This is a genomic window from Pandoraea faecigallinarum (genome assembly GCF_001029105.3).
In the GTDB taxonomy this organism is placed as follows: domain Bacteria; phylum Pseudomonadota; class Gammaproteobacteria; order Burkholderiales; family Burkholderiaceae; genus Pandoraea; species Pandoraea faecigallinarum.
In genome coordinates, this window is sequence record NZ_CP011807.3 from 2,360,826 (window position 1) to 2,476,168 (window position 115,343).

A 115,343-nucleotide genomic window follows, 5' to 3' on the forward strand; every position below is an offset into this window, starting at 1 on the left:
TTCCACGGGGTTCTTCACCGTATTTCTCCCGCTCTCCGGCGCCGGGGCCGCCGCCGCGGGGCTGCTCGTGTTCATCACCAGCCTGGGGTTCTTTATCGTCCCGGCGCTGCTCGGTTCGCCGCGTGAGTCGATGGTGGCGCAACTGGTCATCACGTCGGTGTTGGAGTTGTTCGACCTGCGTTTCGCGGGGGCGCTTTCGACGGTGCTGTTGCTGTGCTCCATCGTCGTGTTCTTCGTCTACGACCGTGTGGTCGGGTTGTCGTCGCTCGCGGGCGAGGCTCCCGAGCGGCGTGCCGGATCGGGGGGGCGCATGCTGCCAGTGCTGATCGCCGTGGGACGCCTTGCCGGCAAGTTCTCCTTCTCGCACGGGCGTGAGCGCGCACAGGGCGGAGCCGGCCTGAAGGCGTACACGTGGGCGGTCGTGCTCGCGCTGGTGCTGCCGATCGCGTTCGTTGTCCCGCTTGCCTTCACCAGACAGTCGTTCGTGTCGTTCCCGCCGGAGCTGTTCACCGTCAAGTGGTTCGTGGCGTTCCTCGAATCGAGCGTGTGGCAATCGGCCCTGTTGCGCTCGCTCGGCGTGGGTTTCGCAACGGCGTCGCTGGCGTTGGTGCTCGGCTTCGGCGCGAGTCTCGCGTTGGTGCGGCTGCCCTCGCGCTGGCGTAAGCCGCTGTTCGCCGTGTTCATTGCGCCGCTGATCGTGCCGCGCATCGTGGTGGCTGTCGGTTTGCTCTATCTGTTCGCACGCTGGGAACTGGCGGGCACCAACGCGGGGCTGGTCATCGGGCACACCGTGCTGGCGATTCCGTATGTCGTCGTCACGTTGTCGGCGAGCTTCAAGCGCTTCGACTGGCGCCTCGACGACGCCGCCAAGATGCTCGGCGCGTCGGCCTTCACCCGTGTGCGCACCGTGCTGCTGCCCCTGCTGGCCGCCAGCCTCGGCTCGGCCTTCCTGTTTGCGTTCATCGTGTCGTTCGACGACCTGACCATCGCCATCTTCGTCTCCGGCGGCATCAACACCACGCTGCCCAAACAGATGTGGGACGACATCCAACTGGCGGTCACGCCGACGCTGGCCGCCGTGGCGACCTCGCTAGTGTTCCTGATGGCGTTCGTTGTCTGGCTGTCTTCCATCTTCAAACGCAAGAGCTACTGATACCTGCGGATTTCTGTATGTCCATGTCTAACGTTGCCCGAGTTGCGCCGGTGAATGCGCAGACGACTGCTTCTTCGGAACAGGCTTCACATCCTTACACGCAATACTTCCCGCAGCGGGCCGAGGGCGACCGGCTCGATGTCGTGCCCCTGCTGATGGCGGGGCTTCACGCCGCGTCGACGAAACCCGTCGTGGTCTTCGAAGGCGAGGCAATCGACCGCGCCGGGATGGCCGCACGCGTGGGCGCCATGCAGGCGTGGCTGGCCGCCCAGGGGCTGGTGCCCGGTGACCGTGTTGCCGTCATGCTCGGCAATAGCGCGGCGCAGGTGGCGCTGATCTATGCGCTGATGCTGTCCGGACTCGTGTGGGTGCCGGTCAATACGCGGCTCAAGGGCGACGGCATTGAATATCTGCTCGGTCATGCCAGACCGAAGCTGCTCATCGCGGAGCCGTCGTTCGACGAGGTGCTCGATGCCGGTGTTGCGCTGGCGGCGCAGCAGCCGGGGCATCACGGCCCGAGCGTCGTGCGGCGCCAGCTGTCCGAGGTCCTGACGCAGGCCGCTGCATACGCGGGGGCCCGGCCCGTGGCTGCCGACGTCACGCCGGCGTCGGTCCTGTGCATCATCTATACGTCGGGCACGACCGGTGCGCCGAAGGGCGTGTTGTTCACGCATCGCATGATGCGCATTGCGAGCGAGGCGGCATTGCGCGTGGCGAACGCCGGCGATGGCGACCGGCTGTTTCTGTGGGAGCCGCTGTGCCATATCGGCGGTGCGCAGATGTTGCTGCTGCCGTTTCTGGCGGACCTCGAAATGCATGTCGTCGAACGCTTCTCCGCCAGCCGCTTCTGGCAGCAGTGCGAGCAGGCGCAGGCAACGCACCTGCATTACCTCGGGGGCATTCTCGACATCCTCATGCAATTGCCGCGAGATGCGCAGCCCAAAACGAATTCGCTGCGTGTCGCATGGGGCGCGGGCGTGTCGGCCAGCGCCTGGGAGGCAACGCGCGAGCGCCTGGGATGCGCGTTGCGCGAGTGCTACGGCATGACGGAATGTTCGAGCTTCGCGACCTTGAACGACGCTGACCGGCCGGGTTCCATCGGGCACGCACTGCCCTGGCTGACGCTGGAATTGCTCGACGACGACGGCCGACGCGTGGCGGATGGAGAGCCCGGCGAAATCGTCTTGTCGAGCGATGTCGAAGGGGTCTTCCTGCCGGGCTATCTCGACAATCCGGAGGCCACGGCCAAGGCGTTGCGCGACGGCAAACTTTACACAGGCGACAGCGCACGGCGCAGCGCCGACGGCAGTCTCGTTTTCATCGGCCGTCGCACGGACAGCATGCGGGTGCGCGGCGAGAACGTGTCGGCGTGGGAGATCGAGCGGGTGTTCGCGCGGCATCCCGCGGTGGCGGCGTGTGCGGCCATCGGCGTGGCAAGCGAGATCGGCGAGCAGGACGTCATGCTGTACGTGCAGTTCCGCGACGAAGCCGTCGACTGGCCCACGCTGTCCCGATGGGCGTCCGAGCGGCTCGCCAGCTACCAGCGGCCACGCTACTATCGCGAGACGGCACGGTTCGAGACGACACCGTCCGAACGTATCCGGAAGCACTTGTTGTCTCGCGACACGGCGGGCGCCTGGGAGTCCGGCTCGGCAAAATGAGGTTGCGTGGCGGTGGCGGCGGTGGTCTTGCACTTATCGCATAAAAATAGAACTTTATTTTTATGAGATAATCCGGAAAAATCAGTCCGATATCCATTCGACATCCATGCGATATCCGTCCGATATCTGTTCAATACGCATACGAACTGTGGCCACCACCAAAACCCCACGCACGCGCGCCAAAGCCGGTACATCGACGCAGGCAATGCAGGCGGCGCAGGCATCGAGCGCGTCTGCGGCTTCGACCGAATCCACGCTCTACGTCAACTCCGTCGAAAAGGCGATGAAAGTGCTGACCGCATTCGACGGCTCGAAGCGGCATCTGTCGCTCTCCGAGATCGCGTCGGCCACGGGGTTCGACATCAGCGCGGCGCAGCGCTTCACGTTCACGCTCTCGGCGCTGGGCTATCTGCTCAAGGATCCGCAGAGCAAGAAGTACGAACTCTCGCCGAAACTGCTCGACTTCACGTATCACTATCTCGTCTCGAACGAGCTGGTCAGCCGCGCCGCACCGTATCTTCAGCAACTGGCGGCCGAAACCGAGGAGGCGACGAACCTGACGGTGCGTCTCGATACCGACATCGTTTTCGTGCTGCGTATCGTGAGTCGTAGCGTGTTCAATGCGAACGTCATCGTCGGCTCGCGGCTGCCGGCGTACTGCACGGCTCCCGGGCTGGCCATGCTCGCCACGCTCGACGATACGGAGATCGACGACATTCTCGCGCGCACCAACCTCGTCCAGTTCACGCCCGCGACCGTCTCGCAACCGCGAAAAATCAAGGAACGGCTTGCTCGCATCCGCAAGCAGGGGTACTCGCACACCGAAGACGAGTTCTTCATGGGCGACATTTCCACCGCCGCGGCGGTCGTGAATCAGGACGGCAGGGCCATCGGCGCGATCAACATTGCCGTGCCGCGCGTTCGATGGAACGCCGAGCGCGACGAGCGGCGCTTCGCCGATCTGGTTATTCAGACCGCCGGCGCCTTGTCCGCACGGCGCCGGCAGGAGATGTGACGCTCGCCCGCGCAAGGCGGGTCTACGGACGCCTGGGACCGCCTTTGCGGGCGGGCCCAGGCGCCCGGCGCTGTCTCAAATCGGCGTGCTAGAATCCCGCCCCATGCGTATGGAGATACAAAACCGATGGCCGGCCGGGGCGGCCAGACGGTGCGCCACAGACGGCGCGAACGCGGGAGCCGCGTTGATCCACCTCCAGCATGACGAAGCGCTGACCGAGCCGCGAGCGTTCGGCCGGGGCCGCCCCCCGAATTTCAAACTGCGCGTTGTGCCGGGACGGCGGCGACCGTCCTCTTGCGGCGACGCGTACGGGGGACGGAGCCATGGCTCTTGGTTTGTCGCTACCGGCGTTGGACCTGCCGACATTACAGTTCGTGACCTTCCTGTTGAGCATTGCGACAGGCATTCTGTTCATGCTCGACGCCTTGCGGCGCGACGAAGCCGAATCTCCCAGATGGTGGAGTCTCGCTTTTCTGCTCGCCACCTTTTCCCCCGTACTCTATCTGCTCGCCGCCCGCAGCACCCGGCTTGCCGTGCTGTATCCGCTGGGCAATGCCGTCGCAACGCTCGCGTTTGCCATGGTGTGGAGCGGTGCGCGGCGTTTCTATGGCCGCGGCGTGCAATGGGTCGCCGTATTCGGTGGTCCGGCCGTGCTGCTTTGGGGGACGTGGCTGTTCGCCCGGCCGCTGGACGCATGGAGCGGCGGCGTGCTGTTCTTCTCGCTGCTCGCGTTCTATAGCCTCATGGCGGGCAAGGAGTTCTGGCAGGCCTCGGGGCTGCGGCTGCCGAGCGCCATCGTGCTGGCGGTCGTTGCGGTGTTGCACGGGTCCTTTTATACCGCCCGGGCGGTCGCACTCGTCTGGCTCGGTCCGGCCGACGCGCAGTTCCTCGCTTGGTTCGGACCGCAGGTCTCCACGACGGAAATGCTGGTGTTGATCGTCGTGGCGAGTTTCCTGATGGTGTCGCTCGGCAAGGAGCGCTCCGAGATTGCACTTCACCGCGCCGCCACCCGCGACGGACTGACACAGGCGTTCAACCGGCCGGAGTTCACCCGTCTGGCGCGTGAGCAATTGCGACGTCACGGCGCCGCGCGCACGCCGGTGGCATTGCTTTTGCTGGACCTCGATCACTTCAAGCGCATCAACGACACCTACGGGCATCCTTTCGGCGACACGGTGCTGGTGTTGTTCGCGCGCACGGCTTCGCGGCAATTGCGCTCGGACGACATCTTCGGACGATACGGCGGCGAGGAGTTCGCGCTGTTCCTGCCGGGCGTGGGCGCCAACGAGGCGCAGGCCATTGCGGAGCGCGTGCGCGCGGCGTTCGAGCGCGCAGCGCATAGGGTGCAGGGGGAAGCCGTGGCCGCGACGGTGAGTATCGGCATCGCCTGCGATGAACGGTCGCGCGGTGAGTTGTCGTCGCTCGTGCAACGCGCGGACCGGGCGCTTTATCAGGCGAAGGCCGCCGGGCGAAATCGCTGTGTGCGCTACACGCCCGACCCGATCATGCCGGAGGCCGACCCGTACGCCGACACGCCGGCGGCGCCGTTGCGTAGCGCGGCAGGCGGGTGAGGGCGGCAGGGAAGGCAGCAGTGAGGGCGATGCGAGCCACTCCGTTCTGTCGCCGCCGCTCGCGTTCGGGCGTGTGCTGAGTCATCCTACCAACGCCAGCGAAGACCGAGTGTGGCGGACACGCTCTGCTGGCGGGTGTCGTCGAGCTGCGTGAGGTAGGCGAGCGTGGCGTACACGCTGGCATTCTTGTTGAAGCGTCCGGCCACGCCGATGCCGAACTGCGCGGCGGTACTGTTCGCGCTCGTCACGATCGGCGTGGTGCCGCCGAAAATTGCGCGCCCATCGTTGCCGAACGTATGCAGTAAATTGAACAGCAGATACGGTCTGAGCAGACCGCGCTCGCCGTCGTCGTTGGCTTCCAGACGGGCGCCGATTCGTGCCAGCCAGCTATTGGTGCTGTCGAACGACACCGTGGAGACGGCGTCGGTCAGGTCGTTTAGCGACTGATGCTGGTAGACGATCTGCGCCTGCGGCTCCAACGTCAACGCCGGACTCAGCCGGATCGGCCAGCCGGTCTCGAGCGACGCGGAGATCGCCTTGCCGTGCGTGCTCGTGTTCATTGCGCTGATCGGCCTGGACGCGTACTGCAGGGCGGAGCCGAGCACGACGGCGTCGACGTACGCCATGTTGGGCATCACGTGTGTCCAGTACAGCCCGACGCTGTACATGTCCAGCTCCAGCGATCCGGTGTGCGTGTCCATGGCGCCGAGGGCGCTGCCTTGCGTGTCGCCATACGCGCGCGTCCATCCGGCGAGGATCCCGAGATGGTCGTTATGTCCGCTGTCCGTGCGGCGCGACACAATGTCGTGACCGACCTGCACGCCGCCGATGTTGCCATCGAACTGGGGCGAGACGTCTCCCTTCGCGCGATACTGCTCCGTTTGCCCCCACACGCGCGCCCAACCGGCCGGCAGCCATCCGTTCTCCGCGAGCAGGCCCTGCTGGCCTTGACGCTCGTGGAATGTCCCCATCTGCGCAAACCCCGCCACCCGCGCGATTTCCGGCATGGCCGAGTAGACCGGAACCTCGACACGATAGATCGGCATCGGCGCTGAGCCTTCGGCAGCGGTCGGCGGGCTGCCCGCGGCACCCACCGGCGAGAGCACCGTACTGACGGTTGCCCCCGTGACCGGATCGACGTAGGTCACGGCTGTCGCAACGGGGACCGTCGAGCGGAGGAACCAGCTATCCGCCGAGCCCGGCGTCGTACCGCCCTTGTACAAGTAATAGGTATAAGCGCCCTGACTTACCGGTCCGCTCAGGGCGAATGCACCCGCGCTCGACGTGGCGCCGCCCACGGCGTTCACCATGGGAATGCCGTTGCCGGTCGTGAGTCCGCCCGCACCGCCCAGGTTGTTGACGGCAAGGGTCGTGCTGCCGCCGATGGCTCCACCGCTTACGGTCAGCGGCGCGACCTTCGAAGCATCGTCGCCCAGCACCGTATCGATGACCAGCCTGCCACCCTGGCCCGTGTAGTTGCCTGCCACGGTGAGCGTGCCATTGCCCGCACCGTCGCCGGGATGAACCGTGCCGGCGCTGCTCAGATTGCCGGTGAGGGTGCCGGTCCCCGCGAGCGTGGCGCCGGCCGCGACCTGCGACGTCGCCCCCCCGAGCGCGCTGTTCAGATTGAACACGCCGCTCTGGAACTGTGCCGAGGTGAAGTTGCCGCTCCCGGTCCACGTCCAGGTCTCGCCTTGCATGTTGAGCGTGCCGAAGTTGACGAAGGCATTGCCGGCGGTGCCGGTTCCTTGCAAATTGACCCGGCTCACCGCACTGGCGCCGCCATTCGCCGTGCCGATGATCTGCGAACCGGTTTGCAGCGTGAGCGTATTGGAGCGCGCGGCGGCGTTCATGGCGATGGCCGTGCCCGCGTCGCTCTCGATCAGTCCGGCGTTGGTGATGGAGATCGTGCCGTTGACCGTGCGCACCGCGAACCCCTGCCGGCTGATGATCTGGCCCCCGGTCTGGTTGACGATCGAGGAAGTGAAGCCCGAGGCCGTATTCGACACCACGGCGTCGCTGCTGATGCCCCGTGCTTCGATGTAGCCGCTGTTGGTGAAGTTGTTGTTGTTCCCCTGCATGAAGACAGTGAACGAGCGGTTCGATGCAGTGCCGCCCGTCGTGATGAGTGTGCCGCTGTTCGTTATCGTGCTTTGGCCGCCCACCACGCTGATGGCCCGGCCGCCGCCGCCGTGGGTCGTGATGGTACCGGTATTGACGAACGTGCTGTACAACCCGAGCCCCGAGGATTGCCCCCACGCGGCCGTCATGCCGAAAGCGTTCGGACCGTTGACGGTGATGGTGCCGTTGTTGGTGAGCGAGCCGTGGTTGCCGTTGATGGCCATGCCGTCGTTTTCGTAGCCCGATGTCGTGATGACGCCGGTCGCGGTGTTGACGAGCGTGTTGTCGTCGTGGGCGCCGAGCATGGCGGCGCCGCGTCCCGGCTGACTCTGATTTGTCCCGGTGATGCTCACGGTACCGGCGTTGGTGATGGTGCTCGACGAGTCGACGGTGATGGTGGCGACGTCGGCGCTCGTGCGCACCGAGGTGACCGCGGCCCCTGGCTGCACGTTGACCGTCACCCCGGTGCTTCCCGCCTGTGCGGCGACGATGCCGCCGGTGCCGGTGCACGTCACTGTTGTCCCGCTGGATGGCGCGACGTTGTCGCATGCGGCCCGTGCCTGCGCCATGAAGCAAAGCGAGAGGGCGAGGAGCAGCGGTTTGAGGGGCGAAGGGCACTGCGCAAATTCCGCAGCTTCGGCAGATGCAACGGCTCGAAACGAAGTCGTCATATCGCGCTCCTGAGGGTGGCGAATGCTTTAATTCATCTGGCGTATTTCGAGTGTGTTCAAATTAGGCGGCGAATCGACTTGATACAAATGTCGTCGTTGTATTTTCGATAGTTGTAATAAGTTGTTACCGATATCTCGACTTTCGAGGATTTTCCGATGTCATCGACGCTCCACAATTCGCTTCTATGGGTTTTCGACCCGTTCGAGCGCAATGCGACGTTTTTTCGCAAGCGGATGTTCGGCTCGGAGGCGGCGTATGTGAACGGTCGGCAATGCCTTGCGGTGATCGATCGCGATGCGCCGTGGGACGGCTTGCTGGTGTGCACGTCGCACGAACATCACGCGTCGCTCGTCGAGCAGATGCCGGCATTGCGCCCGCATCCCGTGCTCGGCAAATGGCTTTACATTCCGCAATCGGAAATCGAGTTCGAGGCCGTTGCCGCGCGAGTGGCGTCGTTGGTGCTCGCCGGCGATCCGCGGATTGGCATCGAACCCAAACCGCGGGAACCCCGCAAATCGCGCAAGACGGGGCAAGGCCGTGCAATGCCGCGCAGGCGCGCGGGCGAAAACGTTTGAATGCCCTTCGGCGGCTTCAGTCCGCGGCGATGTGCATCATCTCGTCCGCTTCGTCGTGCTTACCCGGTGTTTTCTTTTTCATGCGGATGAACAGCAGCAGCGGCATGACGGCAATCGTGAGGAAGAGCATCAGCCGGAAGTCGTCCAGATACGCGATCATCGCAGCCTGCCGCGTTACTTCGGCATTCAGGGCCGCCATGGCCGCCGTGCCGTACATCTGCACGTAACTCTCGATGCCCTGCGTGAATGGCGTGATTCGCTCGGAGAGCACCGCGTGATTGACCTGTGTGTTCTGTGTGAGAAGCGTCTGCACGACCGAAATGCCGATGCTGCTGCCGATATTGCGCGACAGGCTGTAAATCGCGGCGCCATCGGCACGGAATTGCCCCGGCAGGGTAGCGAAGGTGACTGTGGTCAGCGGCACGAACACGAAGCCCAGCCCGAAGCCCTGAATCACACCCGGCCAGACGATGTCCGACGGACTCAGCGTAAGCGAGTAGCCCGCCATCAGGTACAGGGAGTAGGCCGTCAGCGCGAATCCGAAGCCCAGCAGATACCGCACGTCGACCTTGCCCACGAGGCGTCCGACGACCAGCATGGCAGCCATCGTCCCGGCGCCCGAAGGCGCGGTCACCAGGCCGGTGAGAATGGCGGGATACCCGAACAGGCTTTGCAGCATGGGCGGGAGCAGCGCGCGCGTGGCATAGAGAATGATGCCGACCACGAAGATGTAAATGACGCCCGTGTTGAAGTTCCGGTCGCGCAACAGGGCCCGATTGAAGAAAGAATGCTCGCCCGCTGTCCACGTGTGAACGACGAAGTACGCGAAACATACGATGGCGCCGAGCATCTCCACCCAGATTTCCGTGGAACTGAGCCAGTCCTGTTGTTCGCCCCGGTCGAGCAAAAGCTGCAGCAGGCCGATGGCAAGCCCGAGCGTGACGAAGCCTAACGCATCGAACTTCCCCGCCTTTTGCTCCTGCGGCTCTTTCAGATAGGCCGCGATGCCGAGAAAGGCGATCAGGCCGATGGGCAGGTTGATGTAGAACACCCAGCGCCAGTTGTAGCTATCGGTGAGCCAGCCGCCGAGCGACGGTCCGAGAATCGGCCCCACCATCACGCCCATCCCGAACACGGCCATGGCCGAGCCGTGCCTGCTCGGCGGGTTGATGTCGAGCATGGTCGCTTGCGACAGCGGAACGAGGGCGGCACCGCATATGCCCTGAAACAGCCGTGCTGCCACGATTTCGGTGAGCGAGTGCGCCATGCCGCACAGCGCAGAGGCGATGGTGAAGCCCGCGACCGACCACAGGAAGACGCGGCGCCGTCCGAAGCGCGCGCAAAGTGTGCCGGTGAGCGGCGTGGCGATGGCCGCAGCCACGATATAGGACGTCAGCACCCAGGTAATCGAGTCCTGCGACGCGGACAGGCTGCCCTGCATGTGCGGCAGTGCGACGTTGGCGATGGTGCTGTCGAGTGTCTGCAACACCGTCGCGAGCATGACGGAGATGCTCACGAGCGCCCGATGTTGGCCGGGGTCGTCAGCTTTAGCGGGGGATGCCACGGTATTTCCTCTGGTAGATCGTCGTGCCCGACGTTGTCAGGCGGTGCGATGGCGTAACGCCTCGCCCGCACTTGTGTTCTGTTGATACGTTCGATCCGTTCGTTTCCTGCCGATTGTCGTTATTCCGGTTCGGTCTCCTGGGCGACGTCGCCCTCGGGCTTCGCGCAAGGGGGACTTTCGGCTTCGGCGCGGGTCAGATTCGTCAGCACCTTGCCGAGCAGACGCGAGAGTTCGGCACGCTCGGCCGGTGTCAGGTCGGCCAACGCTTCGCGCTCGGTCGCGTTCGCGAAGGCCACGATGGTGTCGATCTTGGCCTCGGACGCCTGCGTGAGATAGAGCAGATGGGCGCGTTTGTCGTGCGGGTCGCGCTCGCGCGTCACCAGCCCCTTTTCGCGCAGACGGTCGAGCAAGCGCACGAGCGCCATCGGCGTGAGCTCCATGCGCTCGGCAAGCTCGGCCTGTGTCTGTACGCCGTAGCGGTGCAGCATCACCAGCACGCGGCATTGCGCGCGTGTCAGATCGAAGTTGCCCCGGGCACGCCGGTCGAAGAGCCGCGAATGAACGCGGGCAACATCGTGGACCAGCGTGCCGAACCGGGATGACCAGTCGATTTTCGGCATGGCGTCGTTATGGCGTCGTTATGGCGGCCCGGGCACGACACGTCGTCATGCCGCGTTGACCGGCGATATTAGTAAACAGGTTTATCATTTTGCCAGAGTCAATCTTCGGACGGCAACTGTCGCAAATACGTGACAGCGGACCGCGGGAGGCGGACGACGAAAGGGCATTTCAGGCCGTTTCCGGGGGGCGCGCGGCGCCGGATGGGGCGCCACGCGGGTTCCGGGGAGGTTGGCACGACGAACGGACGGGGTGCGGGGCGGTACCCGGCATACTGTGAAAAACCTAACGAAAATAAGCACTTGACACTTCGCCCCGGCGGATCAAGAAAGGAATTGTGCGATGCACAGGCGGGAGCGCCCGTGTACGGCACCAGCCCTTTCATTGACCTTAAGGAGTGTCAATCATGTTTGACCTTGCACAAGCTTCGGACGTCCTCTCGATCACCTACGCCGACAGGCCGGCCGGTAACCTTCGCGCGGCGGCATCACCCGCTGCGGCCCGTGCGCCGGTCGCCGGTTTGCCGGATACCGCGGCGTTGCGCGAAGAACGTCTGCCTTTCGTCGTCACGATTGCAACCGACGAATCGTCGTTGCGCGACGCCGTCGCCATGCGTCAGGCCGCTTACGGGCGACACCTGCCCGAGCTTGCCGCCACACTGGGCGAGCCGGAAATCAGCGACCGCGAGCCGGGCGCCATCGTGCTCGTGGCGCGCGCGCGTCTGGACGGCGCCGTGCTCGGCACGATGCGTATTCAGACCAATCGCTTTCAGGCATTGCACCTGGAGGACTCCGCGCCGTTGCCGGAGTGGCTCGGCAGCGCCGCGCTTGCCGAAGCGACGCGTCTTGGCGTTGTCGCGGGACCCGTGGGCCGTGTCGTCAAGACGGCGCTTTTCAAGGCGTTCTATCAGTACTGCCTGCTTTCGGGCATCGACTGGATGGTGATCACCGCGCGCCCGCCGCTGCATCGACAGTACGAGGCGCTCATGTTTATCGACGTATTCCCGCTGCAGGATCTGATTCCGATGGCGCATGTGGGCGGCATCGGGCACCGGGTACTGGCCCTTGACGTGGCGCAGGCACGCACGCGCTGGCAAACGGCGGGGCATCCGTTGTTTGCCTACATGTGCCTGACACACCACCCCGATCTGCGCCTCGGAATGCCGGGTGAGCGCGAAGGCGGGGACGGTGGCCGCGACGCCGCGCCGGAGCCGGTCGAAGCCAATGTTGGCGCGCATTTGCGGGATTTATCTTTTGGTGCCGACGAGGTACGATGCGTAGCAGCAGGCTACAGCCTGGCGGTGTAATGCCGTTATGCGAATTAACGTTATCCCGTCGCATGTCATTCGGGTTTTCGACAGCGACGGCGCTAACGGGGAGTACGGGCGAGAGACACCTGACCGTGCCGGCCGCAACACCGGCCGCACGGGACAGGGCCGGCCCGGCCGGCAAGGCGAGCAGCCGCAGCGCGAACCTTGTCCGGGATTGCACACGGGGGCGACCAACGGATAAGGGCACAAGAGTCATATGGCGGGGGAACCCGGTAACGAGCGTGACGATCACGGCCGCAATACGAACGATTTCTCCGATGAGTTGAGCGAACTCACCGGCGCGCGTCGCCGTTGGCGCATCACAGCGAGACTCGACGAGCTTTTTCGAAGCATTTCCCTGTATGCCGTGCCCGCGGCGATCATGTTGCTCTCGGGCATCGTGCTGCTGTTTCAGGAAAGCCAGTACGCCGTGCGCGGTGCGACGCCGCTCAGTTTTCAGGCGCAAGGCGATTTACCCGCGACGTTCAGCCCGCCCATGGCGAAGGGCGCACTCGAGCGTGCGCCGTCTGTCCAGCAATTCAGCACTCATCTCTCCGAAGCGCCGGTGTGGTTCCGGGTCACGGTGCCGCCGGTCGGCGCTCAGGAACGCACCGTCATCGAGTTTCCTTCGCGCCACGCGAAGACGCTGGCCTGTTGGCGAAGCCCGGACAGCCCGGCGATCGGTCGTGCGGATCGCAGCGGCGTAACGGGGGCCGTGCGCATGTCGAAGGCCGGCTTCATGATCGATCTCGGCCATCTCGTCGAACCCGTGACGCTGCTTTGTCAGGCGACGTTCTCCGGCCCGGCGCATCTCTCGCTCGTGGCCTGGCCCGCGCCCGAGCTGCGCATTTCCGAGAAGGAATTTCACCGCAGCAACGGGTTGCTCGAAGGCGGCCTGTTGACGCTGTCGGCTTTCGTGCTGGTCACTGCCATCATCAACAAGGAATGGCTGTATGTGCTGTTCGCCGCGTGGCTGATCGGCAATCTGCGTCTCGCGGCGAACTCGATGGGGGCCGATACGCAATGGCTCGAACGGGCCATTCCGATGGACTGGGACGCCCTGGTGCGCAAGGCGACCTTCGCGGTCTATTACGTGCTGACGTACTCGCTGTTCACACAGTTGTTCAAGAAAGAGCTGCGCCTGATCGGGTTGCGGTGGATGGTGATGGTGCTGCAATGGGCCGGCGTCGTGCTGTGCTGCGCCGCCATTGCGTTGCCGTACGCTCACTTCATTCCCGTGCTTTGGGCCGTGGCGGCGCTGGGCATCGTGTTCGTACTGGTGTTGCTCGCGCGCATTCTGGTGCTGACGCGCTCGCGCGTGGCGGTCTGGTACAGCGCGTCGCTTGCCATCGTTCTGTTCGCCACGTTTTCCGAAGTGATTGCGGCCGCCTTCAACGCCCGCGCCTTGTCCTCGGCGCTCAATAGCGTGACGGCGGCGCTGTTCTCGAGCCTGATGGCCGCACTCGCCATCGCCGAGCAGATGCGCATGGAGCACAAGGGCAAGCTCGAAGCCCAGACCGAACTGCGCAATGCCTACGATGTCACGCCCGTGGGGCTGTTCACCCTGAACGATCAGGGCGTGTTCGTGCGGGGGAACGCCGCGCTGCACACCATGCTCGGCATTCCCCTGGGCATTCCCAATACGCAGGGCCGCACGTACCGCTGGGACCAGTACTTCGGGCAGAGCACGTGGCGCATGTTGCTCGACGTCGCCCAGCACAGTGACGAATCCGAACTCGAAATCCTCTCGCTGCCGCGCGACGACGGCCGGGTCAGCCGCTATCTGGTCAAGGCGATCTTCTCCGACGGCCGTATCGAAGGCTCCTTGCAGGACATCACGGAACGTGCGCGCACGATGGAGCAATTGCGCTATCTCGCGGAGAACGATCCGCTGACCGGGGTTTCGAACCGGCGCGGGATCGAGAAGTCGCTCGGCGAGGCCATCCGGACGCTATCGGAGACGCGCCCCGCGGCGCTCGCCTATCTGGATCTGGACCGCTTCAAGCTCGTCAACGATCTGTTCGGGCATGCCGCGGGCGACGAAGTGCTGCGTCAGGCGTGCGACCGCATGCGCGCCCGGTTGTCGGCGGAGCAGAGCGTCGGGCGCACCGGTGGCGACGAATTCATCGTGGTGTTTCGCGATGCGACCATCAAGGAGGCAGCGGCCGTGGCGCGCCGCCTGGTCGACGCCATTGCCGGCGAGCCGTATCAGATCGGCGATCGCGCGTTCCAGGTGCGTGCGTCGGCCGGGGTCATCGAACTCACGACGGACATGCGCGTGCCCGACGCGATTTCCTCGGCCGACCGCGCCTGCCGCGAAGCCAAGAAGAGCCGGCGCGAGCTGGTCGTCTACGAGCGCGGGGCGGCGGCATTTCGCGAGCGTCTGGCCGAACTGCGTCTGATCGATGCGCTCGACGCCGGCCTCGCGCCCAACACGCTGTTCCTCGAAATGCAGCCGATCATGGAGATGGCTGCGCCGGGCGATTCGCTGAACTTCGAAGTGCTGCTGCGCATGCGCGATTCCGACGGCAACATCGTGCCCGCGTCGCGCATCATCAGCGCGGCCGAAGAGAACGGCACCATCGGTATGATCGACAAATGGGTGCTCACGAACACCTTGACATGGATCGACGCACATCGCGACCAACTCGAGAAGACGCGTTTCGTTTGCGTGAACCTGTCGGGTGCGTCGCTCAACGACGAGCATTTCGTGCGGGACATCTTCGCCACGCTCGCCGCGCACGAGCGCGCTGTCGGATTGTTGTGCATCGAGATCACGGAAACGGTGGCGCTGCACGATCTGGACAACACGCGGCGCTTCGTGGATCGCATCCATCAACTGGGCGGGCGCATCGCGCTCGACGACTTCGGCGCGGGGTTCAGTTCGTTTTCCTATCTCAAGGATCTTGCAGTCGACGCGATCAAGATCGATGGCGCGTTCGTCAAGAGCATGGCGGCCCATCCGGCCAATCTCGCTATTGTCGAGGCTATCGTGGCGCTGGCGAAAAATCTTGGCATCCGGAGTGTGGCGGAGTGGGTGGAAGATGCCGCGACGCTCGAAGCGCTCTCCGAGCTTGGCGTCGACTATGTGCAGGGCTTTCTCATTGCACGCCCGCAAACGCCGGAAGCCATTCTCGCGGCTGACTCGGCAGCGAGTTTCGTACGCGATCCGCAACTTAGCGCGTTGCTCGTCGAGTTGGAAGCGTCCTTTTATCCGCGCGCGAGCGGCAGCACGGCGTTGCACTGATCGCCTCCGTTGCTCGCGGCCGTTTGCGAGGTACGCGAATGGCCGTGAGCGTTGCGCCGCGCGACGCATCAATCGCGGTTCGCGTTCAGCATTGTCTGTATTTCACGCAATGCTCTATTTCCGGGCGGATCTCCTGACACCGCCTGTTTTCCCATGCGTCACGGCCCGGAACCCGCATGAATAGCGGATTCCGGTGTCAAGCATCGCCTTCGTGGACTGCACGTGAAGGTAACTCAGCGTAAGATTTCCAACTGGAATAAATCTTGTCCCGCGCAAAGTCCGGATGGCAGAATTTGCGCATCGACGTGATGGAGCAACGTCTCCATGCGTCCGTGAGTCGTTCCGCCTGCTAGGGGGCAACGCGGCACATCATCGCTCACGGAAGCCTGGCATCGGACCGGCACGCGACTCGTAACGGGGTTAGGACCGCTCGTCCAAAAGACGACAGCGGCGCAACCAGAACACACCTAACCAAAACAACGACAATGCTTTCGACAATCCTCAAACTCGTCTACCGTCACAGCCACGCGGCGAAGTGGCGGCACAACGAACGTTTGTGGCCGCACGCGCGTATCGAGCGCGATGCGATGGGGGCCATCGAACGATTCACCTGGCGCGGCCGTCACGTGCCGCTCGCGCGCCGCGCCGAGCTGCAACGTCTGCGACGCCTGCCTTGCCATATCATCGCCAGCGGACCGTCGGTCGCCGAGATCGACTACGAAGCGCTGCCGATGCATCACGTCATGGGCGTGAACGGTGCCATCGCGCTCAGCGCCCATGCGCCCGTCAAGTTCGACTACTACTGCATTCTCGACGCCGGTTTCGTGCGTCAGCGCCCGGATCTGGCGCGTCGGATCGTGGCGCGCGATCTCGTGCTGTTCGTCACGCCGGTCGTGCTGGCGCGTTTGCTGGACATGTTCCCGGTGTCGGCGCTCGGGTGCCGCTTCTATCTCGTCGACGATATTTACAAACGTGGATTCGAAGCCGCACGCACGACCCGGATGCTGCGCGACGACGCGCAGATATCGGCCAGCGCCTCGTTTCTTGGCGACGACAGCGAGATCGGTTTCAGCTTCGATATCGACAACGGCTTCTTCCACGGCGGCACCGTGGCGTACTTCGCGTTGCAGGTTGCGACCTGGCTTGGGTTCACCGAGATGTACATGCACGGACTCGATTTGCGCGATGCGTCGCACACGCCGCGCTTCTACGAGACGATGCAAACCCGCGCACCCACCCGGCTGGATGCCGAGTTCGCCAATCTGATCGAGCCGTCATTCCGGCATGCCTCGCAAGTCTTGCGCCTGCGTGGCGTGCGTGTCGAAAACCTGTCGCCTGCGAGTGCGCTGGGCGAGGACATCTTCGGGAAGGTCGACTGGCGTTCGCTGCGCCGCCGGAATCTGAGTCTGGTCATGCCGGACGAGGCATTGCCGGTCGCGGCCGTGGGCAGTGTGGCAGTCGATGCCATGCCCACGTTGCGCCCCACCGGAACGCACGGGCACGCATAACCACGCATAACCATTGCCTGCGGTACGCCAGCCGCGCAAAAGTGCGTGCAGTAGGGCGGCCCTGGAGTGACCTACCTGCTACAATCGCTCTCCGGGTTTTCCTGATGCAATGAGCGATTATGGGGTTTGGCTGGTTCGGACTGTCGACGTTTTGGTTGCTGGCGTTGTGCTGGCCTGGCGTACGGGGTCTGCTTGGCGGTGAGATAAGAATCTTCGGCCCCGGCACGCTCCGTGTGCTGCTTGGCGTTCCGCTCACCATGGTGTCGAGCGCCACGTTGGCCGCGCTCACGGGCGGGGACAGCACTACGGCCGGCGGCAGTGTCGGTCAGACCCTTTCGCACGGCCTGCACGTCGCGCTGGGCGGCACGCTCGCAATGGGCGTCACCGGCTTCATTCTCCTTTTTTCCCTTCCGCTAGTCTTTGGCACCACGTGGTGGGGCATGTTCTCGCGCGGCACAGCCCCCGGCAAGGAGGACGATGCGCCGTCGTTCGGGCCGCGCGAGTCGCGCGAGTCGCATTTCCACGGCGGCATTCACGAACCGGTGCGCGGGCTGTCGCAGATGTCGTTCGACACAGCCGAACGAAGTGAGCGCGGTGAACGGGGCGGCTACCTACCGACGCTTGGTCAGGGGCACCACAACGTGGGCAGCCTGGCGGAAGCGCCGGTGCCCCGTCGTCGCGGACTGGCCGCGCAGCCACGCTGGAAGTTAACCGACGAAGAGCGTGCGCGACTTGACGCGATGCAGCCGCCGCCATTGTCTGCCCGTGGGGGGCGCCGCGCCGAGCCGTCGTTCGGCAGCACGGGCACGCGTGCGGTCCTGCCTCGCCACGCCTACGGCGCCGGGGCGGCGCGGGGCGAGGCGCTACGGATGACCGAATTCGTGCGCGCGGAACCGGGACTGCCGCCGCGAGCGCCGAGAGTGCCGCCGACGGCATCGCCATCCGCGACCTCTTCGACATCGTCCCCGATGGCGTCCGCCGCGACAACCCGGCTGGCGACACCCCGGCCGATGGCGTCGGCATCGGGCGTTTCGCCGTCGGCGCTATCGAGTGCCTCCGGCGTGGCGGCTTCGTCGCCGGACGCGCTGCATTCGACGTCCATTCCGGGGACTACGGGATACCGGCGTCCAGTCGGCACGGCTCCGGCGCACTTGCGCGGTACCGTTGTGCATAGCCCGTTTCGCAAGCCCCAGTTGGGTTTGGAGGACGTGCCGCCGCGAGGCGCGCCGCCGATGGCGGCGCGTCCGCAAACGTCCTCAAGCCAGACGACGCTTTCGCGCTCCGATGCGTCGATGACGCCGTCAGCCCCTACGGCGAATCCGCCGTTCGCGTCGCCTTCTGCGTCGCCTTCTGTGTCACGACCCGCGGCAGGCTCCGTCATGCGAGGCGCCGCGTCGTGGTCGGCGGGGGACGTTGCGACACCGCTGTCGTCCGACATCTCCGAATTTTCCCCCGTCGGCTGGTCCGTCAACGACGTGGAGACTCCGTCTGCGGAACCCGTACCCGAAGGTCCGACGCCGGAGATGCGCGCGCAACAGGAAGCGGCGCGCGCGGCGGAACAGGCCCGCGTCGAGGCAATGGCCGCACTGCGCAACGAAGCAGAGGCTTTGCTTCGCGATCTGCGACAGTGGAGTCGTGCCGACGCAGGGGAGGGCGCTGACGTGGCGTCGGCGGAGCCGCCGGCTGGCGAGACCGAGCGTCCGATGCCGGTCGGGAACGATATAGGGAAGGAAGCAGGGAAGGAAGCAGGGAAGGAGTCGGGGACGGAAGCCGATGTCGCGGCGAGCGGTCCTGAGGAAGTTCCCTCGCTCGACGCTGCGTCGCCGATAGCGCCGGGCGCATCGGCAGCACCGCTTGCGGCGTCGGAAGTACTCAATCTTCCACCGACGGTTTTGCTGCCGAAGGCGGCGGTGACGCCGTCCGGGGCGTCGATGTCGACGCCGCCGCGTGCGTTCGTTTTCGCCGATGTGCTCGCGAGCGTCGAAGCTTACGACGCGTCGCCCGTCGAGCCCGACGCCGACGTGAAGGCCGACGTGAAGGCCGACGCACCGGCCACGGCTTCCGCCCCGGCCCCGATGCAGGCATTGGCGGCGGCGGTTGCGGAGGCGTCGTTCGAGGCCGCCGACGAACCGCCGCCGTTCGATGCTTCGGAAGCCTCCGAAGCCTCCAAGGCCTTGGAGACCTCGGACACCTCCGTCATCGATGACGACATCGAACCGTCGTCAAAACCGCATTACGTATTGCGTGCGGATGGCACCTGGGCGCGGGCCGACGAGATACTGCCGACGTCCGGGCCCATCGAGACGCCGGGCCTGCCCACAACGCCGGTGTCGGCCGCTGCGCCCGCTGCTGCAACGGTGCCTGCGATTCCGTCGTTCACCGCGGCTTCGGCTTCGGCCACTGCCCCAACCGCATCCTTCGGGGAACCCCCGGCGCCAGCCCCGGCAAGTTTTTCGCCCGATACGCCGTACGAACTGCCGCCGCCGCGCGTGGCCGTCGACTACGATTTGCCCGCGCTGGATTTGTTGTCGCCGGCGATGTCGCAGGACATCGCCAACGTCGTCTCCGACGAAGCGCTCGCCGCCGTGAGTCAACTGATCGAGCAGCGTCTGGCCGAGTTCAAGGTGCCGGTAACGGTCGTCGGCGCATCGGCGGGTCCTGTGATCACGCGCTTCGAAGTCGAGCCGGCCGTCGGGGTACGCGGTGCGCAGGTCGTCGGTCTGATGAAGGATCTGGCGCGCGCGTTGGGCGTGACGTCGATTCGCGTCGTCGAGACGATTCCCGGCAAGACCTGCATGGGGCTCGAACTGCCGAACGCGCAGCGCCAGATGATTCGTCTGTCCGAGATTCTCACGGCACCGGTATTCGATTCGCATCGTTCGCGTCTTGCGCTGGCGATGGGCAAGGACATTACCGGCGAGCCGGTCGTGGCCGATCTGGCACGTGCCCCGCACCTGCTGGTTGCCGGTACGACCGGTTCCGGCAAGTCGGTTGCCGTCAACGCCATGATCCTGTCGTTGCTGTACAAGGCGACGCCGGACGACGTGCGTCTCATCATGATCGACCCGAAGATGCTGGAGCTATCGGTCTACGGCGGTATTCCGCATTTGCTCGCGCCGGTTGTCACCGATATGAAGCAAGCCGCGCATGCCCTGAACTGGTGCGTGGGCGAGATGGAAAAGCGCTATCGCCTGATGTCTGCGCTCGGCGTACGTAATCTGGCCGGCTACAACGAGAAAATCGATGCGGCGCGTGCCGCTGGCGACAAGGTAAGCAACCCATTCTCGCTCACGCCGGACGCCCCGGAACCGCTGGATCGCCTGCCGTTCATCGTGGTCGTCATCGACGAACTGGCCGATCTGATGATGGTCGCAGGCAAGAAGATCGAGGAATTGATCGCACGCCTGGCGCAAAAGGCGCGCGCGGCCGGTATTCACCTGATTCTGGCAACGCAGCGGCCGTCGGTGGACGTCATTACGGGACTCATCAAGGCGAACATTCCGACGCGCGTCGCTTTCCAGGTATCGTCCAAGATCGATTCGCGCACGATTCTCGACCAGATGGGCGCGGAGTCGCTGCTCGGGCAGGGCGACATGCTGTTCCTGCCGCCGGGCACCGGGTATCCGCAACGGGTCCACGGCGCGTTCGTGGCGGACGACGAGGTGCATCGTGTCGTTGAGCATTGGCAGCAGTATGGCGAGCCGGATTACGACGAATCCATCCTCGCGGGCGACCCGGCGGATGCCGCTGCGGCGGATCTGTTCGGCGATGCGGCCGGGGACGCCGAAGCCGATCCGTTGTACGACGAGGCTGCCGCGTTCGTGCTGAATTCGCGACGCGCGTCGATTTCCGCCGTGCAACGGCAATTGCGCATCGGTTACAACCGTGCGGCACGCCTCATCGAGCAAATGGAGGCCGCGGGACTCGTCACACCGATGGGACGAAACGGCACCCGCGAAGTCGTCGCGCCGGGCGAGTAACCGTCCCTGTTGTGCGCCCCGCCCGCGGACGAATAATCGCCTTCGCTTACAACTCCCTTACGACCCGTCACCCGAGTCGAACTCTTTGGCACTCCGTGCTGTTCTCCGGACACGCGCCGTACATGGGCGCGTGCCGCCAAACCGCCTGAAAACCCGCATCGAATGGTGCTAACGGGGCGCAAACCCGCGTCCCCGTAGGGGTATTCCCGCCTTTGCGGGCGAAACTCAGCGATCACATAATCGGCGCGCTAGGTTGGTCGTTCGACGCGTGCTTGACGGTATCGCCCCGATACGAATTACAAGGACCGGGGCGGTGTGAAGGGGAGGCAAGAACCCGTGATTCGCGCGTCCACGGCAGGGCCTGCGACACCAAGGAAATCGCAGCAAAAAAGCGTCATATCGAAACGCATCGCACCGAAGGAGACCCTTATGCAATTCCGATTCAAGCTTATGGCCGGCGCTGTCGCGTTCGCCCTGTCCGCCTCGATGGCCGTCGCTGCCGATCCGATCAAGATCGGCGTGTCGGGGCCGTTCACCGGCGGCTCGTCGTCGATGGGCGTGTCCATGCGTGACGGCGTGCGTCTGGCCGCTGCGGAGATCAACAAGTCGGGCGGCGTGCTGGGACGTCAGATCGTGCTGGTCGAGCGCGACGAGGAAGCCAAGAACGAGCGCGGCGTGCAGGTCGCACAGGAACTGATCAACAAGGAAAAGGTGGTTGCAACCGTCGGTTACATCAATACCGGTGTGGCACTTGCTTCGCAGCGTTTCTATCAGGATGCCAAAATTCCGGTGTTCAACAACGTGGCGACGGGCACGGTCATTACCGAGCAGTTCAAGCCGCCTCAGTACCCGGACAACTACGTGTTCCGCAACTCGGCCAAGGACAGCATTCAGGCGCCGATGATCGTGGAAGAAGCCATCACGCGCCGCGGTTTCAAGAAGCCCGCAATTCTTGCCGACTCGACCAACTACGGCCAGCTCGGGCGTGAGGATCTGGAAAAGGCGCTCAAAGCCAAGGGCATTACGCCCGTGGCGGTCGAGAAGTTCAACATCAAGGACGTCGACATGACGGCCCAGTTGCTCAAGGCCAAGCAGGCCGGCGCCGACGTGATCCTGACGTACGGCATCGGTCCGGAGCTTGCCCAGATCGCCAACGGCATGGGCAAGCTCGGCTGGAAGCTGCCGATCGTGGGCAGCTGGACGCTTGCGATGGCGAACTACATCGACAACTCGGGAGCGAACGGCGAAGGCGCGCGCATGCCGCAGACGTTCATTCAGGAACCGAACACGCCCAAGCGCAAGGCATTCATCGACGGCTACCTTGCCATGTTCAAGCCGAAGAACAACCGCATCGACTCGGCGGTTTCGGCAGCGCAAGGCTACGACTCGATCTACCTGCTGGCCGCAGCCATCAAGCAGGCAGGCAGCACCGAAGGCCCGAAGGTGCGCGCAGCCCTGGAAGACCTGAAGACGCCGGTCGAAGGTGTGGTCACGACCTACGATCATCCGTTCACGCATGACGACCACGATGCCATCACGGCGAACATTCCGGTGTTCGGCGAAGTCAAGGGCGGCCGTGTTGTGTACGCCTACGACGCCGACCTGAAGGCAGGCAGCAAGGTTCGCGAGAAGGCCGCTTCGACGGCTTCGAAGTAAGCCCCGTCGCCTCCCGGCGCTGCGTCGCGCAGGTCGCTTCATCGCCTGTTGCGCAGCTCGCTTCGTAGGCCACATTGCAGCCATGACGGATGAACGACGGCGCGCATCGCCTTCGCCCCGGTGTCCCGCCCGCGGGGCGCGAGGGCGAGGCACGCGCGCTGTCTTCTCCCCATCGTTGCTCACTGCCGTCCTATGGACCCGGCGTGTGGCACATGCATCGAATGCCCGCCGAGCATTGCTCGCCGGCTCGTAAGCTCGCATCCGCGAGAGAGGAACGCATGACCATCCTGATTCAACTCGTCTACAGCGGTATCGCGCTGGGGATGATCTACGCCGTGATCGCCTTCGGTTACCAACTGACGTTTGCGACATCCGGCACCCTGAACTTTGGGCAGGGCGAGGCGCTCATGCTCGGCGCCTTGGTCGGCCTGACCCTGGTCGACACCCTGGGCCTCAATTACTGGCTGATGATTCCCATCGTCTGTCTGTTCGGCCTCGTGCAGGGCGCGTTCGTCGAGCGTATCGGCGTGAAACCCGCGTTACGCATCAAGTCGGAGTTCGGCTGGATCATGTCCACCATTGCGCTGGGCATCATCTTCAAGAACGTCGCGGAAAACCTGTGGGGCCGCGACGATCTCAAATTCCCGTCGCCGCTGCCCGAGTCGCCCATCAAACTGATGGGGGCGAATGTGCTGCCGATGGAACTGCTCGTCGTCGTGGGCGCGCTGCTCATGATGGCGGCCGTGGAGTTCTTCAACCGTCGCTCGATCTACGGCAAGGCCGTGGTGGCGACGGCGAACGACCGCGACGCCGCGGGACTCATGGGCATCAACACCAGCCTGGTGATCACGTTCTCGTACGCGCTGTCGTCGATGGCCGCGGCGTTCGCCGGCGTGCTCGTCGCACCGCTCACGCTGACCGGCGCCACGATGGGCGCGGTGCTTGGACTGAAAGCCTTCGCGGTGGCGATCATCGGCGGCCTGTCCAGCGGCATGGGCGTGCTCGTGGGCGGCGTGATCCTCGGTGTGGCGGAGACCACCACCGCGTTCTACATTTCGACCGGCTACAAAGACGTGCCGGGTCTCGTGCTGCTGCTGCTCGTGCTGGCCGTGAAGCCGGCAGGCCTGTTCGGCAAGACCGCCATCAAGAAGGTGTAACCATGACCGCACAGACCTCCACCGCACGCGGGGCCGGCGATCTCGGCGGCATGCGCGTGACGACCAAACTTGCCGCCGTCCTCGGCATCGTCGCGCTGTTCGGCTTCCCGCTGGCCGTCGGCAATCCGTATTACATCCACATGATCGAGACGATCATGATCTACGCGATTCTGCTCTTCGGACTGGACATCGTCGTGGGTTACACGGGGCAGGTGTCGCTCGGCCACGCCGGGCTGTTCGGCATCGGCGCCTATGTGGCGGGCGTGTTCTTCGCCAAATTCGGTTTCACGCTCTGGCTGGCGCTGCCGGCGGCGATTCTCGTCACGGCGGCATTCGGCGCGGTGCTGGCGTTGCCGGCCCTGCGCGTGATCGGCCCGTACCTGGCGATGGTGACGCTGGCGTTCGGCACCATCATCCAGATTCTCATCAACGAGATGGACTTCCTGACATCCGGGCCGATGGGCATCAAGCTCACGAAGCCGGTGATCGGCGGGCATCCCATCGATGAAGTCGAGTACTACTGGATCGTGGCCGTACTGCTCTTGCTGAGCATGCTCGTCGCCCACCGTATCCTGAAGTCGCACCTCGGCCGTGCATTCGAGGCGCTGCGCGATTCTCCGGTGGCGTCGGACTGTATGGGCGTATCGGTGTACCGCTACAAGGTGTACGCGTTCGTCATCAGTGCCGGGTTCGCCGGTCTGGCCGGTAGTCTCTACGCATACTCGGAGCAGTACATTTCGCCGAACACGTACAACTTCGAGCTCACGATCCTGTTCCTGCTGGCCGTCATCATGGGCGGGCGAAAGACGCGCAGCGGCTCGCTGCTGGGCGCGGCGATCATCGTGCTGTTGCCGCAGTTGCTCGACGACATCAACGTCTTCCGTGTCGTGGCGTCGCTCATCGCCGCCGTCACGACGATTGCGGCGGCGATCGCCGTCGCGCGTGCACGGACCACGCTGGCGAAGGCGGCGGTGCCGGTCGCCGGTACGATCGCGCTGGCTGGTGTGACATGGTGGCGCGAGAGCATTACGGACTGGCGTCTGACGATCTTCGGTCTGATGATCCTGTTTGTCGTGTACTACCTGCCGGACGGCATCATCGGCTTCCTGCGCTCGCGCATTCTGCATCGCCGCCGTACGCTGACCGTCTCGGCCACGCAAGTGGACGAGTCGGCCGCGGGCGACGGCGACCCGGTGCTCGCCGCCGCGGCCAACGGGCCGGACGAGCTGCTCAAGGTGCGCCAGTTGCTCATGCAATTCGACGGGCTCAAGGCGCTCAATCAGGTGGACCTGACGGTCAGGCGCGGCACGATTCACGGCCTCATCGGCCCGAACGGCTCGGGCAAGAGCACGATGATGAACGTGCTCACAGGCATCTACGTGCCGACGGCGGGCAGCATCGAGTTCGCTGGCGAATCGCTGGCCGGACGCACGTCCTCCGATATCGCGCTCTCGGGCGTGGCGCGCACCTTCCAGAACGTGCAGCTCTTCGGTGAGATGACGGCGCTCGAAAACGTGCTGGTCGGTCTGCACCACACGTTCAATTCGACGCTCCTGGATGTCTCGCTGCGCTTGCCGCGATACAAGCGCGAGGAAGACGGCGCCCGTGCCCGCGCGATGCGTCTGCTGGAGTTCGTGGGGCTGGCGTCGCTGGCCGACGAGGAAGCCCGCAATTTGCCGTACGGCAAGCAGCGGCTGCTCGAAATCGCCCGTGCGCTGGCACTCGATCCGCGTCTGCTGTTGCTCGACGAACCGGCTGCCGGCCTGACCGCGCCCGACATTCGCGAGTTGCTCGCCATCATCCGCAAGATTCGCGACCACGGCATCACGGTGATTCTGATCGAGCACCACATGGACGTGGTGATGAGCACTTGTCAGACGGTCTCGGTGCTGGACTTCGGCCAGAAGATCGCCGAAGGCCTGCCGGCACAGATTCAGGCCGACGAAAAGGTGATCGAAGCGTATCTGGGTGGCGCAACGACCACACACTGACAGACACAGGAACCGCTATGCTTTCCATTCGTAATCTGCGAGCCGGTTACGGCAAGGTGCAGGTGTTGCACGGCATCGATATCGATGTGCCGGGCGGTCAGGTCGTAACGCTCATCGGGTCGAACGGTGCAGGCAAGACGACTACCATGCGTGCCGTGTCCGGCATGATCAAACCGTCGTCGGGTGAAATCACGCTCGGCGAGAAGCGTATCGACGGACTCGACTCGCATCGCATCGCGAAGCTGGGATTGGCGCATTCGCCGGAAGGCCGCCGGGTGTTCGCCACGATGTCGGTGACGGACAACCTGCGCCTCGGTGCGTTTGCACGTCTGACGGGCAGCCGTCCGCGTGGCGACGTGGCGGCCGATCTGGAGCGCGCGATGGACTTGTTCCCGCGTCTGAAGGAACGGCGCAACCAGTTGGCGGGCACGCTCTCGGGCGGCGAGCAGCAAATGCTGGCGATGGCCCGCGCGGTCATGCTGCGCCCTGACATCGTGTTGCTCGACGAACCGTCGATGGGGCTGGCGCCGATTCTGGTCGACGAGGTCTTTCGCATCATCGGCAATCTGAAGGCCGAAGGCGTGACGATGCTGCTCGTGGAGCAATTCGCGGCCGCTGCGCTGGCCGTGGCCGATTATGGCTACGTGCTGGAGAACGGCAGCATTTCCGTGCATGGTCCGGCGCAGAGTCTGCGCAACGACGACAAGGTGCGCGCCGCCTATCTGGGCGGCGGTCACTGAGCTCCGGCCTGACGTTTGCGTCGAGCCGCACGCAAAGGGCAGCCGGTCGGCTGCCCTTTGTGACTGGCAAGGCGGAGACTACCGCCCTGCATCGATGGCGCTTGCGATGGCATCGCGCGTTTCCCGGGTGAGGACTTCGACGAGCGTCGCGGCGGGAAGGGCGCGCGCGAGCGGTGCCGCCTGACCGGCCCATTGCGCCGCATAGCCGCTCTCCTTGTGCGCCTTCGCGGCGGCATTGAGCAGCTTGCCGGCATCGTACGTGATCGGATAGTCGGGGATGGCGGGGCGGCCGGGCGCTTGCTCCAACGCCCAGAAGCGATTCGCCAGTCCGCGCGCCGGACGCCCGGAGATCGCACGAATCAGTGCCGTGCGCGGTGTCTGGCCGCTCGTCAGCGTTTCGCGATAGGCGGTGTCGGCGGCGGACTCGGGGCACGCGATGAATGCGGTTCCCATTTGCGCAGCCTGTGCACCCAGCGCGAGCACGGCGGCCACGCCTGCGCCGTCCATGATGCCGCCCGTTGCGATGACCGGCAGCGAGGTGCGCGCGACCAGTCGCCGGACCAGCGCAAAGGTGCCGAGTTGTTCGTCTTCGCTGGGTTGACGGTCGCCTTCGTCGTTGAAGCGTCCGCGATGGCCCCCGGCTTCCCAGCCCTGCGCAACGATGGCGTCGATGCCTGCGGCTTCGATGGCGCTGGCTTCGGCTTCGTTCGTGGCGGAGGCGAAAAGAACGATGCCCGCCGCCTTGAGCGCGTCGATCCATGCTTGTCGCGGCAACCCGAAATGGAAGCTTACGACGGCCGGGCGCTCCTCCAGAAACATCTCGTACATGGCCTCGTCTTCGACGAAGCTCAGATAGATTTCCCGCAGCGCGGCGGGCGGTGTTGCGCCGTAACGGGCGAACGTCGGCGCAAGGTAGTCGAGCCACGCGGCTTCACGCGCGGCATCGGCTCGGGCGGGGGCATGCGCGAAGACGTTGACGTTAAAAGGCCGCCCGGTCAGCCTGCGCGCCTGCCGGATGACCTCGCGTGCGGCGGTGGCGTCCATGTTGCCGACAGCCAGCGAGCCGAGCCCGCCGGCGTTGGATACCGCCGCCGCAAGCGCCGGTGTCGACGCCACGGCCATGGGAGCCTGAATGATCGGCGTCGACATGCCGAGACGTTGGGTAATGCGGGACGGCCGAGGCGGCGTGGCGCTCATGAAAGACCCCGTTCAGAAAGCGATTGCCAGATCGCGCAAGGCGTCGAGCGTCTCGTGCAATTCCGCACGCAGCACGCCGACGAGTTCCGCCGCCGGCATTGCGCGTGCGAGCGGTGCGGCCTGCCCGGCCCATTGCGCGGCGTAGTCGCTGTTGCCCTTGGCCTTGGCGGCGGCGTTGATGGCCTTGCCCGCGTCGTAAGTGACGGGATAGGCGGGCAGGTCGGGGCGCCCGGCGGCCTGTTCAAGCGCGTAGAGCCGGTTGACGAAACCGCGTGCGGGGCGACCCGAGATGGCGCGGATCAGCGCGGTGCGCGGTGGGTTCGGGCCAGTAAGGCGCTCGCGATACGCAGCATCCGCCGACGACTCCGGACAAGCGACGAATGCGGTACCGAGTTGTGCGGCCTGGGCGCCGAGCGCGAGTGCGGCGGCAATGCCCGCGCCGTCCATGATGCCACCGGCGGCAATCACCGGCACCGAGGTGTGCGTGACGATCAGACGCACGAGCGCGAGCGTGCCGAGTTGCTCGTCCTCCGTGGGCACACGGTCGCCGAGATCTTCGAAGCGTCCGCGATGGCCGCCAGCCTCGTAACCTTGCGCCACGATGGCATCGACCCCCGCGGCTTGCACGGCCTTCGCTTCGGCGAGATTCGTGGCCGTGGCAAACAACGTGATGCCCGCGGCGTGCAGTGCATCGATCTTTTCCTGCGACGGCAATCCGAAATGGAAGCTTACGACGGCCGGACGTTCTTCGAGCAGCATTGCGTACATCGCGTCGTCGGCGACGAAGCTCGTGTAGATCTCGCTGAGGGTCGCGGGCGGTGTGGCATCGAAGCGGGCGAATTCGGGGGCCAGATAGGCAAGCCATGCGGCGTCGCGCGATGCATCGAGTCTGGCGGGCGCGTGGCAAAAAACGTTCGCGTTGAACGGTTTGCGCGTGAGGGCGCGCGTGTCGTGAATCGCCTTGCGCGCGGCGTCTGCATTGACCGCCGCCACGCCGATCGAGCCGAGCCCGCCTGCGTTGGAGACGGCAGCGGCAAGCGCCGGTGTGGACGTACCGGCCATCGGGGCCTGAATGATGGGAGTTTGCAATCCCAGTCGTTCGATCAGCGCGCGGTTGCGGGATTGGGCGGCGTTGGAGCTAGGCATGACGATCTGCACCTAAGAGTGTTCAATGGGGGGAACAGCGGCAGTCACAGCAGGCAGTATGTCCACTATGGCATACGCCCGGCGCGACAAAAGATACCACTTAAATGCATCTTTATGCCATCCGCCCGCGAAAGTGTCAGGGGTATTACGTCAGGTTTGCCGGATTCTTGTATTGCGCCTGGCCGCATCGTTTATGTCGACGAGTCCTCCGGGCCCATCAGATCGGCGGCGCGCGAGCGCTGCATGTCGGCGCGACGGAAGTACCCGATGACCGTGGCCACACTGGTATGACCCGTCATCGTCATGGTCTCGGCAAGTGGAACTTGCTGGAGGGCTGCTTCGGTGACGAAGCCTGCGCGCAGTGAATGCGCGGAGAAGTTGCCTTCCAGACCGGCCAACGCGCATCGCTCGCGCACGATGTCGCGCACCGACGCCTCCGACAGCGCTTCACCGACGTGTCCGCCTCGCCTGACACGACGAAAGATCGGCCCTGTCTCGATACCGGAGGCGGCCAGCCAGTCGGTCAGCGCGGCTGCGGCGGCGCCCGTGACCGGCTTCTGGTTCCCGGGTAGATCCGCACCCTGCTGGTTCGTTTTCGACCACGCGAGCGTATAGATGTAATCGGCCGGGCCATTGCGCCGGACATTCTCGCAGGTCGCCCGCACGACTTCGGAGCGCCGGCGGCCGCCGCTCGCCCATGCGAACAGCAGCAGCGCCCGGTCGCGTTTGCCGCGTAGCGAGTCGTCGCAGGTGGCCAGCAGCGCGCGCAGCCGCTCGCGCGTGAGGGCATCTTTCTTCGCCGGGCCAACGCCACGCTTCGCGTAGGCGCGACGCGTCCTGGCAAGCAATTCGCGAACGGCAGGGTCCGCGCACGGATTGGGGAGGTCGCGCGACGTATGCAGTTTGGCGATGACGCTGATCCGATGGAGCAGGGTTGCCAATGCGGGCGGCCCGAGGCGAGTTTTCAGGCCTTGGGCGACGAGCGCGGCGTCAAGCGTATCGGGCATCTGCGTCCTCAGGCCGTGCTTACCCCGGCGCTGTGCGTGATCGACGACGAACTGCACGATCACCGCGGGTGGCACGGGTACGACCAGCGCTTCGCCATAACGCAGACGGTACCAGCCCATCCAGTAACGCATGGCGGACCGGTAGCTTTGACGCGTATTGGCCGAATCTCCTTCGCGGGCGAGGGCTTGTACCGCCTCGCGCGCCTGCGCGTCGAGCGTGGCCGGATTCAGCAGAACCGGCAGATCGGCGCGAGACGACATTTCGGCGGCGGCATCGGTATCCGATTTACGCGAAGGTCCGCCGCCAGGCGTGATTTTTCTATGAAACATATGATTTCATATGTAAAATGTAAAAAATAGGACGCACGATACAAATAACTCTCGATAATCTTCCGTTATCGTGGGTTATTTGGCAATGCCGCCCACTTGAAGGAGTGCTTCGCGATGACGTCTCAAACCCCGAAATCTGCCGCGCCTGCGCCGTCGCCACGCCAGGGCGGCCGGGGCATTTCCGAGCATGACGTCTGGACGGCGGCGGACACGCTGCTGATGGCCGGGCAACGTCCGACCATCGAGCGCATTCGCCAGCAATTGGGCCGGGGCTCGCCCAACACCGTCAGTCCTTATCTGGATGCATGGTTCGCGGGTCTGGGCGCCCGTTTGAAGGGCGTGGGCGATGGCATTGCCGGTGTGCCCGAGGGTGTCGACATGCCGGTGCCGGTAGCGCATGCGGCGATGAACTTGTGGACGCTGGCGCTGGAAGAAGGGCGCGCCGCGCTTGCGGAAGAAGCAGCGGCGAAACGGGCGGTGCTCGACGCGCGTGCGTCCGAGTTGGCGGCAGATCGCGAGGCGTTGGAGCAGGCGCGTGCCGTGCTTAACGAGCGGGTCACCGCGGCAGAGACGGCAGCGTCGGATGCGCGCCAGGCGAGAGACGAAGCCCAGGCGCAGGCGCGACGCGCAGAAGCGTTGCTGATCGACGCACAAGCCGATGCCGTCGCGTCGCGTCAGGCGCTTTTCGCGGCGCGCGATGCCGCGCAGGCGTTGCAGGACGAGCATGCGTCACATCGCGCGAGTTGGGACGCCGAGCGGGCTCGGCTCGTCGAGCGCGCCGACGCCAACGAGCGGCGTCTGATGCTGGAACTCGACACCGCGCGCGAATCGATCAAGGCGTTGCAGCAGGAGCGCAAACAGACGCAGCGGCAGGTGCAGGAGGCGGAGACGGCCATCGCGACACTGACCGAAGCGCAGCACGAACTGCGCTCGGCCAAGGCATTGCAGGATGCCGTCATCGCGCGGCTGCGCGAACAGGTCCGTACGCAAGAAGCGTTGGCGGCAACCTATCAGTCGATGCTGGCGGCGCCGCCGGCATTGGCGGCGGCTACCGGACGGGGCCTGGCGCCGGGGGCAAAGCGGCGGGTTAGCGGGGCGGTCACGCCGTCGGCGTCGGCGTTAAGGCGATCGCGCCGGGCGTAAGGGCCTCTCCATGCTCGTGCGATGTTCGGACTACGCATGGGCGGCATCGCAAGTCCTGCCGTCAGGCATCCGGCCCTCACTTGCGCAACGGTTGCGTTTGGGCCATCGACCGCATGCCCGAGGCCCATCCACCACCCAGCGCGCGGAACGTCGCGACAGCGGCCCGGGCATTGTCGGCCTGAGCGCGGGCGTCGGCGTCACGCACCGTCAGCAATTGACGGTCGGCGTCGAGAACTTCGTACAAACTGACGGTGCCGCCGGTGTAGGCCTCCTGCGCGCTGTCGCGTGCCCGTGTCTGGGCGTCGACAGCGCTTGCGAGATCCTTGCGCTGTTGCTCCAGCTCGACGAGCGTCACGATGGCGTTCTCCACATCTTCCGTTGCGTGCAGAATCGACAGCCGGTACTCGGCGAGCGCCTGCGCGTTGGCGCCCCGGGCTTGTGCAACCTCGGCATCGATGCGTCCGAAATCGAACAGACGCCAGCGCAGACCCAACGCGGCGAGCGGCTGGAATGTGGCCGCACTCGGCACGCGCCCACCGGCAAGCGTATCGAAGCCGAGCACGCCCGAGAGCGACAACTTCGGATAGTACTCGGCAAGCGATGCGCCGATGCGTTCGTTCGACGCGGCGAGCTTGCGCTCCGCGGCAATGACGTCCGGACGGCGTCGCAGCAAATCGGCGGGGGCGCTCGCATCGCCGATGGCGGGAATCGTCAGCGGCCGGGCGTTCAGAGCGTCGTCCTGTGCGGCCACGCGCATGCGACGCGCGTAAGTGCCCGGCGCAGCGCCCATCAGCACATCGAGCCGGTTGAGTTGCGTCTCCCGTTCGATGCGCAACGGCGGCAGAGTCGTACGCGCCTGGGCCAGCAACGCTTCGGATTGCGCCAGCTCGCGCGCCGTGGCCAGGCCGTCGTTCAGGCGTAGGCGCACGATTTCCATCAGCCGCGTATCCGTGTCGATCTGATCCTGCGCAATGATCAGGCGCCGTTGCGCGGCCCGCACCCGGAAATACGCATCGGCCGCCTCGGCCACGATACTCACGCGAACGCCGTCGCGCTGCGCCTGCGCCGCCTGTTCGAGCGCGCTGGCCGCTTGCGCCGTGCGTTGCAGCCCGCCGAAAAGGTCCAGTTCCCAACTCGCCCCCGCACCGATGTCGTAGATCGTCATGTTGCGGTTGTAGCCGGGGATATTGCGCGCCACGACACCCAATGGGCCGTCCAGCGACTGATGTTCACGCGTGACGTTGGCGTCGAGCGACAACGACGGCAGCCGTTGCGCGCCGGCGGCTTGCGCCCGCGCCCGTGCCTGTGCCACCCGGGCCATTGCGGCCTGCACATCCAGATTCTGTGCCAGTGCCTGTTCGACGATGCCCGTCAGCACGGGGTCGTGAAAGCTTGTCCACCACGTATCCAGCGTGGTGGTGTCGCCGGGCGTCTCGTGGTCGGCGTCGTGCCGCGATAACGACGCGCTGCCTGCGAAGTGTGTGGGCAGATCCGACGCGGGGGCAACGTATTCGGGCCCGACAGCACACGCCGAGAGGGCGCCGACGGACAGCGCCAGCCAGACATGGCGCAGGATGGGGAGGGTCGTGCGACCGGATGACGGCGCGATCGACGAGAGCGACGGGGGTGACGGGGGTGACGGGGGTGACGGGGGTGACGGGGGCAACGAGGCGGTATTCATGGGGTTTAATGAGTTACTTGCAGGATGATAGTTGCAACTCTATACTCACTTCCATCATGAAAGCAACCATCGGTTGCGTGCCCCCTGTTATTTCCCTCCCAGAGCGAAGAAGGATCGACCCATGACTTCCCCGAGCACTCCCGTCCACCACGCCAGCCAGCCGGGCGGCCCGCCTCGCAACCCCGCGTTCGCACGCCGCTTTGCGGTGCGCGGCGCGTTCGTCGTCGCTGCGATTGCGGCGCTTGGTTATGGAGCGTACTGGTGGACGACGGCGCGTTATCTGGAGACGACGGACGACGCCTACGTGGGCGGCGACGTGACGGTGCTCGGCCCCAAAGTGTCCGGATACGTCGCGCAGGTGCTCGTGACGGACAACCAGACGGTGCGGGCCGGCGACGTGCTCGTGCGGCTGGACGATCGCGATTACCGGGCGGCGCTCGCGAAGGCGGAGGGCGCGGTCGCGGCGCAGCAAGCGTTGCTGGCCAATCTCGACGCGACAGCCAGATTGCAGGCCGCCGTGATCGCGCAGGCGCGCGCAAGCGTGGTCGCCGCCACGGCGGATGTCCGCCGTGCGCATGACGATCAGGTGCGTTATCAGGACCTGGTCGCCAAATCGGCGGTGTCGGTACAAAGTGCGCAGAAGGCGGATGCCGACTACAAACAGCTAGTGGCGAATCGCGAGCGGGCCGAGGCGGGAGCGGTGGCGGCCGAGCGGCAGTTGGACGTCATCGCGACGCAAAAGCAGCAAGCGCAAGCGGCGTGGGCACAGGCGGTGGCTGAGCGCGACATCGCCAAACTCAACGTCGAATACACCGTGCTGCGTGCGCCGGTGGATGGCACGGTGGGCAATCGTCGAGCGCGCGCCGGGGCGTACGCACCGGCGGGAACGCAACTGCTGGCGATCGTTCCCGCGCATGGCTTGTGGGTCGATGCGAATTTCAAGGAAGGGCAGGTCGCGCATCTGCGCCCGGGAATGCCGGTAAGAATCGAGGCCGACGTGTTACCCGGGCGTGTGTTCCACGGCCGTGTCGCGAGTCTGGCGCCGGCCACCGGCGCCCAGTTCAGTGTGCTGCCACCCGAAAATGCGACGGGCAATTTCACCAAAATCGTTCAGCGCGTGCCGGTGCGCGTACAGCTCGACGACGACGACGGCCGTCTGGGGACGCTGCGTCCGGGGTTGTCGGTGACGGCCGAAGTGGACTCGCGCGAACGCAATGGGGAGATCGGCGGCAACGGTGACAAGGTGGCGGCAAGATGAGCGCCGCACATGCCGGGGCGGCGCTGCCGGTGCCCGTTGGCGGGACCAACGATGCTCCCGGCCAGCCGGGCGGGACTCACTCCGCCAACGACGAACCGCCCAAAACGATGCCGCCGCCCGCGGGCGGCGGGTTCTCTGCGCAATCGATGTCCATGCCGGCCAGGATCATCGCGTTCGGTACGATGGTCGTGGGAATGTTCATCGCGCTGCTCGATATCCAGATCGTTTCGGCGTCGCTGCGCGACATCGGCGGCGGACTCTCTGCGGGGGCAGACGAGACGGCCTGGGTGCAGACGAGTTACCTGATCGCCGAAATCATCGTCATTCCGCTGTCGGGCTGGCTCTCGCGCGTGATGTCGACGCGCTGGATCTTCGCGGTGTCGGCCGCCGGGTTCACCGTGGCGAGCCTGTTGTGCGGCGCGGCATGGAACATCCAGAGCATGATCGCGTTCCGTGCGTTACAGGGATTTCTGGGCGGATCGATGATTCCGCTGGTATTCACGACGGCGTTCGCCTTTTTCAGCGGGCCTCAACGGGTAGTGGCGGCCGCCGTGATCGGCGGGCTGTCGTCGCTGGCGCCGACGCTCGGTCCGACCATCGGCGGCTGGATTACCGACAACTACTCGTGGCACTGGCTGTTTTTCATCAACATCGTGCCGGGTATCTTCGTGACGGTGACGGTGCCGCTGCTGGTGCGCATCGACCGTCCGGACGTTTCGTTGCTGCGCGGTGCGGACTATCTCGGCATGGCGCTCATGGCGATAAGCCTTGGCTGTCTCGAATACACGCTGGAAGAGGGGCCGCGCTGGGACTGGTTCGGCGACGCCACGATTCGCACGACGGCCTGGCTCGCGGCGCTGTGCGGCGTGGCGTTCGTCTGGCGCAGTTTGGTGTACGCGCAGCCGATCGTGGATTTACGCGCGCTCAGGCAGCGCAATTTTGCGCTCGGGTGCTTCTTTTCCTTCGCCACCGGGATCGGCATTTTCGCCACGATCTACCTCACACCGTTATTTCTCGGGCGGGTGCGCGGTTTCTCCGCGTTCGAGATCGGCATGGCCGTGTTCTCGACGGGCATCTTCCAGTTGCTGTCGATCCCCCTTTACACGATGCTCGCGAATCGCGTCGATTTGCGGATATTGATGATGGCGGGAATTGGCGGATTCGGGCTGTCGATGTGGCAATTCGCACCGATCACTCACGACTGGGGCACGGCGCAACTATTGCTGCCGCAAGCATTGCGCGGCGCGGCACAACAGTTTGCGGTGGCGCCCATCGTCACGCTGACGTTGGGCAGTCTTGCGCCGGCGCGATTGCGTCTGGCGTCCGGGCTGTTCAACCTGATGCGAAATCTGGGCGGTGCGATCGGCATCGCGGTCTGCACGACCGTCCTCAACGACCGCACGAACCTGCATTTTTTCCGGCTCGCGGAGACGATGGGCGCCGGGAATCCGGCGGTCGGCCAATGGCTGGCAGGCGTTGGGGTGCGCATGAGCGCCGCGGGGCTCGACGCCGTGGACGCGCAGACGGCGGCAGTACGCCAGCTGTGGCTGTTGACGCTGCGAGAAGCGCAGACGATCACGTTCGGCGACATCTTTGCGGGACTGGGCGTGATCTTCCTCTTCGTCACGCTCATGGTGCCGTTGATGCAAAAGGTTGCACCGCCGAAAGCGCCCAGTGCGGACGCCCATTGACGGCGTTGGCAGCAGAATTCACTTTAAAGAAGTTGCTTCATATTTGTCGGTCAAGTCGATGATTTATAATGGTTTCAAGATTGCCGTGCACTGCGAAACCGGGATGCCGGCCGATCACCGCAATGCGCGACAGCTCCGGCCGGCTTGCTCGCCGATGTCTTCGCCCTTATTCTCACTTGCATGGTAATAGCCAGGGCCCCGGCGCTCCGGCGCCCACCGAACGCGAGGAATCCGTATGCATCGAAAGACATTCCGTGATATGCAATGCCCCATCGCCCGCAGCCTTGAGCGCGTGGGCGAATGGTGGAGCATTCTGATCTTGCGTGAGGCCAGCTATGGCACGACACGCTTCGACGATTTTCAGCGCCGTCTCGATATTGCGCCGAACATGCTGACCCGACGACTGAGCGCGCTGGTGGAAGAAGGCTTGCTCGCGCGGCGTCAGTACTGCGACCGCCCGCCACGCTTTGAATATGTGCTCACCGATGCGGGACGAGACTTCCGGCCGGTGCTGTGGGCGTTGCTGGCGTGGGGCAACCGGCATTTCGCGCCGGAGGGCATTGCGGCCCAACTGATCGATCGCGAGACGGGACAAGTCGTCGAGCCGGTGGTCGTCGACGCGGTGACGGGCGTACGTCTTGACCCGACGCGTCACGTGCCGGGCGCGGGGCCCATGGCAAGCGAGAGCATGCGGGCGCGACTGGCGCGTGCGGCGGAGTTCGCCTCCGGGCAGTCGGCGGGTCCCGCTGAGGCGAGCGCCGAAAAAGTGGAAGACGTTTCTGAATAAACGCCGCCAGACCGTTGACTGCACTGGCTTTTCGGAAAGCTGCCGCGGGCGATGGATTAGGCCATTGCCGGTGCGCCGGGTATGCCGGGCAGCGAAGCGAGCAGCCGGGCGAATGCGTCGCTCGTGAGCGGTTTGCCGAGCAGGAAGCCTTGTAACTCGTCGCAATCGAGGGTTCTGAGCGCTTCGCGTTGCGACGCCGTTTCGACACCTTCGGCCACAACGTCCATGTCGAGCGAGTGCGCCAGTGCGATGATGGCCGAGACCACGGCGCTGCCTTCGCGCCCGCAGGTATCCAGACCGTTCGTGAAGAAGCGATCCATCTTCAGCTGCTTCACGCGAAAGCGCTGCAGGTAAGCCAGACTCGAATAACCGGTGCCGAAGTCGTCGATGGCGACCTCGAAGCCATGGTCCTGAAATGCGCGGATGACGTCGACGGTGTGCTGCGCGTCGGACATCGCCACCGTCTCGGTAATTTCGAACATCAGGCGCGAACAGGCGATTCCGGCGTTTCGAACGATCTCCACAATATTCTCGACGAGCAGCGACTGCGCCATCTGGCGAGGCGACAGGTTGATCGCGACCTTCACCGGCGGCAGTCCTGCCGCATCCCATTCCTTGATGTGACGGCAGGTCTCGCGAACGACCCAGTAGCCGATCTGCACGATCTGCCCGGTGCGCTCGGCCACCGGAATGAAGTCGGCCGGCTGCAACTCGCCGAACGTCGGGTGCGTCAGACGCAGCAGCGCTTCGGCGCCGGCCAGCGCTTCGGTATCGCCTCGATATTTGGGCTGGAAGTGCAGCGAAAAATACTGCTCGTTCTCGGCGTCGTGCAAGGCCTGCTGGATCTCCCAGGTGCGCTGCGCGGCGGCGTTCATGCGCGGCTCGAAATAGCGGAAAATGCCGCGCCCGGCGCACTTGGCCTCGTACATGGCGGTGTCGGCGTGCTTGAGCAGCAGGTCGATGCTGTCGCCGTCGTCCGGGAACAACGCCACACCGATACTCGGCATCACGTGCAACGACTGATTGCCGACCTTCAGGCCGTCGCGCATGTCGTCGAGCAGCCGTTGCGCCACGCGGCCCGCGACTTCGGGCGAGGACAACGATCCGAGCAGCACCACGAATTCGTCGCCGCCCAGGCGGGCCACCACGTCGTCACCGTTCACGTTCTTGCGCAAGCGCTTGGCAAAGGCGCGCAGCACGTCGTCCCCCACGTTGTGGCCGAGCGAATCGTTGATCGTTTTGAAACCGTCCAGATCCATGAACAGCACCGCGAAACGACGCTGATCGCGGCGCGAGTTGATCAGCATGCGCGCCGCGGCGTCGTGCAGCGCACGGCGATTGGGCAGATCGGTCAGCGCATCGTAGGTCGCCATGCGCGCGATCTGGGTGTTGAGTTGCAACACGGAGGTGGCGAGGAAGCTGGTTCGGGCGTCGAGCCGCGAGACAAGCAGGGTGGTGACCAGAATCAGGAACGTGAAGAGGCTGACGGTCGTGACCAGCCACGACGAACTCACCCCATTGGCCGCCCCGCACACGGCGCCCGCGGCGAAGCTCGCCGCGGACATCCCCGTGTAGTGCATTGCCGTGATGGCAAGCCCCATGACGCAGGCGGCGCCCACGCGCTTGGCCATGACATAGCGCAGGCTGCCGTCGCGCAGGGTCCTCGCAATCCAGAGCGCGGCTGTGGCGGCGGCAATCGCTATGAGGATCGACGCAATGAAGAGCGCCGGATCGTAGCGGATGGCCGGGTCCATTTTCATGGCGGCCATGCCCGAGTAGTGCATGGCGGCGATGCCCAGGCCGAGGGTAATGCCCGCGCCGGCCAGACGCCACCGTGTGAAACGTTCGCTCGCCACGAGCCACAGCGCCGCCCACGAGATAGCGATGGCGATGCCGAGCGAGGCCGCTGTAATGGCCGGGTCGTAGCCGAGCGGGATGGTTTTCGCGGCCAGCGGCGTCAACGATGGCGACAGCGATGGCGGCAGCGAGAGGGCGAGCATGCCGATGAAGTGCATCGACCAGATGCCGATGCCCATGGCGGTCGCGCCCACGGCGAGCCACGCGTGACGCATGCCGCGGTGGGTCAGGAGATAGATGCGACCTGAAAGATCGAGCGCCGTAAACGACGCCAGCACTGCAACTGCAAGCGATAGCGCAACGAGCCAACCACTGTACGAACTGGACATATGAAAACCAACCGAAAAGTCCCGCTTAACTGGTTATCGGCACGTTGGGCCAATAGTTGAGGATGGCGGTGGAATATTTCCAGGCGCCTTGGCAGCGGCAAATCTCCGCGACGCGCCGTATCGACGGGTATCGATCCGTGTCGGCGCTCGACAGTGCCGATGCCATGGTGAATACTCCATCCGTACCCGCCCCGGTGCGACGTTTTTGCGGTAACGGCATGCGTCGGTGCTTGCGCAACGACGCTGTCGTGCAACGTGCCGGATGGCAACCCGTCGGGGCTACGCAACCGGGCATGGTCCAAGGACACGATCAGGGGGCGAAAAATACGGCAGCCCTAGATTTTGCCTGATTTCTGTAGGAATTCCTCTTACTGAGTGCAATCTTCGTGGTCGACTTGCCCGCAGGAGCCGTGATATGCGCATTCACATGGGGCTGTTGCAAGTGCCGGCGGTGCCGTTCGAAGCGCGCGTCGTCGCCGGGCGCCGGCTGCGCGAGAAGACGCCGCGCAGCAGCCATTCGCACCTCGGCAACACCGACCGGGACATCGTGGAACTCCTGCGCACGAGCAGCGAGGGGCGCGTGGCGGCGCTGGTTCCGCTACGTTATGGGCGCATGCTGGCGTCGCCGTTCGCGTTTTACCGGGGGAGCGCCATCGTGCAGGCGCACGATCTGGCGGGCACACCGCGCTCCGGATTCACAATGCAGATCTGCGGCGACTGCCATCTGGCGAATTTCGGCGGTTTCGCGACACCCGAGCGTGCGCTGATCTTCGATCTGAACGATTTCGACGAAACGGCGCCGGGGCCGTGGGAGTGGGATCTGAAGCGACTGTGTGCCAGTCTGGTCCTGGCGGCGCGGCAATTCGGTTTCGGCGACCCGCTGGGCGTCGAGATGGTGCGTGCCGCGGTCGATACGTACGCGCGGCGTCTGAACGAATACGCCCATATGCCGACCATCGAACTGTGGCATGAGCAGATTACCTTCGAGCGCATGCTGGAGATGGCGGGGACCGAGCGTGTGCGCGAGGGGGTCAAGCGTGGCATTGCCCGTGCCGCCGGCCGCACGCACGAGAATGTGCTGCCGAAGTTCGCCCAGCGGGTCGGCGATCACTGGCAGATTCGGGATACCCCGCCCACTGTGTTCCATGTCCATGGTGCGACGACGCTTTTCGGCCCGGACGACGATTGGCTAGGTCTTGGCGACTGGCGCTCGCTGTTCGCACCCGTCTACAAGAGCTACACCGATTCACTGCCGCCGGACCGGGCGCGCATGCTTGAGAGCTATACACAGCAGGACCTGGCGTTCAAGGTGGTGGGGGTGGGCAGCGTGGGTACGCGGTGTCTGGTGCTGCTCATGATGGACACGCACGATCAGCCGCTTTTCCTTCAGTTCAAGGAAGCGTCGAAGTCGGTTGTCTCGCGCTTCTTCAAGCATGTGACGCCGAGGCACGACGGGCGTCGCGTCGTGGAAGGCCAGCGTTTGATGCAAGCGGCGTCCGATGCCTTTCTCGGCTGGGGCTCGGGACCGTTCGGTCGCGCGATCTACGGACGCCAACTGCGCGATATGAAAATATCGGCGCAGTTCGAACTGTTTCGTGCAGACGGATTTCGCGAGTACGCGAGCCTGTGCGGTTGGGTGCTCGCCCGGGCGCACGCCAAGGCCGGTGGCTGCGCGGCCGAATTGGTCGGGTACGTGGGCAAGGGCATTCGCCTTGGCGAAGCGCTGACCCGTTACTCGACCGATTATGCCGACCAGGTGGAGCGCGACTACGAAGTGTTTCGCAAGGCATGCCGCGACGGCCGCCTCGAAGCGCGCACGGACACCGATATGGCTGCCGACTTCATGGCCTGACATGCCGAGGCACCGATTGAAGGCGCTGAAGGCGCGTATTGCGACGGCCGCCATTGCCGTGAGTACGGCGGTGCGATGGGTATCGCGCACGCCGACGCTCATCGTATGGAGCGGCGTGGGAATCTCCGTGCTGGTCATGGGGGTTGCCGTAGCGTTGCTCTATGAGGGCCGGCTACTGGTGCTCGCGCGCGCTTCGGACAATCAACGCAACATCGCCGAAGTGATGGAGCGCGACCTCGAACTCAACTTTCGCGTCTACGAGGCCTCGCTCGACGCGGTCGTGAAACTGCTCGCGCGCCCGGATGTCGAAGCGCTCACCCCGGCGCTGCGGCGGGAGCTTATTTTCGAGCGGGCAGGGGCGTCGCGCTATATTGGGTCGCTGGTGGTGCTCGATCCTCAGGGCAATATCGTCATTGATGCCGAGAGCGAAATGCCGCGCCCCTTCAATTTTTCGGATCGCGACTATTTCACGGTGCATCGCGACGACGCGCAGGCCGGGCTGTTCGTGAGCGGCTTCCTGCATTCCCGGTTGCGGGGCAACGCGCCGACGATGGTACTCAGCCGGCGCATTACGCGTGCTGACGGCTCCTTCGGCGGCGTGGTGTCGCTCGCGGTCGATACCGAATATTTCCGGCAATTGTTCGATCACATCGAGGTCGGACGCGACGGGGTGATCCTGCTGTTGGGCAAGGACGGCGCAATTCTCATGCGCAAGCCATACGACGAGACCGTGATTGGTGCCACGATGGCGCAGACTGGCCGTTACGAAGCACTGCCGCCCGGGCGGGACGACCACCGCATCTACCCGATTCGCTTTCTTGGCCGCGACAGCCTGATGTCGCGCCGGTTCCTGAGCAACGTGCCGCTCACACTGATCGTCGTGACGTCGAGCGAAGAAACGCTGGCGCCCTGGCACAAGCGGGTAATCGAGTTCGGCGGCCTGTTCCTGTTGCTCAACATCGGGTTCGTCGCCACGTCGATGTTGCTCGCCGCACAATTGCGGCGGCGCTTGCGGGCCGAGCGGGAATTGAGTCTGCTGGCCCGGACCGACGGCCTGACAGGTCTGTCGAACCGCCGCTCGCTCGACAAGATTCTGGCCGGCGAATGGCGGCGCATGCGTCGCGCGGGGCATCCGATGGCGGTGGCATTCATCGATATCGACTGGTTCAAGCGTTACAACGACACGCATGGTCATCAGGCGGGCGATGCGGCCCTGGCCGCGGTGGCGAGCGCCATCGGGACGGCGCTGCAACGGCCGTCCGATGCCGCCGGGCGGTACGGCGGAGAGGAATTCATCGCCGTGCTGCCCGATACCGACACGATGGGTGCGCAGCGGGTGGCCGAAGGAATTCGGCTTGCCGTCGATCGTCTGAACCTCGCCCATGCATCGAGCGATTTCGGTCATGTGACGGTGAGCGTCGGCGTGGCGTGCCGCAAGCCCGCCGCCGGGGAGTCGGTCGATGTCCTCGTCAAGGCGGCCGACGATGCGCTGTATCGCGCAAAGGCTACCGGCCGCAATCGGGTCATCGTCGCGCCGGACGGCAACGTGCCGTCGGCAGCCAGCACGGCCACCTGAATTTCGTCCGGCCGGATTCCCGTCTCGCCATCCCGAATGTAGGAATCGTCTGGTGGAGGGCTCGCGAAGGGCGCTGGTCCCCGCTTGGCTCCCCCGCATGCGCTTCGCTTTTCATCGCGTCCTGTCATCTTTGTGCTGCTTTCTTCCTTCCTGCATTACTTCAATACACGCCTGCAAATCTTTGATCGATTAGAAAATTTTGTCCGTTGAATGTGGGTTTCACCGGCGGCGCCGGGTCTTGACAGCGTCCGCCTACACGTCTTTCAGATTCCGCCGATTCGCCGGACGGGACCGGCTCTCTACAATCGATTTCAACAAGTCACGTGCAAGTCGCAACAGCACGGACCGAAGCCAAGGAGTCTGTCATGGCGAAACGCATTCCTCCGTCGCCGCAGCCGCGCCAGATGCGCGAGATGGCCGACGATGAAAAGCACCGCGAATCGGAACAACGGAAAGACCCCGAGCAGCACGCATTGACGCACGAAGACGGCGACGCCGAGACGAGCGGTGCACCGCCGGACAACGCCCCCGAGGCGCTGTCGCACGAGACGAAACAGTCCAGGGAGCGTAACGCGCAATCGGCGCATGCGCATGAGCAGCGCGATCCGAAGTGGCTGGGCGCGTCGGCGCCCAAGCGCGTCGGCAACGAAAAAGGACGTAAGCACTCGACAGATGGTGCGGGCGGTCACGGTTATGCGCCTGCGATCGCCCACGGCGAGGAGAGCGGCTATGGACCTGCGGATGCTGCGCCGGGCGCGCATCCCAGGTTTGGGCGGCAAAGTGCGTACGGGCCGCACGACGATTACGCGGGGACCGGGCGCGAAGCCTCAGGTACCGCCGCAGCGAAAGCGCCGGTGAAGAGTCCGTCGCAGGCGAGGCGCGTGCAATGGCCGGAAGGTACCGTGGGCGCGCCGTCGACATCCGACGCCGAGGTGCACGACGCCATCCGAAGGACGCTCGCCGACGCGATCGATATCGATGTTTCTCACGTCGAGGTGAGCGTAACTTCCGGCGAGGTACTGCTCACCGGGTATGTGCCGGAACGCTGGATGCAGCACGTGGTGCAAACGGAAGTGGCGAAGGTCGCGGGCGTTCGAGGTATCGACAATCAGTTGCACGAACGCCGTGTGAAGGCCATGAGCCGCCCGGGCGAAAGTCAGGAAGGACACAAGATTTGAGGTTGTTCTGCCACCGGCGGGGCACCAGAGACATGTCGGCATCGGCGATGCGATGAAGCACCGAGGGCGCCGGCCGCAAGGCAAGAGGCAAGACCGGGCATCTCCGGGCGAGGGGATGTATCACCTAAGACTCGGTCGTCGCATGGGCGCCGCACGTTGTATGTGCAGGAGGTGACGCCCCAGGGCAGCAATGCCGGCGATGTGACGGCCAATTTCGGGAGGTCAACAATGAAGCAAGCCAATCTGCTCAAAATCGTCATGGCGGGCGCGCTCGCCACCACCGGTATCGCGGCGCATGCGCTCGATCAGGGCGGAATCATCAAGATCGCCGATAACGCGAGCGCCAGCAGCGTGATGAGCGATACCGGTCGCAAGATCGACGACTCGGCGCTGACCGCCAAGGTCAAGGCCGAACTGCTCGCGAAAAAGGATGTGCCGTCGACCAAGGTTCACGTGAAGACGACGCGCGGCGTCGTGCATCTGACGGGCTCGGTCCCCCAGGCGGCACAGAAGACACTCATCGAGGATACGGTCAAGGGCGTGGACGGTGTGGTCGACGTCAAGAACGACCTCAAGGTCTCGGGCCAGTAAGCGTCGGCCGAACGCCTGATTCAGATTTTTGCAGGACACGTCGTTGCCTCGCCGGATTGCGCCCCGCGCCAGACTGGCGGTGCAACGACGCGCACGAGACCGCACTCTCGCCATGTCGGTAGCGCGATTGCACGGAGTCCCGCGGGATTCCGGCGACCCGTGGCCCGATGCCACCAGCGAAGGAGGAAGGAATCATGACCATGCAAACCGGCCGGGGCCAGACGCCCCAGACAGGACAATCGGGCGCGCGCATCGTCGGCGCGTCGAACAAGTTGCCCGACGGACCGGGCCCGTCGGTGATGGCCGCCGACTCGCTCGATGCGGAAGACGTTGTGAATCCCGCAGGCGAAAGCCTCGGTAAGGTCAAGCACATCATGCTCGACGTGCAGCGCGGCACTGTGGCGTACGCCGTATTGTCGTTCGGTGGCTTTCTCGGAATGGGCGACAAGCTGTTCGCGATTCCGTGGCACGCCCTGCAACTCGACGTGGAGAACAAACGCTTCATTCTGGACATCGACAAGGAGGCGCTTAAAAAGGCGCCAGGCTTCGACAAGGATCACTGGCCGAGTATGGCCGACATGCATTGGGCCGAGCAGGTGCATACGTATTACACCGTCGATCCGTATTGGCACTGAGCCTGGCGAGGTCTTGCTCATCATGCCGAGCCAAATCGAAATCCGCCGGCTAACGCAGGTCCCGTACCTGTATGCCCACTTGCCCGAGCCTTTCGAGCCGGGCAAGCCGCCCGGGACGCCGCCGCCGAAGACGCCTCCGGATGAGGACGAACCGACACCGGAGCCACCGCCCGACCGGCCGCTGGATCCGCCCGTGGAGGAGCCGCCGACGCGGCCACCCGGCAAATATGTCGCGCTCGCGCGTCGCGGTCCGCAGGTGTGACGGGGGCAGGGACAAATGCTGCTGAACGCCGGATCGGCAAGGGAGGAAAGTCATGCTTGGCACCATCCTGTTGATTGTTCTTGTGTTGTTGTTGATCGGCGCGTTGCCTGCGTGGCCGCACAGCCGCGAATGGGGTTACTACCCATCCGGAGGCATCGGGCTGGTCGTCTTGATTGTGGTGTTGCTTGTGGTCATGGGACACATCTGAGCGTGCTCCCCCGTCCGTGACCCGTGAGCGGCACTGCAAGAGGAGGACCCATCATGCCGTATCGTCAGACCCGCGATTTGCCGGCGAGTGTGAGAGATCATTTGCCGGCCCACGCTCAGGAGATCTACCTCAAGGCGTTCAATTCCGCCTGGGACGAGTACAAGGATCCGGGCGAGCGGCGCGGCCACGAGTCGCGCGAGGAAACCGCGCACAAAGTGGCATGGACCGCTGTGAAGCATACGTATGAGAAGGATGACAAGTCCGGTCAGTGGCATTCAAAGAAGCATCACTGATTTGATAGTTCCGGGGAGCGACGTGCGCGTCACTGCCTGCCGACCCCCAATACGATTGCATCCGGTTCCCGCAACCGGAGCGCAACCGTAGCTTGCCGGCCCACCCACTGGGCCGGTTTTTTTTTACCGCACGGGCGTGTGCGTGACGTCGACACCAGGACATGATGAATATTGCAGTGCGAGGAAACGTTTGTGGAATCTGGGCAAATTGCGCGTAATTGTGAGAGTTCAAGGATGTTGCATCGCGGCATTGAATCGGCAACGATTGCGGCGCTGGCGTAAAATCGGCGTCTTTGAATGAGGCGCGTGTGCCGTATCGGCCTCGATGCCACGATTTTCCGCTGCTTTCGTCGGCGCCGCTGGCGGCGAGCCATGCCGGCGCTGTGCCAGCCGTCACGACCGATTCCCGGATTCTCAATGAGTGCCCCCCAAATTCTTACTGCCGAGGCGTCCGAAGCGCTGCCGCCATCGTCCATCCCCGTCTGGCTGTCGTTCGTGGCGCTCGCCATGGGCGGCTTCGGTATCGGCACGGGAGAATTCGTCATCATGGGCTTGCTGCCCGATGTCGCCAAAGGTCTGGACATCACCATTCCGCAAGCCGGTCACGCGATCAGCACCTATGCACTGGGTGTCGTGATCGGTGCACCGCTGCTCGCCGTGCTGGGCGTGCGGCTGCCGCGCCGCGCGTTTCTGATCGCCCTGATGGCGATGTTTGCCGCCGGCAACTTCGCGAGCGCCCTGGCACCGGGCTACCTTCCGCTGATCGCGCTGCGTTTTCTGACCGGCCTGCCGCACGGTACTTACTTTGGCGTGGCGGCGCTCGTCGGCGCTTCGCTCGTGCCGCCTCATCGCCGTGTGCATGCGGTCGGGCAGGTGATGCTGGGGTTGACGCTCGCCACGCTTTTCGGCGTGCCGCTCGCCGCGGGGCTCGGACAGTGGCTCGGCTGGCGTGCCGCGTTCGTGCTCGTGGGGGCCATCGGCACATTGACGGCGTTTCTCGTCTGGCGCTGGGTGCCGGACGCCCCTGCGCCGCAGGGAGCCAGTCCGCTGCGCGAACTCGGGGCGCTGCGCAATTCGCAGGTATGGCTCACGCTCGGCATCGGCGCAATCGGCTTTGGCGGCATGTTCGCTGTGTTCAGCTACATCAAACCGACGCTCATGCGGGTCGGGGGCGTTCCGGAAACCTGGGTACCGTTCTATCTGGCGCTGTTCGGCGTGGGGATGGTCGGCGGCACGGTTATCGGGCCGCGTCTGGTGGCTGCCGCATCGCTCATGCGCGCCATCGGTGGCACGCTGATCTGGTCGGCGTTGCTTCTCGTCGCGTTCACGTTCACATCGGCCAACCCGTGGCTGGCCGGCGTCAACGTGTTGGCCATCGGCACGATCATCATCATTGGGCCGGCCTTGCAGATTCGTCTCATGGACGTGGCGGGCGAGGCACAGACGCTTGCGGCGGCGCTCAACCATTCGGCGTTCAATATGGCCAACGCCGCCGGTGCGTGGCTCGGCGGCGCGGCCATTACGGCGGGTTACGGCTGGACGTCGACCGGTTGGGTCGGCGCCGTGCTCTCGTGCGCGGGCATGCTCATGTTCCTCTGGGCGAGGCGCGATGCACGCCGGAAGGCCCGGTAAGCCATGCCCTGCATCGCCAGCATGGCGATGAACGCGAGCGGGTACGCCCACCAGATGCCGGTGAGTCCGGCGATCCGCTCGAACAGCCATGCGGCGGGCACTTCGATGCCCAGTAACCCGATCACGCCGAGCAACGTCGGCACCCACACCCGGCGGCTTGCCCGCATCGCGCCGGTCATGATGGCCGTCGCCCCCATCACCATCACACTCCAGGCCACGATGTAGAGCAGCGGCGTTGCCAGCGCCAGCACGCCGGGATCGGTTAGAAATCCGCGCAGAATCGTCGGGGCCGTCAGATAGATCGCGACGACCAGACTGCCGGTCAGCCCCAGATGACACAGCATGCCGGTACGCACGATGGCGCCGACACGCTCGCCGCGACCCGCACCGATGGCGTGAGCGCACAGAATCGATGCCGTGATACCCAACGTCATGACCGGCAGCTGCAACCAGCTCATCACCTGAGTGACAGCCCCGTATGCCGCCGTGGCGTTGGCTCCGTGGCGGTTGACCATGCTTAACAGCGCCATTTCGGCAATTGCCATCGTCAGCATCTGAATCGCGGTCGGCACGCCGATGTGCAGAATGCCGCGTGCCAGTTCACGGTTCCAGCGCAGGGCGAGCCACAGATCGCGGCCAGGGGCGAGCGGGTGGCCGGTGCGTCGCCAGTACAAGGCCATCCAGAGCAGGGCGACGGTGAACGCGAGCAGGGTCGAAGCCACCGCGCTCGCCACGCCGAGTGGCGGGAACGGTCCCCAACCGAAGATGAACGCGGGGGTGAGGCCCAGCGAAAGCAGTGTGGCAACGAGCAGCGTGAGGAGGGGCGAGACGGCATCCCCGGTGCCCCGGCTCATCGAGGTCGTGAGCCACAGCAGGAACACGATGGGCATGCCGACGAGCATCCCGCGGGCGTAGAGCGTTGCCGCCTCGAACACACGGTCGGGAGTGCCGAAGGCGCGCATGAGCGGTGTGGCGAACCAGCCGCCCAACACGCTGACGATCACGCCCGCACCGAACGTCATGACGAGCGCCGTGCCGGCGATGTTGCGTACGCGAGGTAGGTCCCTGGCGCCCCAGGCCTGACCGATCATCACCGTCGCACCGGCCGACAAGCCGATCACGATTGCCAGCAGAAAGAAGAAGACGGGGAAGAATGCGGAGACGGCGGCAATCGCGTCGGTGCCGATCAAATGGCCGAGATAGATGCCGTCGACCGTGCCGGCAATCGATTGGAGCGCGTTGGTCAGCATCATCGGCACGGCGATCAGAAGCCACGTTCTCCAGAGCGGCCTGGGCGGCTGAGGGGGTGGCAAGGTAGCTTGCGTCATGGTGTGTTTTCTCAGGGAAATCCGAAGCATCGGAAGAGTGCAAAAGCGACAGGCAAAGCGAGTCCGGTCCGGGGCGGCGGTCCGCCCGGAGCGTCGGAAAAGTCAGAAAAATCGGGTGTCAGGGGGACGGTTTTCCCCCCGGATGCCGTTGCGCCTTATGGAGTGGTGCCGGTCAGGTCGTCCGTGGCCGTGAGTCGCATCAGATGGGTACGCACGTCTTCCGGCCATTCGGCGATACGCAACTTCAGCGCGTCGAGGTCGTGGGCAAAGAGTGCCCGGGAGGCCTCTTCGAATTGCGGCAGGTCACCGGCCATCGTCGACATAAAGCTGTACGCCCGCTCTTGAGCGCGTCGCTGCAAATCGCGCTCGGCATTATTGCGGCGGGCTTCGTCGATCAGTTTGCGAAGCGCGACCGATGCGCCGCCACGCTGCTCGGCGAGCCAGTCCCAATGACGCGGCAGCAGGGTCACTTCCCGGGCGACGACGCCGAGTTTGGGACGCCCACGGCCTTTGGGCGCATCGCCGGAAAGGCCATCGTGCCTGTCGGCCCCTTCGGCCCCTTCGGCCTCTTTGGCCCCTTCCGCCAAGACGGCTGCGGGCTCCGGATACCGTGCCCGAATGTCGGCCGCAGTGCCGCGCACGTCCACATCGCGCGTGTCGCCCGTCAGGTTGTCGAAGATGAGGACCGACGCACTCGGGTCGGCAAGCATGGCCTGTTGGAAGGCGATGGCGGCGTCGGCAAGGGAGCCGGCCGCGATGCGGCGCTTGTCGCGAAAGACGGTATAGCCGAGTGACGAAGGGACGGACACAGTGGGACTCCGGTAACGATAACGTGATGTCGATACCGGCGAATATTACCCGGGTGTTATCGGGATTGCAATATTACCCGGATAATATTTTCGGGCGCATGGAGCCGTGAGGGGTGCGCTCAGGCCGTCAATGCCACGCCGCCATTCAACCGTTCGAAAACGGTGTCCCGGACGGCGCGCGGTGCATCGTCGAGCAAGGCGGGCCACGCGGCCTGCGCGTCTTTGACCGTTTCGCGCGCGATCGTCATCAACCGTCCGACCCGCAACAGGCCGGCGCCCTTGAGGAGCGCTTCAAGGGCGTTCCAGTCGAAGGCACGCAGCGTTTTGTCGATGGCGCGGTTCACGCCGTAGTGCGACGGCGGCACGTCGTGAAAAAATGCGGCCACGCATACCGGGTCATAGACCGGCGCCAGTTGAGGTGTCTGCGCATCGGGATAGGTCAGCGCCCAGTTCTTGAGATGGGCATCGGTGTTGCCGAGCAGGATAAAAGCCACCAGCCGCCGCAGGAATTCACGCACGTCCCTCACTGGCCGTGCGGACAACTGGTCGAGCACGCGCAGCATTGTCGTGTAGTCGATGTCCAGACCACGCCCGTACTTGCTGCGTGGCGGGTATTGCAGCACCTGGGCGAACTCCTCCATGTGCACGCGCCGCCCGTCCGGCAGACGGTCGAAGCGGGGCACGGCAAGAATGTGATCGAACGGCACCTGCTCGGGCAAATCGGCGTCACGGCGCGAGATGATCTCGGCCTTGGCGCAATCGAGTTCGAGCGCTTCGCACAGCCGATACCCGGTGAATTCGTTTTCGACGAGATCGGGGTGGCGCGTCGTCGGCAGCTTGAGAATGATCGAGCCTGCGCGTCCCTGACGCTTCACGATGTAGCGACGCCCGTCGCGAATCGCCGAGAATTTCGTCACCACGCCCGGCAGCGAGGCGGCATCTTCGACGGGCGTGTCGACAAAGCCCGGTTCCACCATCTCCAGCCCCAGTGCCGTATGCCAGCGATGGACGACATCCGGCACACCTTCGCGCGCGGGCACGGGTTCGACTTCGAGCGCGCCCATCAGGTCGTGACCGGCGGCGGCAAGCAGTTCGAACTCGTCATCGGGACTACAGTGTCGCTCGGCGGCGAGCCGTTCGCGGTTGTGGCCTTCGGGCAGCAGGTTTTCGAAGTACACCGGCCCGCGGCCGTCGGTGCGCACGAGGCGGACGTCTTGCGGCGAGGCGAGAATTTCGCGTGTCGCCGTTTCGTTGGCGCCGCGATACGCAAGCGAAAGCACCGGACGCCGGGCGTCGGCGATGTAGTCCTCGTCGAACGACATGCGAAGGATGTCGCCGTACTGCGAGAGATAGCCGATGGCGCGCCGGGTGCCGTCGGGCAGGTGCAGATAGGCGCGCAGGTATTTGATGTTCATGGCTCGGGACGGTCGAGATAATCGTAGGACGAGAGCGATCGATGCGCTCGGAAGGCTCCGAATGACGGTGATGAGCGCAGGACGCAGCCGGATCAGCCGCCGAGCGTTTCGACGATGGAGGGCGGTGCGGAAACACCACTCGGCTGCGCGAGATACTTGCCTCCGGAGCGGAGAAAGGCTTCCACCTCCTGTCGAAGTCCGGCAGGCACCAGCATGGGTTCGAGGCCGAGGGCGCGCGCCGACTCCAGCACGGTCGACACGCGAGGATCGAGCGCGCCGGACTCCATTTTCTGCACGGTCATACGCGACAGTCCGGCACGCTCTGCGAGTTCGGCCTGCGTCAGGCCGGCGTCCTTGCGTGCTGCGATCAATGGTTCCATCAAGCTCATGGCAATGTGCTTCTTATGAGAAATGATGCTTAATCTTAGCATTTTCTCGGCATATTGCCATATAAAAGCTAATATAAATTAGCTTTTATAGAAAAAAGCCAATAATCATTAGCTTCATTCGTCGCGACTGGCCCGCACTTTGCCGCGCGACGCCTTCACGCGTGAGCGGACTTGTTTGGCGTCGCGTCGCCGCACCTGACTGGCGAGCGTCGGGCGTGTGGGGACCCGGCGCCGCGGAACGACGGCAGCGGCGTCGACGAGGGTTTGCAGCCGCGCGAGCGCGTCGGCGCGATTGAGTTCCTGCGAGCGATGCTGCTGCGCTTTGATGACGATGACGCCGTCCTGCGTGATACGGCTGTCGAGCCGGGCGAGCAAACGGGCCTTGACCTCGTCGGGCAATGACGAGCGCATCACGTCGAAACGCAGGTGGATGGCGCTGGAGACTTTATTGACGTTTTGACCGCCGGCGCCCTGGGCGCGCATGGCCGTCAATTCGACATCTTCGGGAGCGATGAGAATGCGTCGGTTCATGGCGCAAGCATAACGTTCTCGCTGCGCCGTCTACAAGCGCGGGTCATGGCGTAGCCGTCGCATCGACGCAAGAAAACCGGCGCCGAATCGTGGGTCGCGGGGAAGACCGGGAGGCGGCGCCGGTGGAGACTCGCGAGAAGGCCACGCCGTCAGTGGGGCGCTGCAACCACGACGAAATTGACCGTAGTGCCGGAGTAGACCGGTTGATACCACGTCGACCCGCAATGCTGATAGGCGACGTTATTCACCACCGTGCTCACGCAACTGGGCGGGAGCGCTGCGACCGTCGAGCCGATGATCGCCGCCGATACCCCGATGGTGACTGCCGCGGCCACCGGGTCATACCAGCCGCCGCCCCAGTATGGTGGCGGCGGGGGCGGAGGTGGATGCGGTCCCGGTCCAGGTCCCGGCCCAGGTCCAGGTCCAGGTCCAGGTCCAGGTCCCGGTCCCGGTCCAGGCGGATGAGGACCGGGCTCCGGTGAGGGACCGGGTCCCGGACCGGGATGCGGCCCCGGTCCGGGTTGAGGGCCAGGCCCCGGCGGTTGACCGCCTGCATGGGCGCCACCCGAGGGGCCACCCGTCGCACCACCGGCATTGGCGTGTATCGGCGCACCACCCCGGGTCGCTCCGCTGAGATTGCCCTGATGCGGCGAGCCGCCGCCCTGGAATCCACCACCTCCGTGGAATCCACCCCCGCCGCCACCATGCAGGCTGGTGCGGGCACCGCCACGGAAGCCGAACCCGTAGCTCGCCGTCGAGGTAAGAACGAGAACGGCGGCGGCAGCCAGGCAGGTGGCGCGCGCGACGGCGCGAATGCCTGGTTTGCGCGATTTCACGAAGGCTGGCACCGCTGAAGTCGGGACCGATCGCATCATTTCCGGCCTCCCGTAGCTGGCGTGTCTTCCATGGCGGCAAACGGCGGACGCATCTCGATGCGTTGCGCGCCGGCCGGCACCCGATACGTGAATGTGCCGGCAGGGAACGCCCGATTCACGTCCCACCGGTAATTCACCGAATGGCGCGGGCGCGAGGGTTGCGACGTATCCGTAATCACGAATCGACACGGCAGCGGCCGGGAACCTGCGCTGATCCACAACTCCCAATCGAGGCCGGGCTGCTGGTACGCGTAGTGATTGCACCATTCGCCGCCCACGCGGTCGAGTCCGATAAACAGGGCAGAGCGCAATTGCGCTGCGTCGTCGGGATCCATCCCCCAATAGAAGAGATCCGCCAGCGGCATGCCGACCTGATACTTCTGATCGATATCGCGAATCAGGGCGTCGATAGTCGGCGGGGCGCCGACCCGGCTGTAATAGCGCTTGCCCTGCGAGTGTTCGTAAAGCGTAAAGGTTTTCCCGTCATAGACAAAGCCGCGATTACGCGCCTGACCGGTAACGGCGGCACGAACTTTATCGGGGCGTTGAACGGATAACTCGGTGTGGTGCAGGAAACCGACATTCTGTCCGGTACTTAGCACGGCATCGGTCACCGTATCGGCATCGACGTGAAAGCGCTTTAACGATCGCAAATAGCGACTCATCTTCGCGAGCGCATCGACCGCGCCTTGCTGCATTTCCGGCATGCCCTGAACCGGCGGCGAGCTTTCCGCCTGCGGCGCCTGGGACATCGCAGGCGTGGCCGAGAGCAGGGTGCCCGCGAGAACCATCAGCGCGAGCGCGCGTGGGGGATGGCTTCGGGGAGTGCGTCGAGAATACGGGAAAGGCACTGTGTGACCTCATTCGAATGGTGGAATTGAACGGGACGACAGGAATGCCAACGCGGCACCGGCAAGTGTGCGTGAAACCAGAGTAGTGATTCGGATTGCAAACTGTCAAGGGAGAAAACCAACATCCTAACGGATTAAGAATTACTTGAACTGCGCGGATATTTTTGTAACAGGATGTGACATTTTTGCGAAGAAAAGAGGATTTGTTGCTACTGGATTTGATGAGAATCGTTGATCTGCATCAAGACACGATAGCTATTTGACCATTGCACTAGGGAATGGCGGGCGATGTATGGAAATTGGGCGGTAATTTTAATTACCGGAATGGATTTCGATATCTGGTATGCAATCCAGAATCAACTTGCGGCTTTGAATTATTTTGTTACTATCCGTTGGAAACATACGGGTAACTACGAAGTCCTCAACCGCCCGGTGTTTTAGTTCGGATAATTAACTAATTGCGATCCCGGTCCCGGGGTATCGCATTCATCGATAACAAAAGGACTCACCATGAAGCTCACGAATGCCATGATCTTGGCCGGTTTGTTGTCGTTGGGAACGGTGGTGCATGCGCAAGATACGACTCGTCCGGCACCGATCGTCGCCGGCGGCGTTGTCGAATACCGCACGACCCTGCTGGGTGTGGATGTGAAGAATCGCAGCATCAAGGTGGCAGACGAGCACGGCAAGCCGGTGACGTTCCTCGTCGGCCCGGACGTGCGGAACTTCGAACAACTGCGCAAGGGCGACAGGGTCATCGTGGCGTACGAGCGTTCGGTGGCCATTTCCGTTGCGCCGGGCGACGGGATCCGCAGCCGGGTTCTGACCGAAGGCGCCGACCGCGCGGTGCCGGGCGAGAAGCCCGCGGCTGATGCCGCCCGTAACCTGAAGGTGGTGGCGACGGTGCAGCGCATCGACCGCAAGGCCAATGTTGTCACGCTGCGCGGCCCGCAACGCACGGTGGACGTCAATGTCGAGGATCCGAAGCTGCTCGAAGGCGTGAAGGTGGGCGATTCCGTTACCGTGAATTACACCGAGGCAATCGCCATTGCCGTAACGCCGGATCCGTCGGCCAAGGGGAAAGCGAAGACGTGGGTGCCGCCGGTTCCGGCCTCGGCCCCGAAGCCCTGAGGTTTTGCCTGACGGTTTCGGCGCCTTTGCCGCAGCCGTCTTGATACTCGTGTCGCCGACGGACCACGATGGCCGCCGGCGCACGGGCCCCCTGATACGGCAAGCACCCGGAGGTCGCCATGGCACGGTCCGCCTTGAAGTTCGACAATGCAACCTATGCTGCCTTGCTCGGCGCCGCACGCGATGCGGACACAGCACACCCTCATGACAACCCCGCCTTCCTCGACGCGTTTCTGGCGCACGCATGGAAAGCCGCACACCGGATTTACGGCGCACAGACCTATCTGAGGTTCATGGCACAGGCGGGCGTGGCGCGCCGTCCCAGCGCCGGTACGGTCCAAAAGGCCATCGTCCGCGCGCGCGCCATATACGAAACGCCGGTGATGCCGAGCTTCGGCGCACTCCCGAGCGCGGGCGGGGGCGTGTGGGCGCAGCAACTTGAGCAGAATCTGGCGCGTGCCATGACGATGCTCGACGCCATGCCAGAGAGCCACAACGCGGTGGGCAACGGTGTGACCGACGTGGCCGATGCGATGCGGCGCGTACAGCATCTCGAGCGTGAAAACCTGGAATTACGTGCGCGGCTCGCGCAGATGACGGTGGCTGCGGCCTACGCCCGCGAGGCGTTGGGCGAGACGTTGACGGTCTTCGCGCCGCACGCCGTGCAGCAGGCGGGCAGCCTGGGGCGTCACGGCGTCTGACGTGCCAGTGTTGGCGGGGACGGTGCGCTCGCGTCGTCCCCCTGCGACCCTGTAGGGGCACTGCCGCCGCGCTCGCCGGGATACGCTGCGGGAAGACTCCCGGCGGTGTTCGCCGGCGTGCCGGATTCGCGCCCGGTCGAAAGGGAAAAGCCGAACGTATTGAAGCCGTGCGCGCTACGTGCCCACACAGCGCCGCCGTGCATTTCCGCAATTGCCTTGACGATGGCCAGCCCGAGTCCGTGATTCTCGCGGCTATTGGTGCGCGAGGCTTCCGCACGATAAAAGCGGTCGAACAGATGGGCGAGCACGTCCGGCGGAATCTGTGCGCCCGGATTGACGACTTCGATGTGTACCCATCGCATGTCGTCCGGCCCCAGCGCCTTGGGGGTGATATGCACGTCGATGCTGGCGCCCGCTGCGCAATGCTCGATGGCATTCATCACGAGGTTGGCCAGCGCGCGACCGAACAGTGCCTTGTTCACCGCGGCGAACGCGCTGCCATGCAGGCGCGCCGTGACCTGCGCCTCTTCCAGTGGAATTTCCAGAAACTCCAGCGTATGCGCGGCTTCGCTGGCGAGCGACACCGCCGTGAGTCCCGTGGCGCGCTCGCCCTGATCGGCGCGCGAGAGGAACAGCATGTCGTTGATGATCGTGCGCATGCGCCCGAGTTCTTCGAGATTCGATTGCAGCAGCGTGCGCAATTCCTCGACCGGCCGCTCGCGGGTGAGTGCCACTTCCGTCTGCCCGATCAGGATCGTGACCGGTGTGCGCAATTCGTGGGCCACGTCGGCATTGAACGACTCCAGACGCTCGTAGGCACCGTCGAGCCGCGCGAGCGCGCCGTTGAACGAATGGGCGAGATCGTCGAGTTCGACCGGCAGCGAGCGGGTGACGAGACGCTGCGAGCGATTGTCGGGACGGATCTCCGACGCTTCGCGCGTGAGCCGCCGCAGCGGTGACAGACCGAGGCGAGTCACGGAAAAGCTGAGCAGCAGTACGCCCAGTGCGCCGAGTCCCGAAAGTGCCGCAAGGCTCAGGCCGAATGCCCGCAGTGTCTGCTCGTTAGGGGCGTAGCTGGCGGCAACTTGCAGCGCAACGGCCGGCCGCGTGCCGTAGGGGGGGAGGATTTCGCGGGTGGTCAGCATGTCGTCGCCGCCATTGTCGGGGCGCAGGCGCACATACCCGTTGGACAGGCGCTTGACGAACATGCCGCTCACCGGCGTACCGAAGGTATACCTCGGGTCGTCGCTCGTGACGGCGTAGGTCGTGGTGCCGTCGCGCGGCGTCATGTCGCTGAGCTTCTCGCGCACGATCTGCCACTTCTCGGGCGTGCCGCCGTGATAGACGATGATGTGGGCGATCTGCGCCCGGTCGTCGAGCGACTCGCGCAGGTGCCGCTCCAATTGCACCCGCAGGACCAGATACAGCGCCGCGCCCACGAGAGCGAACACCGACAGCGCCACGAAGGCGAACATGGCGGCAAGGCGGCGGGAGATCGAGTGTTTCATCATGGGGAGCGCGGAAATGGCATCGGCGAAGGTCCGGGCGAGCGCAGCGCGACGCCTACGCTTCGCGTACCTCCAGCACGTAACCCATGCCGCGCACGGTATGCAGCAGCTTGGTGGTAAATGGTCCGTCGAGCTTCGCGCGCAGCCGTTTGATGGCGGTTTCCACCACATTTGTGTGGCTGTCGAAATTGACGTCCCACACGAGTTCGGTGATGGCCGTCTTCGACAGAATGTCGCCCTGACGGCGCGCAAGCACCGACAGCAACTGGAATTCCTTGGCAGTCAGATCAAGGCGATGGCCATCGCGCGTGGCGCGGCGGCCGATCAGATCGACGAACAGGTCGCCGACCGAAATCAGCGTCGATTCCTGCACGCGTGTGCGGCGCGCGAGCGCATGGAGGCGCTCGACCAGTTCGATGAACGAGAACGGCTTCGTGAGATAGTCGTCGGCGCCTTCGCGCAGGCCGCGCACGCGATCGTTCACATGGTCGCGGGCTGTGAGCATGATGACCGGCGTCGACTTGCGCTCGCGCAACGAGGCGAGTACCGCGAACCCGTCGCGCCGGGGCAGCATGACATCGAGCACGATCACGTCGTAGTCGAACTCCAGCGCCAGATGTGTGCCTTCCTCGCCATCGAGCGCCACATCGACCACCCAGCCTTGCTCGGTCAGGCCCGAGCGCAGATAGTCCACCACCTTCTGTTCGTCTTCAACGATCAGTACTTTCATGTCGTCACCTCATCTTTGCGCATTATACGAGTCAGAGGATGTTGCCGCGGGAGCGGCGGCGCCCGACGCGGCGGGCGTCTCCGAGGGCTGCCACCCGCCGCCCAGCGCCTTGACCAGCGCCACGCACAGCACAAGTTGCTGGGCGCGGATCTGCACGTCCTGACGCTCGCTCGTCAGGGCTGCCTGCTGCGCCGTGATCACGCTCAGATACGCCGTGAGGCCGCCCGAATAGCGGTCGTTCGCGAGACTCAGCAGCCGTTGTGCGTCGCGCACTGCCGCGCGCGATTCCCGCGCGGCGGCGTCGAGCACGGACAGACCGGTCACGCCGTCCTGCACCTGCTGGAACGCCGTGAGCACGGTCTGGCGGTAGTTCGCCTCGACGCCGCGATACCCGGCTGCGGCGGAGTCGACGTTGGCCTGCCGCCTGCCGCCGTCGAAGATGACCTGCGAGGCGGCGGTGCCCAGCGTCCACAACAGACTCGGCGCCGAGAGCAGATTGGCGAACTCGGTGCTTTGCCAGCCAATGCCCGGGGTGAGGGTCAGGCTGGGAAAGAAAGCCGCCTTGGCGACGCCGATTTGCGCGTTCGCTGCGGCCATGTTGCGCTCGGCCGAGGCGACGTCGGGGCGTCGTTGCAGGAGGTCGCTCGGCACGCCCAGCGGAATTGACGGCAGGGTCGCGGGCAATGGGCCTTCGGCCACCGAGAATGTCGGTGCGGGCACGCCAACGAGCACGGCGATGGCGTGTTCGTACTGGTCGCGTTGCTGACGCAGCAGCCGTGCCTGTACGCGGGTGGTGTCGAGTTGCGATTGCTGCTGGAGCACGTCCAGCCCGGATACGGCACCCAGATCGTGCTGCGCGCTCACGTAGTCGAGCGCTTTTTGCTGCAAGACGACGGACTGGTCGAGAACCTTGATCTCGGCGTCCACCGCGCGCAACTGAAAATAGGCGGTAGCGAGTTGCGTCGTGAGGACCAGACGGGCGTTCGCCAGATCGTCGCGCGCCTGTTCGGCAGACGCCTGCGCGCCTTCCACCTGACGGCGGATGCGTCCGAACAGGTCGGTGTCGTAACTCACGCCAAGGCCCAACTGCACGTTGTTTTGCACCGTCGACATGCTGCTCGTCGAATAGCTCGTGACCGGCCGGTTCGCCGAGATGCGCTGCCGTGCCAGACCGAAGGAGGCATCGACTTCCGGCAGGCGTTGCGCCCCGATGCCGGAGAGCGTGGCCTGTGCCTGATCGTAATGGGCGACGGCCGCCGCCAGCGTCTGATTCCCGGCGAGTGCCTGCGTCTCGAGCGCGTCGAGCGCTGGCTCGTCGAACGCCTTCCACCAGTCGGGCTGCAACGCGGCGTGCGAGGGCTGCGCGAGCTTCCAGAAACCGTCCGTCTTCCAGCCGGGCGGCGCAGCGACCTCGGGGCGATGGTAGTCCGGCCCGAGCGTGCACGCGCCGAGCAACATGCCGAGCGCCGCGACGGCAAGCCGCGACGCGCCGCGCCGGGTGCCGCGCACCGTCGCGCTCACGATTTGGCTCCTTGTGGTTTGCCCTCGGCGCCGCCGGTCTTTGCGCCCGGCGCGGCCTTGACTTGCAGCGTTTTGGCCTGCACGTGGTCGCCGTCGTCGATGGAGTCGCTCGGGTTGACGATCACGCGGTCGCTTGCCGATACCCCGTCGGCCAGTTCCAGCGACTGGCCGAGGTCCTTCGCGATCACGATCTTGTGCAGATGCACCACGCCCTGATCGTCGACGACCGCTACCCGCGGGCCTTCGGCGCGAAACAGCAGCGCGTTGGCCGGCACGCTCAGATGGGCCTGCACGGCACTGGGCAGCGCCAGTTGCACGTAAGCGCCCGGGCGCAGCTTGCCGTCCGGGTTCGGCAGGGCGGCCTCGATCTGAAGCGAGCGTGTCGCCACGTCGATGGCGCCCGACACATGGGTGATCTTGCCCTGGAAACGCTGACCCGGCAGTTCGGCCTGCGTGACGACGACCGGCTGACCTACGGCTACGCCTTGCGCGTAGGCCTGGGGCACTTGCACATAGACGCGCAGCGGGTCCGTCTGTGCCAGTGAGAACAGCGCCCGGCTATTGCCGCTGCCCGCCGCGATCAGGTCGCCGATGTCGACATTGCGCTGCGTGATCACGCCATCGAAGGGGGCGACGATGCGCTTGAACGATTCGAGTTGCTGAAGTCGCCTGACGTTGGCGTCGGCCGCCGCAAGATTGGCGACACCTTGGGTGTACGTGCTTTGGCGCTCGTCGAGCTCCTGCTGCGAGACGGCGTCGCGCTGGCGCAACTGTTGCCAGCGATCGAGCGACGACTTCGCCAGCCCGAGGCTCGCGCTGATCTGGTTGCGCTGGGCAATGGCCTGCGCCAGTTCCTGATCGATTTCCGGCGTGTCGAGATCGGCAAGCAACTGGCCTTGCTTCACGCGCGCGCCGATGTCGACGTAGCGATGCAGCAGGTACCCCGTGGCCCGGGCGTAAATCGGCGACTCCACCGCCCCGCGCAGTGTCGCCGGCAGCAGCGTCTCACTGGCCTCGGTGGCCTGCGGCATGACGACGCTCACATACTGCGTGGCGTTCTGCGCGGTCACGGCGGCGACCTCGCGGCGTTGCAGCGCGTTGGAGAGGGTCGTGCGCGCGGCGCCCACCACCAGTAGCGCGGCCACCACGATCAGCGCGATCTTGGCGCGCCGGAATTCGCCGCGGCGCGCGGGCAACTGCCGTCCGTCGGCAGGATCGTGCTCGGGAATGGCCAGTTCGGCGTGATGTTTCTCGGTCATGTCGTTCAACCCGTCAAATCTTGGTGTCTGGTGTGAAGAGTGCCGGCCGTGGCGTGCTCGTGCCGCTCGTGCATTGGCGCGCTCATCGGCCGTCGCCTTGTGCCGGGGTCGGTGGGTGAGCGGCGTTGCGGGCCTTGCGGCGCACGAGTCGCGTATGGACCCCGGCGAAAACCAACGGCACGAAGAACAGCGTGGAGACCGTGGCGAACATCAACCCGCCGATCACCGCGCGGCCCAGCGGGGCGTTCTGTTCCGCGCCTTCGCCGAGGCCGAGCGCCATGGGGACCATCCCGATGATCATTGCCAGCGCCGTCATCAGCACCGGGCGGATCCGGCTCGCGCCGGCTTCGAGTGCGGCCTTGAGCGGTGCCATGCCGGCTTCCATGCGCTGCCGCGCGAACGCCACCACGAGAATACTGTTGGCGGTCGCCACGCCCATCGTCATGATGGCGCCGGTGAGGGCGGGGACCGACAGACGTGTGCCGGACAGGAACAGCATCCAGACGATGCCGGCCAGCGCTGCGGGCAGCGCGCTCACGATAATGAGGGGGTCGACCCACGACTGGAAATTCACCACGATGAGCAGATAAACGAGCACGATGGCCATTGCCACCCCGATGCCCAGCCCGAGATACGAGCTTTGCATGGTGCTGACCTGGCCGCGTACGGTAATCTGGCTGCCGCGCGGCAGATCCCGCTTCGCCTGAGCGACGAGTTTGTCGATGTCGCCGGCCACGCTGCCCAGATCGCGGCCTTCCACGCTCACGAAAATGTCGATGACCGGCCGGATGTTGTAGTGGCTCACCACGGCGAAGCGCTGGGTCGGCTCGACCTTCACGAAGTTGCCCAGCAACTGCGACTGCCCGTTGCTGGCGGTGCCCGCCACCGGCAGGCGCAGCAGGTCGTCGATGGAACTGATGCGGTACTGCGGCGACTGCACGGACAGGCTGTACTCCACGCCGTTTTGCGCGTTGAACCAGAAGCCGGGCGACGTTTGGGAACTGCCCGAGAGCGAAATGAGCACATTCTGGGCCACGGCATTGGCGTTCAGGTTCAACTGCTGCAAGCGCGTACGGTCCATGTCGAGGTGAATGGTCGGCGCGTTCACGCGTTGTTGAATGTGTGTGTCGACCGTGCCGGGCACTTGCCGCACCTGCTTGAGCAGCTTCGTCGCCACGTCGAAGTTGGCGAGTTGCTGATTGCCGCTGATCTGAATGTCGATGGCGGCGGGCAGGCCGAAGTTGAGAATCTGCGTAACGATGTCCGCCGGCTGAAAGAAGAATTCCACGCCGGGGAAACGTTGCGGCAGGATGGCGCGCAGCTTGTCGATGTAACCCGCGCTCGGGTGGTGCTCAGGTGTCAGGGCAATCTGGATCTCGCCGTCGAGCGTGCCGATCGTGCCCGCGTTGCTGTACGACAGGTTGATCCCGCTGTACGGCAGGCCAAGGTTGTCGAGGATCGTTTCAAGCTCGTGGGCGGGCACCACTTCACGCACGACTTTTTCGACTTCGTCCGCCAGCCGCGCCGTCTCTTCGATGCGCGTGCCCGTTGGCGCTCGCATGTGCATGCGGATATTGCCCGCATCGACCGAGGGGAAGAAATCGGCGCCCAGTGCGAACACGAGTCCCATCGAAAGTACGCAGAACGCGAGAAAGCCCGTGGCGAAGACACGGCGACGTACCAGCAGCATGGACAGCACGACGATATACGCAGCGCGCATGCGCTCGAAGCCGGCATCGAAACGCAGGTAGATGCGGCGGAAAAAGCCGGGCCCGGCGTTCGGGTCCGTCGGGTGCGCGTGGCCCATGAGCAGCATGGCCAGCGTGGGCACGAGCGTGCGCGAGAGCACGTACGACGCGAGCATGGCGAACACCACGGCTTCGGCCAGCGGCACGAAGAGATAACGCGCCACGCCGGTCAGGAAAAACATCGGCACGAATACGATACAAATGCACAGCGTCGAGACGAGCGCCGGCACGGCGATTTCCCCCGCGCCGTCGAGAATCGCCTGATGCAGCGGCGTGCCCATATGGAGATGCCGCTCGATGTTCTCGATGGTCACGGTCGCATCGTCGACCAGAATCCCCACCGCGAGCGCGAGTCCGCCCAGCGTCATGATGTTGATGGTCTGCCCGAGCGCGTGAAGCGCCAGCAGCGACGACAGGATGGAGAGCGGAATCGAAATGGCGATGATGCAGGTGCTGCGCCAGTTGCCGAGGAACAGCAGAATCATCGCCGCCGTGAGCGCCGCGGCGATCAGTGCTTCGTGAATCACGCCCTGAACGGCGGCCTTCACGAAAACGGACTGATCGAACAGCGCCGAGATGTGCAGATCGGCGGGCAGGGCGGCGCGGGCCTCGGGCAGAATCGCCTTGAGCGAATCGACCACGGACAACGTGGACGCATCGCCGGTCTTCATCACGGACATCAGCACACCGCGCTGGCCGTTCTGACGCACGATGTTGGTCTGCGGCGAGAAGCCGGTGCGAACGTGTGCGACTTCACGCAAATAGGTCGTGGCCCCCGCCACGGTGCGCACCGGAATGTTGTTCAGCCCCTCGACGCTCGGCGGCGAGCCGTTCATGTCGACGGTGTACTCGCGCGGACCGATCTTGGCCGTGCCGGTCGGCAGAATCAGGTTTTGCGCGTTGACGGCGGCGACCACGTCCTGCGCGGTCAGGCCCTTGGCGAGCAGGGCGCGAGAGTCGATGTCGACCGAAATCAGGCGCGTCTTGCCGCCGTAGGGATAGGGCACGGCCGCGCCGGGAATCGTCACGAGCTGGGGACGCAGGAAGTTCAGCGCCGTGTCGTTGAGCGCCGGCTCCGACAGACTCGGACTCGACAGGCCTAGTTGCATCACCGGGATCGACGACGCCGAATAGCTGATGACGAGCGGCGGTGTGGCCCCCGGCGGCATCTGCTTGACCTGCGCCTGCTCCACGGCGACGACCTGCGCGATGGCCGTCTGAATATTGGCCGTCGGTTGCAGGAAGATCTTGATGATGCCGATGCCGGGCAACGACTGCGATTCGATGTGCTCGATGTTGTTGACGGTGGTCGTCAACCCGCGCTCGTTGCCGGAGATCATCCGGTCGGCGATGTCCTGCGCGGACAGGCCGTTGTAGGTCCAGATGACGCTGATGACGGGGATGTTGATTTCCGGCAGCACGTCGACGGGGGTGCGCAACAGCGCGAGCGGCGTGGCGAGCAGGATCAGAATGGCCATCACGATGAACGTGTAGGGCCGTTTGAGCGCAACGTTGACAATCCACATGATTCAGACGCGCTCGGGCGCAGTCACAGGCGTACGGACAAGGGCCGCCCGGGGCACGCCCATGGGAGCGCACCACCGGTATCGGAAGGAACGCCGCCATGTTATGGGCGCGCCCCCAACGCCAAAATGGCGCGAATATGGCGAAATTGACAGAATTCCGGCGACCGCGCGCAAACCCGCGCCACACAAGGCTTCGCTCGACGCCATGTGTGCGGGAGTGGCATATTACGGCGTGTTGCGTTATAAAGTTGACATACCAAAAGTCGCCACCCGATAGCCTACGGCCCGCCTGTCGATCCGGAGTGCCGTGCCGGGTGTCGAGAACCCAAGTCCCACGCAGGAAAGCAATGACCGAACGTCCGACGTCCCCCCCCGAACCCCAACCGGTCTCCGGCAAAGTCACCCGCAGCGCCATCTTCCTCGTTGCGACCGTTCGCGAGGACGAGGCGGCGCACGCCGCCGTGAGAAGCTGGTGCGCCGATGTTGCCGCCTATGTGCGCTCGGTCGGCAAGCGTGTGCCGTCGGGCAATCTGTCGTGCGTGGTCGGCTTCGCCGACAACGCGTGGGATCGCCTGTTCGGCGATCCGCGCCCGGCCGAGTTGCATCCGTTTCGCGAATTCGGCTCGGGCAAGCGCCATGCGCCGGCCACGCCCGGCGATTTGCTGCTGCACATCCGCGCCGAGCAGATGGACCTGTGCTTCGATCTCGCCACGCTCCTGCTCAACAAGCTGGGGGACGCCGTGAGCGTGGTCGACGAGGTGCACGGATTCCGCTATTTCGACATGCGCGCCATGATCGGCTTCGTCGACGGCACCGAGAATCCGGAAGGTCAGGAAGCGCTCGATTTCACGGTGATAGGCGAGGAAGACCCGGACTTTGCCGGCGGCAGCTACGTGCTGGTGCAGAAGTATCTGCACGATATGACCGGCTGGAACGCGTTGCCGGTGGAGGTGCAGGAGCGCATCATCGGGCGCACCAAATTCTCGGACGTCGAACTCGACGAAGACGTCAAACCGAGCAATTCGCACAGTGCGCTGACCACGCTGGAAGTGGACGGCAAGGAAGTGAAGATTCTGCGCGACAACATGCCGTTCGGTCGTCCCGGATCGGGCGAATTCGGCACCTTCTTCATCGGATATGCCCGCTCGCCGTGGCCCATCGAGCAGATGCTGGAGAACATGTTCGTCGGCAAGCCGCCAGGCAACTACGACCGCCTGCTCGACTTCAGCACGGCCGTGACGGGCGGCCTGTTCTTCGTGCCGTCGGCAGCATTGCTGGAGGAACTGGCCGATCGCGCCCCGCAAGCCGCCGCCGAATCCACCAACGTCATCAGGACCCTGATCGATGCTCAGCCCGCAGGCGCCCAGGTGCTCACCGGGGCCACGGCATCGGCAGCAACGACATCTCATCAGGCGAGTCCCGCGGTTGCGGACGGCTCGCTGCAAATCGGATCGCTCAAAGGAGTTTCTCAGGCATGAATAACCTGCATCGCGAACTGGCCCCCATTTCGAGCGCCGCGTGGGCGCAAATCGAAGAAGAGGTCGCCCGCACGTTCAAGCGCACTGTGGCCGGTCGTCGCGTCGTCGACGTCAAGGGCCCGGGCGGTCTGGCGCTCGCGGGCGTCGGAACCGGTCATCAGAAGGCCATCGACGCCCCGCTCGACGGGGTGAGCGCGCGTCAGCGCGAAGTCCTGCCGCTGGTGGTGCTGCGCGTGCCGTTCGAGCTTTCGCGCGAAGCCATCGACGATGTCGAGCGCGGCGCGAACGACTCGGACTGGCAACCGGCCAAGGACGCCGCGATCAAGCTGGCGTACGCCGAAGACCGCGCGATTTTCGACGGCTACGAAGCGGCCCGTATCACGGGCGTGCGCGAGGGCACCTCGAATCCCGTGCTGCCGCTGCCGCAGAACATCGCCGACTACCCGACGGTCATCGCCAAGGCGCTGGAGCAGCTGCGCCTGGAAGGCGTCGACGGCCCGTACAGCGTGCTGCTCGGTGCCGACGCCTATACCGCAGTGGCCGAAGCCAACGATCAGGGCTACCCGATTCTGGAACACATCGGCCATATCGTGAGCGGCGAGATCATCTGGGCGCCGGCCATCGATGGCGGCTGCATCGTCTCGACGCGCGGCGGCGACTACGAAATGCACATCGGTCAGGACGTCTCCATCGGCTACCTGGATCACACGGCGACGACCGTTCGCCTGTATCTGGAAGAGACCTTCACGTTCCTCATGCTCACGGCCGAGGCGGGGGTTTCGGTGGGCAGTGCGAAGCCCGTCGGTGCGAAGAAGAAGTCGAAGTAACGCGCGTGAATTACTGAGGGAAAAAGTCAAACGGCTGAGGCGGAAAATCCGCACTCAGCCGTTTTTCATGGCGGCGCCATGGCGTCATGACGACGCCGTGACCGATCAGTTGGCGGCGGGCGACGATGCCGCTTCGGAGGCGGCCCGCGGGGTTGCGCCGGTGCTCGACTCCCCACCTGTGCCGCCCATGCCGTCCCTTGGCTTCTCGACAATCACGCGACGGTTATCGCGTGCAATGACCTTCATCGGCAGGCCCAGCGTCTGGAGCACCGTGAACTTCTCCGGATCCACCAACGCGAGCGCTTTCGGGGCCGCCATCCAGACGTCGACAAATTTCGCCAGCGTCGGCACCCAGCTATCCGGGGCCTGCGAGATGCCGAATTCCAGTTCGTCCTGCACCGCGACCATGATCATCGGCTGACGCAGGTAGTACGGCATGGTGTGATCGAGCGTGCCGACCGAGTAGAACGGTGTGTCCGGCCCCAGTCGATCCATTTCCGCGCGCACGGCCGGCACCAGGTCCACCCCCGAGCTGCCGCGCCCGAACGCCTCGTGGCCCGAGCCGCCGATCATCGTGAAAGCGAGCCACGTCGCCGCGAAAGCGACCAGCGCCTGCTTGGTGCTGCGCGTACTGAGCCAGCGCGTGATGCCGATGCCGATCAGGCCGACGACGCTCGCTGCGTACAGGTAGTTCGTGAAGGCGTGATAGGCCTCGACCGGATTACGGCTGTCCGAATGATGCGACAGGAATACCACGCCGGTGACGATCGTGGCGACGAACAACACGGCGGACACCGGGAGATGCCTGCGCAGCGATTCACGCGTCATGCCCGCCAGTCCGAGGCCGAACAGCATGGCGATGGCCGGCACGATCGGCAGCACGTACGAGATGAGCTTCGAGTGCGAGACCGAGAAGAAGCAGAAGATGAACACGGCCCAGACCGTAATCATCAGCACGGGACGGAAACCGTTCGCCTGACGCGGCACCGCGCGCGACCCCGCAACGGCGCGCGGAATCATCGACAGCCATGGCAGGAAGCCGACGAGCAGCACCGGCACGAAGTACCACAATGCGCCTGGGCGATGATGGTCGGGCTTGAGGAAGCGATTGAAATGCTCGTTGATGAAGAAAAAGTCGAAGAACGACGGGTTACGCGACATCACCGCGGCAAACCACGGTACCGTGACCGCGAGCAATACGATCAGGCCGCTGACGAGATGCAGACGCTTCCACAGCGCCCAGTCGCGCGAAATCAGCGTGTAGATGACCAGCACCGCACCCGGCAGGACCACACCGATCAGACCCTTGGACAGGATCGACAACCCCATCGCGGCCCAGCACAGCCACATCCAGTTGCGTGTTTGCGTGTCGGTGAGTCCCGGGCGTTGCGCGAGGAGCAGCGAGCACAACACCAGCGTCATCATGAACGACAGGCCCATGTCGAGCACGTTGAAGTGGCCCAGCAGGCTCCACAGCGGCGCGCTGGCCAGTGTGAGCGCCGCAAAGAAACCGGCGCGGGCGTTGAATACGCGGCGGCCCGTATAGCCGACGAGCAGCACGCCGCCGAAGCCGGTCAGTGCCGTCCAGAGACGGGCCTGCCAGTCGCCCAGCCCGAAGATCATGAACGTGAGGGCGTTCATCCAGGTCTGGAGCGGCGGCTTTTCGAAGTACAGATAACCGTTGTAGCGCGGCGTGACCCAGTCGCCGGTCGCGAGCATTTCGCGGGCCATTTCAGCGTAGCGGCCTTCGTCGCTCGGAATCAGGTGACGAGCGTTCAATACGCCGAACCAGACCAGCGCGAACATTGCCAGCAGCCATAGCAGGGCGGTGGGAGAAATCGGCCAGGGCTCTAACCCGGCGTCACGTTGAGGGCGTGTGGACATGAATGCGAGGCTTCCGGTCTTGATGAGTGAAGGGATGGATGGGGCGATGACGGGGGCTAAGCGTTGGACGATGGCGTGGAATGGGGCGCCTGAGCGGCCGTGCGCCCGGCGCCGGCATGCGCGTCGGGGTTGGGCAGCGTGACGCGCACGTGCAAGCCGCGCGGCGTCTCGGGGCGGGCATCGGTTAGCGTGACCTGTCCATCGAGCCGGTCGACGATGGCCCGCACGATGGCGAGCCCCAGGCCGGTCCCTTCGCCCCCGTGTTCGCGCGGTTCGCGATATTCGGTGGCACGGTAGAACGCGTCGAACACGCGCTCTCGCTTGTCGGCGTCGATACCCGGTCCGGAGTCGATCACGTCGATGACCACGTCGCTGCCGGTCGCGGACAGCCGAACGGAGACCGTGCCGCCTGCGGGCGTATAGCGCACGGCGTTGCCGACGATATTGCCCAGCAGTGTGACGATGTCGCGTTTGGACCCTGCCACGCGCAGTTGCGAACGACCCGGCGTGCTCGACGTGGCATCGACGAGATCGAGCACGAGTTGCTTGCGATCGGCCAGCACGAACACGTCTTCGAGCGCTTCATGCACGGCGGGCAGCAGGGTCAACGGCGTTGCCGGCACGCTCGGCGCACTCTGGGCGCGCGCAAGCGTCAGCAATTGTTCGATCAGCGTGCGCGTGCGGTGCAGGCCGCTCTTGAGCTTGGTCAGACGGTTGCGCGTTTCCGTGTCGAGGGCCGTCGGCGCCAGCGCCCGGTCGAGGTTTTCCGACTGAATGACCAGCGCCGTGACGGGGGAGCGGAGTTCGTGGGCGGCGTCGGCCACGAAACGGCGTTGTTCGTCGAGCGCCTTGTCCAGCCGGGACAGCAGACGGTTGATCGATACGATGAACGGCTCGATTTCCGTGGGCGCGCCCTGTGTGTCCAGACCTCGCAGGTCGGTGTCGCGGCGCTTGTCGACTTCGGCGGCCAGTTGCTGGACCGGACGCCACGCGCGCCGCACCGTCAGGACGATGGCGGCAATGAATAGCGGTACGAGCCCGACGATAGGCAGCGCGGTGCGCAGCCCGCTGTTGCGCGCGATCTCGTTGCGGCCTTCCGTGGGCTGGGCGACCACGATGCGCAAGTCCGGTCCGATGGTGCGCACGAAGGCTCGCCACGTATGGTCGCCGGTATTGACCGTGTGGAATCCGTCGGACAGCGTCACGGGGAACGTGCCGCCAAGGCGCTGGACGGTGAGGCGGTAGTCGTGATCCTGAATCGGCAGGCCATGCATGGCATGGTCGGCGCCGGCCAGATTGCGCGTGTCGACGAGCGCGGCGAGTTGCAGCAACTGATCGTCCTGAAAGCGGTAGGCTTCGCGAAACGCCGCCGCATACGAGACCACGCCCGCGACGATGGCCAGCCCCAGCGCGCAGGCGCACAGGGTGACCACCAGCCGCGACTGCAACGAACGCATCATGCCTTGGGCACCAGCCAGCCCGCGCCACGGATATTGCGGATGACGTCAGCGCCGAGCTTCTTGCGGATCGAGTGGATGAGGAAGTCGATCATGTTGCTCTCGATCTCTTCGCCCCAACCGTACAGGCGGTGCTCCAGCGCGTCGCGCGAGAGGATCGTGCCCGGACGCAGCATCAGGGCGTGCAGCAACGCGTATTCGCGCGCCGAGAGCACGCAGCTGTTTTCGCCGTAGGTCGCCTGATGGGTGGCCGGATCCAGCGCGAGTGCGCCGTTGGTCAGAACCGGAACGGCCACCCCGGCGTGACGCCGAATGACGGCGCGCATGCGGGCGAGCAGTTCGCCCACCTCGAAGGGCTTTACGACGAAATCGTCGGCCCCGAGATCGAGGCCCTGAATGATGTCTTCTGCGCCGTCCCGGGCCGTCACGACGATGATCGGCGTGCGTCCGCCCGCACCGCGATGGGCGCGAAGGACTTCCCAGCCGTCGCGCCCGGGCAGACCGAGGTCGAGCAGCATGAGGTCGTAGGCATGAGCGGCGAGCGCCGCGAGCGCGGCATCGCCGTCGCGACACCAGTCGGCCGCATAGGAGGCGTCCTTGAGCGCCTGCATCATGGCCTCACCGATCATGGCATCGTCTTCTACTAGCAATATCCGCATGGTTTTCCGTACGCATTCCGACGTGGCCGCATCCGCCTACGCCTAATCCTTGCCTGCCCCCGGAGGACGGCACGGGCGCACGATAGCGCGCGAAACTTAGGAGAAACTTAGTCGGCACGGAGGCCCGCTCGCGCGACTATGCCATGCAAACTCTTCAGCAATCAATGACTTGGCGAAGCTTTCTCACGTAATGGTTACCGCCGTGGATCGGCAGTGATCGCACGTGAACCGGCCGGCAAGAACGCCGGCGCGGTCGATTAGGGTGATTTCCCAAGGCGCAGATCGTATAGATCTGCGCGGCACGGCATGGGTCATTGCGCACGCAAGGTCTTTGCGGCCGCGACCATGTTTTGCAGCGCCGGGATGACTTCGGCCCACTGGCGGGTCTTCAGTCCGCAATCGGGATTGACCCACAGCCGCTGTGCCGGAATCCGCTCGGCGGCGAGGCGCATGAGCTTCACCATGTGTTCCTGCGTTGGAATGTTGGGCGAGTGGATGTCGTACACACCCGGTCCGATATCGTTCGGGTACTGGAACGAATCGAACGCGTCGAGCAATTCCATGTCCGAGCGCGAGGTTTCGATGGTGATGACATCGGCGTCCATGTCGGCAATGGCGCCGAGAATGTCGTTGAACTCCGAATAACACATGTGCGTATGAATCTGGGTGTCGTCCTGCACGCCGTTGGCCGTGATGCGGAATGCCTGAACCGCCCAGTCCAGATAGTGCTGCCATTGCGCGCGCCGCAGCGGGAGGCCTTCGCGCAGCGCGGCTTCGTCGATCTGAATCACCCGCACGCCGGCGCGCTCCAGATCGAGGACTTCCTCGCGCATGGCAAGCGCAAGCTGCAAGCAGGAGACGGCGCGCGGCTGATCGTCGCGCACGAACGACCAGTTCAGGATCGTCACCGGTCCGGTCAGCATGCCTTTCATCGGCTTGCTGGTGAGCGACTGGGCGTACAGAATCCACGCGACGGTCATGGCCTTGGGGCGGCGAATGTCTCCGAACATGATCGGCGGCTTCACACATCGCGATCCGTAAGACTGCACCCAGCCGAACTGGCTGAACGCGTAGCCTTCGAGTTGCTCGCCGAAGTATTCGACCATGTCGTTGCGCTCGGCTTCACCGTGCACCAGCACGTCGAGCCCCAGCGCTTCCTGTTCGCGCACGCTGCGCTCGATTTCCCGTTGCATGGCGGCGACGTAGCCGGCGTGGTCCAGTTCGCCCGACTTGAACTGGCTGCGTGCGTTGCGGATCTCGGCCGTCTGCGGGAACGAGCCGATGGTCGTTGTCGGATAGCGAGGCAATTTGAGTTTCGCGGCTTGCTTCGGCGCCCGCTGCGCGTACGGGTGCTGACGGCGGCCCAGTGCGGCGTCCAGGTTTTCGACGGCGGCCTTGACGGCCGGGTTATGCACGCGCGGCGACGCACGCCGGCTCGCGATGGCGGCAGCATTGGCGGCCAGCTCGGCCGCGACTGCGTCCCGGCCGTCGTTGATGGCGCGGGCCAATACGTCGACTTCGGCGAGCTTCTGGCGGGCGAAGGCGAGCCAGGACCTGATCTCGGCGTCGAGCTTGGATTCGCTCTCGAGATCGACCGGCACGTGCAACAGCGAGCAAGACGGGGCGATCCACAGACGCTCGCCTAGTTGCCCGGCCACTGGCGTGAGCCAGTCGAGCACGGCGTTCAGGTCGGACTTCCAGATGTTGCGTCCGTCGACTACGCCCAGCGACACGACTTTGTCGGCCGGAAGGGCGGCAATGACGGCGGCGACTTCGTTTCGCGCGTTGATCGCATCGATATGCAGCCCGTCGACCGGCAGACGGCACGCGAGCGGGAGGTTGTCCTGCAATTCACCGAAGTACGTGGCGAGCAGACATTTGACCGGCGCGGCGGCGAGCGCGGCGTAGGCGGTCTCGAACGCTTCGCGCCACCCGGCATCGAGTTCGGTGACGAGGATCGGTTCGTCGATCTGCACCCATTCGACGCCTTGTGCGGCGAGCGTCGTCAGGAGTTCGACGTAGACGGGCAGCAGCCGGGACAGCAGGGCGAGCCTGTCGCTGTCGTCCTTCGTCTTGCCAAGCCACAGATACGTGAGCGGGCCGACAATGACCGGCTTGGCCCTGACACGGGCGGCGCGGGCTTCGGCGAGTTGTTCGACCAGACGCGAGGCGTCCAGCGCGAACGTCGTGTCCGCGACGAACTCTGGCACGATGTAGTGGTAATTCGTATCGAACCACTTTGTCATTTCGCCGGCGGCGACACCACCACAGCACTCGGCATGAGTGTCGGCGTGCGCCGCCGAACGGCCGCGCGCCACGCGGAAGTAGTTGTCCAGCACGTCGCCGTGGAAATCCTTTACGCGCGCGGGCAAGTTACCCAGCGTGAAGCTCATGTCGAGCACCTGGTCGTAGAACGAGAAGTCGCCGACCGGCGTCAGATCCAGCGCCGCCTGATCCTGCCAGTGCCGCAAGCGCAGCGATGCCCCCAGCGCCTTGAGCGCGTCGCGCGACGATTGTCCCTTCCAATACGCTTCCTGCCCGAACTTCAGTTCACGCTTCGCGCCGATGCGCGGAAATCCCAGATTGTGTGTCTTTGCCATGTGCTCTATTGACGCTTGCCGCCCGATGAGTGAAACCGTGGCGTCGATCATAGAGACTTCGAAGCATGAATGAAAATGGTCTTATTTGCGATTAACGTTAATTCTATTCATGTGAAAGGGCGCACGGCGGTGCGAGCGCGCTTGCGACGTCCTGAAGCACGTCGATCAGTGCGAGCGCCGCCTGACTGGGCGCGTGCCCATGCAGCACGCCGACCGTCGGCGCGACGTGCGAGAACCGCTAACCGAAATCATGCAGCGATGCCACCAGTGGCGAGCGGGCCACGCCCAACCGGGACGCAAGAAACAGACACGGCATGGCCTGTGCCGTACTGGCGTTGGTCATCAGCGTGACCGATTCCATGACGATGCGCGGCAATGGCAGTCCCCGATGCGCGAATTCCGTGTCGATGGCGCGGCGCATCGGCGTGCCGGGCGGCGGCACGATCCAGGGGTAGCGCGCGGCGTCGGCCCAGCCGGGCGAAGCATGCGCAACGAGAGGATGGTGACGCGCACCGAACACGCGCACATCGTCGTCATACAGCGCAACGACACCGAATCCCGCATTCATGGCTGTCTCGTCCAACCGGCAAATCAGCAGGTCGATCTCGTGCCAGTGTGCGCGCGGCAGCAGCCGATCGAGCGTTTCTTCCAGCAGATTGATACGAAGCGCCGGCCCTGTGCGCTCCAGTCGGGCGAGCGTTTGCGGCATCAGCACGCTCGCCATGCCAGGCAGGATGCCGACGTTGACGGGTTTGGCGAGCCCGTCGCGCAACGCCTGCATGGCGGGGGCCACGCTCGCGAGGTCGGTCAGCATGCGTTCGGCCCGTTCGAGCAGTGCGTCGCCGTAGGGCGTAGGCGTCACGCGACGCGTGGTGCGCTCGAACAATGCCACGCCAAGGGCCTGTTCGATTTCGCGCAACCACTTTGACAGTGCCGGCTGCGTGATCGCGGCGGCCTCCGCGGTGCGCGCGAAACTGCGCGTGCGTCCGAGCCAGCGCAGTGTCTCGAGATCGCGGATCCGGAGTTTTCGAAGTACGGCGGGAATCCGGCGTGCGAGCGGGCCGGTGTCATCGGGCGAAGGGTTCTTGCTGTCGCTCATGGGGAAAACGGGAAAAGGGCGCCGGGAGGTGAGGTTGCGAAAGGTTGCCGCGCAATTAATGTCAATTTGGTAATGAATATAGCGCGACTTTTCATCGATGGGTGCTGAGTCCCGGCGAATAATGAGACTCCCATCCGGTAGCGGGCGCATTGAAGACGCCAGCACCTCATCAGGAGCGAGACGCATGACAACACGCAATCCCCCATCCCCCGACGCGCAGTACGACACGATCCGGCGCGATGCATCTGCCGGCCCACGCGCATCCCGGCGCGACTTCCTCAAGCAGGCGGGTGCAGCCGTCGCCTCGGCCGGACTGGTGCCGTCCGCCATGGCAGCCCCGGCGCGCGAACACCAACGCGAGCCCGCGCCCGACGGCTACGTCATGCCGCAAGAGCCGCCAGCGGTCGCGCCGAAGGGGTACAACATTCTTTTTATCCTGACCGATCAGGAGCGGCACTTCGACAAATGGCCATTCCCCGTGCCGGGGCGCGAGCGCCTGCGCCGCGAGGGCGTGACGTTCGTGAACCACCAGATCGCGGCGTGCGTTTGTTCACCGTCGCGCTCCGTGATCTACACGGGCCAGCACATCCAGCACACCGGCGTGTTGGACAACTGCGGGATTCCATGGCAACCGGACATGTCGACCGATCTGCGGACGATCGGCCACATGATGCGCGACGCCGGCTACTACGCCGCCTATCTGGGCAAATGGCACCTGAGCGGCAAACTGCATCACAACCACACGCCGTACGACACGCCGACGCAAGAGTACAACGCGCTGCTCAAGTCATATGGTTTCGACGATTATTTCGGCGTTGGCGATCTGATCGGGCGCGTGCGTGGCGGCTACACGTACGATGGCCTGACGACGTCGTCGGCCGTATCGTGGCTGCGGGGACGAGGGGCGCAACTGGCGAGCGAACAAAAACCGTGGTTCATGGCGGTCAATCTCGTCAATCCGCACGACGCCATGTTCCTGAATACCGATCCGGCGGGTATCGATACGCAGAACGCCAGCGGGCCGACGCTGGGCAACGCGCGCCCGCCGAAGGACGCGATCTACGACGCCCATTGGAACGTGCCGCTCGCCGCGACGCGCAAGCAGGCATACGACGCCCCGGGGCGTCCGGCGGCGCACGGCGTCTACAACGCATCGGAGGGGGTGCTCGTCGGCGACTATCCGCTCGACGACGCACGGCTTCAGGTCTACCAGGACTATTATTTCAACTGCATTCGCGATTGCGATACCCATGTGGTGACGTTGCTCGACACGCTGCGCGAGCTTGGCATCGACAAGAACACCATTGTGGTGATGAGTGCAGATCACGGCGATCACGTCGGTGCGCACAAGCTGGTCGGCAAGGGACCCACGACCTATCGCGAGCAGAACCACGTGCCACTGGTCATCCGGCATCCGGCGTATCCCGGTGGCAAGCAATGCGCCGCGCTCAGTTCACACCTGGACATCACGCCCACGCTGCTTGGGCTCACCGGACTCGACGCCGCCGGCATCGCCCGCGTGGCGGGCACCGCGGCGCGGGGCCACGACCTTACGCCATTGCTCGGGCGTGCGGATCGGCAGGCGGTCGATGCGGTGCGTCCGGCGGCCCTCTTCAACTACGCCATGCTGCTGTTCTACGACAGCGAGTGGCTTGCCCAGGAGTACGCCACCTTGCGGCACAAGGGCATGCCGGTCGAAGAGATTCACCGGCGCGTGATTGCGCGTCAGCCGGACTTCCGGCATCGCGGCATGATTCGCAGCGTGTTCGACGGGCGCTACCGGTTCTCGCGCTACTTTTCGCCGACGCAATTCAATCGGCCGACATCGCTCGAAGCGCTGTTTGCCCATAACGACGTGGAACTGTACGACTTGCATTCGGACCCGGCCGAGTCGAACAATCTGGCGCTCGACCGGCGTCGCAACGGGCCACTGCTGCTCGCAATGAACGCGTTGCTCAACGAGCGTATGGATGCCGAGGTTGGCGAGGACCGTCCCGACGTTCTGCCGATTCGCGACGGGCGCGTGCACTTCACGTTCGAGAAGGCCGCCGGATGACTTGACGGTAATCCTCATGCGTTGGCGATCATGCGTTGGCGAGGCGGGCGGCATCGGTGGTACGCTCGTGCGTGCGCCCGCGCAGGGCGCGGCAGGGTCATCTGCCCCCTTGCATGCGTGTCATCGTGTCATTCGTTTTTGCCAACGCCATGAACAAACGTGATTTCCTCGCCGGTGCAGTGGCACTCGGCGCGTCGGTGCCGGGGCTTGCCAAACCGCTCGCTTCGGCGAATGCGTCCGTCGCGCCGGTCTCGACACCGCTCGTCACCGTCTCCGGCGCTATCCAGCGTCATAACCGGGGGCCGGTCGATCCGGCGTTGGACCAGCTTTTTCACAAGCAACTGGTGAACTTCGATGCCGGCTATGCGTTCGACTTCGCGATGCTGACCCGCTTGCCGGCGCAGACGATTCGCCCGACGCTCGAGTACGACGCCAGGCCGCATACACTGCGCGGACCGCGTCTGGTCGACGTGCTCGCGCAGGCAGGCGTGCCCACCAATCCCCTGACGCAGGTCCTGTTGCGTGCGCTCGATGGGTACGTCGTGGCGAGTACGCTGGGACAGGTGCGCGAGTACGGCTTCCTGCTTGCGACCCATATCGACGGCAAACCACTCGCGCTGGGCGGACTCGGGCCGTTGTGGGCCGTCTACGATCCGGCCGGGATTGCCGCGCTGGCGGGCAAACCGCTCAAGGAGCGGTTCGCCCTTTGCCCGTGGGGCGTGTATCACATTCAGGTCAATGCGGTGTCGTAACGTGACCGGCCCGCCGGAGTGTCAGTGAGACGTCGGCCGTCCGGGCAGCCCAGGCGCGAGCGGCGGGGGATCGATGGCCTGATAAGGGTTCAGACGCCCCGGCAGTTTGACCGGATCGAGTTTGTCGACGTCTTCGTGCAAAATGCGGCGGATTTCCAGAATGGCCTGCGGGGTCTCCTGCACGCTGTGCCCCGCGACGATCACACGCTCGGATTGGGCGCCTGCCAGATGGGCGCTTGTGTAAGGCACCACGCCGTCGGTCGACGCTTCCAGAGGGCCTTTGGCGCTTCGCCGCGCGATGATCGAGTGATACTGCACCGACGGTGAAATCTTCAGCCCGGCGGCAGCCACCACATAGGGGTCGTTGTCGCGCAATTGATCGATGCTGTTGGGCACATATCGCGTCTTGCCTTCGGACGGATCGTCCTCCGAGCCGGTCGCGTAGTGCAGCACGTCGTCGATGCCCGAGAGCAGCGTGACCGGCAGCCGGATCAGATTCGAGATCCAGCGGCCCAGCCGGTTGCGGGCGAACGGCGTTCCCCGATGCGGTGCGGCAATGAAGATGGCCCGCTCGAATTGAGGGACGGGTCTGAAGTCGAACAGCGGGTCGAGCCGGTCGCGCGCACGGTCGATCTGGTCGTCGTTGAGGCGGTAGTCGTTCTGGAAGGCTTCCCACAGATCGTGGTCCGAACTCGACACCATCAGTCGCGCGATCACGCCGCCCATACTGTGCCCGATGATCACCGCATCATGCGACGCCGCCGACAGACCGTCCGGATCGAAGTGCCTGAGCGTTGTCTCGAACGCGTTGCGGATCGCCATCGCGTTCACGAGAATCGGCGCATTCGTGGGGTAATAGACCTGCCAGACTTGGAAATGCTCGCGCAGCGTCGCGTCGCCCTGAATCTCGTTGGCCATGTTGACCCACGCTTCGGGGCTGCTCGCCAGGCCGTGCAGCATGAGAATGACGCGGCGGCCCGGATCGAAGGGTTGCATCAGATAGATGTGGGGACGCACGATGCCCCGGTCGCGTCCGAACAGCGTGCGCAGTGACTGCTCCGCAAAGCCGGAGCGGGCGAGCCACAAGCCATAACCGGCAGTGAAATTGCCGGCCAGCGGCACCAATTGATGGTTTAGTTCGACCGACGACTGCCGGTACGGATCGTAGGCGACGAGCGTGGCGACCTGCGTCGTGAGCACTTCTTCCCGCGTGGTGCCCGTAAAGCGCAGCAACAGCGTGATCGAAGGCGAGGGCATTTCGCTGAACACAGGCCCGGCGTCAGGATCGGTGGCGCGACGGAAGTCGCGCGCCGCGTGGCTCTCGCGGGCGTTGCGCGAGGTGGCGCCGCCGCGCTCGTCACCGGCTTGCCCCGATTGGGGGAGGCCGGGCGCGGGGCCGGTCGCCGCATCCCCGCGTGGCGCCGCGTTGCGATTGGCAGCCGCCAGCGCGTCCGCTGCCGACTTCTCGTCGAGTACGGCCACGAGTTCCGCGCCGAAGCCGTCCCGGCGATATGGGCTTCTCAGCCCGGCGAACGACAGTGTGGATGCAGGCAGCACTTCGCGCGGCTGTGTGCGATTGTCCGCGAAGCGCACGCTGCTGGCATCGACGGGCAGCGTCCAGCCGGCGATCTTGTCACTGCCGGTTTGCTGCACCCGCCGGAACAACGCGACGGAAAAGTTCTGCACCGCGTAGTTGTAGTAGTCGCGGACCTGTGTCTGGCGATCCTCGAAGGCGCGATCGCTCGACGGCCGGTCGCTGTAGAACAGATACGCATACGCGTAGCGCGCCGAGCGCAGCCACAAGTCGAACTGTGCGTCGTTCCATTGCTTGTCGCCGGGCGATGTCTGCGCGATGGCCAGTTGCATCGAAATCTCGGCCATGGCCGCGAGACGCCGGTCGACGTCGATTTCCCTGGCGCGTCCCAGTGCGTCGATGCAGTCGAGCGAGGTCCTGGCACAAATGGTGTCGTCCAGTCCCGCCACCCGAATCGTTTCGTCGGTCGACGCGCTGAGCTTGCCCGTGGATAGAATGTCGCCGCGTTTCATGGCGATGTACTGCTCAGGGCCGAGCGAGCGAACCTCGACCATCGCGCAGCCCGACAGCGCCGTGAGCCAGACGACGGCGGCGAGCATGCCGGCGCGACGAAGGCCGGGGGCCAAGTGCCGGCGCTTCATGGCGTCACCTTCGGATCCTCGCCCGGCACACCTTCGCGGATGCGCGTCGAGAATGCCGGCGAATCGCCCGCAGCCAGCGCGCGTTGCACGAAATTGCCGCGCTCCTGCAACTGGGCATAGGTGAAGCCCGGCGTGAGGCCGCCCTGATCGTAGGCGTACTCGGCAAAATAGCCGGAGAGCAGCAAACGGTAGTCGAGCGGGAGTCCCGGCGCGATGAGGCGGGCGATCTCGAACACGATGGTCGTGCAATTGCTCGTGAGAGTGTTGTACCAGGCCGGTTCGCTGTCGAGCTCCTCAGCGCGTTCCAGATAGCCGAGGAAGACCTGGCGCAGCGCGTTGGGCGGAATATTCAGCCGGTAGAGATACGTCGTCTCGCCGCGCACGTTGCTGCGCACACGCAGGATGTCGCGTTCGTCGGCGGCGACGAGCGTCGCTTCGAAGTCCTTGAAGAAGCCGCCGACGGCGGAGAACCTCTGCCCCTGCTTCTTGCGGATCTCGATGGAGAACACGACGCGCTTGCCGTCCGAGAAGCCGAACGACACCAGTGTGTGGGCGATGGCGGGACCCATCCAGTACGACAGGACGAGATCGGCACTCACGAGGTTGTCGAGATCGTATTCCCGGGTCTCCCAGCGGGGCGTGAAGTCGGTCGCCGTGCGCCATTCGAAGTTGCGCACGTTGTGCAGCGTGACGTGCGAGCCGTCGACATGAGAGGTGAGGCGCTGGGCAACGTCGGTGGCCCAGACGCGGTCGTTGGACGGCCGGATCGTCTGCCACCATCCGGCCAGCACGACCATTGCGATCAGAAAGCCCAACGGCCAGCCCTTGAGCGGCACGCCCGCACGCACGCGCAGCAATGCGATCACGGCGGCGACGCCGAGTCCTACCCACAACGCGATGACGAGATATCGGACCGGCGCCGGACCGGGGCACCGGTAGCCGAGGGCCATGGCGCCCCAGGCGCAGGCGCCCAGCACCAGCAGCGCGAGAAACGCGCGCAGGACATAGACGTACCACGCGAGGTGTTGGCTGGCGAGCGCGTCGCCAGCGTGGGATTGCAGTTGCAGCATATTTCGCAGAGGTCGATTCGGGCGGGCACCTCGCCCGGCGGCGCGGCGAGCTTGCCGCCGCCGCGCTATTGCGTCGCCAGCCGCTCGGCCCAACCCGCGCGGCGTACCACCCATTTTTCCAGTTCAGCGCCGAAGAATACCAGCAGACCGGCGCCAAAGACTTCCAGCCATTCGCGCGGATTGAGCGGGGACGAGCCGAAGGTCGTTTGCATGAACGGCACGTAGGTGTAAATCGCCTGAAGGATCAGACAGGCGGCGATCGTCATGAGCGCCACCCGGTTGCCGAACAGGCCCTGCCAGCCGATCGACGAGCCGAAGATCGAGCGGCTGCTGATCAGGTAGAACATCTCGGCAACGACCAGTGCATTGACGGCCATGGTGCGGGCCGCTTCCACGCTGGCGCCGTTGCGCCATTCCAGATAGAACAGCCCGAAGGTGCCGATCATCATCAGAACGGACACGAGCGTGACGCGCCACACGAAGAACCAGGAGAGCAACGACGCGCCGGGTGGGCGCGGGGCGCGTGTCATGATGCCCGGTTCGGCCCGCTCGAACGCCAGTGCGAGGCCCAGCGTGCTGGAGGTCACCATGTTGATCCACAGCACCTGCGCCGGCGTGAGCGGGACGACGCCCAATGCCAGCATGACGCCGGCAATGACCACCAGCGCCTCGCCGCCGTTGGTCGGCAGCATGAACAGGATGAATTTCTTGAGGTTGTCGTAGACGCCGCGTCCCTGACGCACCGCCTTGGCGATGCTCGCGAAGTTGTCGTCCGTGAGCACGATGTCGGCGGCCTCCTTGGCCGCTTCCGTCCCTTTGAACCCCATCGCCACGCCAACGTCCGCCCGCTTGAGCGCCGGGGCGTCGTTCACGCCGTCGCCGGTCATGGCGACGACCTGACCGTCGTCCTGCAACGCCTGGACGAGACGCAGCTTATGTTCGGGGCTCGCGCGTGCGAAGACGTCGATCTCCAGCGCGACGCGCCGCAACTCGGCGTCGTCCATGAGCGCGACCTCGGCGCCGGTGACGGCCGGTTTGCCCACGCCGATGTCGAGTTGCGCGCCGATGGCCTTGGCCGTTTCGGCGTGATCGCCGGTAATCATCTTCACGCGAATGCCCGCGCGGTGACATTGCGCTACCGCGGCGATCGCCTCGGCACGCGGCGGATCGATGATGCCGACGAGGGCGAGCAACGTAAAGCCGCCTTGCACGTCGCCGAACTCAAGCCGCGTGCCCGCCGGTTTCGCTTGCCGGAATGCCAGCGCCAGCACCCGAAGTCCCTGCGCGGCGGTGTCGGTCACCATACGCCGCCAATAGTCGATGTCCACGGGGCAGACCGGTGCTCCGCCAGGCGTGACGATCTGGTGGCTGCACATCTCGAAGATACGTTCGGGCGCGCCTTTGACGAAGAGCCACGGCGTATCGCTACTGTCGGTGTGATAGGTCGCCATGAAACGGTGCTGCGATTCGAAGGGAATGGTGTCGAGGCGCGGCCATTGGGCTTGCAGCGACTCGCGCGTCAGGCCCGCCTTGGCGCCGAGCACAAGCAGCGCGCCTTCGGTCGGGTCGCCTTCGATGCGCCAGTGGCCGTCGGGGTCCTGGAGCAGGCGCGCATCGTTGCAGAGGCCGCCCGCGCGGGCGGTCAGACCCAGCTCCGGATGGCGCGCGAGGTCGACATCCGCGCCGTCCAGCGAAAACTTGCCTTCGGGCACGTAGCCGGCACCGCTGACGTCGTAACGGTGGCCGGCGGCGACGACACGCTGCACGGTCATTTCGTTGCGCGTGAGGGTGCCCGTCTTGTCGGAGCAGATGACGGTGACCGACCCGAGCGTCTCGACGGCGGGCAGGCGTCGAACGATGGCCTTCTCGCGCGCCATGCGCTGCACGCCGCGCGCAAGGATCACCGTCATGATGGCAGGCAAGCCCTCGGGAATCGCGGAGGCGACGAGAGCGACCACGACCATGAACATCTCGCCCGCCGGTTCGCCGCGCCACAGCCAGCCCAGCAAGAAGGTCAGCACGGCGACGACCGCGATCGCGCCGGCGAGGCCGTGTCCGAAACGGTCGATCTGGCGCAGCAGCGGCGTGGTGCCGCTGTCGACATCGGTGAGCAGGTGATTGATGCGGCCAAGCTCGGTGTGCGCACCGGTCGTCACGACGATGCCCGTGGCCTGTCCGTACACGACCACCGTGCCGGCGTAGGCCATGCACCAGCGGTCCCCCAGTGCGGCGTCTTCCGCGCCCGGATCGAGGGTTTTTTGCACCGGCTCGGATTCGCCGGTCAGTGCGGCTTCGTCGACACGCAACTCACGCGAGGCGATGAGTCGCAGATCCGCCGGCACGCGGTCGCCGGACGCGAGGACCACGACATCGCCAGGGACGAGCGTGGTCGCGTCGATCTCGCTGCGCGTGCCGCCACGCATGACGGTGGCGTGGGGAGCGAGCATGCCGCGAATGGCCGCCAGCGCCGATTCGGCCTTGCCCTCCTGAACGAAGCCAATGAGGGCATTGACGATGACCGCCGCCATCAACACGGCGGTATCTAGCCAATGTCCGAGCAGCGCGGTAATGACTGCCGCGCCCATCATGGCGTAGAGCAGCACGTTGTGGAACTGGTAGAGCAGGCGCATCAGCGGACCGCGCCGGGCAGGCTCGGCGAGCCGGTTGGGGCCATAGCGGGAGAGGCGGGATTGCGCTTCGATGTCCGACAGCCCATCGGGGCCGGTCTGCAGCTCTCGCTGGGTCTGTTCGACGGAAAACGTGTGCCACGGCGGTGGCGATGAGGCGTTGTCGTCGCGGTGCATCATGGGCCCTCGGTGCGGCGGCAGCCGCGAAGGGGCTCGCGGCATGGCGCGTGGATCGACGAGACGATGGTGACTCCCGCGCAGCATAGCGTAAGTTAGGGCTCCGAGTGAAGCGGGGACCGGTACGCCGTCGGACACGATGCGGCTCAACGACGTCGCGGCCGGGCAGCTCCGCATGCTCGGCAAGGGATTCAGATACGGCGGTTCGTATCAGGCGCTGCTTTGTAAGACGACGCCGTGGCTGCGGGGGTGTCGCGGCAAGCGCATCGACGCCGCACATTGCTGCGCGCCGCCGTTGGTTGCCGGTGAGAGATGATGAGGGATGCGACCGGGAGGGCGGCGCAGGCGCCGAAGCGCCTCAGACCGGTTGGCGCGGGGACGAACGGCGAGGCGCAAGGCGTTTGGCGATACGGCCCAACGCCCGGACCTGCTGTGCGATCACGCCCGTGCCGTAGCGGCGCGAACGGCCGGCGGGCGCCGGCAACTGGTCGCGAATACCCGTCGGTTCGACGGTGCGCTCCCACGACGCCGTGCGAAACAGCATGTCCCACCACGGGAACAGCACGCCGAAATTGCAGCCGTAACGGGTGCCTTCGTGTCCGTAGCCAATCGCGTGATGGCGGCGATGGAACGTCGGACTCACGATCAGCCGTTCGAGCACCGGACCGTATGGCAGGCGTGCATTGACGTGCTGCACGCTTTGCAGGAAGTTGCCCACGGCCACGAGCACGACGTACTGCGCCGGCTGCACACCGATGAACAAGGCGATAGCGGCGAAAAATGCCGCCTGAACGATGTCGTCGAGGAAGTGGTTCCGATCGTCCGACCACAGCGACATCTGCTGCTGGCTATGGTGAACGGCGTGCAGTTCCCACCAGACGCCGAAGCGATGCTGCCAGCGGTGATACCAGTAGCCGGCGAAGTCGAGCACCGTCAGGTACATCAGGAACGACACGATGGGCCGGTCGGTCACGCCGGGGTACAGCCCGTCGAGATCGATACTCGGCAGCCCGTGGATCACCATCTGGCTCTGCAACTCGTTGAATACGGGTTGCAGCACCACGAAGAACAGCAGGTTCAGAATGCCGAGCTTGGCGATCCAGGTATAGATGACGTCGGCGCGCACCTGTTTGCGGTCTTGCCACTGTTCGACCGGGCGCAGCGCTTCGAGCGGACGCAGCAGTACATACGTCAGCCCGACCTGCATGACGCCGATGATGACCAGATAAAGAGCGTCGTAGATGTCGTCGTCGTATTCCATCAGGTTGAAGTGGAACAGCAGGGGCTGCACCACATCGACGTAAATGAGGGTCTGAACGGCGGAAATGCCGCTATCGACGAAATTGATGGCTTCCTGAATCATCTGTCGGCCCTGTCAGTCCGGATTCGGCGAGAGTACCGGAGCGCGATCGGCAAAGTAGATGCCATGCGGCGACCGGTTCACGGCAATGGTATCGACCAGCTTGCGTGAGGGCAGGTCGATCACGCCAACGTGGCGTGCAAATCGGAACGTTACCCAAAGATAGCGTCTATCGGCGGACAATTCCATATCGTCCGGCCCCGGCATCAGGCCGGTAATGTCGGCCACCTTGGTCAGCGTCTCGTAGTCGATGATGCTGATGGTGCTCTGCACCCGGTTGCTCACGGCAATGTGGCGGCCGTCGGAGAGCGAGCGGAAGTTGTGGGCACCGCGTCCGGTCTGGATGCGCTTGACAACTTTCTGCGCGCGCCAGTCCACCACGGCGACGTCGTCCTCGCCGGTCATGCCCACGAGCAGATACTTGTCGCCCGGTGTCATCCAAAGGCCCGCGGGCGTCTTGCCGACCGGCATGCGCCATTTCACCGACTGGGTCGCCAGATCGATGGCGGCCAGTTCGCCCGAATCCTGCAACGTAACGAAGACTGTCTTGCTGTCGGACGAGAAGGTCATGTGACTCGGTGTCCTGGCGAGCGGGATACGCCTGGCGACCGTGATGTTTTCGCCGTCATAGTGATAGAGGTCGACGCGATCCAGACGCAACGCGGCCGTGACGAACCACTTGCGATCGGGCGAAAAGCCGAGTTGATACGGATCGTCGATATCGGTCACCTGACGCTGAAGCTTGCCGGTGCCCGGGTCGAGGAACATCAGACTGTTCGAGACCGAATTGGCGACGATCAGCGAGCGCTTGTCCGGCGTGATCATCAGGTGATGCGGCTCCTTGCCCGTGGGCATGGTGCCGACGACCTTCCGGGTGGCCTGATCGATGAGAGACAACTGCGCCGCGCCGGAGTCGAGCACGATCACCGTGCCCGCATGGGCGGACGAAACGGGCAGCGCGAGGGGGGCGGAAGCCAGCAGGGAGAACGTCGCGACGGCGCGGGCGCGGCTAGTCAGCCAGGAAAGCCTGGATGGCCTGAAGGGCTTGGAAGAAAACACCATGAATGCCTAGGATGGGGCGAAAAACGGTGACGTTTGCCGGCAGATGGCCCCTGAGTCGCTCCAGAGCCGCCAACGACTACCGGCGATATACGTCGATTCTCACGTTAAACGCGTCAGGGCCCCCGTCCGTTGACAAGAAAATGGGACGAAATCCCAGGCACCCGGCAGGGCGGAGGGCCAGGGTGTCAGGGCGACGGCGTGTCGCTTTGGGCGGGACCATCCCATTGCACCAGCAGTTGCAAGGCTTCACGGGTCCAGTCGAGCCATTCCTGCTCGTAACGCACGCCCAGCCGCAGGATATGACGCTGGAGGGCGGCTTCTCGCGTGAGCGGCGCAGCGGTTTCGCCGTCCGGAAAATCGCGGGCTTCAATGGCGCGGTACGCTGCAAGTTTCTGGGCGTGCAAGGCGGCCCGGCGTGCCATTTCCGGTTGCAGGCCGAGCGGCCCGATAGCGGCGTCGGCCCGTAACCGGACCATGAGATCGTCGCGCAGATCGGAGGGATCGGTGCGTGTCGCGGCCCAGGCGAGCAGTTCGTCGCGCCCGGCATCGCGCACGCGGTAGACCCGCTTGCGGGTGCGCCCGCCATCCGGCGCGGCCGTCGACGCGATCCATCCCGCCGATTCCATGCGTGCCAGTTCACGGTAAATCTGCTGGTGCGTGGCGTGCCAGAAAAAGCCGATGGACTTGTCGAAGCGGCGCGCCAGGTCGTAGCCCGACGAGGGTTTTTCCAGCAGCGAGGTCATCAGGGCGTGGGCGAGCGGCATGCCCGGTAGTCTAGGGACTCTAATCGCACTATGCAACCTGTTGCATAGTCACTTGGGCGCTTAGAATCGTCGTCGAACTATGCAACCGGTTGCATAACGGGAAGCGCGGGAACGCCTCGACCCGAACCGGACTTCACCTGAACCCACGGCGCGCGCCGGACGATGAGCGAGACGAAGCGATGAGCGGCTATCCCCACCTGATGCAGCCTCTGGATCTGGGCTTTACCACCTTGCGCAACCGTGTGCTGATGGGCTCGATGCACATTGGCCTGGAAGAAGCCCGCAACGGCTTTGCCCGCATGGCCGAGTTCTATGCCGAGCGCGCCCGCGGCGGCGTGGCGTTGATGGTGACGGGCGGCATCGCGCCGAACGACGCGGGACGTCCCTACGCCGGTGGCGCGAAGCTCAGCACCGAGGAGGAGGCCGACAAGCATCGCGCGCTCACCCGGGCAGTCCACGCCGCAGGCGGCAAGATCGCCATGCAGATCCTGCATTTCGGACGCTATGCCTACCATCCCGATCTCGTCGCGCCCAGCGCGTTGCAGGCGCCCATCACGCCGGCCCGGCCTCGCGAACTGACGAGCGACGAGGTGGACGCCACCATCGACGACTTCGTGACCTGCGCCGCGCTGGCGCAACACGCCGGTTACGACGGCGTTGAGATCATGGGCTCCGAAGGCTATCTCATCAACGAGTTCATCGCGGCCCGAACGAACCATCGCACCGACGCCTGGGGCGGCAGTTTCGAGAACCGCATGCGCTTTCCGGTCGAAATCGTTCGGCGCGTGCGTGAGCGTGTCGGGCGCGAATTCATCATCATTTACCGGCTGTCGATGCTCGATCTGGTCGAGGGCGGCTCGACGTTCGACGAAGTGGCCGGACTCGCGCGCGCCATCGAAGCCGCCGGCGCGACGCTGATCAATACCGGCATCGGCTGGCATGAAGCGCGTATTCCGACGATTGCCACCAGCGTGCCGCGCGCGGCATTCGCCTGGGTGACGGGCAAACTCAACGGACATGTCGGCATTCCCCTGATTACGACGAACCGCATCAACATGCCGGAAGTCGCCGAGCGGATTCTGGCCGATGGCGAGGCGGACATGGTGTCGATGGCGCGGCCGCTGCTGGCCGACCCCGAGTTCGTGAACAAGGCCGCGGCCGGTCGCGCCGAGACCATCAACACCTGTATCGGCTGCAATCAGGCGTGTCTCGATCACACGTTCAGCGGCAAGATTACGTCATGCCTGGTCAACCCTCGCGCATGCCACGAGACGGAACTGCGCATCGAGACGGCCGGACGCCGGCGTCGCATCGCGGTCGTGGGCGCGGGACCGGCCGGGCTTGCCGCTGCAACGGTCGCGGCCCGGCGCGGCCACGAAGTCACGCTTATCGAGGCGGACGCAGAGATCGGCGGCCAGTTCAACATGGCCAAGCGAATTCCTGGCAAGGAGGAGTTCTTCGAGACGTTGCGCTACTTCAGTCATGAACTGGCGGCAAGCGGTGTGCATGTCAGACTCAATACGCGCGCCACCGTGGACTCGCTTGTCGGCGGCGGCTACGACGACGTTGTGCTGGCGACCGGTGTCGTGCCGCGTACGCCCGCCATCGAGGGGATCGACCATCCGAAGGTGCTCAGTTACGTCGACGTGCTGCGCGCAGGTGCGAAGGTCGGCAAGACAGTCGCGATCATCGGGGCGGGCGGCATCGGTTTCGATGTCGCCGAGTTCCTGACGCAGTCCGGACAAAGCGCTACGCTCGCGCCGGAGAAGTTCTACGCGCAGTGGGGCATCGATCCGTCTTACGCACATGCCGGCGGTCTGCTCGCACCAGTGCCGCAGACGTCGCCGCGCAAGGTCTATCTGATGCAGCGCAAAACGTCGAAAGTGGGCGACGGACTGGGCAAGACCACGGGGTGGATTCATCGGATTTCACTCAAGCATCGCGGCGTCGAGATGATCCCGGGCGTGACGTATCGCCGTATCGACGATGATGGCCTGCATGTCACCATTGACGACGTGCCGCACGTCCTATCCGTTGATAACGTAGTTTTGTGCGCCGGGCAGGAGTCATTGCGGGAATTGGCTGATGGTGTGCGCGCGGCCGGCGTGCGCGTGCATGTCATCGGTGGGGCCGATGTGGCGGCGGAACTCGACGCAAAGCGGGCCATCAAGCAGGGAACGGAGCTGGCTGTCGACCTATGACTCGACCTATAAGTTTAGGGAGCGACGCGGGGTGCGGCAGATCGATGTGAGACAATGACGGCTCGTGAATCACGCTGTTCGAAGGCGTTTTCACGATGCCAAGCGTACGTGCCAAGTGCCGGGCACGACGTTTCCGCGGCACGCTGCGGATCGCCACCGTTACGGTGCGCCGTCACGGTGTCTTCGCAGCGGCCTCAGTGGGAACCTGTACCGTGTGGCCTACGGTGTCATCGTCAATGAAGCGCAAGTTACTCTCGGCCGGTTCTTTCACCGGCCGTCTCCGGTTACAGAACCTCGCCGTTGTCTCCGCTGTCGTCATCCTTTGTAGCGGCCTGCTGGTCTTGGCCTGGGGAACTTACCGCCAGGCCACCGACGCCGAGCTTGCCCTCGAAGCGCTACGTGCCACCTTGCTGGCGATGGAGAAGGCGTCTGCCGAACGCGGGCCAGCGAATGCCGTGCTCGGTGCGGACCTCCCGCTCCCCGACGCGTCGGTTACCGCGTTGCGCAATGCCCGCGAGGCCACCAACGCGCGTCTCCAGGAATTGCTCTCGGCGCTCTCGTCGGACCGATGCGGTCAATGTGCGAGCAGCCTGCGCGCCGTGGAGCGGGCGCGGCTCGATCTGGCGGCCGCCAGTGCCAACGTCGACCTGCTGGTCCAGCGTCCGCGCGAGATGCGTAGCGACGCCGCCGTGCGCGACGCCGTCGATCGCATGGTGCGCGTGATCGCCGATTTCACGCCTGTTGCGTCGTCGCGTATCGACATCGTCTCGCGCGGCGCGCCTGGTGCACTGCATTACGTCATCCTCGCCCGTCTCGCTGCCGAGCTTCGCGAATACGCAGGACAACTCGGCTCGCACTTCACCGCCGCACTCACCACGCGCCAGACACTCACCGAAGCCGATCAGCGCACCATCGAGCGCACGCTCGGGCGCATCGACCAGTTGCGCGACATGATCGCCTCACGCGTGAGCGAACCGCCGGACCTCGGCCCCTCCACGCTCGGCACCCTCAATGCCCAGTACTTCGGCGCGGGTCTGCATTACGTGGCGACCGTTCGTACGTTGGCCGCCCAGCCGCGGCCGCCGTCGATCACGACCGCCGAATTCGCGGCGCACTACGTGCCGACGATGCGCGCGATCACCGATTTGCGCGATGCCATGCTCGCGCGCGCTCAACACCACGTCCAGGCGCAACGCGCGAAGGCATTGCGGTGGCTGATCGGCATCGGCGTGTCCGAGGTGTTGCTGGTGTTGGTGACCGTGGTCGTATTGCGCGACTTCCGCCGCACGGTGGTGTTGCCGTTCGAGGCTGCGACCCGCTTCGTCGATGCTCTCGCACAGGGCAATCTCGATGCCACGGTGCCCGGCGAAGGCCTGCCGTTGAAACGTCCGCAGGTAAGCGCCGTATTCGACGCCTTGCGCGTATTGCGGCTCAACGCCGTCGAACTGGTGCAGTTGCGACGCGAACGGGCGCGCCTGTCGGGCGAACTGGAACTGAGCGCGGATACCGATCCCCTGACCGGGCTCATGAACTGGCGCGCGTTCGAGCGTCAGGCGCAGGCGCTCTGTGCGATGGTGACGCCCGGGCATGTGACCCTCATCAAGTTCGACATCGACAACTTCACGCAGATCAACGCGGCGTGGGGGCACGGCGTGGGAGACGACGTGCTGCGTCGCGTCGGCGCGGTATGTCAGAACACGACGCAGCCCGGCGATGTGGTGGCTCGTCTGGGGGCAGACGCCTTCGTCGTGCTCGCCCGTGTGCTGGACGAATCGCGCGCCCGGCAATTCGCCGAATTGCTGCGCGGGCGCATCGAGGCCACGGCGCTGAAGCTGCCCAACGGCGAAGTGTTACCGCTCACGGCGAGCTTCGGTATTGCCATCGCCGATCTGATGACATTCGACGCCAATGGGGGACCGAGCGGCGAACCGCCGAACGTATCGACGTTGCTCAGTCAGGCGGAGCGCCAATTGCATGCCTCCCGGCAGGCGCGGCGTCACGCCATCGATTGACGGTACCCGTGCGCTTACGCCCAGCACGGCGTGGCGGTGCCCAGCGCCATCGCGGGCAGAGCCCAGTCGACGGGCGTGCCGGCAATCGTCATGGGTACAGCGATGCGCCGCACCGGTCCCCAGGACGTGTCTTCGATGCGCGGCGACAGATCGGCAGACGTCTGCGCCGCCAGCGGCGGCGGGGCGTCCGGCGCGGTTCGATGCGTCACCAGCAAGCCCGCCGTGCGTGCGAGTGACGCGCGCACCGTGGAACCGATTCCCTGCGTCTGACGCAGCGCGAGCGCATGGACGGCCGCGGCCGCCATCAAATATCCCGTCGCGTAATCGATCCCTTGCCCGGGCAACGGTACGGGGCGATCCGCGTTGGCAGCGCGCATGCCGGCATCGGCGACACCCGAACTCATCTGTACCAGACTGTCGAAACCGCGTCGCGCGTGCCATGGTCCTTGCCAGCCGTACGCGTCGAGCGAAATGTCGATGAGCGCCGGGTTGAGTTCGCGACGACGCGCGGCCCCGAGCCCTAGGCGCGTCAACGCGTCGGGGCGATAGCCGTGCACGACGATGTCTGCCTCACGCATCAGGGCTTCGAGCGTCGTTCGCCCCGGTACCTGCTTCAGATCGAGGCGTGCGCAGCGCTTGCCGAGCACGACCTCGGGCACCGTGCCGGGCTCGTCCCAGCCGGGCGGATCGATGCGCAGCACCTGCGCGCCGAACCCTGCGAGAAAGCGCGTCGCAGTCGGCCCCGCGAGAATGCGGGTCAGGTCGAGCACCCGAACGCCGCTTAACGGCCGTTCGCGCAGCGGCTTCCACGCAGGGGCGCCGCGGCCACCGCCCGCATCGAAGGTTTCCCATTGCAGCAACGGATCGCTTGCGACGGCCATCCCTTGCGGGTGCGCTTGCCATTGGGCCAGGGTGCGCATTGCGGCCGCACATCCGCCCCCGGCGACGATGGCGCTCTCCAATGCATCGGCTTTGCACGTCGCGACGGCGCGCGCCACGGCGTCTCGTTGTGTGTCCGCGCCAGATAAGCCGAGCACGGCCAGCGCAGCGTCACGGTGGTGTGGCGCATTGGTGTGCAAACGAATCCATCCATCAGCCGCCGCGTAGTCGCCCGCGATGGGATCCCACATCGGGGGCGCCGACCAGCCCTGAGCGCGCAGCGATGTCTGGAACCAGAACGACGCCAACCGCCGGTCCACATTGACCTGTGCCGCCGCAAGGCGTCCGTCCAGGCCGTAGTCGCCGGTTGCGCCGGTCGCGAATCCCGCCACGGCCAGCGACGCGGTGGCGATCGCCGCCGTAGCGAAGTCGGTGTACGGGAAAGTGCACGGCAACGCGCCCTGGCCGCTGATCGTGAGATTCGCGCCGGTGAGCGCTCGGCCGGTGACGGCGTATTGCATCTCGCGCAAATATGACGCGACGAAGCCGGTGTCTTCGGCGAGCGCGATGGCGGCGCCGGATACAGCGTGGTGCGTGGGAAGCATGGGCGAAATCCTCGAACGATTCGATACGTGCGTCGCGATGCCTCGCGGCGCGGGACTGCCGGCGCATTGAAGCTTAAGCCCATGGATTTTATTGTCAATATTGATTAACTTAGTCAATCTGTTGGCCTTCCGCCGGTCCATCGCGTCCATCACGTCGTCAGTCACTTCCCTCATATCCCACATGTCCCTCATGTCCGTTCGCGCCCCGAACTCCGGGAATTACTTCACCGCAACGCAAGCGGCCGAGCGCCTGGGCGTCTCGCTCCAGACCCTGTATGCCTACGTGAGCCGAGGATTGCTGCATGCCGAACCGGGCAGAACGCATCGCGAGCGTCGTTACCGGGTGGCGGACGTCGAGCGCCTCGCCACGCAGCGCACGCGCGGCCGAAAGCCGAAGGAAGTGGTCAAGGCCGCGCTCGATTGGGGAATGCCGGTGCTGGAATCTTCCATCACGTTGATCGAGGATGGACGATGCTACTACCGGGGACGCGACGCACTGACGATGGCGCAAACGGCGACGGTCGAAGCGACAGCGGCGTGGCTTTGGCAGTGCGACGAAGCATCGGCCTTTGCGTCCGGCACGGGCGAGAAGGGTGACGCGATGCGACGGCTCGCGTCCGAGTGGCCGGTGATGCTGCTCGAACGCTATCGTGGTCAGCGTGCCGAAAACGCGTTGCTGCCCACGTTCACCGTGGTAAGCGACGACGCCTCCACGGCGATCTGGCAGCGCGATCCGGCACGTGTCGCGCAGGGCAGCGCAACGTTGCTGCGCGCGATGACGGCCTGTTTGCTGGGCACGCTTCCAAGCGATGCGCCGATCCATGAACAATGCGCGAAAGCCTGGGGGGTGAACGATGCCGAGGGCGCCGATTTGCTTCGCATGGCCCTGGTGCTTTGTGCGGATCACGAACTGAATGCGTCGAGTTTCACGGCGCGTTGCGTCGCATCGACGGGGGCGAGCCTGCGGGCGGCGATCATTGCGGGGTTATCCGCGCTGACGGGCGGGCGCCATGGCGGCACAACCGCGCGCAACGAAGCGATGTGGGACGAGCTCGGCGACACGGACGTGGCAAACCGCATGCGCGAGCGCCTCGCGCGTGGGGAGAAGCTTCCCGGCTTCGGCCATCATCTCTACCCGGCGGGAGACGTGCGGGCCAGCGCGATGCTCGCCCGCCTGCTGCCCGAGCATCCCGCGTGGCAGACGATGGTCGATGCGGCATATGCACTGGTCGGGCTGCGTCCGTCACTCGACTTCGCGCTGGTCGCGGTGCGGCGTCACCTCGGACTGCCGGTCGGCGCGGCCTTTGGTCTCTTTGCGCTTGGCCGCTCCATTGGGTGGATCGCCCACGCGCGGGAGCAGCGCGAAAGCACGCAATTGATTCGACCCCGCGCCGCGTACGTCGGCGTGCGACCGGACGCACCGCGAGACTAGCGCGTCAGCACCATCGAACGGTCATGGTTTCGCGCGACGCCCGAACACGGCGCGATCACCCGCCCACACCAGCGCCATCGTGGCGCCCATCAGGGGGAAGATACAACCCAGCGCGATCATGCCGAGGGCCCACCCGCGCATGGGCGGCCGCGCGTGCGGGCGTGACGGCGCGCCCAGCGAGCGGGCCGGGCGGCGCATCCACCACATGACGAAGCCGGTGACTGCCATCGCGAACAATCCCATCGAAATCAAGGCGCACAGCCATTGATTGACGACACCGAAGTAGCGCCCCATGTGCAGCGCAGTCCCGTAGGACACGGCTTGCGCGATGGCCCCGTAGGCGTTGTAGTCGATATCGCGCAGCACTTTGCCGCTGTACTGATCGATGTGAATCGTGCGTTGGGCTTTCGGGTCGGCCGGGAAGTACGAGACGGTATAGACGCCGTCGGGCCGCTTGGGCACCACGAGGCTGTAGCCGCTCTCGACGCCCATGCGCGAGGCAATCGCCATCACGTCGTCGACCGGCAACGCGCCTTGCGCACGCAAGCCGGCAGGGGAGATTCCCTCGCTGCCCATCGTTTCGTGTCCGGCATGTCCCGCATGTTCAACCTGTTCCGCGTGCGCCTCGCCGCTCCCGTGCGCCCCACGCGGCGGGTGCGTCATTCCGTCCATCGCGGGTCCGTTCGCCCTGTCCACGGCCTGAGGCACTGATCGGGGCACGGTCGTATTGCCGACCGCCCACGGGATTTGCGCGATGGGAAGATCGTCCATTTTCATGGGCGTGGCGGGCTTGGCAGGCGCGGCGGGCGCGGCGGGCAATTGCGAGCGCACGGGCGCTTCGCCCCAGACGCCGGGCGGCGATCCCATGCCGATCTTCGACGTCAGCACCTTGAACTGCGCGCCCCACGACCCGGACCACGGCAGCCCCGACAGCACGAACGCCAACCCGCCCGCGGCAAGCCACAGTCCCGCGACCCCATGCAGGTTGCGCAGCAGCGCACGCCCGCGCAATTGCAGACGCGGGCGCAGGGCGTTGGCCCATGCCGTGCCCGCACGTGGCCACCACAGGGCGAGACCGGTGACCAGCATGACGAGCGTCCAGCATCCTGCAAGCTCCATGAGCAGTTCGCCGGCCTTGCCCAGCATGAGCGAGCGATGGAGGGCACGGACTTGCGCCATGAGGCGGTGCTCGACGCTAAGTGTGCCCAGCACCGCCCCCGTATAGGGATTCACGTAGACGCTTTCCCGCTCACCGCCGGGCAACCGAAAGACGAATTCCGCACTGCGCGCCGGATCGCGATTGACTTCGACGGAGCTGATCCGGGCCTCGGCGGGCAGCGTTGCCGCCGCGCGCTCCATCAGCGCCTGCTGGCTGATGCGCGGCGCATCGGAGGCCACGACGGCCAACCGGTCGCGATACAGCCACGATTCGATTTGCGGTTGAAACACGTAGATCGTGCCCGTGACGGCGAGCACCATGAGCCACGGCATGACGAACAGACCGGCGTAGAAGTGCCAGCGCCAGAGCGTCCGGTACTGGCCGGCGGCCGGCGCCGGCTGCGCCTCACGGGTCTGAGGCGTCTGTGTGTAGGGGATCTGCATATTGCGACGATTCCGTCTCTTGTCGCCACGGTAGGCAACGGCGCGGGCATGCCCCCGATACGACGCTCGGGCAGGCATTCGCGCGAATGGAAGCGACACCTTCACCGCAGGCGGTGTGGCATCGGACTGAACGCGGGATCAGGAAACGGCAGGGGGCGCGCGCGCAGGCGGCGTGGAGACGAGTTGGGTGTTGGCCGAAGGCGTGTGCACAGCCGGTCCGGCGCGTGCGACCCAGGCAAACGGCACAGCGCCGGTCAGCACAGGCATGACGAGCGGCGGATGGTTGGCGAGAAGCGAACAGTACCCGCAGACGTCGCCCTGGTCCGGGTGGTCTGCCTGCGCCATCTGCGACGCGTGTGACGAGTGCGACCTGTCCAACCTGTGCGAGGGTGCCGCGGCGTCGTGTGCCGAACTCGTCCTCACTGCGTTCATCGCCCTCGTTGCTTCCGTTGCCGGCAATATCCCGGGCTGCGCATCTGCGCTCCCGACCGCACAGAAAGCCACGTCCAGCACGCGCGCCGCTTCCGCTCGATGTGCCGCAAGCATCTGACCGACCACCGGCATGCCGACGGCCAGCCACATGGCGGCGAGGCCGAGCCATGCTGTCAGGCGTTTTCGGGCGGAGAGCGTCATGCGTCTGCGTCTTGGTGGTAGGGAGCGCGTAGAAGCCGAAATGCTATCACGCGGCGCGTCCGCGCATGCCGGCGGTGAGCGCTTTGACTGGCAGTTGGCATCGCCGAAGTGGCAGTTCGACGATGCCACGTATGCCGGCTCGGCTGCCGCCTTTCACAACCCGGCCCATGTGGCCATCGTGATTCACAACTACCGTTGGCGTCTCGGGCTGGCGCAGGGCGAGGCACGCTTCGATGCACTGGACAAACGTCTCGCGAATTGAAACTTCGGATATCTATGGAAAACAATCTTTGACGAGATTCGTTTGTTTGCTTAATGTTCGTGTGGTAACGCGCTACAAAAGGAGGGCCGAGGTATTTTTAAGATAATTTAAATTCTCAGGATTTAAATTATCAGGAAGCGGAGCCGCATCACACGCCTGCCGGCGCCCGGGGCGTACACCGCTCCGGCCGTCGCGCTCCCTAATGACGAGGAACCCGGAACTCCGATGCCACGTTCTTCTCCCCGCTTCGACGATGTTACGCTGGGACGCTTGCATACAGCCGCGCGTCGGGCCGACGCCGCGCATCGCGATTCGAACGCCGCCTTCCTCGATCAATTCATTCGCGATGCCCTCGGCACGACGCATCGTCTGCATAGCGCACAGACCTATCTGCGCGTATTGGCGGGTGCGGGCATCGAACGGTTGCCCAGCGCGGGAACCGTGCAGCGCGCCATTACCCGCGCCCGCGGCGGGGCCGCCACCGTGACGGGCGATCCCGCCGACGTGAGGATGCAGCCGGCCGCGCAATTCACGCTCGCACAGCACGTGGCGCGGGTCATGGCGCTGCTCAGTCCTGACGGCAGCGGGCTTCAGGCCATCGGTCAGGGCGGCGAACCGCCGTTCGACGCCGCCGACGCGTACCGGCAGTTGCAGCGCCTCGAAGACGAGAACCGCGCGCTGCGTGTCCGCGCCGAGGAACTGACCGCCATGCTGATGGCTGCCCGCGTGGCGTTGGCCGAAGCGCTTGGCCACCATGGGGCGCGCGGGGAGGGGATGCCGGGGGCTGCGGTCGCACGGCACACGAATTCCCGGCGTGGCACCGGCAAAAAGTCCTGAGCGTCTCGGGGCGGCTTATGCCGCTATTCCCCTATCCGGGCACCGGCGTGACGTTCGGCAAGTCCGGCGTGCCCGCGTCCACTGCCGCCGGGGGCGCGCTTGATTTTTGGGATGACACGGGATTGAATGCCATATTCCATTTACGGACGACGGATATGGCGAATCGCGCTTCCATGCACGGCTTCCCGGCGTTAGTGCTATGCCTGACGGTTGGGGCATTTACCTGCTTCGCACCGAATGCCGCCTCTGCCGCCTCTGCCGCCGATCCGTCGGCGTCCGCCGCCTTCGCCGCGAACAGCGACATCGATCGGACACTCACGAGGTGCCTCGATGCCCCGGAGAAGCAGTCCACCGGCGCACAGGACGAGTGCATCGTCGATGCGACCCACGCGTGGGATGTGCGTCTGAATGCCAGCTATCGGGCGTTGCAAAACGACCTTCCCGAGGCGTCGCGTCCGGCGTTGCTTGCCGCGCAGCGCGCGTGGCTCGCCAGCCGGGACGCCGATCAAAAGCTCATCGCCGCGGTGTACGCCACGGTGCGCGGCACAATGTATGCACCGATGAACGCCAACGACGTCATGATGCTGACCAAACGTCGCGCCCAGACGCTCACCCGGTATGCCGCAGATCTGTCGTATGCGCGCGCCGGTGAATTTCGGCCAATGCCGGCAGGCGAGGCGAAGATGTCGGACATCGACGCCGTAACGCGGCGGATCGAGCGACGTCTGCCGGCGTCCGCCCGCGGCATCGTGAGGGCGTCCGAGGGGAAATGGCGGGCGTTCATGTCGGCGCAGACCGCGCTGATCGCGGCGATTTGTCCGGCAGGCGGGGCGCCCGGCGCGAAGGCGTGCCGCGGCGCGCAGCGCGATGCCGAGCGCGCAGCGCGTATGGCACAGATCGAGGGACTGGAGGGAAAGATCGGCGCCGACTGAGCCGGTGGTTAATCAGTGCGTTGCACACGCGCGAGTAACCACGCCATGGCCGCGGTGACGACAGCTGTCGCGACGACCGCCTTCCAGACCGATCGCGTGACGGCCCAGGTGCCCACGGCCACACCGGCGAAGACGAAGATCGCCACCCATTCGAGCACCTTGTCGAGCGTATTGGGCGCGCGATATCGCTTCGTGTCACTCGCCGGCGCGCGGGCGGACGGCGCTTGCCGGGCACGCGGCGCACAGGCCGGGAACGCTTCGATCAACGTCTTGCTCGGCCAGGGATGGATCTCCGCGCGCGGATTGCCGACGCCGGTCGAGCGCCAGACGGCGTCGGTGTCGGGCGCGCGCTTCAGGTCCTCGATTTCCTCGGCAACCCCGGCGGGTACGTGAGCGCCGTGGTCGAGCGCGGCGACTTGCTCCAGTTCCGTCGTCATGCCCTCGGTGGCGTCGGTGACATCGGGCAGGCCGCTCGTGCGAATCAGGATGAAGCCGCCGTACGCGCTGCGAATGTAGTCGACAAACGCATCGAAGATCGGGCGATAACGCTCGCCGAGCAGCGCAATGAGGTTATCGCGGCGCCGGGCCGCTCGTTCGAGTGCAAGGCCTTTGGTCGTCACCAGATAGGGATATCTGGCATCTCTTTCTTCCGGAGCTGCGCCTTCCAGAAACTCTTCGATCTCAATCGCATCGTCGTCGGGGTCGAAGTCGTCGATGACGTACGCGAAGCGAATGTCTTCGGTGGCAAACAAAATCCGCCAGAACAGCGGGAAATAGGCGTTGGCTTCCAGCGACGGGCCGCCGGCGGAAAAATAGGTCTTCAGTTCGCCTTTGCGGCCCTCCGGCATGCGTGGCCACGGCGGACTCTCGAGAAAGACAGGATGTGACATTTCTTGAGCCTTCGGCTGAGTTGGTCGGTGCATCGGGAGATGGCACGCCAAAAAGCCTTGGACCAAATCGGGCGAGCCGCCGAAATTCTGGCTGAAATGCCTGTGTTTGTCATCCATGCGACGGAATCACGCATCGACGCGGGCGGCGCGTGCCACCGGGAGGCTTTGCCGGCTATCGGGGCGAGGGCGCAGCGTCGGCGGCGCCCGTGGCGAGCGCGGCCAAATCGGTCACCGGATCCAGCGGTGTCCTGGCCTTGATGCGCTCGCTGTAGCGGTTGACCAGGTAGTCGCGCTTCTCACGCAGCAGCAGCGTGAACTTCACCAGTTCCTCCATCACGTCGACCACGCGGTCGTAATATGCCGACGGCCGCATGCGACCGGCTTCGTCGAACTCCTGAAAGGCCATGGCAACGGACGATTGATTCGGGATGGTGAACATGCGCATCCACCGGCCGAGCTGGCGCAATTGATTGACCGAATTGAACGATTGCGATCCGCCGCTTACCTGCATGACCGCAAGCGTACGGCCTTGTGTCGGACGGATACCGCCCATGAATAACGGCAGATGATCGATCTGATTCTTGATGACGGCGGAAATCGTGCCGTGGCGCTCAGGGCTGCACCAGACATGACCTTCCGACCAGACCGACAGTTCACGCAGTTCTCTCACTTTGGGATGCGCGTCGCCGGCAACGTCATCCGGCATGGGCAGACCGCGCGGATCGAAGATACGCACGTCGGCGCCCATTTGCCTCAGCAACCGAGCGGCTTCTTCAGTGAGCAGCCGGGAGTAGGAGCGTTCCCGCAGCGAGCCGTACAGCATCAGAATGCGCACCGGGGGCGCGTCCGCCATCCCGAGCCGGGAAGCGATGGAAGTGTCGAGATATTCCGGCTGCGCAGCAGGAAGCGACTCGGGGTGTGACGGTGCTACGGGCATGATCGGCATTCGCAAGAAAATTAAATATTTCCAATATTATGGAAATGTTATTGCGAACGCAAGAAATCGATGCGTCAGATCCATTGATCGTTGGCGACCGTGCGTTCGCTGGCGGCACCGTCACCGGTGTTCGCGACGCCACGTGGCTCGATGAGCAGCAGCTTCACTTCGGTAACGGCGCAGGGCTTGTGCGCCACGCCTTTCGGCACGACGCCCATCTGCCCGGCACGCAATACCATCGCCCCGTCGCCGCGCGGACCGCCGCGAAACTCGATACGCAATTCGCCGTCCAGCACGATGAACGTTTCGTCGGTGTCCCCGTGCTGGTGCCAGACGAAATCCCCCTGAAGCTTGACGACCTTGAACTGGTAGTCGTTCATTTGGGCAACGACGCGCGGCTGCCAGTGGCCGTCGATTTGTGCGATCTTGCCCGCCAGATCGATGGCTTCGCATTGGCCGCGTGTCGGCCGGGCATTGGGGGATTGGGGGAAGTCAGACATCGTTCTCTCCGTTCGTTTAGGGAATGCGTCGAGAATATGTCGCGCCGGGCGTCGCGTATTGAACGATTGTGGGTGCAGGCCGTGAGGCGTTCGGAAGATACTTGAGACGCGCTCAGGGCGCGTTCATGCCTCGGGCGATCCGGAGCCAGCGTCCCGGTGTGAGGCCGAAGGTCTTGAGGAAATGGCGCGTCATGTGGCTCTGATCGGCGAATCCCGCGTCGGTTGCCGCCGTCGCCAGCGAGGCGCCCGTGAGCAGCATGCGACGTACGATGTCGAGGCGGCGCATCGTAAGGTAACGATACGGGCTGGTGCCATAGAAAGTGCGGAAGTCGTTCGACAGACTCCAGCGGTCGCGGCCGGTTTCGGCTTCCACCTCGTCGAGCGTCACCACGCGCGTGCAGTTGGCGTGCAGATAGTCGCGCGCGCGTCGTGCGGCGAGATAGTCGCCTTTTTCCGGGAGACGGGAGATGCCCGCAACGTCGGCAAGTGCATGCGCCAGTTCGGCCAGCGCGTCGCTCTGTTCGAGCGGCTCGAACGTGTAGCCGACATGTTGCAGCAGGCTTTCGGTCGCTGCGGCAAGACGGGGATCGGTAGTTACCCCCCCTTCGATGAACGGCAGCGCGCGCCCGCCCAGCACGTCCTGAAAGTGTGCCGGCTCGACATAAATCATGCGGTAGCGGAAACCCTCGCTCGTGCCCGCCTGACCGTCGTGCAATTCGTCCGGATGCAACACCATGGTGTTCCCCGGCAGGCTGTCGCGTTGGCTGCGCCGGTAGTTGAAGCGCTGCACGCCCGCGAGGGTACGGCCGATCGCGTACGTATCGTGCCGATGCATGGCATACGCTTTGTCCCGAAACCAGGCCTCGATACGCTCAACGCCTTCTGAAGGCGCCGCGCGCATCACCCAGTCGGAGGACACTGCTGCTTTTCGGGGCATGACGAACGAAGAGGAGTGGTGGAGTGCGGGCCGCGGCGGTCGCAGGCGCGAGCCGCTATTTTATGCCCGATACGTCGTACGGCGCCGGGTAGTGGCCGGGTAGTGGCCGGGTAGTGGTCAAGCGCACCACAATCCTACGCCCGGGCATGGCGACATAGATAATTGCAAATGCAATCGCTCGGTGGCATTATCGGTGCGATCTAATTGCAAATGCAATCGTTTGAAAACGAAATGTCGCACGAGTGCGTTTGTTCTCTTTACGATGGTTCCACGACTGGACTGCCCCATGACAATTCAGCTTTATGGCTTTTGGCGCTCGAACGCCGCGTTTCGCGTGAAGGTCGCGCTTGCATTGAAGAAGCTGCCGTACGAGGAGATCGAGGTCGATATTTTGGCGGGGCGTCAGTTCGACGACTACGCCAACGTGAATGCGGAGCGCGTGGTGCCCACGCTGGTGTATCACGGGCAGCGAGTGTTCCAGTCGTTGGCGATCATCGAATTTCTCGACGAGATGCATCCGGCGCCGCGGCTGATGCCGGGCAACCCGCCGGACCGGGCTTACGCGCGTGCCGTGGCACTGGTGTCGGCGGCCGACTCGCATCCATTTGTCGTGCCGAGGGTCCGAAAACATCTCGCGCAGGCTTACGGTGCAGGCATCGATGCCATCGAGGCGTGGTGCGCGCACTGGGGCAGGGAAGGGCTGGCCACGTATGAGCGGATGCTCGAAAAGCGCCCCGCCGCGCCGTTTGCCGTGGGGGCGGCGCCCACGCTCGCCGACATTTGCATCGCGGGGCAGACGATCATCGGCGACCTGTATCAGGTGGACATCGCGGCGTATCCCCGGGTAGCGGCACTGGCGAAGCGGTGTTTCGAGATGCCGGAATTTGCCGAGGCGCATCCGTTTCGGCAGCCGGGGTTCAAGGCCGTCCAGATTTGACGGCTGGTGTGATTCGGGCGACGGCTGCGCCGGCGGTTCAGACGGCGATTCAGACAGTGGCGAGCGCAGCGGTAAAGAAGCGTTCGCGCATTTCTTCCAGCCCGAGCGATTCCAGCACGCTTTGCAACCGCTCGGCGGGCCGGCGTCGCGGCAAATCCTTGTACTGCGCGACGATGAGTTCGTTCTTCATCGAATGCTCCCAGCCCACAAGCTCGGTCACGCTGACCTGATAGCCATGCGCTTCGAGTTGCAGACAGCGCAACACGTTGGTGACCTGACTGCCGAATTCGCGCGTATGCAACGGATGACGCCAGATTTCGGTGAGCGGATTGCCCGCCAGTTGCTGGCCCTTGTGCTTGCGCAGCACGGCGGCGACTTCGGCCTGACAGCACGGCACCAGCACGATGTGGCGTGCATGTTTGGCCAGCGCGAAGCGAATCGCGTCGTCCGTTGCCGTATTGCAGGCGTGTAGTGCGGTGACGACGTCGACGGTTTCGGGCAAGGCAGGCGACGTGATGGAATCGGCCACGGACAGGTTCAGGAACGACATCCCGGGAAATCCGAGGCGCGCGGCCAATGCCGTCGACGTCTTGACGAGTTCTTCGCGGGTTTCGATGCCGAAGATATGCGAGTCGTCCGCCAGCGCCTTGAAGAACAGATCGTAGAGGATGAAGCCCAGATAGGACTTGCCTGCGCCGTGATCGACGAGGGTTACGCGGCCATTCCCGGTTTTGACTTCCTGGAGCAGCGGCTCGATGAACTGAAACAGATGGTAGACCTGCTTGAGCTTGCGCCGGCTGTCCTGATTCATCTTGCCGTCGCGCGTCAGGATATGAAGCTCCTTGAGCAACTCGATGGACTGGCCGGGGCGGATTTCGTGGGTATTCGACATGGGGAAGCGGTTCGGCAGCGGGAGGGGCCTCCCGGAAACCGACAGTTTACCGAAAAGTGTGCCAAAGGCGCGCGTGAGCAGCCATGCGCCTGGCCTTGGCCTCGCGAGATCGCGCCGGCGCTCGCGTTGGTGATGGAGGCATTACGCTTGAATTAATTTGTCATGCCGGTGCTTTCACGAAAACAATTGCGGGAAGCCATTTCGTGGGCCGTCGCGAGTCGATGCCGGTATAAGTTCGGGATAAAACGATTTTCACTCCGAATCATAATTTGTTATTGTTGCGAAACCAGAAGATCTTAATAAGTCGCCTGAGATCGTCGCATGACGGATTTCAGGACGAACAAGTCCCGTAGAGGAGTTCGCCGATTGTCTGCCGACCGTGTCAAGACGTCGTTTATCGTGCCCACCGCCAGGCCATGGAATAGCAACTTGCCAAAGAAGGGGTTATTTGGCGCCATCGTTTGCCATCGTGCAGTTTTAACGACCGCTATTACCGCGCTTCTGCCTTCCGCGCAGGCGTTCGCGCAATGTGCCACTGCGCCAACGGCGCTCAACATCTCGTCGGGTAATTGTTCCGATCCGGCGTTCACCTCGCGGGACAGTGCCGGATCGGCGCCCGTGGTCGAGGTCTCCGATACTGGCGTCTATCGTGGCACCTCCGTCACTCTTAGCGCGACCGGCACGGGCTATGGCGTGCATGCGACCCGCGGCGGGACGGTCACGCTGGACGGCACGCAGCAGGATCACACCACGATCACCACATTTGGTCTGAGCGGGCACGGCCTTTATGCCGACGGCGGCGGTTCGATTACCGGTAGCAATGTGTCCGTGGATTCGGTCGGTACCGGCGCATATGGCGTCGGTGCGCTAGGGGCAGGCAGCAATGTCACGCTAACGGACAGCGAGGTGATCACGGAGGGCGCCAATGCCACCGGCGCCTATGCGGCCAGCGGCGGGTCGATCACCTTGACCGGTACCAGCGTCACGACCCAGGGCGCGGGCGCCTCCGCTCTCGTCGCGGATGCCGGCGGCACGATCGCGTTCAGCAACGCGAGTACTTTCAGCAATGGCGACAATGCGCCCGGCGCGGTCGCGTCCGGAGCGGGCAGCCGGTTGATGCTGAACAACGCCTTCGTGAACGTCTACGGCAATGGCAGTGCCGGCCTCGTCGCCTCCGGCGGCGCCGGAATCACGATGAGCGGCGGCGCCATTGCGACGGGCGACTATTTCGGAAGCACCGTCATCGCGAACTCACCGGGCATGCTTGCCTCGGGCGTCGGCAGCCGCATTCAGGTAAGCAACGGAGCAACCTCGGCCACCTATGGCGCCAACAGCCCTGGCATCTGGGCGGACGCGGGCGGCAGGATCGACTTTTCGGGCTATGGCATCTTCACCTACCAGCCGGATTCGCCGGGCGCGGTAGCGAGCGGCGCGGGCAGTACGGTGACGTTGGCCGGCACGATCGTCCGAACCTCCGGCCCTTCGAGCGCCGGCGTGCTTGTCACGGGCGCAGGCACGATGATTGTGACCGGCACCGAGATCACGACCGGGTTCACGGTTGTCGGGGGCAGTTCGCCTGCCATCACTTATCCGGAAGCCCAGCGAGGCTCGACAGCCGACGGTGCGCAGGTCGTCGGCGCGGGCAGCCGGTTGCAGGCCGAGAACGCCCGTATCACCACGAATGGCGAAGGTGCCATTGGCGTTAGCGTCAGTCAGGGTGCCACGGCGTCGATCACCGGCGGCACCCTTACGACGAAAGGGGCCGACTCGCCCACAGTCGGTGGTGCGGACGGCGCACGGGCGACCGATGCCGGGAGCAGCATCACCCTTTCCGGTACGTCGGTAAGCACCGAGAACGTCAACGCCGTCGGATTGCGGACGATGGCGGGAGGCGCGATCACCGCCACGGACGTCACGGTCGCCACGCGCGGACAGCAGGCGTTCGGCGCTTCCGCACAGGACGCCGGCAGCACGATCGCGCTCAACCGTGCCGCCATTACGACCACCGGCAACGCCGCACATGGAATTGCCGTTGTCAACGGCGGTGCCATCGTCACCACCGACACCACGGTGGCGGTGAGCGGGGCCGGTGCCGCAGCGCTCTACGTTGCCGGCAGTGCGCCGGGCGCCGCGTCGATCACCGGCGGCAGCCTGAGCGCCACCAGCGGCGCACTCGTCCTCGCCGAGGGCGGCACGGGAACCGTCTCCATCGGTGGTGGCACGGTGCTGACGCCGGCCATCGTGAACGGCCGGCGCCTGCTCGCGCAAGTGAGCGAGGACGCGGCGGGCACGCCGAGCCGCCTGACGCTGAACATTGCGGGCATCTCCGCCCTCGACGGCGACATCGTCGTCGATCCGTCAACCCTCATCTACCGGTTGAGCAGCAGCCAATGGAGCGGCAATCTGGTGCTGACCGGCCCGGGCAATACGGTCAGCGCGAACCTGACGGCATCGCGGTGGACGGGCGACTTGCTGGCCGACGCAGGCAATACCGCGGATGTTTCGCTGGCGGGCACGAGCGTGTGGACTGGCCGGGCGCGTAACGCAACCAACATCGCTATCGACGCCAGCAGCACCTGGAACATGACAGGGAATTCCAACGCGTCCGGCACGGTGTCCAACGCCGGTCTGATCCAGTTCCTTCCGCAATCCGGCGCCTACAGCACCCTGACGGTGGGCAGCTACACCGGTGCTCCCGGGAGCAGGATCGGCTTTAACACTTATCTCGGCGCCGACAACTCGCCGACCAACCTGCTGGTGGTCAATGGTGGTCAGGCGAGCGGCGCGACATCCCTATTCGTCAACAACAGTGGAGGGCAGGGGGCGCAGACGGTGGCGGACGGCATTCGGCTCGTGCAGGTGACTGGCGGCGGCAGTACGACCGCGGGTGCCTTTACGCTCGGCCAGCGTGTTGCTGCCGGTGCGTACGAGTACGAACTCGTACGCGGTGGCAGCACGAATCCAAACGACTGGTTTCTCCGCTCCCATCTCGTGCAGACTTCCACGGATCCGGCGGCGCCCGGTAGCACCGACATTCCGTTGTACCGGCCGGAAGTGGCGCTCTACGCGCCGGTCCCGGCAATCGCGCGGCAGATCGGGCTTTCGACGTTGGGCACGCTGCACGAACGCGTTGGCGAGGAGGAGAACCTGCGCGGCGAGACGTCGTCACGCGCTTATGCGAACGGCGCCTGGGGACGTGTTTTCGGGGAGCGGGTGCGCAATCGATGGAGCGGACCGGCCGAATCGAGCGCGACGGGTAATCTTTATGGATTCCAGGCGGGCCTCGATGTTTTCCGGCGCACGACGCAGAGCGGACATCGCGATCACGTTGGCGTGTATGTGGCTTATTCGGACTTCAATGCACCGTCGGTGCGGGGCTTTGCGCTGGGCACGCAGGATCTGACAGTCGGCAAACTTGCCATGAATGGGCCTTCGGTCGGCGCCTATTGGACGCATTTCGGTCCACGGGGCTGGTATGTCGATGCGGTGTTGCAAGGCAGTTGGTACGACGCGAAGGCGACGTCCCGCTACGGGGCTGGGCTGTCGACCAATGCGACCGGTTACGCCGCGTCGCTGGAGGCGGGCTATCCGGTCCGTTTCGGCGAGAGCGATGACTGGCTGATCGAGCCGCAAGCGCAGATCGTCTATCAGGGGGTGTCGGTGAGCCGTTCAGGCGATCAGTATTCGAGCGTGGACTGGAATGCGTCCGGTGCGTGGACCGCACGCCTGGGCGCGCGACTGCAATACACGAAGCGCGACGAGCGAGGCACGCTTTGGCAACCGTACGCGCGAATCAATCTGTGGCGAGCCTTCTCGGGCAGCGACAGCGCGTTGTTCGGCCAGTCTTCGCCGGCGATCGAAACCGGCTTCGGCGACACGGGCCTGGAGTTCGGCGGCGGCATCACGGCGAAGGTGACTCGAAGCCTGAGCCTATACGGTCAGGCCAGCTACCGGTGGTCGCTCGGCGGCCGTAACCGCCAGAGCGCAGCCGCCGGTATGCTGGGCGTTCGTCTGAACTGGTGATCTCGTGATGATCGGGTCGGTGCTGGTGGAGGTCGGCGTCGACTGGCTATCGATTATTCGCATAATGTACATTATGTTAAATTAAACATTGACTGTCGTGTCACGCGGGGACCCCACTGTCGCTCGCATTCAGCGCGCGAACTTCGCGGGTACGGGCGTTGTAGATCAGCCAGAAATTATCGCCACCGATCGTATTCATCTGTGGATACACGACAGCGATCGTCGAGGCGACGGCAATCGCGGCATCGACAGCATTTCCTCCTCTTCTGAGCACGTCCAGTCCGGCCTGTGTAGCCAGGTAATTGGACGAGGTCACCATGCCGTGCGTCGCCATCGGATTGGCGCACTGTGCCGGTGTGTCGCAATACGCGCCAGTCGGAGCTTCCGCCCGCGCCATCGCGCAAAACAACACACCCGCCATCAGCGCCGCGCGTGCATGCAGAGAATTTCGATTCATCGACGTCTCCTTTTTAAACGGCTTTCGTTTTAATGGACCCTCTCTTTCTCCCATCGGGTGTAGATATACCAGATTAAAAATATCGAAAAATCCGCAATGCTACGCGACACGTCTAAGCAAAAATACTTATCGCAAATGCACATGCGAAAAGGCTATTTATTAAGGGGAATTCCCGGATCTCGATGGGATCGTTGAACACCAAAAGCAAAGCCCGCAAGGATGCGGGCTTTCGTTCTGGATTTCCGTTGTGGCTTTAATGGACGTCGCGCAGGCCCCGGGCGCCGGGCAAATGAAACGATGATGTCGTCACGCGACGAAGTCCGTCGCTGGTGCGATTACACGCGCTCGCCCAATACGGTGGCCCGCGTGAATGCTTCGATATTGTTGAGCAATGCGTCGACGGCATCCCCAGCCTTTTTCACGTCGCCCGCAGCGACCGCTTCGGCAACTTCGGCGTGCAGGCGCGCCATGGTGGGAAGATCGGCCGCCTCCTTGTAGTGGTAGTACCAGAAGCGGCGCGACAGACCGTGCATCAGACGCATCGCCCCTTCGGCAAACTCATTGCGCGCCGCCACCAGACACAACTCGTTGAAATCGCGGTCCGCACGGATGAACTCGACGTCCTTGCCACTGCGCGCCGAACTCCGAAACGCTTTCGCGAGTCGCGCGAAATGGTCGCGCTCTGCCGCCGAGGCTTTCTTCGCCGCACTCCTGGCGATGAGCCGTTCGACCTCGCGCCGGGTTTCGAGAAGACGCAGTTGCTTGGAGACGTCCATCGGCGGCACGAGCAGACCGCGCTGCGGCAATACCACGATCAGATGCTCACGGGCCAGCCGCTGAACCGCTTCGCGAATCGGCGTGCGGCCGAAACCCGTCATTTCGCTCAATTGCAACTCGGACATCGTTGAACCGGGCGCCAGTTGCAGCGTCACGATCTTCTCTTCGATCCACTCGTACGCCATGTCGACCATCCGCCCGCGAGGGATGGTCTCCATTCGTTCGTCCCGTGCTACGGCCTCTGATTTTTCCGTCGGTTGGGTCGCTTTCTTCGTTGCCATCGAGTCAATATTCAGCGCAAATATTAATTGTATATCACTTGTTTCCATGCTTTCGCAAAGGCGCCGCACGCCCCGCCCCCATCCCTCCCCGACCTCGCGAATATCCGGGCTTTCCCGGAGGTTCTGCCGCTTGTCGCACTCATCTAATGTGCTATTATTAATCAACTAATATATTACTAAGACGAGAAATGCGATGGACATTCGTCGGGTCGGCAAGCATGACGGTTTCCCTGTCGTTGCGTTGCACGGCATTCAGGGAACGAGCGACTCGTGGGTTCCGTTGGCGACGGCACTCGGCGATACGTTTCACTTCATTCTGCCGAACATGCCGGGGCGCGGCAACGCAGGTGACCCGGTGTCCCCGCAAGCGTGCAATGCGGGCGACTTCGCGTGCCTGACGAGTCAGGTCATCGAGCAGGAAGTCCGGGATCGCCCCTATGTTCTGGCGGGCTGGAGCATGGGCGTATCGGTCATTCTGGAGCTGATGGGACGCCTTGCGCACGGCACTGCACGCCATCACCCTCCGGCGGCGGTCGTCCTCTTGTCGGGCACAGCACAACCGAACGAGGTCAGTTGGTTTTCCTCGTCCGACGACGCCACGCTTCTCGACGAAATCAGGCAGCGCGAGCGACGTCTTGGCCTGCGACATGCCGCGGATCCGCGCGCCGTGGCATGGACCTGGCGCGCCCTCAAGTCGGTGTCGCACCTACCGAATCTGGCACAGATCGATGTGCCCGCACTCATCGTGCATGGCAGCGACGACGAGGACTGTCCGGTCGGCCACGCGCATCGCATGCACGAAGGCATTCGCCAGGCACGGCTGCACGTCATTCCGGCCGCCGGCCATTCGATCCTGACGCACAACACCGAAGACGTCGGCATCGCCTTTCGCGACTTTCTTGCACAGCACATCGCGGCATTACCGCCGCCCGTGGTTCCACAGGAGAACTCATGAGGATTGACGACCGCATCCACTTTTGCGCGCCGTCCCGGCTGATCATCGAACTGGGATATCGCAACAGACTCCCCGGGCTTGTGCAGCATCTCGGCTACCGCCGGGGACTGCTTGTCACCGATGGCTTTTTCGCGACGCAGACACCCTGGGTCCGGGAATACGTGGCGGCGTGTGAGCGTGCCGGTGTGCAGATGATCGTCTATGACGGTGGTCTGCCCGACCCCACCACGGACCTGTGCGATCGTGCGACGAGCGAGCTTCGTGCGGTCATGGGCGGCCGGTTGCCCGATCACGTCGTGTCGCTCGGCGGCGGCAGCAATATCGACCTGGCCAAAGCGCTGTGCCTCACGCTCCCCGACGGACGGGCGATTCGCGACTTCGGCAACGGTGTGACGAGCGACGCGCCGATCATCGATCACATCGCCGTGCCGACGACGGCCGGCACCGGCTCGGAACTCACGCCCGGCGCCATTCTGTTCGATCCATCCACCGGTATCAAAACCGCTGTGATGGACAATCGGCTGCGCCCGGTGGTTGCCGCGATCGATCCCGAACTGACCTTTACCTGTCCGCCCAGGGTCACCGCGGAATCGGGCATCGATGCCCTGACCCACGCACTCGAATCGTTCGTGACGCGCGACGCCAGCGAGTTCGACCGCAACGGCAGCGTCGATCCGGGCTACAGCGGACGCAGTGCTCTGACAATGAGCTTTGCGCGCGAATCCATCCGGTTGGCTGCAACATACCTGCTGCGCTGCTACGAAGACGGCAACGACACCGAGGCGCGCGTAGGCATGTGCTATGCCAGCGTGTATGCCGCCATGTCCTACGGGAGCGCCGGTCTGAATGCGGTACACGGCATCGCGTATGGCGTGGCTGCGCTTACGCACAAGTCTCATGGGGCGACAAACGCCGTCGTGCTGCCGTACGTCATCGATGCCCTGTGCGAGGTGCGACACACCGAGTTGCTGGAGGTGGCGCGCATTTTCGGTGTCACCCTGACAGATGACGTCGAAGCCGTTCGCGCGCTGCCTCGCAAATTGCGCGAGCTCGTTGGCAAGCTCGGTATTCCGACCGACCTCAACGCCTTCGGCATTCCGCAAGCATCACTGAAAGATCTGCTTGTCGATTCGCTTGGCGTGACTCGGCTGGCCAAAGCATTCCCCCTCGGGAATATCGAAGAAAGCTATGCGCAGATCATCGATCGCGCATGGCATGGAGGTCTTCGAGACGAGAAGACGGAGAGACTGACGGCAGCCTGATCGACACGACTCCCCACGTAGTGCCGTAACGTCGTATCGATCGGGCATCGCCGCCCCGCAAAGCCAAATCACACCATACGGCCGGAGATACCGGTCGCTTTGCGTCTCGATGTCTAATATGTTAGATGGCTATTAGTTAGAGCACTGGAGGAGACACAAGCATGGATATGTCAGCAGCCGCGTCGCGGTTAGGCGTTGATGTCGTCGCTCGTCTCGAGCGGCTTCCGATGACGAATTACCAGCGAACGCTTTTCTCGATCATTGCGACAGCCTGGTTTTTCGATTCCATGGATCTCGGGCTGATGACGTTCGTTCTCGGTTCGATCAAGGCGGAGTTCGGTCTGAGCGCTGCGCAGGCGGGCCTGCTCGCCAGCGCCAGCTTTTTCGGGATGTTCCTGGGCGCCGCCACCGCGGGCCTTCTTGCAGACAGGTTCGGCCGCAAGCCGGTCTTTCAGGTCAGCATGATCTTGTGGGGCGCGGGGAGTCTGATGTGCGGTTTTGCACACAGCGTCGATGCGCTGATGGTTTACCGCGTATTGCTGGGTTTCGGCATGGGCATGGAGTTTCCGATCGGTCTGTCGATGGTGTCCGAGATCGTGCCCGCCAAATCTCGCGGTAAATACGTCGCCATTCTGGAAGGTTTCTGGCCTATCGGTTTCATTGCGGCCGGCGCGTTCGCTTATTTCATGCTGCCGGTCATCGGCTGGCGCGGCATTTTCATCGCATTGGCCGTTCCGGCCGTTTTCGTATTCGTGGTTCGACGCATGGTTCCCGAGTCGCCCCGTTGGCTGGAAGACACGGGACGCGTGACGGCCGCGGCCGACGTCATGAATCACATCGAAGCCAAAGTGGAGAAGGCGTACGGCCGCCATCTGCCGGAGCCGGACGTCGCTCTGCGCAAACCGCACGTGCATGCCGATCGCAAGGCGCTGTTCGCGGAGATCTGGAGTGGCATTTACGCGAAGCGCACGGTCATGCTCTGGACCACCTGGTTTTTCGCCCTGCTCGGGTATTACGGGCTGACGACCTGGCTGGGGGCGTTATTGCAGCAGGCGGGATACGAGATCACGAAATCGGTGCTCTACACCGTCTACATCTCGCTCGCCGGTATTCCGGGTTTTCTCTTCTCCGCATGGCTGCTGGAGAAATGGGGGCGCAAGCCCACGTGCGCGCTCATGCTGATCGGCAGTGCCGTCGCGGCCTATCTGTACGGTCAGGCCGCTGGGACCAGGGCGCCTATCGAACAACTGATCGCCGCAGGTCTGGCGATGCAGTTCTTCCTCTTCGGCATGTGGTCGGTGTTGTACGCCTATACGCCGGAGTTGTATCCCACGCGCACGCGCGCCACGGGGTCGGGCTTCGCCTCATCGATCGGTCGGGTCGGATCGTTGGCCGGTCCGTATGCGATTGGCGTGCTGCTTCCCAGCTGGGGGCAGGCGGGCGTGTTCACCATGGGCGCCCTCTCCTTCGCGATTGCCGCGCTCGCGGTATTACTGCTCGGCGTCGAGACGAAAGGCCGTTCGCTGGAGGACGTTTCGCACTAGATGTTCGTTCGGGGCACATGCGCGCGCGTATGCGGCGCTCCCGGTGATGAGCCGCACGCGGCGCGCCATCGCCCCCTTTTCCATTGATTCAACGGCAGGAGACACATCATGATCACAGAGCGTCAATTGAAGTTCCGAGAGCAATACAAGTCCGGCATCAGCCCGATGTACAACGGCCTGCTGCATATCACGGTGATGTACACGGTGGCCATTGGGGCGTTGTGGTACGGCATAAGTCAGCTGCAACACCCCACTTGGGAATGGTTCCTGATCCTCCCGGTCTTTCTTGCAGGGAATTTCGCGGAATGGTTCATGCACCGGTTCGTGATGCACCGCCGGGTGGACGTCTGGGGGCTGCGCGAAATCTACAATCGTCACACGCGCCAGCACCATCAATATTTCAGCGACGAACTGGCGACGATCGACACCACGCGCGAATTCCGGATCGTGTTCTTTCCCTGGCGCGTGCTGATGACGCTGGGCGTCGGCGGCGGCCTGACGGGTTACATCACCTCGCTGCTCCTGAACGCCAATGCGGGTTGGATGGTGTTCCTGACGATGGTCGGCCAGTACGTGATCTATGAAACGTTCCACTACTGCTGCCACTGTCACGAAAACTGGTTCGTGCGCAATATGCCGTTCATCAACACGATCCGTCGTCACCATACCGCCCATCACAACATGGGCATCATGATGAAATACAACATGAATCTGACGTTTCCGATTGCCGACTGGTACATGGGCAGCAGCGACCTGCGGCGCGGACTGATCGGTCACCTGTTCAACGGCTACAGCGAAAAGCACATCAAGAGCGAGTTGAAACCCATTATCGCGAAGTTCAGGAGCGACCATTCGCGGGTCACGCTCGACGGCCCTATCCTCACGGACGACGAGCGCGAGGCAATGACCGCGCTCTGATGACGACATGGCGCTTCGCGGCGCCTCTTCGTATTCGTTCTTGGGAGATGCTTCGGACGGACAGTGTTTTGAATAGATAATGCGGTCTTGGTCAATTCCTGGAGGGGTTCGGCAATGCTCGCCGTACCGTGGATCGCAATTTTTCCTGCTGCTCTCGCTGCGTGGTGGCCTGCTTTTCGGTGGCTGAGTCTGGGGCTGCTCATTATCGGGTATAGCGCCGCGCTGACGAATGGGCAGATTGGCTTTCTGGCGGCGATGCCGGTCGCGTTACTGCTCGTCGCTGCCTATGCGGTATCGCCGCATCGCAAACCTTATCTCCAATACTTCGGGCATGCGCTATTTATCTTGCTCGCGATTGCCCTGAGCATGCATTGGCTACCGGGATTTCACAATCCGCGCGTTATCGGTCCCGAGCGCTTCACAGCGGATGCCGTGCCATTTTCGATGTATCTCAATCTGGACAAGCCCCTTGTCGGATTCTGGCTGCTGCTGGTTCTGCCGTGGATCAGGCCCTCGCGAGAATGGCGTGTATCGATGAAAGCGGGCCTCTGCAGCATGCTGATGACAAGTGCGGCCTGTCTGTTGATTGCCGTGCTGCTTGGCCTTGTCAGATGGGAACCGAAATGGCCTTCCGCCAGTTGGCTATGGCTGCTGAACAATCTGCTGCTCGTCACGCTAACCGAGGAAGCGTTGTTCCGCGGCTATTTGCAGGGCGGTCTAAGCCGGCTGCTCGGACAGCGGCCGCATGCAGATGCCATAGCCCTCTGTATCGCGGCTGTGCTGTTCGGTCTGGCGCATGTCGCAGGCGGATGGCAATGGATCCTGCTCGGAAGCGTCGCGGGAATCGGATATGGATTGGCTTACCGCTTCGGCGGACTCCAGGCCGCGGTACTCGCGCATTTCGGCCTGAACGTGACGCATTTTTATCTATTTACCTATCCGATGCTGCAACCGCTCGGGCAATCGTGAGCCGCGGAGGTTCGCACCGGATAAGCGCTCTTGACCTGAATTGCGAATGAAATGATAATCAGTCGCATTTAACGATTGCATTCGGTACCGAACTGCCGGGTTCGGTCCAGACCTCCCGTGCTTGCCCATTCCCTCCGCCATCGCGTTGTTCGTCAGGCCTGTTCGCCCGGGCGCATTGCGCCGTTCGTTTGATGGCAAGCTCCACACGCTCTCGCGGAATCTTTGCCTACTACGACGAACTGCTTCGCACGTGGACGGGAAAGCTCAGCAATCGGCATCAGGCGGAAGACCTGGCTCAGGACTCGCTTCTCAGGGTGCTGGAACTGGAAACGCCGCCAGCACAGCCGCGCGCTTATCTGCATCGTACGGCACGCAACATCGCCATCGACGTCTATCGCCGCGAGAGCGGTCGAGAGCAGGCGGCTCTCGATGTACTGGCGGAGTTCGAAGCTCCGACCGGCAACCCCGAGGACGAGGTTCACGCCGCGCAACTCGCTCACGCCATCGAGGCCGCGTTGTCCGAACTGCCTTTGAAATGCAGACAAGTCTTCATCTGGCAGCGAATCGACGGATGCACGCAGCAGGAGATAGCCGAGCGGCTCAACCTGTCGAAAAATATGGTCGAGAAGTATATGATTCGGGCGATGAAACATTTGCGCGAACGTCTCGGCCCCCTGGCGCCTCAGTAAGGCGCACGTTCATGACCTGCGTCCACGATATCTGTCTGCCGAAACGGCCGTGCCGTCAAAGGTGCGGGGGTGGGTCCGCCCGCTTGCCGGTGCGCTTTACCGCCGCTTTCCGTGCCCTTTTCCTTGCCCTTTTCGATGCCAGCGCCTGAACGTATTCGCGAAGATGCCGCGCGGTGGTTCGCCAGAGCGCATAGCGGCGAGTTTTCCGACGCAGACCGCGCGGCGCGAGACGCATGGCTGGCCGCCGATCCCCTGCACCGAGCGGAATACTCGGCACTCGATCGTGTATGGCAGGCGGCCGCGACGGTTCCATCCGCTCGCCTGCGGGCATTGGCGGCGCCGGCGGCTGCCGGTGGAACCGCTGGCTGTCTTGCAGCCAACCGCCTCGCCACGGGCCGGTGGATGGCGCTCGCGTGTGTCTGCGTCCTTGGTGTTGCGCTTGGCGCGATGATGTTGCCGGCCGTCGGGCCGACGTCTGAACACCTGGCGCAGCGCGCGCCATCCGCCGCGGCGACCGCCCAAGTGCAGGAGATTTCGACCCGTCCGGGTGAACGACGCACAGTAACACTGACCGACGGCACGGTCGTCGAACTCAATACGCGTACCCGTATACAGGTGGCCTTTACCGTTACCCAACGTAACGTGACGCTCATGGACGGCGAGGCCATGTTTTCCGTGACGCACGACGCATCGCGTCCATTTGTCGTAGAGGCAGGCATCGGCAGGATCACGGTGACCGGCACACGCTTCGACGTACGCCGCGTCGCCAAAACGATCGACGTCGCGGTCGAATCGGGCGCCGTGAAAGTGGAGGCCATCCCCCCGCGAACGAGCCGGGTCTCGGCCGAAACGTCAGCGTTGCTCACGAAAGGTCTCGGCACCCAGGTGCGTCCGGACGGTACGGTCGCCCCGGTTCGTGCGGTGGACCTGTCGACGGCGCTGGCCTGGCGCGACGGCAAACTGGTCTTCCGAAACGCAGCGCTTGCCGACGTCGTGAAAGAAGTGTCGTTGTACCGGACATCCCCAGTCATCGTGGCGAACGACGCAGTCGGGCAACTTCGGCTCACGAGTGTCTTCGGCACGGACAACACGGACGCATTGCTCGCTGCATTGCCCAAGTTCCTGCCGGTCGAGGTGGAGACACTCGCAGATGGCAGCGTAAAAATTTCTTCGAAGTGATTCAGGTTTTTGCCCGGCGTTTCGTCTACTGATAGTTCGCCCGCGTCACTGAGTGGCGAATCCATCAAAATTCGAAACGAGACCCAACGCCGTGACAGGTTCTACACACGCCCGCCTTTCCCGATCGCGCCGCCCGCAGACGGCCGCGTCAGTGATTTTTCTCGCCACACTCGCAACGCTGAGCGTTCAGCCGCAGCGAGCCTTCGCACAGTCGGCCAACGGCGGTGCCCCGGCCACGGCG

The 115,343-nt window shown here is 64.6% G+C and carries 89 protein-coding genes and 1 pseudogene (2 of these 90 cut by a window edge); 49 read left to right on the forward strand and 41 right to left on the reverse strand.

What is annotated here, in order from left to right:
- The 4 genes from AB870_RS10505 to AB870_RS10520 form a co-directional block, all read left to right on the forward strand.
- A protein-coding gene (locus AB870_RS10505; protein ID WP_053059660.1) for an ABC transporter permease subunit crosses the window boundary here: on the forward strand, nt 1-1,153 show its 3' portion. Its footprint begins 599 nt before the window's first position; 1,153 of the gene's 1,752 nt are visible here — the last part of the coding sequence; its start codon lies off the left edge, out of view; it ends in the stop codon at nt 1,151-1,153.
- 17 nt (nt 1,154-1,170) lie between these two features.
- Entirely contained in the window at nt 1,171-2,814 is a 1,644-nt protein-coding gene (locus AB870_RS10510) for an AMP-binding protein (protein ID WP_084663538.1), read from the forward strand.
- Nucleotides 2,815-3,019: 205 nt separating this feature from the next.
- Nucleotides 3,020-3,829 (forward strand): IclR family transcriptional regulator, encoded by an 810-nt coding sequence (locus AB870_RS10515; RefSeq protein WP_047907958.1) that lies wholly within the window; start codon nt 3,020-3,022, stop codon nt 3,827-3,829.
- A 323-nt stretch (nt 3,830-4,152) separates the two neighbouring features.
- Nucleotides 4,153-5,400 carry a GGDEF domain-containing protein gene (locus AB870_RS10520; protein ID WP_071386862.1) on the forward strand — a complete coding sequence of 416 codons (1,248 nt, stop codon included), beginning with the start codon at nt 4,153-4,155 and terminating at the stop codon, nt 5,398-5,400.
- An 86-nt stretch (nt 5,401-5,486) separates the two neighbouring features.
- Here AB870_RS10520 and AB870_RS10525 read toward each other — a convergent pair whose 3' ends face one another.
- Nucleotides 5,487-8,192: an autotransporter family protein gene (locus AB870_RS10525; protein WP_053059662.1), complete on the reverse strand. Its 2,706-nt coding sequence runs from the start codon at nt 8,190-8,192 to the stop codon at nt 5,487-5,489.
- A 156-nt stretch (nt 8,193-8,348) separates the two neighbouring features.
- Between AB870_RS10525 and AB870_RS10530 the strand changes: the two genes are divergently transcribed.
- On the forward strand, nt 8,349-8,768 hold the full coding sequence (locus tag AB870_RS10530; protein WP_047907959.1) for a hypothetical protein: 420 nt from the start codon (nt 8,349-8,351) through the stop codon (nt 8,766-8,768).
- Between the two features lie 16 nt (nt 8,769-8,784).
- Here AB870_RS10530 and AB870_RS10535 read toward each other — a convergent pair whose 3' ends face one another.
- Nucleotides 8,785-10,269 (reverse strand): MDR family MFS transporter, encoded by a 1,485-nt coding sequence (locus AB870_RS10535; RefSeq protein ID WP_047907960.1) that lies wholly within the window; start codon nt 10,267-10,269, stop codon nt 8,785-8,787.
- A 182-nt stretch (nt 10,270-10,451) separates the two neighbouring features.
- Nucleotides 10,452-10,952, reverse strand: coding sequence for a MarR family winged helix-turn-helix transcriptional regulator (locus tag AB870_RS10540; protein ID WP_053059664.1), 501 nt, complete (start codon nt 10,950-10,952; stop codon nt 10,452-10,454).
- A gap of 404 nt (nt 10,953-11,356) precedes the next feature.
- Between AB870_RS10540 and AB870_RS10545 the strand changes: the two genes are divergently transcribed.
- The 8 genes from AB870_RS10545 (at nt 11,357) to AB870_RS10580 (ending at nt 26,538) form a co-directional block, all read left to right on the forward strand.
- Nucleotides 11,357-12,256, forward strand: coding sequence for a hypothetical protein (locus AB870_RS10545; RefSeq protein ID WP_053059665.1), 900 nt, complete (start codon nt 11,357-11,359; stop codon nt 12,254-12,256).
- A 220-nt stretch (nt 12,257-12,476) separates the two neighbouring features.
- Nucleotides 12,477-15,506: a putative bifunctional diguanylate cyclase/phosphodiesterase gene (locus AB870_RS10550; protein ID WP_053059666.1), complete on the forward strand. Its 3,030-nt coding sequence runs from the start codon at nt 12,477-12,479 to the stop codon at nt 15,504-15,506.
- A 485-nt stretch (nt 15,507-15,991) separates the two neighbouring features.
- Nucleotides 15,992-17,014: a hypothetical protein gene (locus tag AB870_RS10555; protein WP_053059667.1), complete on the forward strand. Its 1,023-nt coding sequence runs from the start codon at nt 15,992-15,994 to the stop codon at nt 17,012-17,014.
- A 119-nt stretch (nt 17,015-17,133) separates the two neighbouring features.
- Nucleotides 17,134-20,994, forward strand: a complete 3,861-nt coding sequence (locus AB870_RS10560; protein ID WP_047907961.1) for an FtsK/SpoIIIE family DNA translocase — start codon at nt 17,134-17,136, stop codon at nt 20,992-20,994.
- A gap of 429 nt (nt 20,995-21,423) precedes the next feature.
- Nucleotides 21,424-22,650: an ABC transporter substrate-binding protein gene (locus tag AB870_RS10565; RefSeq protein WP_047907962.1), complete on the forward strand. Its 1,227-nt coding sequence runs from the start codon at nt 21,424-21,426 to the stop codon at nt 22,648-22,650.
- A 278-nt stretch (nt 22,651-22,928) separates the two neighbouring features.
- Nucleotides 22,929-23,807, forward strand: coding sequence for a branched-chain amino acid ABC transporter permease (locus AB870_RS10570; protein WP_047909070.1), 879 nt, complete (start codon nt 22,929-22,931; stop codon nt 23,805-23,807).
- 50 nt (nt 23,808-23,857) lie between these two features.
- Nucleotides 23,858-25,798 carry a branched-chain amino acid ABC transporter ATP-binding protein/permease gene (locus tag AB870_RS10575; RefSeq protein WP_047909071.1) on the forward strand — a complete coding sequence of 647 codons (1,941 nt, stop codon included), beginning with the start codon at nt 23,858-23,860 and terminating at the stop codon, nt 25,796-25,798.
- Between the two features lie 17 nt (nt 25,799-25,815).
- Complete coding sequence (locus AB870_RS10580; protein WP_047907963.1) at nt 25,816-26,538, forward strand: ABC transporter ATP-binding protein; 723 nt, start codon at nt 25,816-25,818, stop codon at nt 26,536-26,538.
- Between the two features lie 78 nt (nt 26,539-26,616).
- Here the strand turns inward: AB870_RS10580 and AB870_RS10585 are convergent, their stop codons facing one another.
- The 3 genes from AB870_RS10585 to AB870_RS10595 form a co-directional block, all read right to left on the reverse strand.
- Complete coding sequence (locus tag AB870_RS10585) at nt 26,617-27,735, reverse strand: NAD(P)H-dependent flavin oxidoreductase (protein ID WP_047907964.1); 1,119 nt, start codon at nt 27,733-27,735, stop codon at nt 26,617-26,619.
- Nucleotides 27,736-27,747: 12 nt separating this feature from the next.
- Nucleotides 27,748-28,881, reverse strand: a complete 1,134-nt coding sequence (locus AB870_RS10590; protein ID WP_047909072.1) for an NAD(P)H-dependent flavin oxidoreductase — start codon at nt 28,879-28,881, stop codon at nt 27,748-27,750.
- Between the two features lie 191 nt (nt 28,882-29,072).
- Nucleotides 29,073-30,149, reverse strand: coding sequence for a site-specific integrase (locus AB870_RS10595; RefSeq protein WP_047907965.1), 1,077 nt, complete (start codon nt 30,147-30,149; stop codon nt 29,073-29,075).
- A 183-nt stretch (nt 30,150-30,332) separates the two neighbouring features.
- Here AB870_RS10595 and AB870_RS10600 point away from each other — a divergent pair, with 183 nt between their 5' ends.
- Complete coding sequence (locus AB870_RS10600; RefSeq protein WP_047907966.1) at nt 30,333-31,361, forward strand: DNA-binding protein; 1,029 nt, start codon at nt 30,333-30,335, stop codon at nt 31,359-31,361.
- 76 nt (nt 31,362-31,437) lie between these two features.
- On the opposite strand, the gene AB870_RS10605 is transcribed toward AB870_RS10600, so the two are convergent.
- Complete coding sequence (locus AB870_RS10605; protein ID WP_084663541.1) at nt 31,438-33,042, reverse strand: efflux transporter outer membrane subunit; 1,605 nt, start codon at nt 33,040-33,042, stop codon at nt 31,438-31,440.
- A 121-nt stretch (nt 33,043-33,163) separates the two neighbouring features.
- Between AB870_RS10605 and AB870_RS10610 the strand changes: the two genes are divergently transcribed.
- The 3 genes from AB870_RS10610 (at nt 33,164) to AB870_RS10620 (ending at nt 36,778) form a co-directional block, all read left to right on the forward strand.
- Nucleotides 33,164-34,300: an HlyD family secretion protein gene (locus AB870_RS10610; RefSeq protein WP_047907967.1), complete on the forward strand. Its 1,137-nt coding sequence runs from the start codon at nt 33,164-33,166 to the stop codon at nt 34,298-34,300.
- 152 nt (nt 34,301-34,452) lie between these two features.
- Nucleotides 34,453-35,991 (forward strand): DHA2 family efflux MFS transporter permease subunit, encoded by a 1,539-nt coding sequence (locus AB870_RS10615; protein ID WP_197683865.1) that lies wholly within the window; start codon nt 34,453-34,455, stop codon nt 35,989-35,991.
- A gap of 235 nt (nt 35,992-36,226) precedes the next feature.
- Nucleotides 36,227-36,778, forward strand: a complete 552-nt coding sequence (locus AB870_RS10620) for a winged helix-turn-helix transcriptional regulator (protein ID WP_047907968.1) — start codon at nt 36,227-36,229, stop codon at nt 36,776-36,778.
- Nucleotides 36,779-36,834: 56 nt separating this feature from the next.
- Here AB870_RS10620 and AB870_RS10625 read toward each other — a convergent pair whose 3' ends face one another.
- Nucleotides 36,835-38,964 (reverse strand): putative bifunctional diguanylate cyclase/phosphodiesterase, encoded by a 2,130-nt coding sequence (locus AB870_RS10625; RefSeq protein WP_047907969.1) that lies wholly within the window; start codon nt 38,962-38,964, stop codon nt 36,835-36,837.
- Nucleotides 38,965-39,379: 415 nt separating this feature from the next.
- Between AB870_RS10625 and AB870_RS10630 the strand changes: the two genes are divergently transcribed.
- From AB870_RS10630 to AB870_RS10670, 9 genes are all read left to right on the forward strand, one after another.
- Entirely contained in the window at nt 39,380-40,816 is a 1,437-nt protein-coding gene (locus tag AB870_RS10630) for a DUF2252 domain-containing protein (RefSeq protein ID WP_418303987.1), read from the forward strand.
- 16 nt (nt 40,817-40,832) lie between these two features.
- The gene (locus tag AB870_RS10635) at nt 40,833-42,392 is read left to right on the forward strand and encodes a GGDEF domain-containing protein (RefSeq protein WP_053059668.1); all 1,560 of its coding nucleotides are present in this window, start codon (nt 40,833-40,835) and stop codon (nt 42,390-42,392) included.
- A gap of 365 nt (nt 42,393-42,757) precedes the next feature.
- Nucleotides 42,758-43,570, forward strand: coding sequence for a BON domain-containing protein (locus AB870_RS10640; RefSeq protein WP_047907970.1), 813 nt, complete (start codon nt 42,758-42,760; stop codon nt 43,568-43,570).
- A 228-nt stretch (nt 43,571-43,798) separates the two neighbouring features.
- Nucleotides 43,799-44,161, forward strand: a complete 363-nt coding sequence (locus tag AB870_RS10645) for a BON domain-containing protein (protein ID WP_047907971.1) — start codon at nt 43,799-43,801, stop codon at nt 44,159-44,161.
- A gap of 194 nt (nt 44,162-44,355) precedes the next feature.
- The gene (locus AB870_RS10650; protein WP_047907972.1) at nt 44,356-44,796 is read left to right on the forward strand and encodes a PRC-barrel domain-containing protein; all 441 of its coding nucleotides are present in this window, start codon (nt 44,356-44,358) and stop codon (nt 44,794-44,796) included.
- A 13-nt stretch (nt 44,797-44,809) separates the two neighbouring features.
- A complete protein-coding gene (locus AB870_RS10655; protein WP_047907973.1) occupies nt 44,810-45,058 on the forward strand; it encodes a hypothetical protein in 249 nt (82 codons plus the stop codon).
- A gap of 52 nt (nt 45,059-45,110) precedes the next feature.
- On the forward strand, nt 45,111-45,266 hold the full coding sequence (locus tag AB870_RS10660; protein ID WP_047907974.1) for a DUF3309 family protein: 156 nt from the start codon (nt 45,111-45,113) through the stop codon (nt 45,264-45,266).
- A 53-nt stretch (nt 45,267-45,319) separates the two neighbouring features.
- The gene (locus AB870_RS10665; RefSeq protein WP_047907975.1) at nt 45,320-45,559 is read left to right on the forward strand and encodes a ChaB family protein; all 240 of its coding nucleotides are present in this window, start codon (nt 45,320-45,322) and stop codon (nt 45,557-45,559) included.
- Between the two features lie 417 nt (nt 45,560-45,976).
- Nucleotides 45,977-47,191: an MFS transporter gene (locus AB870_RS10670; protein ID WP_047907976.1), complete on the forward strand. Its 1,215-nt coding sequence runs from the start codon at nt 45,977-45,979 to the stop codon at nt 47,189-47,191.
- Here AB870_RS10670 and AB870_RS10675 read toward each other — a convergent pair.
- From AB870_RS10675 to AB870_RS26765, 6 genes are all read right to left on the reverse strand, one after another.
- Nucleotides 47,089-48,519, reverse strand: coding sequence for an MATE family efflux transporter (locus tag AB870_RS10675; RefSeq protein ID WP_197683858.1), 1,431 nt, complete (start codon nt 48,517-48,519; stop codon nt 47,089-47,091). The two genes, AB870_RS10670 and AB870_RS10675, sit on opposite strands and share 103 nt — an antisense overlap.
- Before the next feature lie 155 nt (nt 48,520-48,674).
- Nucleotides 48,675-49,328, reverse strand: coding sequence for a DUF2239 family protein (locus AB870_RS10680; protein WP_047907977.1), 654 nt, complete (start codon nt 49,326-49,328; stop codon nt 48,675-48,677).
- Between the two features lie 119 nt (nt 49,329-49,447).
- On the reverse strand, nt 49,448-50,743 hold the full coding sequence (locus tag AB870_RS10685) for a type II toxin-antitoxin system HipA family toxin (RefSeq protein WP_047907978.1): 1,296 nt from the start codon (nt 50,741-50,743) through the stop codon (nt 49,448-49,450).
- A gap of 92 nt (nt 50,744-50,835) precedes the next feature.
- Nucleotides 50,836-51,132 (reverse strand): helix-turn-helix transcriptional regulator, encoded by a 297-nt coding sequence (locus AB870_RS10690; protein ID WP_237170094.1) that lies wholly within the window; start codon nt 51,130-51,132, stop codon nt 50,836-50,838.
- Between the two features lie 114 nt (nt 51,133-51,246).
- Nucleotides 51,247-51,663, reverse strand: a complete 417-nt coding sequence (gene arfB, locus AB870_RS10695) for an alternative ribosome rescue aminoacyl-tRNA hydrolase ArfB (protein WP_047907979.1) — start codon at nt 51,661-51,663, stop codon at nt 51,247-51,249.
- Between the two features lie 149 nt (nt 51,664-51,812).
- Nucleotides 51,813-51,998, reverse strand: coding sequence for a hypothetical protein (locus AB870_RS26765; RefSeq protein ID WP_047907980.1), 186 nt, complete (start codon nt 51,996-51,998; stop codon nt 51,813-51,815).
- Between the two features lie 345 nt (nt 51,999-52,343).
- On the opposite strand from AB870_RS26765, the gene AB870_RS26335 reads away from it, so the two are divergent.
- Nucleotides 52,344-52,517 (forward strand): hypothetical protein, encoded by a 174-nt coding sequence (locus AB870_RS26335; RefSeq protein WP_157112292.1) that lies wholly within the window; start codon nt 52,344-52,346, stop codon nt 52,515-52,517.
- Nucleotides 52,518-52,534: 17 nt separating this feature from the next.
- Here the strand turns inward: AB870_RS26335 and AB870_RS10705 are convergent, their stop codons facing one another.
- A complete protein-coding gene (locus AB870_RS10705) occupies nt 52,535-53,329 on the reverse strand; it encodes a DUF2092 domain-containing protein (protein WP_053059669.1) in 795 nt (264 codons plus the stop codon).
- 570 nt (nt 53,330-53,899) lie between these two features.
- Here AB870_RS10705 and AB870_RS10710 point away from each other — a divergent pair.
- Together AB870_RS10710 and AB870_RS10715 are read left to right on the forward strand one after the other, a co-directional pair.
- Nucleotides 53,900-54,520: a hypothetical protein gene (locus AB870_RS10710; RefSeq protein WP_053059670.1), complete on the forward strand. Its 621-nt coding sequence runs from the start codon at nt 53,900-53,902 to the stop codon at nt 54,518-54,520.
- 119 nt (nt 54,521-54,639) lie between these two features.
- A complete protein-coding gene (locus AB870_RS10715) occupies nt 54,640-55,221 on the forward strand; it encodes a hypothetical protein (RefSeq protein WP_047907983.1) in 582 nt (193 codons plus the stop codon).
- Here AB870_RS10715 and AB870_RS10720 read toward each other — a convergent pair.
- From AB870_RS10720 to AB870_RS10740, 5 genes are all read right to left on the reverse strand, one after another.
- Entirely contained in the window at nt 55,209-56,729 is a 1,521-nt protein-coding gene (locus tag AB870_RS10720; RefSeq protein WP_047909081.1) for a heavy metal sensor histidine kinase, read from the reverse strand. The two genes, AB870_RS10715 and AB870_RS10720, sit on opposite strands and share 13 nt — an antisense overlap.
- Before the next feature lie 55 nt (nt 56,730-56,784).
- The gene (locus AB870_RS10725) at nt 56,785-57,459 is read right to left on the reverse strand and encodes a heavy metal response regulator transcription factor (protein ID WP_047907984.1); all 675 of its coding nucleotides are present in this window, start codon (nt 57,457-57,459) and stop codon (nt 56,785-56,787) included.
- Nucleotides 57,460-57,468: 9 nt separating this feature from the next.
- Nucleotides 57,469-58,917, reverse strand: coding sequence for an efflux transporter outer membrane subunit (locus tag AB870_RS10730; protein ID WP_174554740.1), 1,449 nt, complete (start codon nt 58,915-58,917; stop codon nt 57,469-57,471).
- A 59-nt stretch (nt 58,918-58,976) separates the two neighbouring features.
- The gene (locus AB870_RS10735; RefSeq protein WP_047907986.1) at nt 58,977-60,239 is read right to left on the reverse strand and encodes an efflux RND transporter periplasmic adaptor subunit; all 1,263 of its coding nucleotides are present in this window, start codon (nt 60,237-60,239) and stop codon (nt 58,977-58,979) included.
- An 82-nt stretch (nt 60,240-60,321) separates the two neighbouring features.
- The gene (locus tag AB870_RS10740) at nt 60,322-63,513 is read right to left on the reverse strand and encodes an efflux RND transporter permease subunit (protein WP_047907987.1); all 3,192 of its coding nucleotides are present in this window, start codon (nt 63,511-63,513) and stop codon (nt 60,322-60,324) included.
- Between the two features lie 347 nt (nt 63,514-63,860).
- On the opposite strand from AB870_RS10740, the gene AB870_RS10745 reads away from it, so the two are divergent.
- The gene (locus AB870_RS10745; RefSeq protein WP_047907988.1) at nt 63,861-64,991 is read left to right on the forward strand and encodes a Dyp-type peroxidase; all 1,131 of its coding nucleotides are present in this window, start codon (nt 63,861-63,863) and stop codon (nt 64,989-64,991) included.
- Nucleotides 64,988-65,818, forward strand: coding sequence for a family 1 encapsulin nanocompartment shell protein (locus AB870_RS10750; RefSeq protein WP_047907989.1), 831 nt, complete (start codon nt 64,988-64,990; stop codon nt 65,816-65,818). Before AB870_RS10745 ends, AB870_RS10750 begins: the two co-directional genes overlap by 4 nt.
- 105 nt (nt 65,819-65,923) lie before the next feature.
- Here the strand turns inward: AB870_RS10750 and AB870_RS10755 are convergent, their stop codons facing one another.
- From AB870_RS10755 to AB870_RS26340, 5 genes are all read right to left on the reverse strand, one after another.
- On the reverse strand, nt 65,924-67,702 hold the full coding sequence (locus AB870_RS10755) for a glycosyltransferase family 39 protein (protein WP_084663547.1): 1,779 nt from the start codon (nt 67,700-67,702) through the stop codon (nt 65,924-65,926).
- Between the two features lie 56 nt (nt 67,703-67,758).
- A complete protein-coding gene (locus tag AB870_RS10760) occupies nt 67,759-69,162 on the reverse strand; it encodes a sensor histidine kinase (RefSeq protein ID WP_053059671.1) in 1,404 nt (467 codons plus the stop codon).
- A complete protein-coding gene (locus AB870_RS10765) occupies nt 69,159-69,818 on the reverse strand; it encodes a response regulator transcription factor (RefSeq protein WP_047907990.1) in 660 nt (219 codons plus the stop codon). Before AB870_RS10765 ends, AB870_RS10760 begins: the two co-directional genes overlap by 4 nt.
- Before the next feature lie 311 nt (nt 69,819-70,129).
- The gene (metE, locus tag AB870_RS10770) at nt 70,130-72,418 is read right to left on the reverse strand and encodes a 5-methyltetrahydropteroyltriglutamate--homocysteine S-methyltransferase (protein ID WP_047907991.1); all 2,289 of its coding nucleotides are present in this window, start codon (nt 72,416-72,418) and stop codon (nt 70,130-70,132) included.
- Between the two features lie 238 nt (nt 72,419-72,656).
- Entirely contained in the window at nt 72,657-73,517 is an 861-nt protein-coding gene (locus tag AB870_RS26340; protein WP_053059672.1) for a LysR family transcriptional regulator, read from the reverse strand.
- Nucleotides 73,518-73,701: 184 nt separating this feature from the next.
- Here AB870_RS26340 and AB870_RS10780 point away from each other — a divergent pair, with 184 nt between their 5' ends.
- Together AB870_RS10780 and AB870_RS10785 are read left to right on the forward strand one after the other, a co-directional pair.
- Nucleotides 73,702-75,573 carry a sulfatase family protein gene (locus AB870_RS10780; RefSeq protein WP_084663549.1) on the forward strand — a complete coding sequence of 624 codons (1,872 nt, stop codon included), beginning with the start codon at nt 73,702-73,704 and terminating at the stop codon, nt 75,571-75,573.
- Between the two features lie 149 nt (nt 75,574-75,722).
- A complete protein-coding gene (locus AB870_RS10785) occupies nt 75,723-76,325 on the forward strand; it encodes a putative pterin-binding protein (RefSeq protein WP_047909086.1) in 603 nt (200 codons plus the stop codon).
- A gap of 21 nt (nt 76,326-76,346) precedes the next feature.
- On the opposite strand, the gene AB870_RS10790 is transcribed toward AB870_RS10785, so the two are convergent.
- The 6 genes from AB870_RS10790 to AB870_RS10815 all read right to left on the reverse strand — a co-directional run bounded on the left by AB870_RS10790 (nt 76,347) and on the right by AB870_RS10815 (nt 85,560).
- Nucleotides 76,347-78,500 (reverse strand): esterase/lipase family protein, encoded by a 2,154-nt coding sequence (locus AB870_RS10790; RefSeq protein WP_064674813.1) that lies wholly within the window; start codon nt 78,498-78,500, stop codon nt 76,347-76,349.
- Complete coding sequence (locus AB870_RS10795; RefSeq protein WP_084663551.1) at nt 78,497-79,570, reverse strand: Lnb N-terminal periplasmic domain-containing protein; 1,074 nt, start codon at nt 79,568-79,570, stop codon at nt 78,497-78,499. The genes AB870_RS10790 and AB870_RS10795 overlap by 4 nt, the downstream gene beginning before the upstream one ends.
- A gap of 65 nt (nt 79,571-79,635) precedes the next feature.
- Nucleotides 79,636-82,377, reverse strand: coding sequence for a cation-transporting P-type ATPase (locus tag AB870_RS10800; protein ID WP_047907992.1), 2,742 nt, complete (start codon nt 82,375-82,377; stop codon nt 79,636-79,638).
- Between the two features lie 355 nt (nt 82,378-82,732).
- Nucleotides 82,733-83,737 carry a sterol desaturase family protein gene (locus AB870_RS10805; RefSeq protein WP_047907993.1) on the reverse strand — a complete coding sequence of 335 codons (1,005 nt, stop codon included), beginning with the start codon at nt 83,735-83,737 and terminating at the stop codon, nt 82,733-82,735.
- A 12-nt stretch (nt 83,738-83,749) separates the two neighbouring features.
- Nucleotides 83,750-84,796: a YVTN family beta-propeller repeat protein gene (locus AB870_RS10810; protein WP_047907994.1), complete on the reverse strand. Its 1,047-nt coding sequence runs from the start codon at nt 84,794-84,796 to the stop codon at nt 83,750-83,752.
- Between the two features lie 185 nt (nt 84,797-84,981).
- The gene (locus tag AB870_RS10815) at nt 84,982-85,560 is read right to left on the reverse strand and encodes a PadR family transcriptional regulator (RefSeq protein WP_047907995.1); all 579 of its coding nucleotides are present in this window, start codon (nt 85,558-85,560) and stop codon (nt 84,982-84,984) included.
- Nucleotides 85,561-85,739: 179 nt separating this feature from the next.
- On the opposite strand from AB870_RS10815, the gene AB870_RS10820 reads away from it, so the two are divergent.
- On the forward strand, nt 85,740-87,761 hold the full coding sequence (locus tag AB870_RS10820; RefSeq protein WP_047907996.1) for an NADPH-dependent 2,4-dienoyl-CoA reductase: 2,022 nt from the start codon (nt 85,740-85,742) through the stop codon (nt 87,759-87,761).
- Nucleotides 87,762-87,997: 236 nt separating this feature from the next.
- Nucleotides 87,998-89,773 (forward strand): GGDEF domain-containing protein, encoded by a 1,776-nt coding sequence (locus AB870_RS10825; protein ID WP_053059673.1) that lies wholly within the window; start codon nt 87,998-88,000, stop codon nt 89,771-89,773.
- Nucleotides 89,774-89,787: 14 nt separating this feature from the next.
- On the opposite strand, the gene AB870_RS10830 is transcribed toward AB870_RS10825, so the two are convergent.
- Nucleotides 89,788-91,173: a CoA transferase gene (locus AB870_RS10830; protein ID WP_157112457.1), complete on the reverse strand. Its 1,386-nt coding sequence runs from the start codon at nt 91,171-91,173 to the stop codon at nt 89,788-89,790.
- A 265-nt stretch (nt 91,174-91,438) separates the two neighbouring features.
- Here AB870_RS10830 and AB870_RS10835 point away from each other — a divergent pair, with 265 nt between their 5' ends.
- Nucleotides 91,439-92,689, forward strand: coding sequence for a citrate synthase family protein (locus AB870_RS10835; RefSeq protein ID WP_237170095.1), 1,251 nt, complete (start codon nt 91,439-91,441; stop codon nt 92,687-92,689).
- Between the two features lie 21 nt (nt 92,690-92,710).
- Here AB870_RS10835 and AB870_RS10840 read toward each other — a convergent pair whose 3' ends face one another.
- Both AB870_RS10840 and AB870_RS10845 read right to left on the reverse strand, forming a co-directional pair.
- Nucleotides 92,711-94,291 carry a PepSY-associated TM helix domain-containing protein gene (locus AB870_RS10840; protein ID WP_047907999.1) on the reverse strand — a complete coding sequence of 527 codons (1,581 nt, stop codon included), beginning with the start codon at nt 94,289-94,291 and terminating at the stop codon, nt 92,711-92,713.
- 138 nt (nt 94,292-94,429) lie between these two features.
- A complete protein-coding gene (locus AB870_RS10845; protein WP_047908000.1) occupies nt 94,430-94,924 on the reverse strand; it encodes a DUF2946 family protein in 495 nt (164 codons plus the stop codon).
- Nucleotides 94,925-94,973: 49 nt separating this feature from the next.
- On the opposite strand from AB870_RS10845, the pseudogene AB870_RS10850 reads away from it, so the two are divergent.
- The 3 genes and pseudogenes from AB870_RS10850 to AB870_RS10860 all read left to right on the forward strand — a co-directional run.
- Nucleotides 94,974-95,180 (forward strand): annotated as a pseudogene (locus AB870_RS10850) (alpha/beta hydrolase); the annotation flags it as partial.
- 231 nt (nt 95,181-95,411) lie between these two features.
- Complete coding sequence (locus tag AB870_RS10855; RefSeq protein ID WP_071386863.1) at nt 95,412-96,023, forward strand: hypothetical protein; 612 nt, start codon at nt 95,412-95,414, stop codon at nt 96,021-96,023.
- Between the two features lie 17 nt (nt 96,024-96,040).
- Nucleotides 96,041-96,955, forward strand: coding sequence for a lysozyme inhibitor LprI family protein (locus AB870_RS10860; RefSeq protein ID WP_053059674.1), 915 nt, complete (start codon nt 96,041-96,043; stop codon nt 96,953-96,955).
- Nucleotides 96,956-96,963: 8 nt separating this feature from the next.
- Here AB870_RS10860 and AB870_RS10865 read toward each other — a convergent pair whose 3' ends face one another.
- The 4 genes from AB870_RS10865 to AB870_RS10880 all read right to left on the reverse strand — a co-directional run bounded on the left by AB870_RS10865 (nt 96,964) and on the right by AB870_RS10880 (nt 100,219).
- Nucleotides 96,964-97,845: a hypothetical protein gene (locus AB870_RS10865; RefSeq protein ID WP_157112294.1), complete on the reverse strand. Its 882-nt coding sequence runs from the start codon at nt 97,843-97,845 to the stop codon at nt 96,964-96,966.
- Between the two features lie 172 nt (nt 97,846-98,017).
- Entirely contained in the window at nt 98,018-98,782 is a 765-nt protein-coding gene (gene arsH, locus AB870_RS10870; protein WP_418303988.1) for an arsenical resistance protein ArsH, read from the reverse strand.
- Between the two features lie 74 nt (nt 98,783-98,856).
- Entirely contained in the window at nt 98,857-99,282 is a 426-nt protein-coding gene (locus AB870_RS10875; RefSeq protein WP_047908005.1) for a cupin domain-containing protein, read from the reverse strand.
- A gap of 112 nt (nt 99,283-99,394) precedes the next feature.
- On the reverse strand, nt 99,395-100,219 hold the full coding sequence (locus AB870_RS10880; RefSeq protein WP_047908006.1) for an AraC family transcriptional regulator: 825 nt from the start codon (nt 100,217-100,219) through the stop codon (nt 99,395-99,397).
- A gap of 286 nt (nt 100,220-100,505) precedes the next feature.
- Between AB870_RS10880 and maiA the strand changes: the two genes are divergently transcribed.
- Nucleotides 100,506-101,156 (forward strand): maleylacetoacetate isomerase, encoded by a 651-nt coding sequence (maiA, locus tag AB870_RS10885; protein WP_053059675.1) that lies wholly within the window; start codon nt 100,506-100,508, stop codon nt 101,154-101,156.
- A 49-nt stretch (nt 101,157-101,205) separates the two neighbouring features.
- On the opposite strand, the gene AB870_RS10890 is transcribed toward maiA, so the two are convergent.
- Entirely contained in the window at nt 101,206-102,048 is an 843-nt protein-coding gene (locus AB870_RS10890) for a class I SAM-dependent methyltransferase (protein WP_047908007.1), read from the reverse strand.
- Nucleotides 102,049-102,666: 618 nt separating this feature from the next.
- Between AB870_RS10890 and AB870_RS10895 the strand changes: the two genes are divergently transcribed.
- Nucleotides 102,667-106,071: an autotransporter outer membrane beta-barrel domain-containing protein gene (locus tag AB870_RS10895; protein WP_047908008.1), complete on the forward strand. Its 3,405-nt coding sequence runs from the start codon at nt 102,667-102,669 to the stop codon at nt 106,069-106,071.
- 100 nt (nt 106,072-106,171) lie between these two features.
- Here the strand turns inward: AB870_RS10895 and AB870_RS27525 are convergent, their stop codons facing one another.
- On the reverse strand, nt 106,172-106,528 hold the full coding sequence (locus AB870_RS27525; RefSeq protein WP_047908009.1) for a gamma-glutamyltransferase: 357 nt from the start codon (nt 106,526-106,528) through the stop codon (nt 106,172-106,174).
- Nucleotides 106,529-106,863: 335 nt separating this feature from the next.
- Complete coding sequence (locus tag AB870_RS10905) at nt 106,864-107,523, reverse strand: GntR family transcriptional regulator (RefSeq protein WP_047909093.1); 660 nt, start codon at nt 107,521-107,523, stop codon at nt 106,864-106,866.
- A 256-nt stretch (nt 107,524-107,779) separates the two neighbouring features.
- Between AB870_RS10905 and AB870_RS10910 the strand changes: the two genes are divergently transcribed.
- The 8 genes from AB870_RS10910 to AB870_RS10945 all read left to right on the forward strand — a co-directional run.
- Nucleotides 107,780-108,541 carry an alpha/beta fold hydrolase gene (locus AB870_RS10910; RefSeq protein ID WP_047908010.1) on the forward strand — a complete coding sequence of 254 codons (762 nt, stop codon included), beginning with the start codon at nt 107,780-107,782 and terminating at the stop codon, nt 108,539-108,541.
- Complete coding sequence (locus AB870_RS10915; protein WP_047908011.1) at nt 108,538-109,803, forward strand: iron-containing alcohol dehydrogenase; 1,266 nt, start codon at nt 108,538-108,540, stop codon at nt 109,801-109,803. The genes AB870_RS10910 and AB870_RS10915 overlap by 4 nt, the downstream gene beginning before the upstream one ends.
- Nucleotides 109,804-109,964: 161 nt before the next feature.
- Nucleotides 109,965-111,347, forward strand: coding sequence for an MFS transporter (locus tag AB870_RS10920; RefSeq protein WP_047908012.1), 1,383 nt, complete (start codon nt 109,965-109,967; stop codon nt 111,345-111,347).
- Between the two features lie 108 nt (nt 111,348-111,455).
- Nucleotides 111,456-112,265 (forward strand): hypothetical protein, encoded by an 810-nt coding sequence (locus AB870_RS10925; protein WP_047908013.1) that lies wholly within the window; start codon nt 111,456-111,458, stop codon nt 112,263-112,265.
- 114 nt (nt 112,266-112,379) lie between these two features.
- On the forward strand, nt 112,380-113,234 hold the full coding sequence (locus AB870_RS10930; RefSeq protein WP_047908014.1) for a CPBP family intramembrane glutamic endopeptidase: 855 nt from the start codon (nt 112,380-112,382) through the stop codon (nt 113,232-113,234).
- A gap of 191 nt (nt 113,235-113,425) precedes the next feature.
- On the forward strand, nt 113,426-113,923 hold the full coding sequence (locus tag AB870_RS10935) for a sigma-70 family RNA polymerase sigma factor (protein WP_047908015.1): 498 nt from the start codon (nt 113,426-113,428) through the stop codon (nt 113,921-113,923).
- A 135-nt stretch (nt 113,924-114,058) separates the two neighbouring features.
- The gene (locus tag AB870_RS10940; RefSeq protein WP_047908016.1) at nt 114,059-115,102 is read left to right on the forward strand and encodes a FecR family protein; all 1,044 of its coding nucleotides are present in this window, start codon (nt 114,059-114,061) and stop codon (nt 115,100-115,102) included.
- A 91-nt stretch (nt 115,103-115,193) separates the two neighbouring features.
- Nucleotides 115,194-115,343 carry the 5' portion of a TonB-dependent receptor gene (locus tag AB870_RS10945; RefSeq protein WP_047908017.1) on the forward strand. 2,361 nt of this gene lie beyond the right edge of the window, so the window shows 150 of its 2,511 coding nt (coding positions 1-150); the start codon lies at nt 115,194-115,196; the stop codon falls past the right edge of the window.

What these genes read in the sequence shown, in the direction of transcription:
- AB870_RS10510 (WP_084663538.1), top strand. Translation starts at nt 1,171, where the DNA reads ATGTCCATGTCTAACGTTGCCCGAGTTGCGCCGGTGAATGCGCAGACG.
- AB870_RS10515 (WP_047907958.1), top strand. Translation starts at nt 3,020, where the DNA reads ATGCAGGCGGCGCAGGCATCGAGCGCGTCTGCGGCTTCGACCGAATCC.
- AB870_RS10520 (WP_071386862.1), top strand. Translation starts at nt 4,153, where the DNA reads ATGGCTCTTGGTTTGTCGCTACCGGCGTTGGACCTGCCGACATTACAG.
- AB870_RS10525 (WP_053059662.1), bottom strand. Translation starts at nt 8,192, where the DNA reads ATGACGACTTCGTTTCGAGCCGTTGCATCTGCCGAAGCTGCGGAATTT.
- AB870_RS10530 (WP_047907959.1), top strand. Translation starts at nt 8,349, where the DNA reads ATGTCATCGACGCTCCACAATTCGCTTCTATGGGTTTTCGACCCGTTC.
- AB870_RS10535 (WP_047907960.1), bottom strand. Translation starts at nt 10,269, where the DNA reads ATGCTCGCGACGGTGTTGCAGACACTCGACAGCACCATCGCCAACGTC.
- AB870_RS10540 (WP_053059664.1), bottom strand. Translation starts at nt 10,952, where the DNA reads ATGCCGAAAATCGACTGGTCATCCCGGTTCGGCACGCTGGTCCACGAT.
- AB870_RS10545 (WP_053059665.1), top strand. Translation starts at nt 11,357, where the DNA reads ATGTTTGACCTTGCACAAGCTTCGGACGTCCTCTCGATCACCTACGCC.
- AB870_RS10550 (WP_053059666.1), top strand. Translation starts at nt 12,477, where the DNA reads ATGGCGGGGGAACCCGGTAACGAGCGTGACGATCACGGCCGCAATACG.
- AB870_RS10555 (WP_053059667.1), top strand. Translation starts at nt 15,992, where the DNA reads ATGCTTTCGACAATCCTCAAACTCGTCTACCGTCACAGCCACGCGGCG.
- AB870_RS10560 (WP_047907961.1), top strand. Translation starts at nt 17,134, where the DNA reads ATGGGGTTTGGCTGGTTCGGACTGTCGACGTTTTGGTTGCTGGCGTTG.
- AB870_RS10565 (WP_047907962.1), top strand. Translation starts at nt 21,424, where the DNA reads ATGCAATTCCGATTCAAGCTTATGGCCGGCGCTGTCGCGTTCGCCCTG.
- AB870_RS10570 (WP_047909070.1), top strand. Translation starts at nt 22,929, where the DNA reads ATGACCATCCTGATTCAACTCGTCTACAGCGGTATCGCGCTGGGGATG.
- AB870_RS10575 (WP_047909071.1), top strand. Translation starts at nt 23,858, where the DNA reads ATGCGCGTGACGACCAAACTTGCCGCCGTCCTCGGCATCGTCGCGCTG.
- AB870_RS10580 (WP_047907963.1), top strand. Translation starts at nt 25,816, where the DNA reads ATGCTTTCCATTCGTAATCTGCGAGCCGGTTACGGCAAGGTGCAGGTG.
- AB870_RS10585 (WP_047907964.1), bottom strand. Translation starts at nt 27,735, where the DNA reads ATGAGCGCCACGCCGCCTCGGCCGTCCCGCATTACCCAACGTCTCGGC.
- AB870_RS10590 (WP_047909072.1), bottom strand. Translation starts at nt 28,881, where the DNA reads ATGCCTAGCTCCAACGCCGCCCAATCCCGCAACCGCGCGCTGATCGAA.
- AB870_RS10595 (WP_047907965.1), bottom strand. Translation starts at nt 30,149, where the DNA reads ATGTCGTCTCGCGCCGATCTGCCGGTTCTGCTGAATCCGGCCACGCTC.
- AB870_RS10600 (WP_047907966.1), top strand. Translation starts at nt 30,333, where the DNA reads ATGACGTCTCAAACCCCGAAATCTGCCGCGCCTGCGCCGTCGCCACGC.
- AB870_RS10605 (WP_084663541.1), bottom strand. Translation starts at nt 33,042, where the DNA reads ATGAATACCGCCTCGTTGCCCCCGTCACCCCCGTCACCCCCGTCACCC.
- AB870_RS10610 (WP_047907967.1), top strand. Translation starts at nt 33,164, where the DNA reads ATGACTTCCCCGAGCACTCCCGTCCACCACGCCAGCCAGCCGGGCGGC.
- AB870_RS10615 (WP_197683865.1), top strand. Translation starts at nt 34,453, where the DNA reads ATGCCGGCCAGGATCATCGCGTTCGGTACGATGGTCGTGGGAATGTTC.
- AB870_RS10620 (WP_047907968.1), top strand. Translation starts at nt 36,227, where the DNA reads ATGCATCGAAAGACATTCCGTGATATGCAATGCCCCATCGCCCGCAGC.
- AB870_RS10625 (WP_047907969.1), bottom strand. Translation starts at nt 38,964, where the DNA reads ATGTCCAGTTCGTACAGTGGTTGGCTCGTTGCGCTATCGCTTGCAGTT.
- AB870_RS10630 (WP_418303987.1), top strand. Translation starts at nt 39,380, where the DNA reads ATGCGCATTCACATGGGGCTGTTGCAAGTGCCGGCGGTGCCGTTCGAA.
- AB870_RS10640 (WP_047907970.1), top strand. Translation starts at nt 42,758, where the DNA reads ATGGCGAAACGCATTCCTCCGTCGCCGCAGCCGCGCCAGATGCGCGAG.
- AB870_RS10645 (WP_047907971.1), top strand. Translation starts at nt 43,799, where the DNA reads ATGAAGCAAGCCAATCTGCTCAAAATCGTCATGGCGGGCGCGCTCGCC.
- AB870_RS10650 (WP_047907972.1), top strand. Translation starts at nt 44,356, where the DNA reads ATGACCATGCAAACCGGCCGGGGCCAGACGCCCCAGACAGGACAATCG.
- AB870_RS10660 (WP_047907974.1), top strand. Translation starts at nt 45,111, where the DNA reads ATGCTTGGCACCATCCTGTTGATTGTTCTTGTGTTGTTGTTGATCGGC.
- AB870_RS10665 (WP_047907975.1), top strand. Translation starts at nt 45,320, where the DNA reads ATGCCGTATCGTCAGACCCGCGATTTGCCGGCGAGTGTGAGAGATCAT.
- AB870_RS10670 (WP_047907976.1), top strand. Translation starts at nt 45,977, where the DNA reads ATGAGTGCCCCCCAAATTCTTACTGCCGAGGCGTCCGAAGCGCTGCCG.
- AB870_RS10675 (WP_197683858.1), bottom strand. Translation starts at nt 48,519, where the DNA reads ATGACGCAAGCTACCTTGCCACCCCCTCAGCCGCCCAGGCCGCTCTGG.
- AB870_RS10685 (WP_047907978.1), bottom strand. Translation starts at nt 50,743, where the DNA reads ATGAACATCAAATACCTGCGCGCCTATCTGCACCTGCCCGACGGCACC.
- AB870_RS10690 (WP_237170094.1), bottom strand. Translation starts at nt 51,132, where the DNA reads ATGAGCTTGATGGAACCATTGATCGCAGCACGCAAGGACGCCGGCCTG.
- arfB (WP_047907979.1), bottom strand. Translation starts at nt 51,663, where the DNA reads ATGAACCGACGCATTCTCATCGCTCCCGAAGATGTCGAATTGACGGCC.
- AB870_RS10705 (WP_053059669.1), bottom strand. Translation starts at nt 53,329, where the DNA reads ATGGTTCTCGCGGGCACCCTGCTCTCGGCCACGCCTGCGATGTCCCAG.
- AB870_RS10710 (WP_053059670.1), top strand. Translation starts at nt 53,900, where the DNA reads ATGAAGCTCACGAATGCCATGATCTTGGCCGGTTTGTTGTCGTTGGGA.
- AB870_RS10715 (WP_047907983.1), top strand. Translation starts at nt 54,640, where the DNA reads ATGGCACGGTCCGCCTTGAAGTTCGACAATGCAACCTATGCTGCCTTG.
- AB870_RS10720 (WP_047909081.1), bottom strand. Translation starts at nt 56,729, where the DNA reads ATGAAACACTCGATCTCCCGCCGCCTTGCCGCCATGTTCGCCTTCGTG.
- AB870_RS10725 (WP_047907984.1), bottom strand. Translation starts at nt 57,459, where the DNA reads ATGAAAGTACTGATCGTTGAAGACGAACAGAAGGTGGTGGACTATCTG.
- AB870_RS10730 (WP_174554740.1), bottom strand. Translation starts at nt 58,917, where the DNA reads ATGTTGCTCGGCGCGTGCACGCTCGGGCCGGACTACCATCGCCCCGAG.
- AB870_RS10735 (WP_047907986.1), bottom strand. Translation starts at nt 60,239, where the DNA reads ATGACCGAGAAACATCACGCCGAACTGGCCATTCCCGAGCACGATCCT.
- AB870_RS10740 (WP_047907987.1), bottom strand. Translation starts at nt 63,513, where the DNA reads ATGTGGATTGTCAACGTTGCGCTCAAACGGCCCTACACGTTCATCGTG.
- AB870_RS10745 (WP_047907988.1), top strand. Translation starts at nt 63,861, where the DNA reads ATGACCGAACGTCCGACGTCCCCCCCCGAACCCCAACCGGTCTCCGGC.
- AB870_RS10750 (WP_047907989.1), top strand. Translation starts at nt 64,988, where the DNA reads ATGAATAACCTGCATCGCGAACTGGCCCCCATTTCGAGCGCCGCGTGG.
- AB870_RS10755 (WP_084663547.1), bottom strand. Translation starts at nt 67,702, where the DNA reads ATGTCCACACGCCCTCAACGTGACGCCGGGTTAGAGCCCTGGCCGATT.
- AB870_RS10760 (WP_053059671.1), bottom strand. Translation starts at nt 69,162, where the DNA reads ATGATGCGTTCGTTGCAGTCGCGGCTGGTGGTCACCCTGTGCGCCTGC.
- AB870_RS10765 (WP_047907990.1), bottom strand. Translation starts at nt 69,818, where the DNA reads ATGCGGATATTGCTAGTAGAAGACGATGCCATGATCGGTGAGGCCATG.
- metE (WP_047907991.1), bottom strand. Translation starts at nt 72,418, where the DNA reads ATGGCAAAGACACACAATCTGGGATTTCCGCGCATCGGCGCGAAGCGT.
- AB870_RS26340 (WP_053059672.1), bottom strand. Translation starts at nt 73,517, where the DNA reads ATGAGCGACAGCAAGAACCCTTCGCCCGATGACACCGGCCCGCTCGCA.
- AB870_RS10780 (WP_084663549.1), top strand. Translation starts at nt 73,702, where the DNA reads ATGACAACACGCAATCCCCCATCCCCCGACGCGCAGTACGACACGATC.
- AB870_RS10785 (WP_047909086.1), top strand. Translation starts at nt 75,723, where the DNA reads ATGAACAAACGTGATTTCCTCGCCGGTGCAGTGGCACTCGGCGCGTCG.
- AB870_RS10790 (WP_064674813.1), bottom strand. Translation starts at nt 78,500, where the DNA reads ATGAAGCGCCGGCACTTGGCCCCCGGCCTTCGTCGCGCCGGCATGCTC.
- AB870_RS10795 (WP_084663551.1), bottom strand. Translation starts at nt 79,570, where the DNA reads ATGCTGCAACTGCAATCCCACGCTGGCGACGCGCTCGCCAGCCAACAC.
- AB870_RS10800 (WP_047907992.1), bottom strand. Translation starts at nt 82,377, where the DNA reads ATGATGCACCGCGACGACAACGCCTCATCGCCACCGCCGTGGCACACG.
- AB870_RS10805 (WP_047907993.1), bottom strand. Translation starts at nt 83,737, where the DNA reads ATGATTCAGGAAGCCATCAATTTCGTCGATAGCGGCATTTCCGCCGTT.
- AB870_RS10810 (WP_047907994.1), bottom strand. Translation starts at nt 84,796, where the DNA reads ATGGTGTTTTCTTCCAAGCCCTTCAGGCCATCCAGGCTTTCCTGGCTG.
- AB870_RS10815 (WP_047907995.1), bottom strand. Translation starts at nt 85,560, where the DNA reads ATGCCGCTCGCCCACGCCCTGATGACCTCGCTGCTGGAAAAACCCTCG.
- AB870_RS10820 (WP_047907996.1), top strand. Translation starts at nt 85,740, where the DNA reads ATGAGCGGCTATCCCCACCTGATGCAGCCTCTGGATCTGGGCTTTACC.
- AB870_RS10825 (WP_053059673.1), top strand. Translation starts at nt 87,998, where the DNA reads ATGAAGCGCAAGTTACTCTCGGCCGGTTCTTTCACCGGCCGTCTCCGG.
- AB870_RS10830 (WP_157112457.1), bottom strand. Translation starts at nt 91,173, where the DNA reads ATGCAATACGCCGTCACCGGCCGAGCGCTCACCGGCGCGAATCTCACG.
- AB870_RS10835 (WP_237170095.1), top strand. Translation starts at nt 91,439, where the DNA reads ATGTCCCTCATGTCCGTTCGCGCCCCGAACTCCGGGAATTACTTCACC.
- AB870_RS10840 (WP_047907999.1), bottom strand. Translation starts at nt 94,291, where the DNA reads ATGCAGATCCCCTACACACAGACGCCTCAGACCCGTGAGGCGCAGCCG.
- AB870_RS10845 (WP_047908000.1), bottom strand. Translation starts at nt 94,924, where the DNA reads ATGACGCTCTCCGCCCGAAAACGCCTGACAGCATGGCTCGGCCTCGCC.
- AB870_RS10855 (WP_071386863.1), top strand. Translation starts at nt 95,412, where the DNA reads ATGCCACGTTCTTCTCCCCGCTTCGACGATGTTACGCTGGGACGCTTG.
- AB870_RS10860 (WP_053059674.1), top strand. Translation starts at nt 96,041, where the DNA reads ATGCCGCTATTCCCCTATCCGGGCACCGGCGTGACGTTCGGCAAGTCC.
- AB870_RS10865 (WP_157112294.1), bottom strand. Translation starts at nt 97,845, where the DNA reads ATGTCACATCCTGTCTTTCTCGAGAGTCCGCCGTGGCCACGCATGCCG.
- arsH (WP_418303988.1), bottom strand. Translation starts at nt 98,782, where the DNA reads ATGCCCGTAGCACCGTCACACCCCGAGTCGCTTCCTGCTGCGCAGCCG.
- AB870_RS10875 (WP_047908005.1), bottom strand. Translation starts at nt 99,282, where the DNA reads ATGTCTGACTTCCCCCAATCCCCCAATGCCCGGCCGACACGCGGCCAA.
- AB870_RS10880 (WP_047908006.1), bottom strand. Translation starts at nt 100,219, where the DNA reads ATGCCCCGAAAAGCAGCAGTGTCCTCCGACTGGGTGATGCGCGCGGCG.
- maiA (WP_053059675.1), top strand. Translation starts at nt 100,506, where the DNA reads ATGACAATTCAGCTTTATGGCTTTTGGCGCTCGAACGCCGCGTTTCGC.
- AB870_RS10890 (WP_047908007.1), bottom strand. Translation starts at nt 102,048, where the DNA reads ATGTCGAATACCCACGAAATCCGCCCCGGCCAGTCCATCGAGTTGCTC.
- AB870_RS27525 (WP_047908009.1), bottom strand. Translation starts at nt 106,528, where the DNA reads ATGAATCGAAATTCTCTGCATGCACGCGCGGCGCTGATGGCGGGTGTG.
- AB870_RS10905 (WP_047909093.1), bottom strand. Translation starts at nt 107,523, where the DNA reads ATGGAGACCATCCCTCGCGGGCGGATGGTCGACATGGCGTACGAGTGG.
- AB870_RS10910 (WP_047908010.1), top strand. Translation starts at nt 107,780, where the DNA reads ATGGACATTCGTCGGGTCGGCAAGCATGACGGTTTCCCTGTCGTTGCG.
- AB870_RS10915 (WP_047908011.1), top strand. Translation starts at nt 108,538, where the DNA reads ATGAGGATTGACGACCGCATCCACTTTTGCGCGCCGTCCCGGCTGATC.
- AB870_RS10920 (WP_047908012.1), top strand. Translation starts at nt 109,965, where the DNA reads ATGGATATGTCAGCAGCCGCGTCGCGGTTAGGCGTTGATGTCGTCGCT.
- AB870_RS10925 (WP_047908013.1), top strand. Translation starts at nt 111,456, where the DNA reads ATGATCACAGAGCGTCAATTGAAGTTCCGAGAGCAATACAAGTCCGGC.
- AB870_RS10930 (WP_047908014.1), top strand. Translation starts at nt 112,380, where the DNA reads ATGCTCGCCGTACCGTGGATCGCAATTTTTCCTGCTGCTCTCGCTGCG.
- AB870_RS10935 (WP_047908015.1), top strand. Translation starts at nt 113,426, where the DNA reads ATGGCAAGCTCCACACGCTCTCGCGGAATCTTTGCCTACTACGACGAA.
- AB870_RS10940 (WP_047908016.1), top strand. Translation starts at nt 114,059, where the DNA reads ATGCCAGCGCCTGAACGTATTCGCGAAGATGCCGCGCGGTGGTTCGCC.